This is a genomic window from Anaerosphaera multitolerans (genome assembly GCF_004006535.1).
GTDB lineage: Bacteria > Bacillota > Clostridia > Tissierellales > Peptoniphilaceae > Anaerosphaera > Anaerosphaera multitolerans.
Genome location: NZ_RLIH01000007.1, coordinates 1 through 99,927, shown reverse-complemented (window position 1 = coordinate 99,927; position 99,927 = coordinate 1). Strand labels below are relative to the sequence as shown.

Annotated in this window: 101 protein-coding genes, 1 tRNA gene, 1 riboswitch and 1 other annotated feature; of the genes, 21 read left to right on the top strand and 81 right to left on the bottom strand. The window is 32.7% G+C overall.

Annotated elements, in window-relative coordinates:
* Positions 1–81: 81 nt before the first annotated feature.
* The 5 genes from EF514_RS06375 to EF514_RS06355 form a co-directional block, all read right to left on the bottom strand.
* Positions 82–1,020, bottom strand: a complete 939-nt coding sequence (locus EF514_RS06375; RefSeq protein WP_127724600.1) for a DUF4367 domain-containing protein — start codon at positions 1,018–1,020, stop codon at positions 82–84.
* Positions 1,013–1,600 carry an RNA polymerase sigma factor gene (locus EF514_RS06370; RefSeq protein WP_127724599.1) on the bottom strand — a complete coding sequence of 196 codons (588 nt, stop codon included), beginning with the start codon at positions 1,598–1,600 and terminating at the stop codon, positions 1,013–1,015. The genes EF514_RS06375 and EF514_RS06370 overlap by 8 nt, the downstream gene beginning before the upstream one ends.
* A gap of 234 nt (positions 1,601–1,834) precedes the next feature.
* A complete protein-coding gene (locus tag EF514_RS06365; RefSeq protein WP_127724598.1) occupies positions 1,835–2,707 on the bottom strand; it encodes a YitT family protein in 873 nt (290 codons plus the stop codon).
* A gap of 146 nt (positions 2,708–2,853) precedes the next feature.
* Positions 2,854–4,392 (bottom strand): histidine ammonia-lyase, encoded by a 1,539-nt coding sequence (gene hutH / locus EF514_RS06360; RefSeq protein ID WP_127724597.1) that lies wholly within the window; start codon positions 4,390–4,392, stop codon positions 2,854–2,856.
* Between the two features lie 73 nt (positions 4,393–4,465).
* Entirely contained in the window at positions 4,466–5,791 is a 1,326-nt protein-coding gene (locus tag EF514_RS06355; RefSeq protein ID WP_127724596.1) for a Na+/H+ antiporter family protein, read from the bottom strand.
* A 479-nt stretch (positions 5,792–6,270) separates the two neighbouring features.
* Between EF514_RS06355 and EF514_RS06350 the strand changes: the two genes are divergently transcribed.
* The 3 genes from EF514_RS06350 to EF514_RS06340 all read left to right on the top strand — a co-directional run bounded on the left by EF514_RS06350 (position 6,271) and on the right by EF514_RS06340 (position 10,598).
* Positions 6,271–9,321, top strand: coding sequence for an ATP-binding protein (locus tag EF514_RS06350; RefSeq protein ID WP_127724595.1), 3,051 nt, complete (start codon positions 6,271–6,273; stop codon positions 9,319–9,321).
* A riboswitch (TPP riboswitch) is annotated at positions 9,320–9,406 on the top strand. It overlaps the preceding gene by 2 nt.
* Before the next feature lie 21 nt (positions 9,407–9,427).
* Complete coding sequence (gene thiT, locus EF514_RS06345) at positions 9,428–9,949, top strand: energy-coupled thiamine transporter ThiT (RefSeq protein WP_127724594.1); 522 nt, start codon at positions 9,428–9,430, stop codon at positions 9,947–9,949.
* An 88-nt stretch (positions 9,950–10,037) separates the two neighbouring features.
* Positions 10,038–10,598: a membrane lipoprotein lipid attachment site-containing protein gene (locus tag EF514_RS06340; RefSeq protein WP_127724593.1), complete on the top strand. Its 561-nt coding sequence runs from the start codon at positions 10,038–10,040 to the stop codon at positions 10,596–10,598.
* Positions 10,599–10,697: 99 nt separating this feature from the next.
* On the opposite strand, the gene murA is transcribed toward EF514_RS06340, so the two are convergent.
* The 4 genes from murA to EF514_RS06320 form a co-directional block, all read right to left on the bottom strand.
* On the bottom strand, positions 10,698–11,954 hold the full coding sequence (gene murA, locus EF514_RS06335) for a UDP-N-acetylglucosamine 1-carboxyvinyltransferase (protein ID WP_127724592.1): 1,257 nt from the start codon (positions 11,952–11,954) through the stop codon (positions 10,698–10,700).
* Between the two features lie 203 nt (positions 11,955–12,157).
* Complete coding sequence (locus tag EF514_RS06330; RefSeq protein WP_127724591.1) at positions 12,158–16,195, bottom strand: FtsX-like permease family protein; 4,038 nt, start codon at positions 16,193–16,195, stop codon at positions 12,158–12,160.
* 9 nt (positions 16,196–16,204) lie between these two features.
* The gene (locus EF514_RS06325) at positions 16,205–16,906 is read right to left on the bottom strand and encodes an ABC transporter ATP-binding protein (protein ID WP_127724590.1); all 702 of its coding nucleotides are present in this window, start codon (positions 16,904–16,906) and stop codon (positions 16,205–16,207) included.
* 12 nt (positions 16,907–16,918) lie between these two features.
* The gene (locus EF514_RS06320) at positions 16,919–17,530 is read right to left on the bottom strand and encodes a TetR/AcrR family transcriptional regulator (protein ID WP_240649021.1); all 612 of its coding nucleotides are present in this window, start codon (positions 17,528–17,530) and stop codon (positions 16,919–16,921) included.
* Between the two features lie 204 nt (positions 17,531–17,734).
* Between EF514_RS06320 and hisC the strand changes: the two genes are divergently transcribed.
* Entirely contained in the window at positions 17,735–18,823 is a 1,089-nt protein-coding gene (hisC, locus tag EF514_RS06315) for a histidinol-phosphate transaminase (protein WP_127724588.1), read from the top strand.
* Between the two features lie 132 nt (positions 18,824–18,955).
* Here hisC and EF514_RS06310 read toward each other — a convergent pair whose 3' ends face one another.
* The 7 genes from EF514_RS06310 to EF514_RS06280 form a co-directional block, all read right to left on the bottom strand.
* Positions 18,956–19,627, bottom strand: a complete 672-nt coding sequence (locus EF514_RS06310; RefSeq protein WP_127724587.1) for a GntR family transcriptional regulator — start codon at positions 19,625–19,627, stop codon at positions 18,956–18,958.
* Positions 19,628–19,790: 163 nt separating this feature from the next.
* Positions 19,791–20,762 (bottom strand): C-terminal binding protein, encoded by a 972-nt coding sequence (locus EF514_RS06305; protein ID WP_127724586.1) that lies wholly within the window; start codon positions 20,760–20,762, stop codon positions 19,791–19,793.
* A gap of 15 nt (positions 20,763–20,777) precedes the next feature.
* Complete coding sequence (locus EF514_RS06300) at positions 20,778–22,046, bottom strand: TRAP transporter large permease (RefSeq protein ID WP_127724585.1); 1,269 nt, start codon at positions 22,044–22,046, stop codon at positions 20,778–20,780.
* 1 nt (position 22,047) lies between these two features.
* Positions 22,048–22,563: a TRAP transporter small permease gene (locus tag EF514_RS06295; RefSeq protein ID WP_127724584.1), complete on the bottom strand. Its 516-nt coding sequence runs from the start codon at positions 22,561–22,563 to the stop codon at positions 22,048–22,050.
* A 51-nt stretch (positions 22,564–22,614) separates the two neighbouring features.
* Positions 22,615–23,664, bottom strand: coding sequence for a TRAP transporter substrate-binding protein (locus EF514_RS06290; RefSeq protein ID WP_127724583.1), 1,050 nt, complete (start codon positions 23,662–23,664; stop codon positions 22,615–22,617).
* Between the two features lie 67 nt (positions 23,665–23,731).
* The gene (locus EF514_RS06285) at positions 23,732–24,139 is read right to left on the bottom strand and encodes an aconitase X swivel domain-containing protein (protein ID WP_127724582.1); all 408 of its coding nucleotides are present in this window, start codon (positions 24,137–24,139) and stop codon (positions 23,732–23,734) included.
* Positions 24,139–25,344 carry an aconitase X catalytic domain-containing protein gene (locus EF514_RS06280; protein ID WP_127724581.1) on the bottom strand — a complete coding sequence of 402 codons (1,206 nt, stop codon included), beginning with the start codon at positions 25,342–25,344 and terminating at the stop codon, positions 24,139–24,141. Before EF514_RS06280 ends, EF514_RS06285 begins: the two co-directional genes overlap by 1 nt.
* Positions 25,345–26,350: 1,006 nt before the next feature.
* Between EF514_RS06280 and EF514_RS06270 the strand changes: the two genes are divergently transcribed.
* Positions 26,351–26,557 carry a heavy-metal-associated domain-containing protein gene (locus EF514_RS06270; protein ID WP_127724579.1) on the top strand — a complete coding sequence of 69 codons (207 nt, stop codon included), beginning with the start codon at positions 26,351–26,353 and terminating at the stop codon, positions 26,555–26,557.
* A 72-nt stretch (positions 26,558–26,629) separates the two neighbouring features.
* Here EF514_RS06270 and EF514_RS06265 read toward each other — a convergent pair whose 3' ends face one another.
* From EF514_RS06265 to EF514_RS06250, 4 genes are read right to left on the bottom strand one after another with little or no spacing between them, the layout of a single operon-like run.
* Complete coding sequence (locus EF514_RS06265) at positions 26,630–28,123, bottom strand: tripartite tricarboxylate transporter permease (protein WP_127724578.1); 1,494 nt, start codon at positions 28,121–28,123, stop codon at positions 26,630–26,632.
* Between the two features lie 12 nt (positions 28,124–28,135).
* Positions 28,136–28,627, bottom strand: a complete 492-nt coding sequence (locus EF514_RS06260; protein WP_164845559.1) for a tripartite tricarboxylate transporter TctB family protein — start codon at positions 28,625–28,627, stop codon at positions 28,136–28,138.
* Between the two features lie 34 nt (positions 28,628–28,661).
* Positions 28,662–29,678 carry a tripartite tricarboxylate transporter substrate binding protein gene (locus EF514_RS06255; protein ID WP_127724576.1) on the bottom strand — a complete coding sequence of 339 codons (1,017 nt, stop codon included), beginning with the start codon at positions 29,676–29,678 and terminating at the stop codon, positions 28,662–28,664.
* 20 nt (positions 29,679–29,698) lie between these two features.
* Entirely contained in the window at positions 29,699–31,942 is a 2,244-nt protein-coding gene (locus EF514_RS06250; RefSeq protein ID WP_127724575.1) for a hydratase, read from the bottom strand.
* Between the two features lie 357 nt (positions 31,943–32,299).
* Between EF514_RS06250 and EF514_RS06245 the strand changes: the two genes are divergently transcribed.
* The 4 genes from EF514_RS06245 to EF514_RS06230 are packed head-to-tail and all read left to right on the top strand — an operon-like array spanning position 32,300 to position 35,693.
* Positions 32,300–33,496 carry an ABC transporter ATP-binding protein gene (locus tag EF514_RS06245; RefSeq protein WP_127724574.1) on the top strand — a complete coding sequence of 399 codons (1,197 nt, stop codon included), beginning with the start codon at positions 32,300–32,302 and terminating at the stop codon, positions 33,494–33,496.
* Positions 33,489–34,133 carry an ABC transporter permease gene (locus EF514_RS06240; RefSeq protein WP_127724573.1) on the top strand — a complete coding sequence of 215 codons (645 nt, stop codon included), beginning with the start codon at positions 33,489–33,491 and terminating at the stop codon, positions 34,131–34,133. The genes EF514_RS06245 and EF514_RS06240 overlap by 8 nt, the downstream gene beginning before the upstream one ends.
* Entirely contained in the window at positions 34,123–35,043 is a 921-nt protein-coding gene (locus EF514_RS06235) for an osmoprotectant ABC transporter substrate-binding protein (RefSeq protein ID WP_127724572.1), read from the top strand. Before EF514_RS06240 ends, EF514_RS06235 begins: the two co-directional genes overlap by 11 nt.
* Positions 35,040–35,693 carry an ABC transporter permease gene (locus tag EF514_RS06230; RefSeq protein WP_127724571.1) on the top strand — a complete coding sequence of 218 codons (654 nt, stop codon included), beginning with the start codon at positions 35,040–35,042 and terminating at the stop codon, positions 35,691–35,693. The genes EF514_RS06235 and EF514_RS06230 overlap by 4 nt, the downstream gene beginning before the upstream one ends.
* A 47-nt stretch (positions 35,694–35,740) precedes the next feature.
* Here the strand turns inward: EF514_RS06230 and EF514_RS06225 are convergent, their stop codons facing one another.
* The 7 genes from EF514_RS06225 to EF514_RS06195 form a co-directional block, all read right to left on the bottom strand.
* The gene (locus EF514_RS06225) at positions 35,741–36,463 is read right to left on the bottom strand and encodes an amino acid ABC transporter ATP-binding protein (RefSeq protein WP_127724570.1); all 723 of its coding nucleotides are present in this window, start codon (positions 36,461–36,463) and stop codon (positions 35,741–35,743) included.
* Positions 36,456–37,133: an amino acid ABC transporter permease gene (locus EF514_RS06220; protein ID WP_127724569.1), complete on the bottom strand. Its 678-nt coding sequence runs from the start codon at positions 37,131–37,133 to the stop codon at positions 36,456–36,458. The genes EF514_RS06225 and EF514_RS06220 overlap by 8 nt, the downstream gene beginning before the upstream one ends.
* 42 nt (positions 37,134–37,175) lie before the next feature.
* Positions 37,176–38,081: a transporter substrate-binding domain-containing protein gene (locus EF514_RS06215; protein WP_127724568.1), complete on the bottom strand. Its 906-nt coding sequence runs from the start codon at positions 38,079–38,081 to the stop codon at positions 37,176–37,178.
* Positions 38,082–38,371: 290 nt separating this feature from the next.
* Positions 38,372–39,103: an amino acid ABC transporter ATP-binding protein gene (locus EF514_RS06210; RefSeq protein ID WP_127724567.1), complete on the bottom strand. Its 732-nt coding sequence runs from the start codon at positions 39,101–39,103 to the stop codon at positions 38,372–38,374.
* Positions 39,104–39,111: 8 nt separating this feature from the next.
* On the bottom strand, positions 39,112–39,834 hold the full coding sequence (locus EF514_RS06205) for an amino acid ABC transporter permease (RefSeq protein WP_127724566.1): 723 nt from the start codon (positions 39,832–39,834) through the stop codon (positions 39,112–39,114).
* Between the two features lie 10 nt (positions 39,835–39,844).
* The gene (locus EF514_RS06200) at positions 39,845–40,708 is read right to left on the bottom strand and encodes a transporter substrate-binding domain-containing protein (protein ID WP_127724565.1); all 864 of its coding nucleotides are present in this window, start codon (positions 40,706–40,708) and stop codon (positions 39,845–39,847) included.
* A gap of 53 nt (positions 40,709–40,761) precedes the next feature.
* Positions 40,762–41,000, bottom strand: a binding site (T-box leader).
* 48 nt (positions 41,001–41,048) lie between these two features.
* Positions 41,049–41,651 (bottom strand): nitroreductase family protein, encoded by a 603-nt coding sequence (locus tag EF514_RS06195; protein ID WP_127724564.1) that lies wholly within the window; start codon positions 41,649–41,651, stop codon positions 41,049–41,051.
* 129 nt (positions 41,652–41,780) lie between these two features.
* Here EF514_RS06195 and ymfI point away from each other — a divergent pair, with 129 nt between their 5' ends.
* Positions 41,781–42,512 carry an elongation factor P 5-aminopentanone reductase gene (ymfI, locus tag EF514_RS06190; protein ID WP_127724563.1) on the top strand — a complete coding sequence of 244 codons (732 nt, stop codon included), beginning with the start codon at positions 41,781–41,783 and terminating at the stop codon, positions 42,510–42,512.
* A 110-nt stretch (positions 42,513–42,622) separates the two neighbouring features.
* On the opposite strand, the gene EF514_RS06185 is transcribed toward ymfI, so the two are convergent.
* A complete protein-coding gene (locus tag EF514_RS06185) occupies positions 42,623–43,912 on the bottom strand; it encodes a M18 family aminopeptidase (protein ID WP_127724562.1) in 1,290 nt (429 codons plus the stop codon).
* A 1-nt stretch (position 43,913) separates the two neighbouring features.
* Positions 43,914–44,459, bottom strand: coding sequence for a DUF3783 domain-containing protein (locus EF514_RS06180; protein WP_127724561.1), 546 nt, complete (start codon positions 44,457–44,459; stop codon positions 43,914–43,916).
* A 97-nt stretch (positions 44,460–44,556) separates the two neighbouring features.
* On the opposite strand from EF514_RS06180, the gene EF514_RS06175 reads away from it, so the two are divergent.
* A complete protein-coding gene (locus EF514_RS06175) occupies positions 44,557–45,450 on the top strand; it encodes a DMT family transporter (protein WP_164845558.1) in 894 nt (297 codons plus the stop codon).
* A gap of 16 nt (positions 45,451–45,466) precedes the next feature.
* Here the strand turns inward: EF514_RS06175 and EF514_RS06170 are convergent, their stop codons facing one another.
* From EF514_RS06170 to EF514_RS06160, 3 genes are read right to left on the bottom strand one after another with little or no spacing between them, the layout of a single operon-like run.
* Entirely contained in the window at positions 45,467–46,723 is a 1,257-nt protein-coding gene (locus EF514_RS06170; protein WP_127724559.1) for an L-cysteine desulfidase family protein, read from the bottom strand.
* Positions 46,724–46,745: 22 nt separating this feature from the next.
* A complete protein-coding gene (locus EF514_RS06165; protein ID WP_127724558.1) occupies positions 46,746–47,912 on the bottom strand; it encodes a M20 metallopeptidase family protein in 1,167 nt (388 codons plus the stop codon).
* A 12-nt stretch (positions 47,913–47,924) separates the two neighbouring features.
* A complete protein-coding gene (locus tag EF514_RS06160; RefSeq protein WP_127724557.1) occupies positions 47,925–49,340 on the bottom strand; it encodes a YfcC family protein in 1,416 nt (471 codons plus the stop codon).
* Positions 49,341–49,654: 314 nt separating this feature from the next.
* On the opposite strand from EF514_RS06160, the gene EF514_RS06155 reads away from it, so the two are divergent.
* Positions 49,655–51,457 carry a sigma-54 interaction domain-containing protein gene (locus EF514_RS06155; protein ID WP_127724556.1) on the top strand — a complete coding sequence of 601 codons (1,803 nt, stop codon included), beginning with the start codon at positions 49,655–49,657 and terminating at the stop codon, positions 51,455–51,457.
* 96 nt (positions 51,458–51,553) lie between these two features.
* On the opposite strand, the gene EF514_RS06150 is transcribed toward EF514_RS06155, so the two are convergent.
* From EF514_RS06150 to EF514_RS06110, 9 genes are all read right to left on the bottom strand, one after another.
* Positions 51,554–53,161 (bottom strand): amidohydrolase, encoded by a 1,608-nt coding sequence (locus EF514_RS06150; protein WP_127724555.1) that lies wholly within the window; start codon positions 53,159–53,161, stop codon positions 51,554–51,556.
* Between the two features lies 1 nt (position 53,162).
* On the bottom strand, positions 53,163–54,548 hold the full coding sequence (locus EF514_RS06145) for an APC family permease (RefSeq protein ID WP_127724554.1): 1,386 nt from the start codon (positions 54,546–54,548) through the stop codon (positions 53,163–53,165).
* Between the two features lie 123 nt (positions 54,549–54,671).
* A complete protein-coding gene (locus EF514_RS06140) occupies positions 54,672–55,508 on the bottom strand; it encodes a 3-hydroxybutyryl-CoA dehydrogenase (RefSeq protein ID WP_127724553.1) in 837 nt (278 codons plus the stop codon).
* Between the two features lie 26 nt (positions 55,509–55,534).
* Positions 55,535–56,314 (bottom strand): enoyl-CoA hydratase-related protein, encoded by a 780-nt coding sequence (locus EF514_RS06135; protein ID WP_127724552.1) that lies wholly within the window; start codon positions 56,312–56,314, stop codon positions 55,535–55,537.
* A gap of 23 nt (positions 56,315–56,337) precedes the next feature.
* On the bottom strand, positions 56,338–57,519 hold the full coding sequence (locus EF514_RS06130; RefSeq protein ID WP_127724551.1) for an acetyl-CoA C-acetyltransferase: 1,182 nt from the start codon (positions 57,517–57,519) through the stop codon (positions 56,338–56,340).
* 389 nt (positions 57,520–57,908) lie between these two features.
* Positions 57,909–59,018, bottom strand: a complete 1,110-nt coding sequence (gene wecB / locus EF514_RS06125) for a non-hydrolyzing UDP-N-acetylglucosamine 2-epimerase (RefSeq protein WP_127724550.1) — start codon at positions 59,016–59,018, stop codon at positions 57,909–57,911.
* Position 59,019: 1 nt separating this feature from the next.
* Entirely contained in the window at positions 59,020–60,048 is a 1,029-nt protein-coding gene (locus EF514_RS06120) for a glycosyltransferase family 4 protein (RefSeq protein WP_127724549.1), read from the bottom strand.
* 14 nt (positions 60,049–60,062) lie between these two features.
* A complete protein-coding gene (gene upp / locus EF514_RS06115) occupies positions 60,063–60,692 on the bottom strand; it encodes a uracil phosphoribosyltransferase (RefSeq protein WP_127724548.1) in 630 nt (209 codons plus the stop codon).
* A 10-nt stretch (positions 60,693–60,702) separates the two neighbouring features.
* Positions 60,703–61,752 (bottom strand): L-threonylcarbamoyladenylate synthase, encoded by a 1,050-nt coding sequence (locus EF514_RS06110; RefSeq protein WP_127724547.1) that lies wholly within the window; start codon positions 61,750–61,752, stop codon positions 60,703–60,705.
* Positions 61,753–62,143: 391 nt separating this feature from the next.
* Here EF514_RS06110 and EF514_RS06105 point away from each other — a divergent pair, with 391 nt between their 5' ends.
* Positions 62,144–62,737 carry a leucine-rich repeat domain-containing protein gene (locus EF514_RS06105; protein WP_127724546.1) on the top strand — a complete coding sequence of 198 codons (594 nt, stop codon included), beginning with the start codon at positions 62,144–62,146 and terminating at the stop codon, positions 62,735–62,737.
* Between the two features lie 52 nt (positions 62,738–62,789).
* Here the strand turns inward: EF514_RS06105 and EF514_RS06100 are convergent, their stop codons facing one another.
* From EF514_RS06100 to EF514_RS06060, 9 genes are all read right to left on the bottom strand, one after another.
* Entirely contained in the window at positions 62,790–63,938 is a 1,149-nt protein-coding gene (locus EF514_RS06100; protein ID WP_127724545.1) for a 2-hydroxyacyl-CoA dehydratase subunit D, read from the bottom strand.
* An 18-nt stretch (positions 63,939–63,956) separates the two neighbouring features.
* Entirely contained in the window at positions 63,957–65,282 is a 1,326-nt protein-coding gene (locus tag EF514_RS06095; RefSeq protein WP_127724544.1) for a 2-hydroxyacyl-CoA dehydratase subunit D, read from the bottom strand.
* A 19-nt stretch (positions 65,283–65,301) separates the two neighbouring features.
* Positions 65,302–66,096 (bottom strand): acyl-CoA dehydratase activase, encoded by a 795-nt coding sequence (locus EF514_RS06090; RefSeq protein WP_164845560.1) that lies wholly within the window; start codon positions 66,094–66,096, stop codon positions 65,302–65,304.
* 359 nt (positions 66,097–66,455) lie between these two features.
* Positions 66,456–68,216, bottom strand: a complete 1,761-nt coding sequence (locus tag EF514_RS06085) for an acyl-CoA carboxylase subunit beta (protein WP_127724542.1) — start codon at positions 68,214–68,216, stop codon at positions 66,456–66,458.
* Between the two features lie 14 nt (positions 68,217–68,230).
* Positions 68,231–69,025 carry a glutaconate CoA-transferase subunit B gene (gene gctB, locus EF514_RS06080; protein ID WP_127724541.1) on the bottom strand — a complete coding sequence of 265 codons (795 nt, stop codon included), beginning with the start codon at positions 69,023–69,025 and terminating at the stop codon, positions 68,231–68,233.
* Positions 69,025–69,987 (bottom strand): glutaconate CoA-transferase subunit A, encoded by a 963-nt coding sequence (gene gctA / locus EF514_RS06075; protein ID WP_127724540.1) that lies wholly within the window; start codon positions 69,985–69,987, stop codon positions 69,025–69,027. The genes gctB and gctA overlap by 1 nt, the downstream gene beginning before the upstream one ends.
* 91 nt (positions 69,988–70,078) lie before the next feature.
* Positions 70,079–71,218, bottom strand: a complete 1,140-nt coding sequence (locus EF514_RS06070; RefSeq protein WP_127724539.1) for a sodium ion-translocating decarboxylase subunit beta — start codon at positions 71,216–71,218, stop codon at positions 70,079–70,081.
* Between the two features lie 17 nt (positions 71,219–71,235).
* Positions 71,236–71,646, bottom strand: a complete 411-nt coding sequence (locus tag EF514_RS06065) for a biotin/lipoyl-containing protein (RefSeq protein ID WP_127724538.1) — start codon at positions 71,644–71,646, stop codon at positions 71,236–71,238.
* A gap of 33 nt (positions 71,647–71,679) precedes the next feature.
* Complete coding sequence (locus EF514_RS06060; RefSeq protein ID WP_240649020.1) at positions 71,680–72,060, bottom strand: OadG family protein; 381 nt, start codon at positions 72,058–72,060, stop codon at positions 71,680–71,682.
* Between the two features lie 319 nt (positions 72,061–72,379).
* On the opposite strand from EF514_RS06060, the gene EF514_RS06055 reads away from it, so the two are divergent.
* Both EF514_RS06055 and EF514_RS06050 read left to right on the top strand, forming a co-directional pair.
* Complete coding sequence (locus EF514_RS06055; RefSeq protein WP_127724537.1) at positions 72,380–73,297, top strand: stalk domain-containing protein; 918 nt, start codon at positions 72,380–72,382, stop codon at positions 73,295–73,297.
* Positions 73,298–73,329: 32 nt separating this feature from the next.
* Complete coding sequence (locus EF514_RS06050; RefSeq protein WP_127724536.1) at positions 73,330–73,527, top strand: DUF1858 domain-containing protein; 198 nt, start codon at positions 73,330–73,332, stop codon at positions 73,525–73,527.
* Between the two features lie 110 nt (positions 73,528–73,637).
* On the opposite strand, the gene EF514_RS06045 is transcribed toward EF514_RS06050, so the two are convergent.
* Together EF514_RS06045 and EF514_RS06040 are read right to left on the bottom strand one after the other, a co-directional pair.
* Complete coding sequence (locus EF514_RS06045; protein ID WP_127724535.1) at positions 73,638–74,021, bottom strand: DUF6608 family protein; 384 nt, start codon at positions 74,019–74,021, stop codon at positions 73,638–73,640.
* A gap of 28 nt (positions 74,022–74,049) precedes the next feature.
* The gene (locus EF514_RS06040; protein WP_127724534.1) at positions 74,050–75,147 is read right to left on the bottom strand and encodes a Glu/Leu/Phe/Val family dehydrogenase; all 1,098 of its coding nucleotides are present in this window, start codon (positions 75,145–75,147) and stop codon (positions 74,050–74,052) included.
* Positions 75,148–75,549: 402 nt separating this feature from the next.
* On the opposite strand from EF514_RS06040, the gene EF514_RS06035 reads away from it, so the two are divergent.
* Positions 75,550–75,825, top strand: a complete 276-nt coding sequence (locus EF514_RS06035; protein ID WP_127724533.1) for a hypothetical protein — start codon at positions 75,550–75,552, stop codon at positions 75,823–75,825.
* 327 nt (positions 75,826–76,152) lie between these two features.
* Here the strand turns inward: EF514_RS06035 and ttdB are convergent, their stop codons facing one another.
* The 21 genes from ttdB to EF514_RS05945 all read right to left on the bottom strand — a co-directional run bounded on the left by ttdB (position 76,153) and on the right by EF514_RS05945 (position 89,129).
* Complete coding sequence (gene ttdB / locus EF514_RS06030; RefSeq protein WP_127724532.1) at positions 76,153–76,767, bottom strand: L(+)-tartrate dehydratase subunit beta; 615 nt, start codon at positions 76,765–76,767, stop codon at positions 76,153–76,155.
* Positions 76,764–77,663: a L(+)-tartrate dehydratase subunit alpha gene (gene ttdA / locus EF514_RS06025; RefSeq protein WP_127724531.1), complete on the bottom strand. Its 900-nt coding sequence runs from the start codon at positions 77,661–77,663 to the stop codon at positions 76,764–76,766. The genes ttdB and ttdA overlap by 4 nt, the downstream gene beginning before the upstream one ends.
* A 110-nt stretch (positions 77,664–77,773) precedes the next feature.
* The gene (locus EF514_RS06020; RefSeq protein WP_127724530.1) at positions 77,774–79,039 is read right to left on the bottom strand and encodes an SLC13 family permease; all 1,266 of its coding nucleotides are present in this window, start codon (positions 79,037–79,039) and stop codon (positions 77,774–77,776) included.
* A gap of 289 nt (positions 79,040–79,328) precedes the next feature.
* Entirely contained in the window at positions 79,329–79,973 is a 645-nt protein-coding gene (locus EF514_RS06015; protein ID WP_127724529.1) for a GntR family transcriptional regulator, read from the bottom strand.
* Positions 79,966–80,580, bottom strand: a complete 615-nt coding sequence (locus EF514_RS06010; protein WP_127724528.1) for a GntR family transcriptional regulator — start codon at positions 80,578–80,580, stop codon at positions 79,966–79,968. The genes EF514_RS06015 and EF514_RS06010 overlap by 8 nt, the downstream gene beginning before the upstream one ends.
* Positions 80,567–81,205, bottom strand: a complete 639-nt coding sequence (locus EF514_RS06005) for a DUF1847 domain-containing protein (protein ID WP_205666381.1) — start codon at positions 81,203–81,205, stop codon at positions 80,567–80,569. The genes EF514_RS06010 and EF514_RS06005 overlap by 14 nt, the downstream gene beginning before the upstream one ends.
* 217 nt (positions 81,206–81,422) lie before the next feature.
* Positions 81,423–81,596, bottom strand: coding sequence for a hypothetical protein (locus EF514_RS10820; protein WP_164845557.1), 174 nt, complete (start codon positions 81,594–81,596; stop codon positions 81,423–81,425).
* 219 nt (positions 81,597–81,815) lie between these two features.
* Positions 81,816–82,142 carry a stalk domain-containing protein gene (locus EF514_RS06000; protein WP_127724527.1) on the bottom strand — a complete coding sequence of 109 codons (327 nt, stop codon included), beginning with the start codon at positions 82,140–82,142 and terminating at the stop codon, positions 81,816–81,818.
* Positions 82,143–82,500: 358 nt separating this feature from the next.
* Entirely contained in the window at positions 82,501–83,178 is a 678-nt protein-coding gene (locus EF514_RS05995) for a hypothetical protein (protein WP_127724526.1), read from the bottom strand.
* A gap of 183 nt (positions 83,179–83,361) precedes the next feature.
* Positions 83,362–83,973: a sigma-70 family RNA polymerase sigma factor gene (locus EF514_RS05990; protein WP_127724525.1), complete on the bottom strand. Its 612-nt coding sequence runs from the start codon at positions 83,971–83,973 to the stop codon at positions 83,362–83,364.
* A gap of 214 nt (positions 83,974–84,187) precedes the next feature.
* Positions 84,188–84,460 carry an RNA polymerase sigma factor sigma-70 region 4 domain-containing protein gene (locus tag EF514_RS05985; protein WP_127724524.1) on the bottom strand — a complete coding sequence of 91 codons (273 nt, stop codon included), beginning with the start codon at positions 84,458–84,460 and terminating at the stop codon, positions 84,188–84,190.
* Between the two features lie 165 nt (positions 84,461–84,625).
* Complete coding sequence (locus EF514_RS05980; protein WP_205666380.1) at positions 84,626–85,393, bottom strand: hypothetical protein; 768 nt, start codon at positions 85,391–85,393, stop codon at positions 84,626–84,628.
* 89 nt (positions 85,394–85,482) lie between these two features.
* Positions 85,483–85,614, bottom strand: a complete 132-nt coding sequence (locus EF514_RS10985; protein WP_276317176.1) for a hypothetical protein — start codon at positions 85,612–85,614, stop codon at positions 85,483–85,485.
* A gap of 481 nt (positions 85,615–86,095) precedes the next feature.
* Positions 86,096–86,302 carry a hypothetical protein gene (locus EF514_RS05975; RefSeq protein ID WP_127724523.1) on the bottom strand — a complete coding sequence of 69 codons (207 nt, stop codon included), beginning with the start codon at positions 86,300–86,302 and terminating at the stop codon, positions 86,096–86,098.
* Positions 86,303–86,305: 3 nt separating this feature from the next.
* Positions 86,306–86,509, bottom strand: a complete 204-nt coding sequence (locus tag EF514_RS05970) for a hypothetical protein (RefSeq protein ID WP_127724522.1) — start codon at positions 86,507–86,509, stop codon at positions 86,306–86,308.
* Between the two features lie 10 nt (positions 86,510–86,519).
* Entirely contained in the window at positions 86,520–87,338 is an 819-nt protein-coding gene (locus EF514_RS05965; protein WP_420836572.1) for a phage replisome organizer N-terminal domain-containing protein, read from the bottom strand.
* 1 nt (position 87,339) lies between these two features.
* Positions 87,340–87,618 (bottom strand): hypothetical protein, encoded by a 279-nt coding sequence (locus EF514_RS05960; RefSeq protein ID WP_127724520.1) that lies wholly within the window; start codon positions 87,616–87,618, stop codon positions 87,340–87,342.
* Positions 87,618–88,358 (bottom strand): phage antirepressor KilAC domain-containing protein, encoded by a 741-nt coding sequence (locus tag EF514_RS05955; RefSeq protein WP_127724519.1) that lies wholly within the window; start codon positions 88,356–88,358, stop codon positions 87,618–87,620. The genes EF514_RS05960 and EF514_RS05955 overlap by 1 nt, the downstream gene beginning before the upstream one ends.
* 143 nt (positions 88,359–88,501) lie before the next feature.
* Complete coding sequence (locus tag EF514_RS05950) at positions 88,502–88,699, bottom strand: transcriptional regulator (RefSeq protein ID WP_127724518.1); 198 nt, start codon at positions 88,697–88,699, stop codon at positions 88,502–88,504.
* Positions 88,692–88,856, bottom strand: a complete 165-nt coding sequence (locus EF514_RS10815) for a hypothetical protein (protein WP_164845556.1) — start codon at positions 88,854–88,856, stop codon at positions 88,692–88,694. Before EF514_RS10815 ends, EF514_RS05950 begins: the two co-directional genes overlap by 8 nt.
* 63 nt (positions 88,857–88,919) lie before the next feature.
* A complete protein-coding gene (locus EF514_RS05945; RefSeq protein WP_127724517.1) occupies positions 88,920–89,129 on the bottom strand; it encodes a helix-turn-helix transcriptional regulator in 210 nt (69 codons plus the stop codon).
* A 196-nt stretch (positions 89,130–89,325) separates the two neighbouring features.
* Between EF514_RS05945 and EF514_RS05940 the strand changes: the two genes are divergently transcribed.
* The 3 genes from EF514_RS05940 to EF514_RS05930 all read left to right on the top strand — a co-directional run bounded on the left by EF514_RS05940 (position 89,326) and on the right by EF514_RS05930 (position 92,133).
* Entirely contained in the window at positions 89,326–90,048 is a 723-nt protein-coding gene (locus EF514_RS05940) for a helix-turn-helix domain-containing protein (RefSeq protein WP_127724516.1), read from the top strand.
* 352 nt (positions 90,049–90,400) lie between these two features.
* Entirely contained in the window at positions 90,401–91,381 is a 981-nt protein-coding gene (locus tag EF514_RS05935) for a tyrosine-type recombinase/integrase (protein WP_127724515.1), read from the top strand.
* Positions 91,378–92,133: a hypothetical protein gene (locus EF514_RS05930; protein ID WP_127724514.1), complete on the top strand. Its 756-nt coding sequence runs from the start codon at positions 91,378–91,380 to the stop codon at positions 92,131–92,133. Before EF514_RS05935 ends, EF514_RS05930 begins: the two co-directional genes overlap by 4 nt.
* Positions 92,134–92,197: 64 nt before the next feature.
* Here the strand turns inward: EF514_RS05930 and EF514_RS05925 are convergent.
* Both EF514_RS05925 and EF514_RS05920 read right to left on the bottom strand, forming a co-directional pair.
* Positions 92,198–92,273, bottom strand: a tRNA-Thr gene (locus EF514_RS05925).
* Between the two features lie 397 nt (positions 92,274–92,670).
* Entirely contained in the window at positions 92,671–94,011 is a 1,341-nt protein-coding gene (locus tag EF514_RS05920) for a hemolysin family protein (RefSeq protein ID WP_127724513.1), read from the bottom strand.
* Positions 94,012–94,104: 93 nt separating this feature from the next.
* Between EF514_RS05920 and EF514_RS05915 the strand changes: the two genes are divergently transcribed.
* A complete protein-coding gene (locus tag EF514_RS05915; protein WP_127724512.1) occupies positions 94,105–94,476 on the top strand; it encodes a zinc ribbon domain-containing protein in 372 nt (123 codons plus the stop codon).
* 8 nt (positions 94,477–94,484) lie between these two features.
* Here EF514_RS05915 and EF514_RS05910 read toward each other — a convergent pair whose 3' ends face one another.
* The 6 genes from EF514_RS05910 to EF514_RS05885 all read right to left on the bottom strand — a co-directional run bounded on the left by EF514_RS05910 (position 94,485) and on the right by EF514_RS05885 (position 99,572).
* Positions 94,485–94,682: a hypothetical protein gene (locus EF514_RS05910; protein ID WP_127724511.1), complete on the bottom strand. Its 198-nt coding sequence runs from the start codon at positions 94,680–94,682 to the stop codon at positions 94,485–94,487.
* Positions 94,679–95,143 carry a YbaK/EbsC family protein gene (locus tag EF514_RS05905; RefSeq protein WP_127724510.1) on the bottom strand — a complete coding sequence of 155 codons (465 nt, stop codon included), beginning with the start codon at positions 95,141–95,143 and terminating at the stop codon, positions 94,679–94,681. Before EF514_RS05905 ends, EF514_RS05910 begins: the two co-directional genes overlap by 4 nt.
* Positions 95,143–95,724, bottom strand: coding sequence for a M48 family metallopeptidase (locus tag EF514_RS05900; RefSeq protein ID WP_240649019.1), 582 nt, complete (start codon positions 95,722–95,724; stop codon positions 95,143–95,145). Before EF514_RS05900 ends, EF514_RS05905 begins: the two co-directional genes overlap by 1 nt.
* Complete coding sequence (cls, locus tag EF514_RS05895) at positions 95,724–97,199, bottom strand: cardiolipin synthase (protein WP_240649018.1); 1,476 nt, start codon at positions 97,197–97,199, stop codon at positions 95,724–95,726. Before cls ends, EF514_RS05900 begins: the two co-directional genes overlap by 1 nt.
* 37 nt (positions 97,200–97,236) lie before the next feature.
* On the bottom strand, positions 97,237–99,063 hold the full coding sequence (typA, locus tag EF514_RS05890; protein WP_127724508.1) for a translational GTPase TypA: 1,827 nt from the start codon (positions 99,061–99,063) through the stop codon (positions 97,237–97,239).
* A gap of 116 nt (positions 99,064–99,179) precedes the next feature.
* Positions 99,180–99,572: an ATP-binding protein gene (locus EF514_RS05885; RefSeq protein WP_127724507.1), complete on the bottom strand. Its 393-nt coding sequence runs from the start codon at positions 99,570–99,572 to the stop codon at positions 99,180–99,182.
* 167 nt (positions 99,573–99,739) lie between these two features.
* Between EF514_RS05885 and rd the strand changes: the two genes are divergently transcribed.
* Positions 99,740–99,904 (top strand): rubredoxin, encoded by a 165-nt coding sequence (gene rd / locus EF514_RS05880; RefSeq protein WP_127724506.1) that lies wholly within the window; start codon positions 99,740–99,742, stop codon positions 99,902–99,904.
* The last annotated feature ends 23 nt before the right edge of the window (positions 99,905–99,927 follow it).

Here is a 99,927-nt window from a genome sequence, read left to right as displayed (position 1 = left end):
TTGACATTTCATTGTCAACAGCCTGAGATTGAGACCAATATCTCAATCTTTTTACAAATTTATTTAATTAAGGTTAAGGTTTTATTTAGCCAATTCAAGGTCCTTATAGATTTCCACAAGCTCATCATAGGTAACACCTTTACACTGTAGTCCCACTAATAAGCCGTCTCTTTCAAAGTCAAGGCTATCATTACCGTAGTAAATTGCAGGTACTCCGTCTAATGTAACCTCTTGTACATTTTCTCCCCCTGTTGCATATCCTGCTTCCTCGCTGGAAACTCTTTCAAATAATATGATTTCCTTGCCGTCTTTTTCATAATAGAAGTGTCCATAGTCTGATTTTTTATCCTCTGTAAAAGTCATAACGTACTTATATTCATACTTGCTATCCTTTAGGACAAGAGGGTTAAAGGTAAGTCTCTCTTCAACTACCTTATCAACTGAATCATAAATTCTATATTTTTCATCTTCAGCTTCTCTTTCCGCTTTAGTCATAGCTTTCCATTCCTCATGCTCTACTCCATTTTCATCTATCCAAGTTCCACCTGAAATCATAACTTCTTCTCCGTCTTTATTGTAAGGAATGGTATCTTCTTTCATAACTGTAAGCTCATTACCATCTTTGTCAAAAAGCTGTCCCTTTAACTGCTCAGGTACGGGAACTTCTATTGGTGCATCTGAAACTCTCTCTTCTTCAATTATCTGTATTCTTCCCGAAGGTAGCACTGCCTCTTTAATAGTCCTATAAAGCTCCTGACCCATTGAGGTCATTGGAAGTAGAAGTACTACTGCAGCTGCAGTTGCTGTTATAGCCTTAAATTTATTACTCTTTCTCTTTTTATTATCTTTCATTTTATTAAACACCTCTTCTTTTACTTTCTCATCGGAAGCGTAGAGATTTGATAGTTTTTTCGCAAACTCCAAGTCTTTAATGTAATCTAAATCTTTTTCCATAGTTTCAAAATTTTCAATTTTCAACATTTCATCTATATCTTTAGAAAATTTTTCTTCCCTATTCATAGTAAGCCTCCATTCTTTCTCTTAACTTTTGAATACTTCTGTGTAATATCACTGCTACATTTGAACTGGATAGTCCTGTTAATTCGGCAATGTCAGTATTGGAAAGTTCAGCTCCAAATTTGTAACTAAGTACCAATTGCTCCTTGGAATTTAGTTTTTTGATTTCCCCTCTTAAATAATCATATTCTTCAGCCTTTTCCAAATTATCTTCCACATAATTTTCTGACGCAAAGAAATCTTTAAACTTATCCATTGATATTATCTTATGTTTACTGTTTCTTCTGTAATAATCTACAATAGTATTTCTGGCAATGGCAAATATCCAAACTTCAAGCTTAGACTTATTAGGGTCAAATCCATTTAAAGATCTATAGATTTTTTGAAAGATTTCAGAGGTAATGTCCTTTGAATCTTCATTATTTGAAACTCTATAGCTTACAAATTTAAATACTCTGTTAAAAAATTTATCATAGATAAATTCAAAGTCTTTTTGAGTTACGTAGGATTTACTTAAATTTAAACTTTCACTTATTTCTTCTATCAAATCGTCACCTCTTCCTGTAAGCTCATTAACCTTCACTAGTTAATACGTAGGTAAATTTGAAATATTACATTTAATTTTTTTGTTTTATCTCTTGAAAATTAATGAGCTTGGTCCTTCAATAGTTAGTAGGTTAGTATTCTTAAAATATTACATTTAAAAATATTTTAAAAACACATAAAACCAAATGAATTTTGACCTTCAATAGTTAATACGTAAAAGAAAGTGTTATATTACAAAATTTTCTAAAAAAATAACACTGGGCGTCCAGTGTTATATCTCAATCTTTTTAAAACCCTTGCCCTGTATTTCCACAGTATCACTTACTGCTAAAAAGGCATTGGGGTCTATTTCCCTAACTAAGTTCTTCACAGCTACAATTTCCCTTGAAGAGCATATTAGATAAATTATTTTTACTTCATTATTCTTATAGGAACCTTCCCCATTAATATAGGTAATTCCCCTACCTACTTCTTCATGTATTTTCTCTGTAATTATTTCATATTCAGGACTTATAATAAATACCTGCTTTTGTTTTCCCACACCAAGTTGAATCATATCTATTACTTGGTAGGTTATAAATAAAGCCACTAAAGTAAAAAGAGCTTTATCAACTGAATATATAAAGGAACTCATTCCTATTATAAAACAATTTAAAAATAAAAGTACATTTCCTATTTGAATATTAAATTTTTTCTTTATAATTGCAGCCGGTATATCAAAACCTCCTGCCGAGGCTCCATACTTAAACAAAGTTCCTCCACCGACACCGTTTATAACACCGCCAAATATACAGGCTAAAATAATTTCATGGGTTATTGCATAACCTAAAGGTTTTAAAGTTTCAAAAAAACTAATCCAAAGGGACAAAACCACTATGGATATTCCCGAAAAAAACATAAAGTCAAAATCTAAAAAAAACAACCCCAAAATAAATAGCGGTATGTTTAAAATAAATACTAACAATCCCAAGGGAAGTCCTGTCAGACTTTCAATTAAAACTGAAAGCCCACTTACACCGCCTGATATCATTTCATTTGGTTTTAATATGTAGACCAAAGCAAAAGCGGAAAGCATATCTCCCAAAAGTACACCAAACAGCGTTTTAAAAGCTTTTTTCTTATCAATCTTCAACTTAAATTTCATAGTACACCTCTCATAGCACCTCTATATAATAATACTATGAACCTAGTCTTTTTTATATAGCTTTCACCTATTTTTTAAATAACTTTCAACTGTTACACTTAAAAAAAAGTAGCATTGCCAAGCAACACTACTTTTTAATATTACAATTATTGAATTTCTATTTCAACTTTTTCTTCTACTGCATTAAGGATGCTTCCGTCTAATAATAATGCTGTAACTTTTTCAAGTTCATCATATAATTCAACGTCTTTATCATTTTCAAGGAATGATATAGCTTTTCTTACAACATCATATGCCGCTTGAGTTCCTGCTCCAAGTTTTCTTCCTTCTTCTTTTCTAAAGTCGATTCCTTGACAAGCTGCCATAATTTCAGTAGCAACTATTCTTCTTGAGTTGAAAACTATTTCTCTAGCTTTTCTAGCTGCTGTAGTAGCCATTGAAACAAAGTCTTCTTGGTTTTCTGAAGAAGGTATTGAGTCAACACTTGCCGGATGAGCTAAAATTTTGTTTTCAGATGCAAGAGATGCTGCTGCATATTGTGTAATCATAAATCCGGAGTTTACACCCGGATGCTTTACAAGGAAAGCCGGGAAGTCTGAAAGTTGACTGTTAACTAATCTTTCAACACGTCTTTCAGATACGTTTCCGATTTCTGCAGCTCCTATTCCAAGTAGGTCAAATGGTTGTGCCATTGGTTCTCCGTGGAAGTTACCGCCTGAAATAACGTCTCCGTCCGGTGTGATAATTGGGTTATCAGTACCTGAGTTAATTTCTATTTCAACTTTTTCCTTTACGTAAGCAATTGAATCTTTGTTTGCTCCGTGAATTTGTGGCATACAACGTAGTGAATAAGGGTCTTGTACTCTTAATTGCGCTGTATGAGTAATATAAGTTGAACCTTCTACTAATTCTCTAATGTTCTTAGCTGTTGCAAGACATCCCTTATGAGGACGAATTATATGAAGTTTTTCATAGAAAGCATCTATAATTCCTCTATGAGCTTCCATTGAAAGTGCTCCTGCAATGTCAGCAAGTTTTAATAAGTCAATTGCATCATGGGTAGCAAGCGCTCCAATAGCTGTTAGTACAGATGTACCATTAATTAATGCAAGTCCTTCTTTAGCTACAAGAGTAACTATTTCAAGACCGGCTTTTTCCATAGCTTCCTTACCCGGTAGTAATTCACCGTCATAGTACGCACGTCCAAGACCTAGCATTGGAAGTACCATATGAGCAAGTGGCGCTAAGTCTCCTGATGCTCCTAATGAACCTTTCTCAGGAATAAAAGGAATAACATTTTTGTTTAGCATTGCCAATAAAGTATTTACAACACTTAATCTAATTCCTGAATACCCTTTTACAAGTGAGTTAATTCTAATAAGAATTGTAGCTCTTACTTCATCTTCAGGAAGCGGATTACCGTATCCCACAGCGTGAGTACGAATTAAGTTTTCTTGTAATTGTGAACTTTCGTCATTTGAGATGCTTACTTCACATAGTGAACCAAAACCTGTAGTTACTCCGTAAACCACTCTTTCCTGTTCTACTATTTCATCTACAATTCTTCTGGATTCTTCAATAGCTGCAATAGCACTTTCAGCTATTTCAACTTCAACGTGGTCTCTTGCTACTGCTACTAATTCTTCAAGAGTCAAATCACTACCGTTTAAAATTACTTTATTCATAATTTTTCCCCCTTTTATTGTAGGTTCCCCTACTATCCTCGTTTATGTGTTATCCACTAATACTACTTTCCTACTAACCTAGCATTAACGCTCCGATTACTCCACCTATCATAAGCGGTATATCAAAAGCTATAAATGTAGGCACACAGGTGTCCCAAATGTGATCGTGTTGTCCGTCCGCGTTAAGACCTGATGTTGGTCCTAAAGTTGAGTCAGATGCCGGTGAACCTGCATCTCCAAGTGCTGCTGCAACACCGATTAACAATATTGTAGCACCTGTTCCAAAGCCAATCTCTTGACATAATGGTACATAAATTGCCGCAATTATAGGAATTGTACCAAAAGATGTACCAATACCCATAGTTATTAATAATCCTACTAATAACATTAACGTTGCTGCTATCATTTTAGAGCCGTGCATGTATTGAGCTACAGTAGTAACTAATTCTTCTACTCCACCGCTTTCTCTTAGAACAGTACCATAACCAGCCGCCACTAACATAACGAAAGCTATAAAGCCCATCATGTCAATTCCGCCTTCCATTACTTCATCTATTTCACTCCACTTAATACATCCTGTTATAACCATAGTAAATATACCGGCTATTGCTGCATATGGAAGTGACGTAGTAAGTATCGAAACTACTGCTGTAACTATACAACCTGCTAGTGCTCCCCAAGCTTCTTTTGTCATATGAACTTCATCTTCCAAGCTTGCTGATCCTTCAATTACCACGTCAGCATATTCTCTATCTCTACTGTAAAGTAGAAATACCACTAATACCAAACCTATAAACATTGAAAGGGCTCCAATCCACATTACCGAAACTACATCTGCATTAGTAATAGGAAGACCAAACTGGCTGATATTGTCTACTAAAATACCATGGAACAATAAACCGAATCCCATCGGTACAGCTAAATAAGGTGCCTTAAGTCCAAATGTAAGGGCACAAGCCACTGCTCTTCTGTCCACTTTAAGTTTATTCATTACCGGTAATAATGGCGGTATTAATATTGGTACAAATGCAATGTGAACAGGAACAAGGTTCTGTGAAAAACAAGCAATAAATGCAATCATAAAAATCATTAAAAATTTCTTTCCCGCTACAATCTTAGATACTTTCTTAGCTAAAATCGTACCAAGACCTGATTTAGCAAGTCCTACAGCAAAAGCTCCCAACAATATGTAACTAAGTGCTGTTGCTGAGTTTCCACCCATACCACTAATAAGTACGTCTATTATGTTATTGTCTGCTCCAGACACATAAATAGGCATACCTGCTGCCAATCCACCAACGATAGCCGCTACTAAAATTGAAAGCATTACGTTAAACTTAATTAAACACAACGCAACCATTACTATAACGGATATAACTACTGGGTTTAATAATAACATTTTCCTACCTCCTCGTTAATTCATCTAATAAGTGCTTACTACCTACTATAAAATATTATAACACATAAACTTATAATGAATGGCTATATTGTAACTGTCCTTCATCAAATATAGGTCTAAATAAATATAGCTTTTAAAAACAATATATACTTTCCTATGATAACGTGATAACAGCAAGGTTCCTATGTTTTTCGCCGCAAAAAATCAAAATGTCAAATTTACGACTATTTACGTCTAACTTTCGTCAAATGACACCTAACTATTCTAATTTATATGTACCCTCTTTAATAGATTCCCATCTAAAAATATTTTAAACTCTTTAAGCAAAGGTTTTACTTTTCTCTTTATCCTATTAACAAATTAAATCAGTTTATCGATTTTACTCAATTGACACCAGATTACAACTGAATTATACTGATACTATATGAATTGAAAATTATAATTATTTTTTATTATACATTTATTAGACGGGGTGCTTTATGAGTAAAATTTATTGCAAATTATTTGGAATTCCTCAAATTTTAAAAGATGGAGAAAAGGTGTTTTTCCCCTATGCCAAGATTAATGCCTTAATTTATTATATTATTATAAATACAGTTGTTTCCAGAGATGAGATAGCAGGTTTATTATGGCCTGATGAAAATGAAAAGACGGCAAAGAAGAATTTACGAAATGCCCTATATCAGGCTAAAAAACACTTGGATTCAGATTTTATAATTTCACCAAAAAAATCTATTTTAGTTTTAAATGAAGATATTGATATAGAATGTGATGTAAATCTATTTACAGAAGATCCTGAAAAAAATTTGGACTTATATGAAGGAGATTTCTTACAGGGTTTCTTTTTAAAGGATTCTGATGAATATGAACATTGGATTACAAAAACCAGAAATTTTTACCAGGATAAGTTTACAAATGTTTTATATCAGAAAATTGAAAAAGATATTGAAAATGGCATTTACAACAATATTGAAAAAAACATTAACAAATTAATCCAAATAGATGAATTTGACGAAAGAAATTTCAGACTTTTAATGAGATACTTTCAAAAGACAGGCAGGGCGGGAAAAGTTATTGAAACTTACCAAGACCTTTCCAAACTCCTTTTAAATGAACTTGGAGTGGAACCTGACGAAAAGACGAAAGCCATCTATGAAGATTCAATTAAGTTAATTAATTTAAAAAATGCTACTTCTAGATCAAAAAACGAATATTTCTATGGTCGATATAATGAAATTGCATTAATTGAACAGACTATTGACAATTTTTCCAAGGATATAGAAACAAAGTCCATATTCTTAACGGGAGAAGCAGGTATCGGCAAGAGCTTTTTAAAAAAGAAAGTCTTAGAGCACAAAGAACAGGACTTCTTTATTTTAGAATCATTTTCTTACCAGGCTGAAGAAAATCATGTCTTAAGACCTTTTGGGATTATTATTAATAAACTAAGTAAAATTTTAAAAGATGAAAAAATTGAATTTCCAACTTTTTGGAATGCAACTATTTCAAAATTATTTCCCAATTTTGATGATTTTTCCACAGATGCCACTCTGCTGGAGACTAAAGATTCGCCTGATGCACTTAATCTTAACTTAGTTACTCAAATTATTGTAGAGTCAATTAAAAAAGTTTCGGAAGTGAAAAAATTAATTATAATCTTTGAAGATATACAGTGGATGGACGAGTCTTCAATTAAACTTTTAACCTCTGTAATGCTCCATATAAAGTCTGAGGCTATGTTTATATTGACATCAAGAAATCAATACAATAAGGCTGTAGACGATTTAATAGTTGCTCTTGACAGATACCATAAGGTTGAAAAAATTCAGCTTTCCAGATTTAGTTTTGAAGAATCCAAGGAATTTATTAAAAAATCTCTGCCGGAAATGGAATTCGATGAAGAAACTTTTGAAAAAATCTATTCGGAAACAGAAGGAAATAGTTTTTTCCTAAATGAATATGTACACTTAATTAAATCTAAAAAAGATACTAATATTATGACTTCTAAGATGATAGATACTATAAAATCCAGATTTTTATATCTTTCTGAAAATGAAAAAAAACTTCTGGACATTGTCAGTTTCTTCTATGATAGAGCTCCTTTAAGTGTGGTTAGCGAAATAATGGGAAAAAATGAAATAGATTTACTTCCCTCCATTGAGGAGCTTTGTAAAAGAAATATTATAAGTGAAGTTGAAAATAATAATAGTATATATCTTACTTACACTCATATTAAGCTGAGAGAGTATGTGTATATGACACAGTCCAGTGCAAAAAAACGAATTACTCATAAACAAATCGGAGATCTTATGGAGGCAAAACTTGACAAGCGCAAGAACGACCCATACCTTTTATCTAAATTGGTATACCATTACAACAACGCAGGTGAAGAGCTTAAGTCCTTGAAGTATAGAATTGAAACTTTAAATTATTATTTAAACTTTTCTCATGAGCTGTTTCCAATACTAAATCTTGCGGAAACTCCAAGTAATAACATTGTCTATATTTCAAGAGATAAAATTCAAAATTCCCTTGATGAACTTGAAGATATTTTTGAAAAGCTTAAAAAAGACAATCAATCTGATGAGTTAAAACTTTTGGAAATTGAATTCTTCTATATGAAGGGACGTTATTTAATCCGAGACGGCGATTATAAAGAAGGCGTTGACGATATGAAGAGCGTTATTCAAAAGGCCATTGAACTTGATGAAAAAGATTTTGTCCTAGACGGATATAAACAGATGATATTCTATAATATCCAAACTAACAATGCCAATGATATGATTGAGTATATTGAGCTTGCTTTGGATTTGGCTGTAAAGTGTAACTACCATAAGGAAATCGGAATCTTACTTAGACTTAAAGGTCTATACAATATGATGACGGGAAATTACTTTACTGCTGAAAAACTCCTTACGGAGTCCATTAATACTTTTAATGTAACAGAGGACGTTGCCAACAGGTATGCCATTAACATTGCAGCTGCTTATAATTATATTGGCGAGCTTAGGTTCGCCTTGGGAGAATATGAAGATTCTATTACAAACTTTAAAAAGGCCATTGAACTTACTATTAACAAAAATGCACTTTCAAGTTTGTCAGTCTTCTATATAAATTTAGGAAAATCCTATTTTGCAATGGAAGATATTGATGAAGCGCTTAATTATTTCAATTTAGCCTATGAGTTATACGGTCAGTTTGACTCTTTCTGGAAGAGACCTGTTCTTGAATCCTATATGGCATTAATTGAAGTTAAAAAAGGCAACTACAAAGATTCCTATGAACATATTTCCAGTGCTATGAAATTTTCGGAAAAAATGGAAGACCCTAGAGCTTTCGGTTCGGTTTACTTTGCTCTATATCAAATTTCCATCTTTGGTGAATCCAATAAAGAACTACAGGATATTTATAAAGACATATTAGTTGAGGACAGTAAGACTTATAAGGAAAAAGCCCTAAGTTCACTGGATATGTATAGGGATTTATATGAGATAAATATAGTTAATGAAAATAAAATAATATTAAATTAAACAGGAATAGGGGAGCTTTTGCTGAGAACATACCCTTAAAGCTGATCCAGATAATGCTGGCGTAGTGAATTCCACTATAGTTGGCACCTGTTAGAAAGGTGAGACTATGAAAAATAATACAAAAATGATTACAGAAGCAGGGGCTATGATTGCTCTTGCTCAAGTTTTGAGTTATATTAAACTCTTTCAACTTCCACAAGGCGGTTCTATAACCTTTGGAAGTATGGTTCCCATAATTTTATTCGCCTCTTATTGGGGAGGAAAATACGGATTAATTGCAGCTTTTACCTATGGATTTATGCAATTTATATTTGGAGGTTTTGTATTAAATCCAATGTCCATATTACTTGATTATATTCTTGCTTTTGGAATATTGGGCATCGTTGGATTTTTTCCAAAAACTCTAAAGGGAGTATTAACCGGTTCAACTATTGCCATAATATTTAGATTTTTATGTCACTTTTTATCGGGTTGGCTGATTTTTTGGTTCTATGCTCCGGACAATATTGCACCATGGCTTTATTCTCTGCAATATAATTCCTTCGTATTAGTGGAATTAATAATTACATTGGTTATTATTACCACAATATACAAACCCTATATGAATTTTAAGAACACATCAAAATAAAAGATGTGTTTTTCTTTTCCCTCTTATTCTATAAAAATTTTAACTCCCTGCCATAATTGTGGTATATTATAAATATAGGAGGTGTTTTATGAAAAAAATTATAATTTTATTTTCTCTAGTTTTTCTACTTGTGGGATGTGGAACTAAGAATGAAAATAAAAATACTAACACTAATAACAACGGTGTTGAAGTTAGTGAGGAAGAACAAGCAAATGAAATTCTTCTACATTATGAGGGAAGAACTAATGATTATAGCGCAGAAGTTACAATTTCTCAATTCACTGATGATGATGCAGAACTTATTAAGTCAGAGTTCGGAGAAGATTCTGATGAATATATAATGCTACAGGACAACAGACCTACATACAAAGTAGAAAGTTTTATACTGTATGACGGAGAAGGAAATGTAGATTTAAAAGAAGTGACTGAATTAAAAATCTCAATATCTCCAATGGATATTAACTCCATATATTTCACAGAACAGGATATTGTAAAAGTACTTCAAGGAAAGGATAACATTTCTCACAATTACTTTATCTATGAAGATTTAAGAAATGAGTTACCCACTGAAGATACTGTAATTGAAATGATAGGTACCTTTGACGGAAATTCTCAATTAGATTTTACTGTTGAATTAAACTCCATTTAGTAATGTAAGGAGTATTTATGAAAAAAATCCTAATTTGAATTTTGAAATTGAATTAAACTCCGTTAAGTAACGTAAAAAAGACTCACATTAGTGGGTCTTTTAATTATCTACTCTTTCAATTTTAGCACCTAGGGTTCTGAATTTTTCCTCTATGTTTTCATAACCTCTGTCTATATGGTAAATTTCAGAAATTTCAGTTTCTCCTTCCGCCACAATTCCCGCAAGAATTAAAGCAGCTCCCGCTCTTAAATCAGTAGCCTTAACTTTTTCTCCCTTTAATTTTTTTCCGCCTGTAACTACGGCTTCCCTATCATTTACTGAAATATCCGCTCCCATTTTTACAAGCTCATCAACGTGCATAAATCTGTTTTCAAAAACAGTTTCTTTTGCAATACTAGTTCCCTTTAACTGTGTCATTAAAGCTAAAAATTGCGCCTGCATATCTGTAGGAAAACCGGGGTATGGAAGTGTCTTTATATTTATAGGTTTTAATTTTGAATTACCTATAACTCGAATTTTATCATCATTTTCAATTACTTCCGCTCCACATTCTTCAAGTTTTGCTACTATCGGTTTCATATGAGAACTTATTACATTTTCAACGGTAATATCACCTTGGCAAATAGCTGCCGCTACCATAAAAGTTCCGGCTTCAATCCTATCAGGTATTACTTGGTGAGAGCATCCTTTCAATTCTTCAACACCCTTAATCCTAATAGTTGAGGTGCCGGCTCCGGAAACCTTGGCCCCCATTTTTCTTAAAAAGTTTGCAAGATCAACTATTTCAGGCTCCATTGCAGCATTTTCAATTACAGTTTCCCCTTCTGCCAATACAGCTGCCATAATTATATTTTCAGTGGCACCTACTGACGGAAAGTCTAAATAAATCCTGCTGCCTACTAATTTATCACTGTAGGCTGTAATATCTCCTACATTGTTTTCAATAGTAGCACCTAGCGCTTCAAATCCCTTAAGATGTAAGTCTATAGGTCTGGAACCTATGTTACAACCTCCCGGTAGGGAATTTACCGTTTTTCCCATTCTCGCAAGCAAAGGACCCATAACCAAGAAAGAAGCTCTCATCTTATTCATTAACTCGTACTTAGTCTCATAAGAATTTAAGTTTTTTGAATTTATTATAAATTTATTTTTCCCTACTTTATCGACTTTACAACCTAAAGACTCTAACACCTCAACCATAATTTCCACGTCTTTAAGTTCAGGAACGTCTTCTAAAAAAATGTCCTCCGTTCCTAATATAGAAGCAGCAAGTATTGGAAGTGCAGCGTTTTTTGCTCCGCTTATCCTAACTGAACCGTGAAGGTTTAAACTCTTTTTAACAATAATTTTTTCCAATCAAATTCCCCCACATATTTTTTTCAAAAACATTATACCACATAATATTTATTCCACCAATTAAGATATTTAGAGCAACGCCCCTTAAAACACTTTATATCTATAGCTTTTTCATTGTTAAGGTTTATTGTTTGCAATATTATAAATCAATAAAACAAAGCGGCTTAACCGCCTTATTTCACAATATCTATTAAATTAACATCCTATTCATTTGATTTTAAAGATTCCACCATATCTATCTTTTTAAGTTTATTGTGGAATATGAACATTATTACCAAACTTACTAACACAGTAATTGAAGCAGCTATTACATAACTTGTCCAATTTAATTTGGGATCCATCATGGACTCATAGGGAACTACCATTTGCAATACGCTATAATGGAGTAATTTCCCTACAAAAATTCCTAGGAGAATTCCAATTATTGTCAATATCCACGTTTCACGGTATATATACTCTGTCGTCTCCTTTGAATAAAAACCTAAAACTTTAATTGTAGATATTTCTCTCTTTCGCTCCTCAATATTTATATTGGTTAAATTATATAACACTACCATTGCCAATAAACTTGAAGCCACTGTAATTATTAACTCTACTTTTGAAATGGAGTTCATCAACTTATTTACCAATACTCTAATACTAGCTATATCTACAACAGAGACTACGGCTTTATGAGATATAAAACCTGAACTTAAATTATCTATTTCCTCCGAAGAATAATCTTCCAACTTTAATAAATCGGTATTGATTTCATACTTTCTTCCAAATACTTTTTCATAATATTCCTTATCCATATACATATAGTGTCCAATGTACATTTCACTTATTCCCCTTACCTCTACTTCATGCTCTTTATCTTCACTGTCTTTAAATTTAAAGGTATCTCCTGTTTTCAATTTCTTTAACTTAGAAAACTTTTCACTTATTATAACCCCACTATTAGGAAGCTCTATTTTTTCCTTGGTTTTTCGATTTCTTACAGTTACATAATCATATAAATCTTTATTTTCATTGGGAACTATAAGCATAATATTTTGATTTAAGTCCTTATTTTCCACCTCAAAGGATTCCTCATAGACGGATATATAATTTAAATCTTTGGACTTTAAGTAGTCTCTATACTCCATATAGGAGTCTTCATCTATTTCTCTATCATAGGTTACGGAAATATTATATTTTAAAATCTCTCCGAACTGTATTTCTTCAATCCCGCTTATTGAAGATCTTAACCCGAAACCTAAAACCAATAATGCCATACATCCCATTACTCCTATTATGGTCATTATCATTCGATTTTTATACCTAAACAAATTTCGTGCAGTTACTTTAAAGAAAAAATTCATTCTACTCCAAAGGGGAGTAATTCTCTCCAAAAATATTCTATTACCGCTTTTAGGAGGCTTCACTCTTAAAAGATTGGCCGCATTTTCTTTTAAGGATACTCTTACTGCCATCTTCGCAGCCAAAGCTGTAAAAATATACCCTATACATATTGATAACAGAATTTTAAAAGGATAGTACTCATAGGCCAAGTTCCCCTCAAATATAGTCCCCGTTGAATAGGCAGTCCCAATTATATCCGGGAGATAGTAACTGCCCAAAAGAGCTCCTATTACTCCTCCAATTATAGAAGCTGATGCTCCGTAGAAGGAAAACTTTTTTGAAATGTCGGAATTACTATATCCCAAAGCTTTATAGGTACCTATTACCGTCCTTTGTTCTTCCACCATGCGTGTCATTGTTGTAAAACTCACTAAAAGTGCAATCATAAAGAAAAATACGGGGAATATTAAAGACAATAAGTCCATACTTCTAGCATCGTTTAAATAGGAGTTTAAATCAGCATTATTGTACCTTGGAGTTATTACATAGCGTGGTCTTTTTAGAATATTTAAAATTCGTCTTGCCTCAGAGATTTTTTCCTCCCCATCAGCTATTTTTTCATCAGCCTTTATTTTCTCCTTATTAAACTCTCTTTCTCCCTTGACTAAGTCATTTTCTCCCTTATAGAGTTTATCTCTGGCATCCTTTAATTTTTCCTCTCCTTTTTTTACTTCCTCTTCATATTGCTCCAGCCCTTCATTATAGGATTTTCTACCTTCTGTAAATGCCATTTTCCCCGCATCTAATTCAGCTCTTCCCTCAAGAAATTCTTCATAACCTTCTATATAGGATTTTTCTCCATCTTCATATTCACGTTGTCCATCAAGTAATTTGCTTTTACTGTCGGCTAATTCCCTGCTGCCATCTTCAAGTTCTCTCTTGCCTTCCTCATATTCCCTTTTACCTGATTCCAGCTTTTCTTTACTTTCAGAGTACTCCTTTTCTCCATCTTCCGCTTCCTCTATTCCCTCTTGAAGTTGCTTTTCTCCTTCAGCTAATTGTTCTTCTGCCAGTTCCAGCTTTAATTTACCTTCTTCAAGCTCTTTTTGTTTGGATTTTATTTCATCAATGCCCTCCTTGGCACTTTGTAGCTGTCCCATTATTAAATCATAATCCTTTGAAATATCAACATCGGGAGGAAGTAGGGAATTTATTTCATTTAAACTGCTCTCTATTAATTCCTTTTTAGATTTTAAAGCAATTAAAGTTTCTCTTCCCTGTCTTATTCCTTCTTCAACTTGTCCCAACATAACTTCCAATTGCAATATTTGTTCCAGTATTTGATCCTTCTCTTCTTGGGAAAGCCCCGGCATATTTAATGCCAGTTCCAATTCATTAATTTGGTCTTCTATAGTAGCTTTTTTGGATTCTAAATCTCTTAAAGTCTCCTCTGCCAAATTTATTCCCGCTAAAATTTCTCCATGACCATCAATTAAAGGTTTGGCACTTGACAGAGAATTGACCATTGAGTTTACAGCACTTGATACCTCATCAATATTTGAAGTACTAAGTCCTAAAGCAGAACCTATTTCAGAAACCGCTTCATTAATCTGTTTTTCTCCATCTTCTAAAATTTTTTTATTCTCTTCAATTTCTTTTTTGCCGGAATTTAATTGTTCAGTGGACTCCTTAATCTTATCCCAACCCTCATCAAGTTTCTTTCTTCCATCTGAAAGTTGTTTCTCCGCCTCTTCAATTTGCGTTTTACTTGATTCCAACATTGAAAGTCCGCTTTCATATTCCATTTTACCTTGAGTATAGGCAATTTTTCCCGTTGAAAGTTCACTTTTTGCATCGTCAAGTTTTTTTCTTCCATCTTTTAAATCTTCATATCCCTCATCAAGTTCTTTCTGACCTTTATCAATATCTTTCTCCGACTTATATAATTTTTCCTTAGCTTCATCTAACTTAGACTTTGCATCCTTTGTTTGAGTGTCAAATTCATCTTGACCCTCTCTATATTCCCTTTGACCTTCTCCTAACTCTTGTCTTGCATCTGAAAGTTCTTTTTCTGCATCAGAAAGCTTTGTTTTTGCATCAGTTATTTTATCCTCACCCTCTTTTATTTCATCTCCAATATCATCCTTTAAAGTTATAAATCTATTATCAGGACGATATTTAAAATCCAAATCCAGAGATCTTCTATAGCCTTCCAGTTTTTCTCTATATTTCTTTGATGTAGTCTTTAAATCAAAAGTATCTTTATATATTAAACGAGCATATGTAGGTTCACTTTTAAACTCAAAAGGACTTACAAAACCAAAACCCTTTATTTCGCCTAGACCCCTTTCAGAATAGCCTCTGCCCTCATCGGAAATATAATTTAAACTGCTGCAAAATCCAACGATTTTATAAGTGTAATCTTCTAAAACATCTTCACTTTCGTCATCTTCTAAAGCAAATTTATCTACTTCTTTTTTAAAAACAATTGTATCACCTAAATTATATTCCCTTTCTTTTAAACTTATATCCAGCATTATTTCACCTAGATTTTCAGGAGCCCTACCCTCTTTAATTATGGGCATATTTATTTTATAAGGCATATTCATAACTTTAATTAATAAGGTTGTATCCTCAATTCCAAGGTCAATATCATAGCCGTATTCAAGTTCATATAAGTTTTTCTGAGACTCGACAATCTCAAAATCTTCAGCTTCAAAACCCATGGGAATACTGACTAAAATATCTTCAAAATTATATTTCTGTACATGGGTGTTAGCAGTGTTTCTCATAATAGGCCCACTTGAAATTAAACCTATAAAAACAAATACTCCCAGTCCAACTATAAGTAAAATGGAAATATATTTTGAAAAGGTTTTTTTAATTTCTCTAAGAGTATCTTTTCTAATAAGGTTCACTCTTTTCACCTACCATTCAATACTGTCTATAGTTTCAGGATTTTTATTTACAGTTACCTTTCTAATTTTGGCATCTGCAATTTCTATAACTCTATCAGCTGCGGGGGCAATTGCTTTATTATGAGTAATTACAATTACAGTAGTACCGGTAGTTCTGCTTAAATCTTTTAATAAACTTAGAACTTGTTTTCCTGTCTTGTAATCTAAGGCTCCCGTCGGCTCATCGCACATTAAAAGTTTTGGATTTTTTGCCACAGCTCTTGCTATTGAAACTCTTTGTTGCTCTCCTCCGGAAAGTTGAGAAGGAAAACTGTTCATCCTATCTTCAAGTCCTACATCTCTTAAAACTTCTTTTGGATTTTTTGCATTTTTAACAATTTGTGTTGCCAGTTCCACATTTTCTAAAGCAGTTAAATTGGGCATTAAATTATAAAATTGAAATACAAATCCCATATCATACCTTCTATAGCTAGTAAGTTCCCTTTCATTTAATTTGGTAATATCTTTACCGTCTATTAGGATACTCCCATCTGATGCCCTGTCCATTCCGCCCAAAATATTTAAAAAAGTTGATTTCCCCGCACCCGAAGGTCCGATTATAAGAGCAAATTCACCTTTTTCTATTTCAAAATTTAAATTATTATTGGCAATTATTATATTTTCACCCATTGTATATCTTTTAGATAAATTTCTAACTTCTATAAAAGCCATATGCCCTCCAAACTATATCTTTTGCTTTAAGTTCTCTATATTTATTTTTAAAAAATTACATATGAAAGGTTCAAAATACTTAACATTATCAGCTGAACCGGAATCATTATTTACATGAACTAAACCGTAGCAACCATGGATTAAAAACAATGCCATTGGATAAGCTGTATCTTCATTTAATCCCGATTCCTCAGGTATTAGTCCCTCATTTTTAGCATCCAGTAAGAATTTAGATACAGGCTCTGCAAAGGCGGTTAAAAAACATAATAACACCGTGGTTTCATAGGAGATATTCTCAGGGTTATTAAAAGCTATGTAGTAACTCCTTATTCCATCTTCAATGGATTTAAGCAAACCTTCATACTTATTTATAATTGATTTACTCTCATCTTGTAATATTATCTTTCTCTTATCCACTTCGCTTTTAATCATCTGTTTCATTGCTTCATTATAAATTTCCTGTTTAGATTCAAAATAATAATAAAACATTCCCGGATGTCCATTTACTTTCTTTAAAATATCTCGAACAGATACATTTTCATAGCCCCTTTCTTTAAATAAGTCCAGAGCTATACCTATCAATTCTTGTTTTCTAACTTCCGGTGCTTTAGATACTCTACTCAACAGAAGCCCCCCTAACTATACTTTCATTACTAGATTCTTTTTGAAAGAACATCGTTCAAATAAATAGTATCAAAGGCTTTATCCCTTGTCAATTTAATATTTTCTAAATACATTTGACTTTCAATTTGAAAGTGTATATAATGTATTTTAGATGTATACTTCTTTGACGTTATAACTTTTATAATTTGAAAGAGGTGTAAAAAAATGATTAAACCTAGACCAGAAATTGTTGATATTTTACCATATGTACCTGGAAAACCTATTGAAGATGTACAGAGAGAATATGGATTAGAGCATGTTATAAAACTTGCTTCAAATGAAAATCCTTTAGGTACTAGTGGGAAGGTAAAAGAGGCATTAATTGATTATATTAAAGGTGGCTTAAATTTATATCCTGATGGAAATTCAACTAACTTAAAAGAAAAGTTAGCACAAAAATATAATTTAAACACGGATAATTTTCTACCTACTAATGGTGGTGATGAAGCTTTAAGTTTAATTGTACAAGCATATGTTAATCCAACGGATGAAGTAATCTTAAGTGAGTTAACTTTTCCAAGGTATACACATACATCAACAATCATGGGAGCTAAACTTACCTATATCCCAATGAAAGATTTAAAATATGATTTAGACGGAATATATAATGCCATAAATGAAAACACTAAATTAATTTGGCTATGTAACCCTAATAATCCAACCGGCACTATGTTATCGGAAAAAGAAATATTGGATTTTCTAAATAAAGTTCCAGAAGATATACTAGTTGTATATGATGAAGCTTATATTGAATTTGTAGACTCTCCAAATGCAGTTAAAAATGCTTACTTATTATTTAAAGAATATCCTAATGTAATAACATTAAAAACTTTCTCCAAGATACATGGATTAGCAGGTCTTAGGATAGGATATTTAGTAGGAGAACCCGAAATATTAAATAATATGAATAAGATTCGAGACCCTTTTAATTGTAATACCCTAGCTCAAATAGCAGCTATACATGCGTTAGATGACGATGAGTTTATTAAAAAAGTATATGACAACAATATTAAGGGTAAAGAATATCTTTACAAAAATTTAAATGAATTAAATATTCCATACACTGACAGTCAAACAAATCACATTTTTATTGAAACACCTACTATAGATTCTAAAACTTTATTTGAGGAAATGCAAAAAAAAGGTGTTATTGTGAGACCTTTCGGAGAAAATTATACCAGAGTCTCAATAGGAACAGAAGCAGAAAATATAAAATTTATAGAAGCTTTAAAAGAAATACTAAATAACATATAATTTAATTTTTACATTTTTCTACTTTATCATAAATGTTCACACTACCTTAATTTAAAAACTCCACCAAGGATTTGGTGGAGTTTTTAAATTAATATGATCTATTTATGACCATTTCAAATATTCCAATTTTAATTAACCTATTTCCAAACTAGACATTGCATTACTTATTGTTCTAAATGACCAATTGATATGATTCACTAATTTTTCTTTAGCAACTTCATAATCTTGTTTTTCAATACTTTCAAGAATTTCAATATGCTGCATAGTTGTTTCTTGACCTGTATCAGTCAATATATAAGCTTGATCCTGATATCTCTCAATTTGATTTTGTATCGTACCCATTACAATTTTCACATAATTATTCTGAGAATTGTCTATTATAATATTGTGAAATCTTAAATCAAGATCTATTAACTTAGACACATCCACTTTTTCTCCCTTTTCATATAATTCTAAAACTGATAATAGTTCTTGTCTTAAATTTTCAATTTTAGTTTTGCTAATTCTTCTTATTGAGCTTTTTAATGCCAGCGCTTCAATATTTTCTCTTACTTCATAAATATCGGCTAGATCTCTTGTTGATAAACCTATTACAATGCTTCCAACACCATCTATGCACTTTACATAATTCTCAGTTTCTAATTTAGTTAATGCCTTTCTTACAGGTGTCCTACTCATATTCAATAGTTCTCCAATCCTATTCTCAGTAATTAAATCGCCATCTTTTATATCTCCAGAAATAATTTTTTCTTTTAAAAAGTCATATGCTTTACTAGATAAGGTACTTCTTTTCCTTTCAATCATCTTTACACAATCCCACCTTATTAACAAAATTTTAAAAAATTATAATATTCGTTTAATAATTAAATAAACATAAATTTCTTTAATATATTATACCCATAAAAAGAGTTGTAGTAAAATTAACAATTAATTTTACTACAACTCTTTTCCTATAAATAAAAACTGTTTAATATACAGGGTAAAGAGCTTTCTCTCCTTTTACCATATTTACCAAATTCGTTATTGCAATTTCTTTTAACTGCCCCATTGACTCTATTGATATATATGAAATATGTGGTGTAATAATAATATTTCTCTCTTTTAACATTGGATCATCCAACTTAGGTGGTTCATTTTTCAATACATCTAAAAACGCCCCTGCAATTATTTTTTCATTAACTGCTTTTATTAAGTCCTCTTCCTTTATAATTTTACCTCTTGAAGTATTAATTATATATGCTGAGTTTTTCATTAATTCAAATTCATTCATGCCTATCTTATTAGCATTGGAGTCATCACCTCTTAAATTTATACTTACATAATCCGCTCTTTTAAATCCTTCTTCCCAATCTACTTTCTCTACTCCATATTTTTCAATATCCTCTTTTGAGAAATATTCGTCATAAGCTATTACTTCTATTCCTAAACTTTTTGCCCTCTCTCCTATTACCTTTCCTATTGTGCCGAAACCTACAATCAATAGAGTTTGATTACTTAATCTATGTCTTTCTTCACCCGCTGCTGTTGCTCCCCATCTACCATCTTCTAAATCTTTATTTAGATTATTTGAATATTGAGCTATTCTCTTATTTGCATAAAACATAGATGCTAAAACATAATCAGCCAGATCCTCTGCACAATATCCTTGAACATTTGCAACCATAATTTCTTTTTCTTTGGCAGCTTCTATATCTATCCTGTCAAATCCTCCACCATAAGTTGCTATACCCTTACAATTTTCAAGCTTCTCTATTGTACTTCGTGGTATATCAACATAAACTTGTGCTAAAATACCATCTGCCTTATAACCAAACTCTTCTAAATCTTTAGCATAATCATTGCCTGAATATTTTATCTCCACTCCTGGTAATAATTTTGGCAACATTTCTTTTTCTAAGTTGTAATCTTCCCACTCTTCATCAATTATCCAAATTAACATTTCTTCCTCCTAATATTATAAAAACATCATTGTCAATGGTCTTACAAAAGTAACGCACATCAATACTACAATCAACGCCAATATAAAATACATGATTTGTTTACTAATTTCACCAATAGAAATTTTTGAAATTGATGCTGCAACAAATAAATCAATTCCATAAGGCGGAGTACAAAATCCTATAGCTAAATTCATAGTTAACATTATACCAAACGTTACAGGACTCATTCCAAAGCTCATAACGATAGGAAGTAGTATTGGTGTTAATATTATAGTTGCTGGTATGTTATCAATAAACATTCCTATTATCACTAGTAAAATATTTATAAGAAGTAATACTACTATTCCATTATCACTTAGGCTTGTAATAAACATAGCTATCTTCATTGGTATTTGTTGCATCGTTAAAAATGCTGCAAAAGCTGTTGATAACCCAACCATAAAAGTTGTTGCTCCATTTACTACTATCGCATCTCTCACTGCGTTATAAGCGCCTTTTAAATCCAGTTCTTTATATACAAAGATTCCTACAATAAATGAATATACAACTGATACTACTGCTGCTTCTGTTGGAGTAAATATTCCCGAATATATCCCACCTAGTATTATTACAGGTGAAAGGATTGCCCAAATAGCATCTTTAAAAGCTACTAAAATATCTTTAGCACTGCTTCTTTTATCACTACCCCTATATCCTCTTTTTTTAGATATTATGTAGCATACTATCATAAGTGCAACACCCATTAATATTCCCGGCAAGAAACCAGCAGTAAACATATCTGTTATTGATGTTCCTGATACAACACCATATATTACAAATGGAACACTTGGAGGTATTATTACTCCTATAGTTCCAGCTGCAGCCGTTAATGCCGCTGAAAAAGCCTTGTCATATCCTCTATCAACCATTTGCGGTATCATAAATGCTCCTACTGCTGAAACTGTTGCTACTGCTGAACCTGAAATAGCTGCAAAAAACATACATACAACTACTGTAACCATTCCTAATCCACCAGTTATATGACCAATAAAACTTTCAAAAAAATTAACTAACCGTTTTGCAATTCCGCCACTGCTCATTATATTTCCTGCTAACATAAAGAAGGGTATTGCTAGTAATGGAAACGAATCTACACCTGCTACTGCATTTTGAGCTATCATTAATGTAGGCATATCAGTAAATGTAACCATCGCTATCAAGCTAGAAATTCCTATTGCATAGCCTATTGGAACACTTAAAAATAGAAGTACAAAAAACACTCCAAATAATAATATTGCATCCATGTTATACCTCCTTGCCTTCTTCTAATTCATTATCTTCTACTACTTCAGTATTCTTAAATCCATTAAAAATATCAAATACTATTCTAATAGATACTATTAGAAAACTTATAGGAACTGAGGCATATACATATATTAGAGGTATTCTCATACCTGAAGATAAAGCATTTCTTGCATTCATTGATCCTAATAATTTAAATCCTTGATATACCATAAAAAGACTAAAGATCAGCCAAATAATATCTACCAACGTATCTATTATTTTCTTTGCTGTTTCTCCTTTAAATATTGCAAATATTAAATCTACTTTTATATGTTCATCTTTACTATATGCAATACTGGTTCCTAACCAAATTTGCCATATGAAAATATATCTAGATAATTCTTCAGACCAAGTAAGAGAAGTATTAAAGAAAGATCTCATTATTATTTGGATGAAAACGATTATTACATTTAATACTAAACTACCTACTAACAGTTTTTCTTCAAAGGAATTATATTTTTCAATGAATTTATTCATCCCTAACCTCCCTTTTTCAAATAGGTGGTTATATTCCCACCTATTATCACATTATTTATTATATTTTTCACACATTTCAAACAATTCTGCTCCAAATTGTTCTCTATATTTATCATACATTGGTTTAAGGGCCTCTTTAAATTCATTTTTTTGTTCTTCTGAAAGCCTATTAACCACTAATCCTCCTTCAGTCTCCAATTTCTCAATTGCTACTTCATTATCTTCTAATTCCATTTTTCTTTGGCTTTCAACACATTTTTTACCCTCTGCAGTTATTATCTCCTGCTGTTCAGGTGTTAAACTCTCAAATTTTGCTTTATTCATTACAAAGGCTAAAAAGTTATGAACGTGTTCATCCACACTTAAATATTCTTGAACTTCAAAGAATTTATTGGCAAATATTAAGGAAGGCGGATTTTCCTGAGCATCTACTGTTCCTTGTTGTAAACCTGTATATAACTCATTAAAACTCATTGGAGTTGGATTTGCTCCTAACGTTTTATAATAGTCTATAAAAATTGGACTCTCCATTACTCTAACTTTTACACCTTTAAGATCTTCCGGCTTTTCTATTGGTTTGTTATTTGTAGTTGTACTTCTAGGACCATTGTATGTATATCCTAAATTATGCATTCCTTGATCAGCCAATTTTTCATCAAAATATTTTCCAACATCACCATCTAGAGCGTTAAAAGCTGACTCAGAATTTTTAAATAGATAGGGCATATCTAATATTCCAAAGTCTTCTGCATATGTGGTCAATACAGATGATGAAGGCAAAGCTACATCAAGTGTACCCATTGCCACTGACTCAGTTAATTGCACGTCTCCTCCTAAAGAAGCATTAGGATAAATTTCCACAATAATATCTCCATTGGTTTGTTCTTCAACATTCTTTTTAAAGTCCAATAATGTTTTGTGAGTTGATCTATCTTCAGGCTCAACGTGACCAATTTTTATTGTAACAGCTCCTGTATTAGTTTTTGTTGTATCTGACGCTTCGTTTTGATTATTAGTTGATTTATTTCCCCCACCACAGCCAACCAAGAGTAAGCTTAACAATACTAAACTTGTTATCAAAAGGTACATTTTCTTTTTCATAGTTCTATTTCCTTTCATTGATTTTAATATTAAACAACCACATTGATTTTTTCTTCATATCGATTAATTAATCTAAAATAGTAATTTCCTCATTTGTAGCATCTAATCTTATATGGTCTCCTTCTTTTACTACCTCATAAAACTCTTTATCTACTTTATCAACAAGAGGTATTTCAAAAATTATAGCACTAGATACAAGTACCGTTTCCGGTCTTTCAACTATCATGCCTACAGGCTGTGTATTTGTCTGCATAAGTTGAAATAATCCATCTGCTTGCACAACCGAACTTCCTTTACCGCTTGGAAACATTAAAATCTTATTTGCCATACTTCTACCAGTAAAATCATGAGCTTTTTCAATCATTACTCCTGTTTCCGGCTCAATTAAATAAAACATAATATCATCTTTAGAAATAGTAACTTGCGCTTCTACACAACCTTCTGAAATCATATGGCATTTAAACACTTTGCTCATTATTTTACCTCCCCTGTAATAGCTGCGTTAACACATGTATCCAAATCTCTAATGACAAAATTTATTCCTCTTCTTTGAGGATAATATGCACATTTAGGTGACTCTGTAAGTCCTATTTTCCCCTCTAAGAACTTCCAACAATCCTGATCAGGACATGAATCCTGTACTATATGTGCTCCAGCCTCTTCTAAAACATCATTTAAACCCATTCTAATGGCCATTCTTTTAACATGTGATGATGCTAGTATATAAATTTCTTTTTTTAGTTTCTTATCTCTTACCATATTTGCTATGTGTATTATTTCTTTTAAAGTAAAATGCGGACATCCAAACATAACAAAGTCAATTTCTCTATTTCCTTCCAAAGAAATATCCTCCAATATTTCTTCAAAATCATCATCTGTTATAGTAACTTTTCTCTTAGGTTCTTTTCCTCCGAAAGCTGCCTCTAATGTAGGTGCTTCTGGCGTAAACCCGACTATATGATACATATCATAGGAGCCTGAAGTATTTAATTGAGCTCCAAGGTTTCTTAAACCTTCGGGTCCTATATGTTCAGGTAAACCAACAAATACCGGAATTCCATGACCTATTTTTTTACCACACATCCCCAACATATGATACTTGTAATCGTTATCCATAGTAGCCTTTACTTCTACAAGTATATCCCCATATCTATTTTCATCAAATAAAAGACCATATTCCGGAACATACCCTGTAATTGCAGCTAATAAAGCTGAATTTGCCCCTTCTCTATTTGACCTTGCCCCCCAAACTGCATTAGCATATGGCGTAGCACTTGACTCTGAATAAGCAATTACCTCTCCAAAATTAGGAACATTTGTATCTATATAAGGAGTACAATTATAACTCAACACTGCACCTAATGCTTTGTAAGCATCATTAGTTCTCTGCATTTTTTCATAATCTTCTGAAGAAACACGATTATCTCCTTTAAAATAACATAAGCTAAAACCCGGATTCACTGTCGCTGGAACTCTAAATTTAGCTCCCATCCCTGCCATTTTTTCTGCAAACCATCTATCAGCATCTTGATTGCATAAAGCAATGTGAGCTCTGGTTATAGGCACCATTCTTTTTGCATTAAATGATTCTCCAATAGCTACCTGAACTTTCATTGCCAGTTGGGGACCTTCCCCATATTTCCCATCTAACATATCTTGTTGATGTTTGTTTAATTCCATTAAAAAACCTCCTTATAAATATATTTTAGATGTATACTTCTTGTATACTAAATAATATCTCACTATCATATTAAAGTCAAGAAGAATATAAATAAAAATTACAAATCCTTTACGTCAAACATTTATTACATTTATAATTGGAATGATATAGATTGAAAATAAATAAATATATATTCGTATTCATATTTTATTTACATATTTAAGTAATTTTTTTTATATTTTAGAAATTATTATCACATTTGTAACAGGCATTACTGGTGATACTCCTGTATTTAATATCATGTCTATATTTTATCTAGTATAGGAAGTAACATGGAAATAGCTTTTCATATATTTTATTAAGTTCTAGAGAAGTTCAAAAAAGGTAATAGTCATTCTTATTGATATAGGTATGATTGCTGATTTATTAATAGGCATTTTTATTTTTTATAATAAATCTAGAAAATATGAAAATATAGAACATAGATATAAAACAATTGAAGGTCCTAATAAACTAGGAAAACCTCAAATCAGCACTTTGCTTGGTACTACAAATTCTATGATTATCCAACTAATTTTTAATTTTTTAACCTAAGAAGCATTGTAGGATCATTAATTATGTCACTTTTTGATTCTAAGATTATTAAATCTACTGTAATGATTTTAATAAAGTATGGGAATCGGTACAACACTTGGAATCTCCCTAATATTAGAGTACTTTGTGTTCCACTCCGCATAAGTTTGAGTTATTCTATCCCTACAACTGCTTGTGTTATCTGTGTAGCAACGATATAGTCATGTAAGTTATCCTACTTCTGACAATACACTTCTAGAAAGTTCCAGACTAAATGCTAACGATCAACATAATAATATTAGAGATTATTCTGTTCCTACTTTAATAGCATATTACATACCTATTTTTTAGGTGTTATTACATCAAGAATAATTCTATAAATTTCTTAAAAAATATGGTATTATATACTAAATGAATGTTGTTATCATTATAAAATATATTTGGAGGTATATTATGGAAAAGACTTTAAAAATAGATGGTATGACTTGTGAACATTGCTCAGCTAGAGTAAAGGATGCTCTTGAAGCTTTAGATAATGTTGAATCTGTAAAAGTTTCACTTTTTAAAAATAAGGCTGTTGTTCAGGGCGAAAATTTAGATGAGTCCACACTTAAATCAGCAGTTGAAAATAGCGGATATAAAGTTACTTCTATAGATTAAATTTATATTTAAACAAAAAATCTTGTTCAGAAAAACTACTGAACAAGATTTTTAATTTTTTGAAATTATTTATTATTTTTCACTATAGCGTAAACTTAATAGTGATTTAATAATTGGAATAACCAGTAATAGGAAACATACGGTTAATAAAACTATTGAAATAGGAGAACCAAACATTTGTACAACATTTCCGTTTGCTATTACAGCAGCCTTTCTCAAGGCAGATTCACACATAGTTCCCAATACCAATCCCAATATTAAAGCTGAAGCCGAGAATTTCAAATATGAAAATACAAATCCGATAACTCCTGCTATTACCATTAGTTTAACGTCGCCAGTTCCATTCTTTACAGCATAAGAACCAATTGTTGCTAACATTATTATTACAGGTCCTAAAATTGAATATGGAATGGATAAAATTTTAGCAAATATTTTAGCTACAAAAATTGATATTAAAACCATTAAAATATTTGTAACTATCATTGAAGCAAATACGCTTGAAAGATATTCAGGTTGATTTTTCAAAAGTAATGGCCCTAATTGAACACCTTTCATTACAAGCGCAGACATCATTATAGCCGCCGCATTTCCCCCAGGAATTCCCAATGATAATAGCGGTACCATTGAGCCTCCTGTTGCAGCGTTATTAGCAGTTTCCGAAGCTGCCACTCCATCAATTATACCGGTACCAAATTTTTCAGGATGTTTTGATAATTTAGTTTCTGTAGTATAGGATAGAAATGATGCAATCGTCGCTCCTGCTCCGGGCAATATTCCAACAATAGTTCCTAGTATAGAACTTCTAAGCATTACCCACTTAATTGATAAAAATTCTTTTATTGACGGAAATACAGTCTTAGTACTTGCCTTATTTAAATCTTCGTCTTTTTTTTCTTTAATAACTGTATTTTTTAAAACTTCAGTTATTGCAAACATACCTATCATTACAGGTATCATTTCAACTCCTGAAACTAAAGTTTCAGTTCCAAAGGTAAACCTCGGCACTCCCAACATTGGATCCAATCCAATAGTCGAAAGCCACAGTCCTGTTAATCCCGCAATAACAGTCTTAATTATATTCCCTGAATCCAAAGCCGTTAAAACCGATAGACCTAAAAATGAAACTGCAAATATTTCACCAGGTCCAAATTTCAAAGCCATTGCCGATAATTGAGGCGATACTAAAGCCATAGCAAAAGCTGCAACTAATCCTCCAAATGCCGAACAAACCAATGAAACTCCTAAGGCCTTGCCCGCTTCACCTCTAGCTGCCATAGGATATCCATCAAAAGTCGTAGGGGCATTTGACGGTGTACCAGGTATTTTAAACAGTATGGCAGTAATTCCGCCGCCTGTTATTGATGCACAATAAACTGCCACTAAAAACGCTATTGCTACAACGCCGTTTAATGAGTAGGCAAAAGGCAAAGCCAATGCCACTGCCATTGAAGCACTTACTCCAGGCATTGCACCAAAAATTACTCCCAGAACAGTACCCGCAAATATTAATAGAAATGTACTTGGAGCGAATACTATCTGAAATCCTTGAATTAAAAGTGAAAACATTTATACCCCTCCTTAAATCATTTCTAATAAAATAGCAAATTCTCTAAACGGTCCTATTCCCCTAGGTAAAATAATGGAAAGTCCTTTTGAAAATATGAAAAACAGTAAAAATGTTGCTATTAAAGAAATTACAAATAATTTCAAATATTTCTTCTCGCCTAATAGTACTCCATAGGAGAACAGAAGTAGTAAAGTAGTAGGAACAAATCCTAGGAAGTCTAATAGTACAGACATTACTGCTATAATAATAATTCCTATAAAAATTCTACTTTTAAAGAAAGAAGTTACCATAGACATTTCAAAATTTAAGTAAACACCATGTTCTTTTTTATTTTTCTTTGCTACATTAATCATGTTTACGGCTAATGAAAATAGTAAGAGTACTAATATGATTTGAGGCCATAGGGCGGCCCCAATCACATCTGAACCCGGTAGATTATCTAATCTACCAACGTCAATTAAACAGTAACCGAAAAACAGAAATAATATAATGTTAAAAATCATTTCCATAAGTATTAATTCACTCCTTTTTAAGAGACTATGAACCTAAAGCCTCTTTAAGTCCTTCATACTCTTCTGCCCACCAAGTTTTATAATCTTCGTGGTTTAAATATCCAGGTCTTTGATCCAATCCCTGTGAAGCAGCCCATGATTTAAACTCTTCAGTAGCAACTGCTTTTTTAGCTGCAGCATCGAAGGCATCTATAACTTCTTGTGGTGTTCCTTCCACTGCAAAAATTCCTCTTGCCGGGCCATAGAAGGCATCAATACCCAATTCTCCCGTACATTGAACATCTTTTAACTCTTCAGTTGTAAGTCTTTCTTCAGCACATACTGCCAATACCTTAATATCTTCCGATTGAATCAATCCCATAACTTCCGCAGGTCCTACTACAGCTATTGGAAGGTGACCACCCATTACGTCAGCGTTCATTTGTGCTCCTTCTGAATATGCAACAGGTTCTACCTTATCTCCAAATACAAGTTTTACTATAGCTCCATCAAGACCGGTAATTGACATACATCCGGCTTTAATAGCTCCAGGATTTTCCTCAACATATGCTAAAAGTTCTTCTAAGTTTTGATAAGGTGAATTTTTTCCTGCAATAATTATATTAACATCGTGAACTAAACGTGATACAGGAATGGTCTTTTCATATACAGGTACATCAGTAACTCCTGTTATCTCCGCCAACATTGGAGATTGTGTGCTTAGTAACCAGGTATATCCGTCTGCAGGCTGTTTAATAGCAAAATCCACACCCGTAACTCCTCCTGCACCTTCCTTATTGTTAATAACTACAGGTACATTTAATTCCTTCTCTAATTCAGAAGCAAATGTTCTTAATGTAGTATCAGCTCCTCCTCCAGCGCCCCACGGACAAATTATTTCAATTCTTCTTTCAAATTCCCACGCACCAGTATCTGCATCAGCCGTATTTGTAGCGGCATTATTACCCTTATTTCCACCTGAATTTCCACATCCTACTAACAACGCACCAACTAACACTAATGTACTGATTAAACTAATTCTTTTCTTCATTTTCTTTTTCATGTTTACTCCTCCTCATTTTGTTAATTATCATTATAATAATTTATTAATGAACCCTTTTTTAAAATTTCCTTTTCAACCTCTGTTAAATTTCCAACTCCCAAAATAATTCTTTTTACTTTATTGGAAATAATATAGGCTTCTATGGATTTCTTGTTGTTCTTTATAGCTTTTAAAATGTCAGGCACATATACATAATCACCTATATTCATTTCTGGTATCTCCTTTACTATAAAAGGAATAATTCCCCAATTAATTAAATTAGAACGATACCTTTTAGTTGCATAATCTAACGCAAAGTTAGCAACACCCCCCAATACTCTTTGACTACTAGCTGCCTGTTCTCTAGCTGAACCATCCCCCGGTCTATTGGCATAAATTCCACTTCCATAAGTTAGGCTTTTAAAATCAATATCATATTTTATACTTACATTTTTTTCAAAAAAGTCTAATTTTTCTAATAATTCTATAAAATCCTGACTTTCTTTATTATTTAATGTTTCAGCTATTTTTTTTGCCCTTTCAACATAACCGGGATCTTTTCTTGATAATGTAAATTCTGCTAATTTAAAAGGATTAGATCTATATGAAGATGTTTCTCCCGATGGAATTAATTCATCGGTGGTCGTAACATCATCGGTAATAAAAGAAGCTATTTTTACCAACAGATCTCTTTTAAGCGGCTGAAATTCAGGCCAATCTTTAATATTTGGACCTAAGATTAGTTCACTACTAGGGTCCTCTTTTCCAAATCCGTTGAAAACTCTTGCTTTATAGGAAGAATTATCATAAATATGCTCCCTTTCCTCAAAAGAGAAGTCCAGAGATTCCGCTGAAGATAGAACACCTTCATTTACAACTGTTGCTGCAATACTTTTTGAATCCATTAAGGCAACGTAGGATAATTGCCCTTCTGAAGGTTTGGAACCTTCTCTGTTAGGAAAATTCCTAGTCGTATGTCTTATGGAAAAACCTCCATTTTGAGGAACGTCTCCTGCACCGAAACACGGTCCGCAAAAGGCGCTTCTCATAGTTACTCCTGATTTCATTAAATCAGAAACTATTCCCTTATTTACAAGGTCTAAATAAATAGGCTGACTTGCAGGATAAACACTCATCGTCAATCCTTTTGAACCTACAAACTTTCCATTTAAAATATCTCTTACTGCAGCAATGTTTTCAAAACTTCCACCTGCACATCCTGCAACTACAGCCTGATCCACTTCAAGCTGCCCTCTTTCATTTATAGATTTTTTTAAATTTATTTCAAGATTTGAAGAGGAATAAATTTCTTTTGCATTTTTTTCAATAAGTTGAATTATGTCTTCAGTATTTTCTTTAAATTCTTCAATGGAATATACGTTACTTGGATGAAAAGGAACAGCAATCATAGGTTTAATTTCATCTAAGTTTATTTCCAAAGCTCTATCATAATAGGCTTTTTCTTCCGGTTCCATATAGAGGTAATCATCTTTTCTTCCGTGGTCTTCCAAATATTTTTTAACTTTATCGTCTGTTTGCCAAATCGTACTTAAACATGTAGTTTCAGTGGACATAACGTCTATGCCATTACGAAACTCCACAGATAAATTATCTATTCCATCTCCTATAAACTCCATTATGGAATTTTTAACAAATTTATTTTCAAATACCTCTTTGATAATAGTTAGAGCAACATCCATCGGTCCAACAAAATCCTTTGGTTTTCCTCTTAAAACAACGGCTACAACCTCAGGATAATCTATGTCATAGGTATAACCTAAAAGCTGTTTTACTAATTCTCCTCCACCTTCACCAATAGCCATAGTCCCCAAAGCCCCATATCTTGTGTGGCTATCAGAACCTAAAATCATTTTTCCACCGCCGGCCATTTCCTCTCTCATATACTGGTGAATAACAGCTTGGTGAGCCGGAACACAAATTCCTCCGTATTTTTTTGCTGCTGAAAGAGCAAATACGTGATCATCTTCATTTATCGTCCCTCCTGTAGCATTTAAACTGTTATGACAATTAGTCAATACATAGGGAATTGAAAATCTTTTTAAACCACTTGCTCGAGCAGTCTGTATAATATTTACATATGTAATGTCATGGGAAGTTAAATAATCAAATTTAAGTTTTAAATGAGTTTCATCTTTAGATTTATTGTGATTATTTAAAATTTTGTAGGACATCGTTTTCTTCCGGCCAGATTTTATTGTGTCAGTATCTGAAGTTTTTTTGAGGTCTCCATTCTCCCAACAAACTCCATGGTCAAAAACTTTCATACTTACCTCCTATTATTAAATTTTAATAGCTTAAATCTTTAGAAATTTCTACAATAATTCGCAGTGTTAATTGAATTGATTAAAAAGTATAGTTGAAAAAGTTAAAATTCATTTTACATATCGTTTACAATAATTTACATATAATTTACTTTCTATTATTAATATACCTCATTTTTGAGAACTGAAGTGTTTTTTTGATGTGTTCCAATGTTTTTCCTCTGTCTTTCCCAAGCTACTATGTTAAATCAGGACTTTAAACTTAGTCTTTTTGAAATGGTTCCTATTTTTTGGTATACTTAAACGTGTATATTTAACACTTAAAGTTATTGCACTTGAATTTTAAGAAAGGAAATAACTATGATTGAATTTAAAAATGTTTCAAAGGTCTATCCCGGAAACCAAATTGCCTGTGAAGATGTGAGTATTAAAATTGAAAAGGGTGAATTTGTTTGTTTCATAGGTACCTCCGGTTCGGGAAAGACCACATGTATGAGAATGATTAACAGAATGAATGAGCCCACAAGTGGCGAATTAATTATTGATGGAAATAATATTATGTCATTAAATCCGGTGGACTTAAGAAGGAAAATAGGCTATGTAATCCAGCAAATCGGACTTATGCCTCATATGACCATTTACGACAATATTGTAATGGTTCCCAGACTTTTAAAATGGGATGAAGAAAAACTAAGACCTTTAGCTGAAGGCCTTATAGAGAAAGTGGATTTACCCGTGGATTATTTGGAAAAATATCCTTCAGAACTATCGGGTGGACAACAGCAGAGAATCGGAGTGCTAAGAGCTCTTGCGGCAGATCAGGACATTATTTTAATGGACGAGCCCTTTGGAGCGCTGGACCCAATAACTAGAGACTCACTGCAAAAGCTGGTAAAAAAACTTCAATATGAGTTGGGAAAGACTATAGTCTTTGTAACTCATGATATTAACGAAGCACTTACTCTAGGAGATAAAATTGTAATAATGGACAAAGGTCATGTAATCCAATATGATACTCCTGAAAATATTTTAAAGTATCCGGCAAATGATTATGTGAAGAACTTACTGGGAGAAGAAAAATTAAATGAAGCTAAAACTTCCTATAATACCGTTGAAACCATAATGATTAAAAATCCTGTCTCTATTGAAGAGGATAAGACTGCCTATGAGGCAATTAATCTTATGAGAGAAAAGCGTGTAGATACTCTTTTTATAACTGACAAGGACAGCTATTTAAAAGGAGTTGTAGGTATATTTGACCTTGGAAAAGTCGGAAGAAGAAATCCGCAAATGAGAGATATTATGACAGAAGCAGTATCAATTCCAAATGATACTAAAATCATTGAGGCCATTCATCAGTTTTATGTTTTAAAAGTTAAAAACTTGCCTGTGGTTAATGATGAAAATAAATTAGTTGGAATTGTAACAAGAGCTTCTATTGTAGACATTATATATACTAATATCTGGAGTGAAGATGATGATTCAGAAGATATTCACGATGATTTTTCCGATGTAGTGGAATTGTTAAATGAGGCAGAAGGTGATTCTAATGCTTAATTTCTTATTGGAAAACTATATGAAAATAATAAGCAAATCAGGCGAACACCTTTTTATTGCAGCTATAGCTTTAGTTTTAGGCGTAGTAGTTGCCGTCCCTATTGGAATTGCAATTTCTAAATCTAAAATTGCTTCAAAGGTAGTAATGACTATAGCTTCCGTACTGCAAACAATCCCCTCCTTTGCACTTTTGTCAATTATGACCATTATTGGAGTTGGAAAACTGCCTGCTGTAATTGCATTGTTTATTTACTCCCTGCTTCCAATTTTAAGGAATACCTATCTTGGAATTGTTGGAGTAGATGCAAATACTGTTGATGCTGCTAAGGGAATGGGTATGACTGAAAGACAGGTACTGTTTGAGGTGAAAATTCCAATGGCCATGCCTGTTATTATGAGTGGGATTAGACTGTCTGCAGTCTATGTAATAGCTTGGACTACTTTAGCTTCTTATATTGGAGCAGGCGGATTGGGAGATTTTATATTTACAGGTCTGCAAAACTATATACCTCCAATGATTATTTGGGGTACTATACCTGTAACTTTAATGGCGCTTCTCTGCGACTTTTTCCTTGGAAAATTAGAAGCCCGAATGTCTCCTTATAAAAAGTCAGGAGGCGATGTAGTTGAAGCTTAAAAAAGCGATTTTAATTATACTTTGTGCAGTATTACTTACAAGTTGTACTTTCCCCGGACTTGGCGGAGATGTCAAGAAAGATGTGGTAATCGCATCAGGGAATACTACTGAAAGACAAGTACTTGCTGAAATTTTAAAGCAGATGACAGAACATCATACTGATTTAAATGTCAGTTTAATAAACAATTTAGGTTCCACAACTCTTATTCATACTGCAATGTTAAAAAACGAAGTCAATGTAAGTAGCGGTATGTATACGGGAACTTCCCTTACGGGTGAACTTGCCTTGGAGCCTGTAAAGGATCCTAAAGAGGCCCTTGAAATCTGTAAGGAAGAATATTTAAGCAGATATAATAGAATATGGTACGATTCCTATGGTTTTGAAAATACCTACGCCTTTATGGTTTCCAGAAAGTTTGCAGAGGAAAATAACATTAAAACTGTTTCCGATCTTGAAGCTTTAAAGGACTCTATTAAAGTTGGAGTCGATATTTCCTGGATGGATAGAAAGGGAGATGGATATGAAGATTTTAAAAAAATTTATAACTTTTCCTTTAATAAAATCTATCCTATGGAAATAGGCCTTGTATACTCTGCCATTAACAATGGAGAGATGGATGTAGTTTTAGGATACTCCACTGACGGCAGAATTAATTCTTACGATTTGGTTCTGTTGGAAGATGATAAAATGCTTTTTCCTGCATACGACTGCTCTCCCGTTGCATCAAAGACATTAATAGAAAATCATCCTGAGTTAGATAAGATATTTAAAGTGCTATCTAATAAGATTTCTTCAGAAGATATGCAAAAAATGAACAGGGAAGGCGATGAAGATTTAGTTGAGCCTAAAATAATCGCCAAGGAGTTCCTAGAGGAAAAGAATTATTTTGAAAATGAGGTGAATTTATGATTAAGGATATGATCACCTATTATTCCATAAACAGTTCCTATGTTATGGAGCAGTTTGTAAGACATTTTTTAATATCCATTTATGGAGTTTTAATTGCAGCTATTGTAGGAATACCCCTCGGGTTTTTTATATCTAAAAGGTACAAGCTTTCCAATACTATAATAGGATTTGCCAATGTACTTCAGACTATTCCTTCCCTTGCACTGCTGGCAATATTAATGCTTGCCATGGGTATAGGCTCAAATACCGTAATTATGGCTGTGTTTTTATATAGCTTGCTACCGATTTTAAAAAACACTACTACAGGTATAAATTCCATAAGCCCCGACATTATTGATGCAGCTCAAGGAATGGGAATGACTAGGATGCAAAGCATTGTTAAAGTTGAACTTCCTCTATGTCTTTCAGTAATTATGGGAGGAATTAGAAATGCACTGGTAGTTGCCATAGGAGTTACTGCAATAGGTACTTTTATTGGAGCAGGAGGTCTTGGAGATATTATTTCAAGAGGCGTAAACGTAGCTCACGGATATGCCATAATATTGGCAGGAGCTTTACCAACGGCACTAATGGCAATAATGTCAGATCTTCTACTTGGATATTTAGAAAAGAAATTAATGCCTAATACAGGTTATAAAATTAAAGAATAAAAATAGCCCCCAACTGTAAAGAAGGGGGTTTTATTTATCTTATAAAATTATAATATCTTACTTAAAAAGTTCTTTGTCCTATCTTCCTGAGGATTGTTAAACAATTCCAAAGGAGTGTTTTCTTCAACTATTAGTCCATCATCCATAAATATAACTCTGTCCGCCACTTCCTTGGCAAAACCCATTTCATGAGTTACTATTACCATTGTCATACCATCTTTTGCCAAAGACTTTATTACATCTAAAACCTCTCCCACCATTTCAGGGTCAAGGGCAGATGTAGGTTCATCAAATAGCATTACTTTAGGCTCCATTGCAAGAGCTCTAACTATGGCAATTCTCTGCTGCTGGCCACCTGATAATTTTTTGGGGTAAGTATCTCTCTTCTCTTCAAGGCCTACTCTTTTTAAAAGCTCCATAGCTTTTTCTTCAGCCTCTTCCTTACTAAGTCCCCTTACCATCATTGGAGCTAAGGTTATATTTTCTATAATACTCTTATGGGGAAAAAGATTAAATGACTGAAATACCATGCCCATTTTTTCTCTGATTTTATCTATATTAGTATTTTTATCGGTAATGTCAATTCCGTCAAAGTAAATATTTCCTCCCGTAGGAACTTCAAGTAAATTCAAACATCTTAAAAATGTAGATTTCCCGGAACCGCTGGGACCTATAACAACTAGAACCTCTCCGTCATCTATCTCCTGATTAATCCCCTTAAGAACCTTTAAATCTCCAAAACTCTTTTCCAAATTTGTAACTTTAATCATTTGCAAGTCTCCTTTCAAATTTATTCATTAATTTTGAAAGGCTGAAAGTCATTATAAAGTAAAGGATGGCAGCGTACATTAAGGGTCTAAATACCTCAAAGGTAGTTCCTTTAATTACATTTCCCATATAGGTTAAATCCGCCACTCCCACATTTAAAACTATTGCCGTTTCCTTTATAAGTGCTATAAATTCATTGCCCAATGACGGAAGTATATTTTTAAGGGCCTGTGGAAATATTATTGCCTTCATAGTTTGTTTTTCACTAAGTCCTAGACATCTTCCAGCTTCAAACTGACCTTTGTCCACAGATTCTATACCGCCTCTAATTAACTCTGCAATATAAGCTGCAGCATTTATACAAATTGCAACGGAACAAAGTAGGATTTGATTCTTTAACAATTCCAAACTTGGCGGAATTTTACTTCTAAGTCCGAAGTAAATCAATAATAGTTGAACCATCATTGGTGTACCTCTAATAATTTCTACATAGGCCGAACCGAAAAAAGAAAAAACTTTATTCTTACTCATTCTCATTAGACAAATAATTATTCCAAGTAAAAATCCAAATACAACGCCTATTAAGGACAACATCAGAGTTGTTCTCACACCTAGTAGATATGCAATTCCATATTGTTTTATAAAAGCTATCTGGCTTTCAATAAATCCCATGTAATACCTCCTACAAAAAATTCCCTGAATCAGGGAACTTTTTTACTCTGTTTCTTCAGATAACTTCATAAACGTATCAAACCAACTTTCAATGGCATTTGCAGCTTTAATTTCCTCCACTGCTTCATTCATAACTGCCAGTAAATCGGAATTTCCTTTTTTAACTGCAATTCCTGAACCGTCTTCATTAGGAATATCAAAGTCAACTACCATTAAATCTTCAGGACTTCTACTTCTAAATTGCTCTGCAGGGTAATTAGTCATAAAAACAGCATCTAGGGAACCATTTTTAAGTTCCATAATCATATTGTTGTTATTTGGAATAGCCACAATCTCAGCGTCAAAGTTAGCTTCCGCATATTCCTGTTGAGTAGTTCCCAATTGAACTCCAATTTTCTTTCCGGCTAAGTCATCAATAGTCTTAAACTTATCCTCATCTACCTTTTTAATAACTATGTCCTGACCTTGTTCAAAGTAAGGTTCTGAAAAATCAGCCGCCTGTTTTCTAGTTTCGGTAATAACCATACCCGCTATAACAAAGTCAATATCTCCTGTCTGAAGCGCCGCAAGCAGTCCGTCAAATTGCATATCGCTTACTTTTAATTCCACACCTAGTTTTTCAGCTACTACCTTAGCTATTTCAAGGTCCACACCCACGATTTCATCTTCCGCACCATCTATTATATGCCACTCATAAGGTGGATATTCAGCTGATGTACCAAGTACAATTTCTCCCTTTTCCTTAATTCTATCTATGTTTTCACCTGTAAGTTCTGTAGGAGTTACTTCCACCTTTTGAACATCAAAAGTCTGTTTAGCTTCTTTGGCTTCATTACCACTATTGTTACCACTTGCATTATTATTGCCGCTTCCCTTATTACTTCCGCATGCTGTTAATATTCCAATTACTAATAAAATACTTGCTAATAAATATAATTTCTTTTTCATTTTTATCCTCCTAATTATTTTTTATAGTCCCTTATAAAAAATAACCTCTCATGGGTTTGGAAGACAGATATTTATAATTACTAAGCTTCCAAAAGCTCTTGACCATACCATTTACAATATTCAAGATTAAGGCCTCCTTTTTTATGTAATTTTTCTTATTATACTGGATTTTACAATTTTTTTCAACGTATTTTTCCAATTTATACTTTGATTTAAGACTTTTAAAATAATATCTCTAAATATTATCTTTAATAAAAATAGACTTACGCCTACTTTTATTAAAGATTTAATTAATATATTTTTCTTAAAAATTCTCTAGTTCTATCTTCTTTAGGATTTTCAAATATTTCCTTAGGTGTACCTTCTTCTGCAATAAGCCCCTTATCAACAAAAATAACCTTTGAAGAAACATCTTTTGCAAATTGCATCTCATGAGTTACTACTACCATTGTATATCCTGACTTAGCCAGTCCAATAATAGTATTTAAAACCTCCTCCACCATTTCCGGATCAAGGGCTGAAGTAGGCTCATCAAAAAGCATCAATGTAGGCTCCATGCAAAGTGCCCTTGCAATTGCCACTCTTTGTTTTTGTCCACCTGAAAGCTGGGAGGGTTTTGCATTTACATACTCCGCCATTCCTACCTTAGTAAGATTTTCAACTGCTTTCTTCTCAGCTTCTTTTCTATCCACTCCAAGAACCTTTATAGGACCTATGGTACAATTTTTAAGGACATTTAAATTACTATAGAGATTAAAGGATTGAAAAACCATTGCCATTTTAGCTCTGGCCTTTCTAATGTCCGAATTATCGTCCATCAGGTTCTTATCTTCAAAGTAAATAGAACCTGAGCTAGGCTCTTCCAGTTGATTAATACACCTTAATAGTGTACTCTTACCTGAACCCGAAGATCCTATTATAGATACGACATCTCCCTTATTTACAGTGAAGTTAATTCCCTTTAGCACTTCATTATTTCCAAAGTTCTTTTTTAAATTTTCAACTTTTAAAATTTCTCTCATACTCTACCTCATATCTGCATCTGATTGCCCATTTGAAGTTCGTAACTTTCAGGTCCTTCAAATTTCTTTTCTATAAACCGTAAAATATAGGTTATTACAGTTGTTAAAAATAAATATATTATAGCCACAACTGTAAAAGTTCCAAACATATCGAAATTTTGACCCGCTATGGTTTTCGCTGCAAAGAACAACTCGGAAACTGAAATTACATTTAAAACAGAAGTGTCCTTTATATTAATTACAAATTCATTACCCGTAGCAGGAAGTATATTTCTCATAGTTTGAGGAGCTATAACGTAAAGCATAGTTTGGACGTGGCTCATACCACTGGCATAAGCTGCCTCAAACTGCCCCTTGTCTATGGCAATAATACCGCCTCTTACCACTTCAGACATATAGGCTCCCGTATTTATTGACACTATTATATAAGCCGCTAGTAGTCTATCTATTTGAATACCGTAAAATTTAGCTATACCATAGTAAAATAACATAGCTTGAACTATCATTGGAGTTCCTCTAAATACCAATATATATATATTCATTAATAAATTAACAAGTTTTTGAATAATCCCCTTAAATCCCTTTTGTTTGGGAATGGTCTTTATTCCGCCAACTACTAAACCTATTAATAACCCTACTAGAGTACCAAGTATGGAAATTTTTAAAGTAACTATAGTGCCATTTATAAACATTTGAGAATATTGTTGAAATATTTGAATAATCGCTTCCATAATACTCCTCTTAATTAGCTGCTGGTTGGTTCTTTACGGCCTCTTCCATTATAGCTTGTCTATCTTCTTCAGTAAGTTTATTTAAAACTTCATCTATTTGCTCTTTTAAATCGGAGCCCTTTTTAAGTCCTGCAGCTATTGTATTTTCATTGTCCTTAACTTCAAAACCCTTACCTTCTTCAAAATAAACCGCTGTCAATTCAGGCATTGCCATTGCAATAGACATAGCCTCAGGCATTTCAGCAATATAGCCGTCAATTACTCCACTTTGAAGCGCCACTCTCATTTGAGGAAAATCTTCCATTGCCTCTTGTTTATCCACGCCTTTAATTTGATCCAGGATATCATAGTGTACTGTACTTAATTGACCTGTAATTTTAGCTCCTGCAAAATCTTCTAGGGAAGTTGCATTTTCATATTCTGAACCCTTTTGAACTATCATTACATAATCACTTACCCAGTAGGGAGCAGTAAAATCAATTTGCTCCGCTCTATCAGCTGTCGGACTCATTCCCGCCATAATTACGTCAATCTTATCAGATTGAACAGCTGGTGGAAGTCCATCCCATTGTGTCTTTACAATAACCAATTCTCTTCCAAGACCATCAGCAACTTTTTTCGCTATTTCCACATCATATCCACCGGCATACTCATTTGAGCCTTCTATCTTTACAGCACCGTTAGAATCATCTTGTTGAGTCCAGTTATAAGGAGCATATCCACACTCCATTCCAACTTTAAGTACTTGAGCAGAACCTGTACCTGAATCAGATTCTTCGACAGTATTTGCCTTGTTGGAACTTGAACATGCAACTAATGATAATGACATTGAAATTGCCAGCAATAACATTCCCGCTTTCTTAAACCTTCTCATTTTCTTCCTCCTTGATTTAATAAAATAAAAAAACTTCCGCACCAAAGAACTAGCTTTGGGACGAAAGTTATATCCGTGTTACCACCCACATTTATACGCATCTCACAACGCATACCTCATAAAGTACTACCATACTTCTGCCCTGTAACGTAGGTCACTCACGCCTTAAAATCAAAACCATCCTCTAAGGTGCTCCAAGTCTTTCTTCAGTTTAAAGTAATTTATGCCCTTCCACCAACAGCACTCTCTATTAAATTCTTTTTAAACCTACTCATCTCTTCACTGCTTCTGTTAATTATATCTATTATTACAGTGTTTTTCAAGTGTTTTTTATATAGCTCTACTTAAATACTACTCTACTGTTAATGTCTATCTTAGATTTTTCTTCAGGGTGCTCTAAAATATTACCAAAGACCATCTGAGACTTTAATATCCAATTTTTCGGAATGTCCCACTTATCTTTTACTTCCTCATCTATAATTGGATTGTAGTGTTGTAAATTTGCTCCCAGCCCAAGTTCTCTAAGCCCAATCCAAAGGCCTATTGTAACTATTCCGTTAGCATGTTCAGACCATGTATCTAAATTTGGAGCATAACTGCCCAACCCTTTCTTCGCCTCTTCTAAAATATCCTTGTCTTCAAAGATTAAAATAGTTCCATAACCATTTTTAAAACCATTAATTTTAGCCTCTGTCTCTTTAAATTTTTCTTCGCCACCTACTATTTTTCTAAGAGTTTCCATAACAATAGTTCCCCAAAGATAGTCATGATCTTCTCCAAATAAAACCACTACTTTTTCCGACTGAACGTTAAAAGGACTTGGAGAATACTTTACAATTTCTCTTATAGCCTCTTTTATTTCCTCTTCACTTACTTTTATATTTTTATCTAATACATAAAAACTTCTTCTGTTTTTTAATAATTCTACTGTCTTAAGTTCCATATTTTTTCCTCCATTTTTAAGTGATGTATCTGTTCTTAGTTTTACCCTATTGATTTCTATTATTAACATTCAATTTCAATTTCACTTTCTTTTAATTTTTAATTAATATATAATATCTTCGGTGATAATATGAAAACAGTACTAATTACAGGGGCCTCCCGAGGAATAGGAAGGGCCATTGCCAAAAAATTAGCAGAACTTAATTATAGAATAATAATAAATTACAATAATAGCGAAGAGGAAGCCTTAGCATTACAAAATGAGATTAGAAAATTAAACGTTGACGCCCTTGCCGTTAAAGCAGACATATCCAAGTTGGAAGAAGTGAAAAAATTGTTTAAAACAGTTGAAGAGAAGTTTAATGGAGTGGATATTTTAATTAACAATGCAGGTATTTCCAAAATATCTCTTTTCCAAGATCTTCCTCCCTCTGAATTTCAGGAAATATTTAATATAAATGTCTTTGGTATCTACAATACCATCCACTGTGCCCTCCCCTATATGTTAAAAAAACATGACGGAGTAATACTAAATATCTCCTCTATTTGGGGCTCTAACGGAGCATCTTGCGAAGTGGCTTACTCCGCCACCAAAGGCGCCGTAGATTCTCTTACAAAGTCTTTGGCAGTGGAACTTGCACCTTCAAATATAAGGGTCAATGCCATAGCCCCCGGAGTAGTAAATACAGATATGATGAGGTGCTATTCCAATGAAGACCTGCAACTTATATGTAATGAGATTCCCATGTTACGTCTAGCTGATCCAAGAGAAATTGCAGAACTGGCAGCCTATATAATCTCGGAGAAAAACTCCTATATGACAGGTCAGATAATAGGTCTTACAGGCGGGATGTGTGTTTAAATTTTTTAAAATCCATATGTAATTAAATATAATTTAATAATAAAAACAACATAACTATGTAAAGGAGGCAACTGATATTCCAGTTACCTCCTTTTTAATGTTTAAACTTTTTATTTATACAGCTCTTCAAATACTTTGTATAGATATAAATTGTCATCAACTGAAGCCAATTCCCTTACCGAGTGCATTGAAAGCATTGGATTTCCTATATCCACCGACCTTATATTCAGCTGACTTGCAGTAATAGGCCCAATTGTGGAACCTCCTGCCTTATCAGATCTGTTAAAGAAAGTTTGGTAAGGAACTTTTGCACTTTTACAAAGCTGTTTAAATATAGCTCCTGAAATTGCATCTGATGTATAGGCCTTATTGGCTGCATACTTAATAACAGGACCCTTGCCCATTTTAGGTTTATTTGTAGGGTCAGCCATATCTTCAAAATTAGGATGTACAGCATGAGCCATATCTGCTGAAACTATATAACTGTTTTCAATTGCCCGTAAAAATTCCTCTCTGTTTTTATTTAAGCCTATGGCAATTCTTTCAAGAGTATTGGACATCATCGGACTGTCGGCTCCCTGTCTTGACCTGCTTCCAACTTCTTCATTATCTGTACATACCAAAACATTTACACCCTTTGAGGGTTTTGTTGAAGTTAAAGCAACCATACTTCCATAAGCCATTGCCAAATTATCCAATCTTCCCACAGATATAAATTCATTTTCAAGACCTATTATCTTACCCTTTTGTCTGTCATATAGGTACATATCATAATCTAAAATATCTTCTTGCTTCACTCCCGCTTCCTCAGCCAAAACTCCTAAAAAGAAATCTTCACTTAACTTTTCTTCACTTAAAGTTAAAAGAGGCAGGGTATGCTTTTGAGGATTAAACTCAAAACCCTTATTAACGTCACGATTCATATGAATTGCCAGACTTGGAATTATCATTATATCCCTATCTATGTTTAACAGTTTAACTTTAGGATTTAATATATCATCTGACTTTATTACTATTCTTCCCGCAACGGAAAGAGGTCTGTCAAACCACGTAGAAAGTATTACTCCACCGTATACTTCAGTATTTAAAGTTACATTGTTAAGTTTTTTTATTTCCGGATTGCTCTTAATTCTAAATCCCGGCGAATCACTGTGAGATCCAATGATTTTAAAACCTTCACTTTCCAAATCTTCGCTTCCAATAGTAAAGGCAATTAAGGCACTTCCATTGTTTAAAATAAAATAGGATTCGCCTTTTTTTAAATTCCAAGTATCACTGACTTTTAATTCTTTAAAACCTTTTTCCAATAAAAAAGTTCTCATATTGTCCACTGCATAGTAGGAACAGGGACTTTCGTCTATGAATTCTATTAGATTTTCTGCCAATGTAATCTTATCCATTTTACTCCTCCCCTAAAGCTTTCACTAACTTTAAATAACGTTCTTCTATAATTTCTATATCTATATCATTAAATTTATTAATGGTCATAGCAAAATCTATGGCACTTTGAATTTCCTCATCCGGTTTTTCTTTTAACATCTCTTGTGCTCTTTTTACAAGTTTACCAAGTTCAGTATACCTGTTCATTATCAAGTGTTCTTCTTTAATGTGGTCTAATAGATAATTAAAGGGCCAATCTTTAGTAGTTTCAGTTATAACGGACTTATAAGGAACTGACAGTCCCCTAAGTTTTAAATCTTTTAAATAATCCATTAAAACTTCTCTTTCAAAGTCTGAAAATAAAATAAATTCCATATCAGGAGTCTCATCTACCTTAGCTACTTCTCTTTTATAGTTTGGAAGTTCCATTAATGTTCCAACTTTTTGACCAATGTCTTCTACTTCAACATCAACGCTTTCTATATTGTAGGTCTTTGCAATTTCTTTTAATAACTTATATTTCTCACCATCTTTTTCAAAGCCGTATATTAATAATTTTTTCTCCAAAATATCATCTCCCTAAATTATATACCCAATCCCTTTTCCTTTACCTTTGTAATTATAATAGATATAATGAATATAATAAATGACTTGGGGGGATTTTATGCACAAACAGGAAAGTAAAATGATTAAGGGATTTATCTATGCAATGCTAGGCGCTATTTCTTGGGGATTTTCAGGAACCTGCGGTCAATACCTGTTAGATAGCAAAGGGCTTGATCCTCAGTACATAGTAAACGTTAGGATTGTATTTTCCGGAATTATTTTATTTATTACATCTCTCTTTCAATATAGAGAAAAAACCTTTGACATATTTAAAAACAAATCAGATGTCTATAGGTTAATTCTCTTTGGAATATTCGGAATTTTATGTTGTCAGTATGCCTATCTTCAAGCAATTGGTCGAACTAATGCTCCCACTGCAACAGTACTTCAATTTTTAAGCACTGTTTTTATTATGATTGGAGTATGTGCCAAGGAAAGAAGATTTCCAAGACCAATTGAACTAATATCCGTCTTCTTTGCTGTTTTAGGAACTGTAATACTGGCAACTCATTTAAAATTAAATACCCTCGTAATAAGTCCTGACGGTTTGTTTTGGGGATTACTTGCAGCCTTTGGAGTTGTTATGTACACACTTACCCCCATTGAACTGCTTAAAAAGTATCCCACCTCTGTAGTTACAGGATTGGCAATGATAATAGGAGGAGTAATAATAACCTTTATAAACAAGCCTTGGAATCAAAATGTAGTTTTTGACTTTATGACAGTCCTTGCCTTAGCCGGAATGGTTCTCTTTGGTACAGTTCTTTCTTTCTCCTTATTTTTAACCGGAGTAAGCATTATAGGTCCTGTTAAAGGCTCATTAATTACCGGTGTTGAGGCAATATCAGCCTTGATTTTTTCCATAATATTACTTGGTTCTCACTTTGCATTTATGGACATACTTGGTATGGCCTCAATCCTCTTTGCGGTTTCAATTTTAAGTTTTAAATAAAAGAGACTTCCCTTAGTTAAGAAGTCTCTCTTTTATTGCCCTCAATTATTTCATTTAAAATCACTATATCCGTTTCCCTCATACCAAATTTGGCAATATTACCCACAGTTTTTATAGTCTCATCTACAGTGGATTTTACTATTCCATCTCCGGATTTAAAGCTATTTCCGCTTAAAGCCTGCTCATAAGCCAAAAAAGCGTTTCGAAGACTTGAGGCTATTTTCATAGCACAAGACGGTTTGGCTCCATCACAAAGCAAACCGGAATTTACTACTAGAGCATTTGACAATGTTTCTTCAAGTACATTAACAGGTCTGTCTTCCATAAAACCTATTCCTATAACTGAAGCTGCCGCCGCTGATACTACACCACAATAAGCGGATAGTTTTCCAATGTTTTGCTTTAAATATAAGCTTATTAAATTGGAAAACATCAAAGCCCTATAAAACTTATCTTTTTCAACCTTGTACTCTTTAGCATAGAAAATTATAGGAACTGAAACAGTAATCCCTTGATTTCCACTTCCAGAGTTTATAACTACAGGTTTCTCACATCCGTCCATTCTTGCGTCTGAGCCCGCTGCTGCATAAGCAACTAACTTTTCATTGAAACTTGTAGCATCTGAGTATATTAAAGATCCGATATTAGAACCCCAGTTTTCCTCCAATCCTTTTTCTGCAATGCTTTGATTATATTCTATCTCCATATCTAAAATAGGTGTTATTTCATCATAATTACAACTTTTAGCAAAATCGTATATCTTCTTAAATGAAAAATCAACTTTAGATTGAACTTGATTTTCAGAGTCTTTCTTAAAAACCACTTCATTATTTTTTTCAATAAGGATAATGTTAGTATGATCTTTCTCTACTATAACTTTTGAATTCTCCTCCTCACTATACAACTCAATTTCAATATAAAGATTTTCCACGCCAGGTATAAGTTCAATATCAACAATACCAGCTTCAATTAATCTATCAATATCATTTAATTTGCTCTTATCAATATTTGAAAGTACTTCTAATTCTTTTGAAGCATCTCCCAAAAAAGCACCTGTCACTATTGATATTTCTAAACCTCTTCTGCCATCTGTCCCAGGAACAACTACACTGTTAGCGTTTTTTATAATATTGCCTGAAACCTTTGCAACTATTTTATCAGGCATTTTTCCCATAACCTCCCTAGCCTTTGCTGCAACGTAAGCTAAGGCAATAGGCTCTGTACAACCAAAGGCAGGTATAAGTTCCTGCTTCATATATTCAATATAATTCATAACCTTCCCCTTTAATAACCGACTAAACTTCTGTTCCATATTCCATAACATACTGTACAAAATATTCCACTCCTAAACCCAGAGCAGTTTCATCAATGTCAAAATAAGGATTATGTTGTGGAAATCGCTTATCTATTTTCTTAAAACCACCGCCTAAAAATAATAAGCACTTAGGATTTTTATATTTTGCAAAATCTTCTCCACCCATCTGCTTTTCATATTCAATAAGTTTGTCTTTTCCAAAAACTTTTTCAGCTGCTTTTAAACCTGTTTCTACACAATCTTCATCATTAATTAAAGCAGGAGTTCCCAGATGGTACTCTAATTTCATTTCCGTTCTAGTAGCATCCCCTACACCTTCTATAACTCTTTCTAATATCTTAGGATAATCGTCCCTTAGTTGATTATTAAAAGTTCTTGTTGTACCCATTAAATGAGCAGAATCAGGTATAACATTTGAAGTTGTTCCTGAATGAAAAGATGTAACGCTAATAACAGATGTGTCTTGAGGATTAACTTCCCTGCTAACTATCCTCTGTATAGAAGACAAAAGTTCTGAGCCTGCAATAATTGGATCAATTGCCTGATGCGGTAAAGCACCATGTCCACCTTTCCCATTAATAAAAATATCAAAAGTATCAGCAGCAGCCATAATAGGTCCTTTTCTTAATGAAGCATACCCTATTTCCATTTGGCTCCAAATATGCAAAGCAATTATTCTATCACACTCTAAAACTAGTTTCTCATCTTTCATATAAGCAGCGCCACTATCCTCAATAAACTCTTCTGCAGGTTGGAAAATCAATCTTACATTTACTTCCAATTCATTTTTAATTCTTGATAATACTTTAGCTACTCCTAATAAAATCGTTATATGTGCATCATGCCCACATGCATGCATAACTCCTTCATTTTTTGACCTATAAGTACAACTACTAAGTTCAGTCATCGGCAAAGCATCAATGTCAGCTCGTATTCCAATTACTTTATCACTTTCTTTCGCTGATTTTATTGTAGCTATTACCCCTGTCTTTGTTGATTTTATATATGGAATACCAAGATTATCTAAATATCCCATTATTACTTTTTGAGTATTAAATTCTTCCCACGATTTTTCTGGATTTTCATGAAAATATCTTCTCAAGTCTATTAATTCATTTTCTATATCTTTTACTAATTCTTTAATCAACTTTTTCTCCTCCTAAAACGGACCGTAATTAATTCTAGTTGCTACAATTAAAGCTATAATACTAACCAATGTCAGAATTAAAATTAGCGGCGTAACAAACTTCCACCATTTCTTCAGCGGTATTTTTGCAATAGTCAAAAATATCAGTAAAGTTCCACTTGTAAACCACAATGAGTTTGTTATTCCATCTCCAAATTGAAACGCTAAAATCATAGTTTGTCTTGTCATACCGATTAAGTCTGCTAATGGTATAAGTATTGGCATTAAAGCCATTGCCTTCGCCGAACCAGAAGTAATTAGACCATTAAATAATGCTATAACAAACATTACTGCAATAGCTGTAATAGAACCCGGTAAATTCATTAAAGGTTGAGAAATCGCATTAATTATCGGATCTATTATTCCCGATTCAGTTAATATCCACTGAATACCTCTTGCAAGACCAATAACAAGGGCTGGTCTTAACCCATCTTTAGCACCATCTACTATACAGTCCACTATTTCATTTGCATCTAGATTATTAATAATACCAGCTACAACTCCCGTAAATAGAAAACATGCCGATAAATTATTCATTGACCAACCAAATCTAGAAACTCCTATTATTGCAGCTATAAAAGTAATCAGAAAGACAAAAAGAGATAATCCCTGTCTTCTTGAAAGAGGATCGGACATTATTTCATCATAGTCCACTATAAATTCTGAAGCATCTATATCTTTAGTAATAGATAATGTATTGTCTTTTTTTACTTTTCTAGCATACCTTAAAACATACCAAATAATTATAATATCAAAAATAACCAAGACTATAAATCTAAATAGAAAACCCGAGAACATGGGTAGCTCTGCTATTTCATGAGAAATACCTACCGTGTAGACACTTGTAGGAGATATGGAAAAACTTAACATATCAATCATTGCTGAGCAAGCAACTCCCGTCATTAAATCATATCCTAAAGCAATACACAAAGATATTATTATTGGTATAAATGGTACGATTTGTTCATTCCATCCTAAAAAACCACCAAAACATGCAAATATTATCATTATAATAACTAAGATTTTTTCTGAACCTATCTTCTCTGCTTTTGATAAAATTTTAGCTACTCCCTTATCTAATGTCTTTGTTCTTTTATAAACCTCAATACACCCTGCGACGAGCATCACTAAAAACATCATTCCTGCTGAAGATTCAAGGCCATTTGGTATAGCTTGAAATATTGCTTGTGGTCCCAAGTATACTTTTTCAGTTTTATGAAAAGAATTAGGTATAACTACTGTTCTGTCATTAATTATTTCCCTTTCAAAAGAGCCAGGGCTTACAAAAAGCGATAATATGTAACAAGCAACAATAACTCCAAAAACTATTACAAACGCATTAATAGTTGTATTTTTTTTCTTACTGTTATCTTTCTTTTGACCTAACATTTTGACCTCCTCATTTTTAAATTCCATAAAGTTTAAATGCTAATTCAATGTTTTACTTCATCAATAAAATAAAATAAAATAAACTAACATAAAATGAAATAAAAATATAAACTTCTAATTTAAATCTTTAATATAGTATTATTCGGCATACTCACCTCCTACAAATTTTCAATTATATTAAATGCAAAAATTGTACCAATAAAATTTAACGCAGATACACACTATCTTTAAAACAGAGTTCTCAATTTTGCAAATTTAAGAACTATATTTTGCATAATTGCTAAAAATACTATATTATAACTACAGGTGATATTATGTATAATTTAAAAAATATTCAAAGTTCTACACAAGAAGTAGCAGAAGCTATAAAAGCTATCTTATCTACCGATGTAACTATAATTAACCAAGATTTAATCCGAATCGCAGCAACAGGAAGATACAAATCTTTTATAGGAGAACAACTTTCAGAAGGTTGCTCATATGAATTTATATTAAAAAGTAAGAAACCAGAACGTATAGTCCAAAAAGAAATAAGTAGTAGGTGTAAAAATTGTAGTTCTCTAAATTCTTGTGAAGAAATAGCAACTATAGGATATCCAATAATTGATTTTAACGATGAACCTATAGGCGTTATTGGCCTTATAGCCTTTACACAAGAACAACACGACTATATTTTCAACAATTTACACTCAATTAATACTTTCTTAGGAAAGTTATCATTTTTACTTGCCGGTAATTTACAATATGAAGAAATGATAGAAGATTTACTACTTAAAAACAAGGAAATTAACAACCTAATTAATTCACTTGAATCCGGAATAATAATAACAGATGATAAAAATAATATAAAAAACTACAATAAAAAAGCCTTACAGTTGCTTAATTGTAAAGATTCAGAGTTAAATAATATAAATATTACAAAAGTATTTAGTAATATAAATCTGGAAAAACTATATTCTCAACAAGTTGCTCGAATAGATAATACTTTTAATAAGTCTTATGACGAATTCATTATAAAAGCAGTTGAAAATCAAATTAACAATAATACAAAAAGCTATCTTTTTGAAATTTCCAAATATTCAAATGCAATCATAGATGCCTATAATATTTTAGAAAGTAAAAATAATATTGATTTCAACCATATATTAGGGCAAAGTACTGCAATGAAAAACACTATTACTCTTGCAAAACAAGTAGCAAAAAGTGACTCTTCCATTATGATTAGAGGAGAAAGCGGTACAGGTAAAGAATTATTTGCTAGAGCTATACATAATAATTCTTTAAGAAAAAACAATCCTTTTGTTGCTATTAATTGCTCTTCTATTCCCGACAGTTTATTAGAAAGTGAACTATTCGGATATGAAAAAGGAGCTTTTAGCGGAGCAAGCAATACTGGAAAAATAGGCAGATTTGAACTTGCCAACAAAGGAACTCTTTTCCTAGATGAAATTGGCGATTTACCTATTCATTTACAACCCAAGCTTCTTAGAGTATTACAGGACGGTTCATTTACTCGACTTGGCGGAAACAAAACTATTAAAGTCAATTTCAGACTTATCACAGCTACTAATAGGAACTTAGAAAATATGATAGAAAACAACGAATTTAGAGATGATTTGTACTATCGATTAAATGTCATCCCGATTAATGTACCATCTTTAAGAGATCGAAAAGATGATATTCCAATAATTGCTAATTACAAACTTCGTGAATATTGCGAAAGATTAAATAAAAATGAAAAGACTTTTTCAGATAAAATAATTGAAATTTTTAAAAAATTTTACTGGAAAGGAAATGTTCGCGAATTAGAAAATATAGTTGAGTATCTAGTAAATATTTCAAACGAAGATGAAATAACCGACAATTTACTACCCTATCATTTTCATTCCAATAGTTTAATTGAAACTACAGAACGAAACTCAAAGGAAAATTTCATGAGTTTTTTAGACGACAATACTTCATTAAAAAAATGTATCGAAAACTTTGAAAAACAACTATTAGAAAAATACATTAATAGATTTGGCAATTCAACAAAGAATAAACAAAAAATAGCAGATATTTTAGAGATAAATCTCTCTACACTATACCGAAAACTTTATAAATATGACATCTTTTAATTCAAATATAAGAAGCACCACGAGTTGATTTAATAATAAATTCCAACAAAATAGTGCTTCTTATATCTCTAAATTACATTTTACAACAACTTTTATTTATTTTTCATACACTATTTTTCCGCCGATTATAGTCATAGAAGCTTTAATGTCCTTTATCTTTATAGGATCAATTTCAAATATATCCTCATCTATAACTGTAAAATCCGCTAAATATCCCTTCTTAATCCTACCTTTAACATCTTCCTCAAATTCTAAATAACTTGAACCGATAGTATAGGCATCAATGGCAGTGTAGATATCAACCTTTTCTTCAGGGAAAAATCCGCCCTCCGGAAATCCGTTTTTATCACATCTGGTTACTGCTGCATAGATGTTCGGAAAAGGATTTAAGTCTTCAACAGGAGCATCTGTCCCATATCCAATATGAGCTCCCAGTTTATCAAGTGTATTAAAAGCATAAGATGTGCTTGAAAGCTCTCTTCCCACTCTATCTTCAACTACATGCATATCATAGTCTAAAAATATTGGTTGATAAAGAACTCCCACATCTAACTTTGCTATTCTCTCCAAAAGGGGCATATCAGTTATCTGACAGTGTACTAAAGAGTGTCTTAATTTATTTTCGCCATCTTCAAAACTTTTCTCATAGGCATCTATAGTCTCTTCAATGGCACCGTCTCCTATTACGTGAGTTACAACTTGAAACCCTCTTTTGCTGGCCTCAGCTACAAGCTCTTCCTGAAGATCGTATTCCAATGCCGATACTCCATGATTATTTCTGTCATTGACATATCCGTCTCTCATCATTGCAGTACTGGCACCGAGACTTCCATCTTTAAACATTTTTATAGGTCCGAATTTCAGTTTGGTCCCCTTGTATATGTCTTTTTTCATCTCTCCATTTAAAATATAATCCATTTCTTCTCCGGAATAAGCACAAAATTGATGTCTATATCTAATATCTACAAGATTGTCCTCATAGATACTTCTAATGGATTCAAAATCTCCATAGGTATTGGGAGCTGACACATCATTTGATTGAACGCTGGTAAGTCCTACACTTTGTGCATATTTTAAAGCTTTTACCATAAAGTCTATTTTTTCATCTTTAGTATATTCAGGAATTACTTGTTCAATCCATTGAACTGCATTTTCAGTAAACACTCCTGTAGGTTCATTATTCTCATCAAATTCAATAGTACCACCTCTAGGTACTTCCGTATAAATGGTGATATTTTTCATTTCCAAAACCTTTGAATTTACAGCACAAATATGGCCGCATACTCTTTCAAGAACGATTGGAATTTCTGTGGAGATTCTATCCACATCTTTTTTATTTAAAATTCTTTTTTCCCCGCTTGTAAATAAATCCTGATTCCAACCCATAGTTCTTATACCTTTTTCCACAAGCTTTGGATTTTCTCTAATAAATTTCTTAGTAACTTCCACTATTTCATCTATTGAAGTACAAGAAGAAAGGTCAACTTGCACATAAGCAGCTCCAACACAGGAAATGTGACAGTGAGAATCGTTTAAACCCGGAAGTATGGTTTTACCGGTTAAGTCAATTTTTTCATCAAAATCCAATTTTTCTAAATCTTTATAGCTTCCAACTTCTATAATCTTATCTTCTTCAACTAGTACTGCATCTGCAAATTTTTCTCTTTCCAAGTAAAATTTGCCGCCATAAAATAACTTTTTCATGCTACACCTTCTCTTCTTTAAGCTTCTTATCAAAGTACATATATACTATAACTCCCAGAACCTGTACTATAAGACCAAGAAATGCATTTACCGGATCTTCAAATAATGTATTTAATACTAGACCTGAGAATAAAATAATAGTTAAAATAACACTGTATGGATATAAAAACATTTTATAAGGTCTTTCTATTTCAGGATATTTTTTCCTCATAACAATAACTGCCACTATTGTAAGTAAATTATATAACATTGCCGTAAATACTACTAGTGAAGTAAGTTGGTCTAAATTTCTAGTAAATACCAAAATTATTGATAATATCATTTGAGCTATTAATGCAGCAGTCGGAACTCTATATTTTGGATGAAGCTCCGCAAAAGATTTAAAGAAGTGTCCCTCTACTGCCATGGCATAGTACATTCTAGGCTGAGCTATTATTAAACCGTTAAGTCCACCAAACATTGCAAGGACCATACCAACTGAAACTATTATTCCACCTGTATTCCCCAAAACTCTAATAGCCGCCTCTGTACCCAAATATAAATTTCCCGCCTCAATATTTGAAACTATTTCATTGTAAGGCAATACTCTATATATGGCATAGTTAAAAAGAGTATACAATACAGTAATGCCACCTATTCCAATAAATAAAGCTCTAGGTAAGTTTTTCTTAGGATCCTTCATCTCTTCTGTCATTGAATTTAAGTTTGTCCAACCTTCATAGGCCCATAAACTTGCCACCGTTGCAAAGGCAATCATCTTTACAATTTGAAATATACTTGCATCTCCACCTACCATAGGTTTTAATGTCAACTGGGGACTTTCTTTTCCCATAAATAAAGCTGCAAAAAGAATAATTAATATCGGTACCAACTTAGCTACCATTGAAATATTTTGTAGAAAAGCTCCTTGTTTAATACCAAATAGATTATAAACCGTCAATAATATAATAAGTACTGTGGCAATCAGTTTAATTTGCATATCTGAAATTTCAAAAAAAGATCTCATTGCCGATGGAAGTGCAATTGCCATTGCAGCTACTGAACCGGGCCCACCAATAATCCAATCTGTAAATCCTCTTAAAAAACCCACCATAGGGTGAAAGGCTTCTGTAAGGTACACTGTAGAGCCTCCCGCTCTAGGTATACTTACTCCTAATTCCGCATAACAAAGACCTGCAAGAAGAGTTACCAAACCTCCAACTAACCAGGCAAGCAAAGATAATCCCAAACTCATTCCGGTTCTCTCTAAAACGTAAGAACCAAGATAAAAAATTCCGGAGCCAATCATAATTCCACCAATAATGCTGACCCCTCCAAAAACTCCTATTTCTCGATTAAATTCCGTCTCCATAGAAGTAACCTGTTCTATGTGTTTTTTTCTGTCCATATTTTCCCTCCTTATAATTAATTATTTTTATAGTACCATATTTTAAGTTGTGAAATTCAATTTTTAAAAATTTTATATAAAAAAGAGCTAACTTTTAAAAGTCAGCTCTTAATTTCTAAATTATTAATAGTTATAGAATCCCTTTCCAGTTTTTCTACCTAGCTGTCCAGCTCTTACCATCTTTCTCAACAATACATGTGGTCTATACTTAGTATCACCAAATTCATTGTAAAGTACTTCCATTATTGCAAGAACTACATCAAGTCCTATTAAATCTCCCAGAGCTAAAGGTCCCATTGGATGATTTGCACCCAGTTTCATTGCATTGTCAATATCTTCAACACTTGCAATTCCATCTGCATAAATTCCAATAGCCTCATTGATCATTGGAACTAAAATTCTATTTACTACAAATCCCGGTGCCTCAGCAACTTCCACAGGAGTTTTCCCAATATCTTGAGATAATTCAATAATTGTCTTTTGCACACCATCGTCAGTAAGTTGTCCTGATATTACCTCCACTAATTTCATTGCAGGTACAGGATTGAAAAAGTGCATTCCTATTACTTTTTCAGGCCTATTTGTTGCAGAGCCTATATCAGTTATTGAAAGTGAAGATGTATTTGATGCAAGTATTGTAGATTCTTTACATACTTCATCCAACTCTTTAAATATTGCTTTTTTAACTTGTGGATTTTCAGTTGCAGCTTCAATTACTAAGTCCACATCAGCTATATCATTAATATCATGTGAAGTTGAAATATTTTTAAGAGCTGTCTCCATCTCTTCCTTGGTCATTCTCTCCTTAGACACATTTTTTTCATAGCCTTTTTTAATTCTCTCTTCTGCCGCTTTTAAAGCTTCAGGAGCTATATCTCTTATTATAACTTCATGTTTTGGAGCTATAACTTGGGCTATACCTGACCCCATTGTTCCTGAGCCGATTACTGCTACTTTCATTCTCAAAACCTCCAAATTTTTTAAACTTACTTTCCGTTAAATTGAGCGCTTCTCTTTTCTAAAAATGCTTTCATTCCCTCTTTTTGGTCTTCTGTTGCAAAGCATAATCCGAAATTCGCCCTTTCAATGTCCATTCCACTATTTAAATCAGTTTGCATTCCTGTATCAATTGCTTGTTTTGCATATCTAACTGCTATTTTTGAATTTTTTGCAATTTTATTTGCAAGTTCCAATGCTTTATCCAACAATTCTTCAGGTTCTACAACTTCTGAAACTAAACCTATTCTATAGGCTTCATCTGCAGAAACGTGTTCACCTGTAAATATCATTCTCTTAGCATCTGACGTTCCTATTGCTCTTGGCAATCTTTGAGTTCCACCAAATCCGGGTGTAATACCAAGACCTACTTCCGGCTGACCTATTTTCGCTTTTTTAGATGCAATTCTAATATCACAGGATAGTGCAAGTTCACAGCCGCCTCCTAAAGCAAATCCGTTTATTGCCGCTATTACAGGCTTATTAAGTCTTTCTATTTTAAAGAAAGCTTCCATTCCTTTATTTGCAAACTTATATCCTTCCTCTGCACTTAGTTCAGACATTTCCTTAATATCCGCCCCTGCTACGAATGCTTTTCCTGCACCAGTTAGAATTACAACTTTTACGTCTTCTCTGTCAGCAAGTTCTGTAAAATAATCGTTAAGTTCTTCTAAAAGCTCTGAATTTAAAGCATTTAAACTTTCTTCCTTTGAAATAGTAACAATAAGAATATTATCCTTAAATTCTTCCTTTAAATATTTATACATAATATACCTTCTTTTTCTAAAATAGATTAATCTCTTTCAACTATTAGAGCTGTTCCTTGACCTCCACCTATACATAAAGTGGCTAGTCCCTTTTTAGCATCTCTTCTACCCATTTCATACAAAAGTGTTGTTAGTATTCTAGCTCCACTTGCACCTATTGGGTGACCTATTGCTATAGCTCCTCCATTTACATTAACTTTATCCATATCTAAATTAAGTTCTTTTGCCACAGCTGCCGCTTGTGCCGCAAAAGCTTCATTTGCTTCAATTAAATCTAAATCAGAAATTTTAAGCCCTGCCTTTTCCAATGCTTTGTTTGAAGATGGAATTGGACCTGTTCCCATTATAGTCGGATCCACACCTGCAGAGGCATATGAAACTATAGTTGCAAGTGGCTCTACTCCCAATTCCTTAGCTTTTTTCTCAGTCATAACTACAACCATAGCAGCTCCGTCATTAATTCCCGATGCATTACCTGCAGTAACAGTACCGTCTTTTTTAAATGCCGGTCTTAACTTTCCTAAAGCTTCTTCTGTTACACCATCTCTAATAAATTCATCAGTATCTACTACAGTTACATTACCTTTTCTATCTTTTATCTCAACAGGTACTATTTCCTCTTTAAAAACTCCTTCAGCTCTTGCTTTAGAAGCTCTGTTTTGAGAAACTGTTGCAAGGTGATCTTGAGCTTCTCTTGTAATGTCAAATTGTTCACTTACATTTTCAGCAGTTATTCCCATGTGATAATTATGGAAGGCATCTACCAATCCATCCTTAAGCATTTCATCCACTAAAGTAGTGTCTCCCATTTTAGCTCCCCATCTTTCCTTTGTCGCAAGAAATGGAGCTTGAGACATTGATTCTGTTCCACCGCAAAGTACCACTTCAGCATCTCCAGCTTTAATAATTTGAGCAGCCAAAGATACAGATCTAAGTCCTGAACCACAAACCTTGTTAATGGTCATAGCCGGAACTTCAACTGGCAATCCCGCATGAATTGCAACTTGTCTTGCCACGTTTTGTCCAAGACCAGCTTGTAGCACATTACCTAAAATAACTTCATCTACAGCCTCCGGAGCTACCTTAGCTCTCTTTAAAGCTTCCTTTGCCGCTACTACCCCAAGTTCAACTGCAGAAACATTTTTAAATACACCCCCAAATGATCCCACAGGTGTTCTAACCGCACTTGCAATTACAATTTTTTCCATTTTATCCTCCTTAAGCATTGTATAAGATTACAATTTTAACGCAATAATTTAAGCATAATCCCATTTATAACAAAACCAATTATATGATTATTCTTAATTGAAGTAAATATTGTCAATTATTTATCATATATCGGATTATGTTCCACATACAGATATATTATACTTTCATACCCTATTTTTTTCAAGTATATCATACTGTAAAAGGCTATGAAACCTCTCATATAAAATATATGAACAATTATATAATAGTAAACAGGATTATAGTGTGTAATAAGACTATACCCAATTTTCTTTCAAAACTCAATTTTTAACTCTACTTATTTTATACACTTTTGAAAAATTATAGTCAAGTTAACTTTAAAAAAATAATCATATGATTTCTCATATGATTATTTTTTAAACTCTTCTTCCAATATATCTATAATTTTTTTAGCCGCTCTGCCATCTCCATATGGATTTACAGCCTGAGCCATTTTATTATATTCTTCTTCATTGTGTAAAAGCTCTTTCAAGTTGTCATAGATAACCTTGTAATCAGTGCCCAATAATTTTGCTGTGTTGGCTTCAACACCTTCCATTCTCTCCGTTTCTTCTCTTAAGACAAGTACCGGCTTACCAAGGGAGGGCGCTTCCTCCTGAACTCCTCCTGAGTCAGTCATTACTAAGTAAACCTTGTTCATTAAATTTGAAAAGGGAAGGTAATCCAAAGGTTCTATTAAATGAACTTTTTCTTCTCCCTTAAAGTATTTGTAAGCTATTTCTCTAACTTTTGGATTTAGATGAATTGGAAATATAACTTCCACATCTTCTTCCCTTACTACGTCTAAAACAGCCTTAAATATATTTTCCATAGGCTGCCCTATATTTTCTCTTCTATGAGAAGTTAAAAGAATTATTTTTTTATTTTCAAAATCTATTTTATTTAAAAGTTCATCTTCAAATACATAATTGTCATCTATGGCATATTTAAGAGCATCTATTACCGTATTGCCAGTAATATAAATGTTTTCTTCATTGTAACCTTCTTTTAAAAGATTTTCCCTATTATTTTTAGTCGGAGCAAAATGGTAGTTAGTTAAAACACTTGTCAACTTCCTATTAGCCTCTTCAGGATAGGGGGAATAAATATTTCCAGATCTTAAACCCGCCTCCACATGACCTATTTTTATTTTTTTATAAAATGCCGCAAGCCCCGCAGAAAATACAGTTGTTGTATCTCCTTGTATAAGTAATACATCGGGTTTTACTTCATCAAATATTTTTTCAAGCCCTAACATTGAATTTGTTGTAATCTCTGTAAGTGTTTGCCCTGATTTAAAAATATTTATATCATAATCGGGTACTATATCAAAAATCTTCAAAACCTGATCTAACATCTCTCTATGTTGTCCCGTAACGGCCACTACCGATTTAATATTTTCTCTTTTTTCAAGCTCTTTTACAATCGGAGCCATTTTTATAGCTTCAGGTCTGGTTCCAAAAACTGTAAGTACTTTCATTCTATTCCTCCTTTGACCTAAACATACCTGTCATTACTCCTATTAGCAATATTGCCGCAACAATTAAAATTGAAATGACAAGCCCTACTTTAGAATTAAAATCCGAAACTAAATTAGCTAGGATTCCAAATATTATAGAAATTATATAGAGGACCAGTACTGTCTGTCTTTGACTAAGACCTAAATCTAAAAGTCTATGGTGTAAATGTCCCTTATCTGCCTGCACCATACTCTTCCCGCTTAATTTTCTACGAACCATTGCAAATGCCGTATCAAATACCGGCACTCCCAAAATTAAAACAGGTACAAATATAGTAAGAGCCGCTGCCGATTTCATTACTCCCTCTACCGATATGTAGGAAAGTACAAAACCTAAAAATAAAGCTCCCGTATCTCCCATAAAAATCTTAGCCGGATTAAAATTAAAAGGTAAAAATCCAAAACAAGCTCCGGCTAAAATTGCCGCAATTACAGCAATGTCACCATATCCAAATTTATAGGCTATGGTCATTAGTGATATTGCACATATCATAGAAACTCCGGCAGCAAGACCATCTAATCCATCTATTAAATTAACTGTATTTGTAATTCCGACTATCCAAAACAAAGTCACAGGAATTGACAGAAAGGCTAAGTAAATTATAGTATTTCCAAAGGAAAAAGGATTTGTAAAGAAGCTGATCCTCACACCACCGGCTATTAAAGATATTCCGGCCAAAAGTTGAAAAACTATTTTCATCTTTGGACTCAACCCTTTTCTGTCATCAATTAATCCCGAAATTACAATTATAGTAGCCCCCAATAATAAGCCTACAATTTTTCTGTCTACTTCTAAAAAATATAAAATACTAATTATTGTAGCTAAGTACATGGCAACACCGCCGGCTAAAGGCATGGCCTTTTTATGGACCCTTCTCTTATCTTTAGGAATATCCATAAAGCCAAGTTTAGGAGCTAACTTAATAGCTATAGGTGTTAAGACCAAAGAAATAATAAAAGCTACTACAAAAGGTGCTATTAAACTTTTCATATAATCTCCATTCTCTACTTAGTTCCGAACAATCTGTCCCCGGCATCTCCAAGTCCTGGAATTATATAGCCATGTTCATCTAAATAATCATCAACTGATCCTACATAAATATCAACGTCAGGGTGACTTTTTTGAACAACTTCTATTCCCTCAGGCGCTGCCAATATATTTAAAGATCTAATATCTTTTGCACCAAGTTTTTTTAACTCATCTATTGCCGCAACTAAAGACCCTCCCGTTGCCAACATCGGATCTAAAAGGATAATAGTTCTTTCACTTATATCCTTAGGTAATTTGCAATAGTAGGTCACAGGGTTTAAAGTATCGGGATCTCTGAACATTCCAATATGACCTATTCTCGCACCAGGAACTACGGATAAAACTCCATCTACCATTCCCAGACCTGCCCTTAAAATAGGGACTACTGCTACTTTTTTGCCGCTTATTTTCTTACCGACAGTCTTGGTTAAAGGCGTTTCAATTTCCACTTCTTCAGTCTCAAGGTCTCTAGTTACTTCATAGCCCATAAGAGCAGACATCTCTCTTACGATTTCCCTAAAGTCCTTTGAACCGGTTTCCTTCTTTCTAAGAATTGTCAATTTATGTTGAATTAACGGATGATTCATTACTATTAATTCTCCCATTGTTATCCTCCTAAAGTCCAAAAATTATTTTACCGCCACAAGCCTTAACAATTCTATTCATAACACTTGCGCCAATTCCTCTAACTTCAAAGCCTTCAATATATATTAAATCTACCTTTTCATCATCACAACGTCTGAGCATTTCAAATAAATTTCCGGCTATTTCTTCCATGTTTTCTCTGCTTCCAAGATTTAAAAGTAAATCCACATTCTTATAATCATTAACAGTCTCCTCTGTTGCAAGCACCGCAATCTTTAAATGTGAATTTTCTTCAGCTCTTTTATTTATCTCCTTTACAACTTTATCCAAATCACCTACAAAACACTGCGCTTCCGCTCTGGGAGCATAGTGTCTATACTTTTGTCCAGGCGACTTAGGAATTACCTCGCTACTTGAATCAATAATTCCGGGGTCTACTTCAATACCGGGTATTAATACCTCAATATCTTCTTTAGTAACTTTTCCCGGTCTTAAAATCATTGGCGGATTTACAGTTAAGTCCACTACTGTAGATTCAATTCCCACATCGGACCTGCCACCATCAACTACAATATCCACTTTTGAACCTAAGTCTTCAAGAACTCTATTAAAAGAAGTAGTTGAAGGTTTACCGGAAATATTTGCAGAAGGTGCAGCAATTGGAAGCATACAATCCTTAAGAATTGCTCTTGCAACTTTATGTGAGGGCATTCTTATTGCAACTGTATCAAGCCCAGCCGTCACTACCTCTGATACCTTTTCAGATTTCTTCAATATCAAAGTTAGAGGTCCCGGCCAGAACATTTCCATTAAATCTTTTGCACTGTCAGGTATTTCGCTTACTAATTCCTCCACCTGAGCTATTTCAGCAATATGAAGTATTAGCGGATTATCCTGTGGTCTGCCCTTAGCCTTAAAAATTGACTTACAAGCTTCCTTATCATATCCGTTTGCACCCAGCCCATAGACAGTCTCTGTTGGAAACACTACCAGCTTTCCCTCTTTAAAAGCCTTACTTATCCTCTTTATTTTATCATCTTCAATATTATCTACATCAATTTTTATTATTTCAGTATTCATCTATATAATCAGACCTTTCATACAAATATTATTATATCAATGTTTACATACTCACACAAGAAAATAAGAGCCCTTATAATAATTTAATAATATCTTAGATTTTAAGGTTTAATATTAAAAATTATATATACTTATAAGAAAATATTATAACATATTTTGCATAATTTACTCTTTTAAAAACTCTATAATAATACTGCTAAAATTTCCATTACCTTATTATTTAGAAAATATTTTTAAATTTATTATCTTCACATTTTTCATAATTGATTATTTAAAAAACTATGAAACCTTTACAATAACTACATTTATATCATAATATCATTTATAAATATGTCAATTTATGCTATACTATTTATGACGAAGTTTTAATATTAATATTAGGAGGAGTAATATGAACAATCCGTGGGAATATGATGATTTTATTTTTAATGGCGATGAACTTAAAGGAATGACTAGAAAGGGTAAAGACAGAGTTAAAAACGAAGGACTTACCGATATGATAATACCCGAAACCACACCTGATGGCCTGCCAGTAAAGAGAATAGGCGAAAATGCTTTTTATAGAAGAAAATTGACCTCTGTAGTAATACCTAAAACTGTGGAATCTATAGGCTATGATGCCTTTGGCGTTTGTAGTTTAGTTGAAGTTGAAATTCCTGAATCAGTAACAGAAATAGATGCTTTTGCATTTTATAGAAATAAACTTAAAAAAGTAAAAATGAGTCCAAATGTTAAAAGTATTGGAATTAATGCTTTTTCATTAAATGAATTAGAAGAATTTGAACTTCCAGAGGTTTTAGAAACAATAGGTTCTTCAGCCTTTTATAAGAATTTACTTACTGAAATTAAGATTCCTAAATCAATTAAAAGTATTGATATGTATGCATTTAATAAGAACAGCATTTTAAACGTTGAGATACCTAGCACCATTGAATTTTTACACGATAGAGCTTTTGATCCTAATACAAATGTAGATATGATTTAATTGAAATTAAAAATCAGCTGCCTTGACAGCTGATTTTTTTATTTAAGCTTAATTAAAATCTATTTAATTGAACCATTTCACTAAATGTTTCAAGTTGAGTTTTAACTTGACCAAAGTCTTCCATTTGTTGGTCATAACCCATCTTTATTAGAGGTATTCCCTCTGCTTCATAGGCTTGTTTCAATGAAGGATATTCCATTTCCTCAGTATCGTTAAAGTTCATCATAAACAGTAGACATCCATCTGCGTCATTATCTATAGCCAAGTCCACTACATACTTAGGTCTCTTCCAAATATCCGGGTCGTAAAGTATTGGATCTTCATCCATACGTGCAAATTGATCTGCAAGTGCCATCATTGGATCTTCAATGGACATATCAATATCCACCTTTAGTCCTCTTGACTCATGAGCCACATCATCTGCAACTATACAAATTTTATAATCATCTAAAACTTGTAATAGACCAGGATTATCAGCTATAATTCCGCTGGTAACCACTCTACTTCCATCCCAATCTTCCTCAGGCATAGATTTCAACTCTTCATTTAACTTCTTTAAAAGTTCATTGTGTTCATCTTTTAGCATAAAGTATGAACTCTTTAATACATAACATCTGTCGGAAGCTTTAATAGTTTGCGGATGAGAAGCCGCAAGTTTTATAAACTCTCTTTTTAAAGCTCTGTTTTCATTATAAACTTCAAAAGCTTTTTTTAAGTTTTCATCTGTAATTTCCACATCACAGATTTTTTCCAATTCCTCTTTAGCCTTATTGAAAATTGTCGCATTATAAACTTTTCCAAATTCTTCTTTTCTGTGTTGTCCATGGTTTAAAAATACCATTGGTATTTCTCTTCCCGCACTTACTTTATAGTTTTGAGACAGTGGTCTTAAAGTATCGTCTAAAGTTGTAAGTATTGAAGCTGATAGTCCATCAAGTGTACCATCTAATGCCATTTCTAAACATCTTAGCGCTAAAGAATAATAAAATGTCGGGAAGTATTCCTTAGCTTTTTCAATAGGGCCTACTCCGCCCCAAACTCCCATAGGAACCATTCCACCAGCATATACTATCTCTTCAGGAGCATAGTATGGGAATATCCCCACTGCTTTTTTACCTTCAGCAAGGTATTTATCTAGTTGCTTCCTTGGATTTTTTGCAATATATTCAAATTGTTCTAACAAATTTTTAACTTCACTCATAGCTACTACCCCTCATTATTAAATAGTTGGTTTTGACCAATCAGTTTCTTTCGTATTTTCAAAGTTTGTATAAACATCTTCGCCCTTTGCTTCTCTTTCAGCTTTTCTTTCATCCATAATTTCCACAAGACCTTGAACTCTTGTATTGTATTGCTCTGTAGAGAAGTTTCTCTCATCTGCTTGGTCACCGTCAAAGTGTACTACTGGAATATCCAAGTCTTCCTTCCATCTTCTTTCAATTTCAGGCATAGCACCACTCCATGGTTTACAACTACGGTTGTAGTTAACTAAAGCACCGCTGATTCCGTTTTCTTTAGCCATAGTTTCACGCCATTCAACACCGGTTTCAATACATACTGAACATGGAGCCTTACTATATGCAGCAGCCATCTCCCTTACTCCGTCATATCTAAATCCAAATGCAGGAGCATATACTACAGCTGTTACGTTTACTCCGCTATTTTTCAACGGTTCAAATAAAGGTCTAAGAGCCGGCCAACAAGGTATACCTTCAAAAAGAATTCTGTGCTCCTCAGGATATTCCCAAGTTGAAGTTCCCTCTCTAACTGACTGTTCAAATTCTTGAGCCAGTATTTCAAAACCAAGTGCAGCATCTTCATCACATCTTGCAGCTACAATGTCAGCCATGTGGTTAAATAAGTCAAAACCGCTTAATGGAGATGGTTTATATTGCATATAGGAACAAGCTTTTAACCAAGCTGCAGCTGTTCTATTAGCCACGTCACAAGCATCCTTAAATTTCTTTTCATCAAATTTCTTACCAGTTAACTCTTCAAGTTGTTTAATAGCGTATTCAAATTGAGCAACCATATAATCAACTTTTTCTTCCGGTACTTCAACAGTATTTGAAAAAGGTACGTCAACCATAATTAGTGGTATATTGTGCATTCTTGCAAGGTTCTCATACCATTTAGTCATCATATTACAAATATTATTACAGCATAGTACAAAATCCGGTTGAGGCATCTTTCTAGAGTCTGTCGGCTCACCGGCAGCATATGCCAAGTTAATTCTGGCATATCCGCAGATATCATTGTCATAACCCATATCTTCAGCAGCCTGACAAAGTCTTAAACCATCTTTTTTAGCTGCAGTAGTAGCAGCATGATTTTCAGGATATACTACGTGCAAATCAAAAGCCTTTGCTAATTCAATAGGAAATTTAGATGAACTCCATCCTACCAGTTCTCCTCTTTCCTTAGCAGCCCAAGCTTCACCATAAACCTTATCTACTACGTCTCTAAGCATAGCAGCTGCAGGTTTATAACCCTCCACCGGTCTTGGCTTTATACCAGGTATCTTTTCTAACACTTTCTTTTCCATATTTTCCTCCTATATATGACTAAACTAACTTTTTACTCTTTCTCTCAAGATTTCTTTGCTTTTGATAAGCAAATAAGGCAGCTCCCAAGGCGCCATTTAATTGACACATAGGACTTGTGTGAATTTTATATCCTGTATTTTGCTCAAGAGCTCTTACCATTCCTTTATTTAAAGCCACTCCTCCGGTAAATACCACGTCGTCTTTTAAGCCTATTCTCTTAGCCAAGCTACCTACCCTACTTGCTATAGAGTAGTGGATTCCCTTTACTATATCTTCTATTTTAGTTCCCTTTGCAAGCTGAGATATAACCTCAGATTCAGCAAATACAGTACAAGTTGAGCTAATAGTTACATCCTTTGTAGCCTTTGCGTCAAGATCCTGCAAGTCACTTACATCTACTTCCAATACTCTTGCAATTACGTCTAAAAATCTACCTGTTCCTGCAGCACACTTGTCATTCATTACAAAGTTTTCCAAATGACCGCCATCGCCAATTTTAAGAGCCTTCGCATCCTGTCCGCCTATATCTATAATTGTGTGTACATTTGGAAATAGAAAATGCGCACCCTTAGCGTGACAGGAAAGCTCAGACATTTGCATATCCGCTTCCTCCAAAGCATTTCTACCGTAACCTGTTGCCATAGTGAAACTGATGTCATCCATAGTTAAATTAGCCTTTTCCAACACTTCACTCATTACTCTTGAAGGTCCGGAAGTTCCCGCTCCTACATCAACTACTGCAGTTGCAACTATTTTCTTTCCATTTTCCAATATTACACTTTTTGAAGCTGTTGAACCAATATCCACTCCCATAGTATAAATAGTATTCAATTATTTATCCCCTCTTATATATCATTTATTTCTATATATATTATATCATTTTATTAGCTAAAACTTAACCTCATAGCCTTTTTTATTGTACTATTTATTAATATCTTTGTCAAATGCAACGTTTGCAGCCTTTGGCTATGACTTATAACTGAATATTATCTTTGTGCTAAATTTGATAGCCTTCAACTTAGTAAATTACCTTTAGGATTATTATTTGAGATATTTTAATACTTAAGCTTAAAATAAAGTAACGCTTTCATCTTCATTTTTATCATAATAATAGACCTTAGCGAAATTTCTAAGGTCTATTATTGAAAGTCTCATTTAATCAATTTCAACTTTTATTTCTTATAAATATTGTCAAAGTCCCTTATTATTCTTGGAAGTAACATTTGATGTACCGGACAGATCTTTTCAGGATTTTGATATACACTTTCTGTAAATGCAAGGATGTAGTTTCTCAATAAATTCATATTTACAACTTCATCTACAAGTCCAGCTTGTGCACAATAAAGCGGTCTGGATTTTTCAACATAAGCTTCAATTAATTTATTCATTTTATCAATTGTAGGTTGTAAATCCTTTCCGGCTTTTTTATCCTTCGCAAGTCTTCTTGAGTACATTGCCACTGAAGCAGTTTCACCGTTCATTACGTTAATTTCAGTAGCTGCTGTTCCCAAACTGAAAGCATTTGTATCATTACCTTGAGGTCCGCCTAAAACGTAGTGTGCCGCTGCAGTACCCTTTCTCAATGTTATTTCCAGTTGAGGAAGGTCTGATTGCTGAATTGAATAGATAAGTGATTGACCAAGTCCTAGTAACTCAGCTCTCTCTGCATCATCGCCAACGTCAATTCCGGAAGTATCTTGAATCCAGATTATAGGTAATTTATCTCTTGCACAAAGAGTTACAAATTCATTCATTTTTATTAGACCTTGTCTATAAAGCTTTCCGCCAATACCTATTCCCTTTTCAATATATTCAGGATAGTTCATTAGGAAGCCTTGAACGTTTGCTACAACTCCCACTAAAAGTCCGTTTACCTTAGCAAGACCTGTTACCATTTCCGGACCATATCCGTTCTTATATTCCATAAATTCTGAACCGTCAAATAATCTTGCCATAACTTCATAGATATTGTAAGTTCTCTTAGGGTTCATTGGAACTAATGAATATAAATCATTAGGGTCATATGCAGGGTACTTTGGATCATCTACTCTAAAGAAATCTAAGTCATAAGCAGGAAGCATATCTATATATTTTTTAATACCCTCAATCATTCCGTCTTCTTCTACGTAAACCTCTCTAAAGAAACCTGTTTCAGCAAAGTGAACACTTACTGATCCCGGAGGAGTTGTCTTTTTAGCATTCATAGTAGCATCTGCTATTTGATTTGCTCCCTCTTCATCAATATATCCCTTAGGATTCATACCACCAAGAATTCCCGCTCCACCAACTGCCATATTAGCATCTTTGTGAGCTACTAGAATTGTAGGTGAAATTGAGTGGTATCCACCACCTGCCGGGTTAGTTCCATAAATTCCAACGATTACAGGTACTCCCAATTGGTTGAGTTCAGCATTTCTAAAGAAAGGAGTTCCTCCACCACGTCTGTTTGGATAAACTTTTTCCTGTACGTCAAATTTAACACCTGAACAGTTTAGTACATATACTAGAGGTATTCTTAAACGTTTAGCAGTATCACTTGCTCTAATTAGGTTTTCAGCTTGTCCTGGAACCCAAGCTCCTGCAAGTTTCTTATTGTCAGAAGCCACAACTACTGCCCATTTTCCGTTAATTCTTCCAAGTCCTTTAACGATTCCCGTTGAGCCGTTATCATTTTCCTCAGGATTAAATAATGAATTTAACGGACACCAAGTTCCCTCATCTACTAATTCCGCTATACGTTGTAATGCTGTCCACTGTCCTGATTCATTAAGAGATTCATCAGATCTACCAGCACTTTGAGCTGCAACTATATGCTCATAAATTTCCTGTTCTACCTGTCTAACTAATTCTGTGTTCTCAGCATCAGCAGCCTTAAGAGGTCCACCGATAGTTCCCATATTTTTAAAATACGAGTTCATTGAATATTGTCCCATTAATATCCTCCTTATTATTCCTTAGGAACTTGAATGAAAGCTTGTCCTGGATCTATTTCTTCTCTAATTAACTTAATTACACTTTCCTCAGGTTCATCTAATAGAACAGCCTTTGAAACATCAATATCAAAACCAGTGTTTTCTATTATTTCTTCAGGACTTGAAGTTGGATAGTATCCAGCAAGGTACATTTTCTTAGTTTCTTCATCGAACTTCATAATACCTCTATCAGTTACTACCATTTGAGGACCAACATTTCCTGGAAGTCCAGCTCTTTCACGTCCCCCAGGGCCGTCCATCCAGCCTGGAGAAGTAATATAGTCAATTTTTTCCATAAATCTTCTTTTTTCGTGTTGCATCATAATAATTGTGTTAGTGTATGTTGCAATTCCATTTGCTCCACCTGAACCGGTAAATCTGGTTTTAGGGTTGTTATAATCTCCTATTACTGTTGAGTTTACGTTTCCGTAAGGGTCAATTTGAGCTCCGCCTATGAAAGCAACCATTCTTTTTTTATCATGTTGCCACTCACAAGCTTCAAAGCCTATAAATCTAATATTAGGCCATTGAACAGCACAGTGTGCCATAAGTCTGTTATCTCCAACAGATCTTGGAACCTCAATTGGTGCACAGTCCATTAAACCACTTTCCACTATAAGTGTACAATCCGGTGCATATACTCTCTTAGCTAGTGAAGCACCGATTAGTGGAAGGCCTGTACCAACTATTACAATTTGACCGTCCTTTATCTGTCTACCTATAGTAACAGCTTGCATTTCTTTATTTGTATAATTATCGTATCTTGCCATTATTTTTCCTCCTTTAGAACATTAGTAGCATATCCAAAGCCCGGAACAACATGTAAATTAATAAGTCTAGTAGCTCCTAATTTAGTTAAATATTGGTCGTGATCTTCAATATCATAAACCCATTCTTTCATATAATCAGCGAAATCTTCATCAGTCTTACTTACTACGTTGTACATTTTGAAAAAGTCTGCATCATAGTCGTAGTAATCATAACATTGAGAAGGATGTGCTCCGTAAGGCACATGAACTACTGCATCTACACAGAATCCTGGTATTGAATTCAAAGTAGGCTCTCTTCTTATTTCTTCATTACTTACTAATTCTTCACAAGTTACGATAGTTTTTCTTGCTGCTACTGCAATATCTACATCATGGAATTCATCTCCGATTATTCTACAAGTTCCATCCGGAGAAGCCATCTGTACGTGAATAATAGCTGTATCAATTTTTGGAACCGGTACTGCTATTACCTTATCTCCTTCTTTAAAAGGATTGTCTAAGTAAAAGAATTTATCATTTGGAAGTTTATCGATTTTTTCTCTTTCTTCTCTTGAAATTCCCCATTTTTCAGCAACATCTGTACCCATCATAAGCTTAACTGCTAAGTACGGTAATCCTAAAGAAGCTGCATGAAGTCTTAACATCTCTACGTCTTGAGAGTAGTCTTCCATTAAAAGCTCGCCCTTTTCAACAGCTGCTCTAAATCTTCTGGAAACGTTAGTATAGCCTGAGTTCGCAGTGTAGCAATTTATATATGCCTTAACTCTGCCTTCTCCAATTAGCATATCCCAATCTCCACCTGCAGGTCCTGCTTCACCTATAAAATCCTTTTGTCCTTGTCTAAGAATTTCATATACAGCTGCATAGGGTTTTCTGTTTGTTGTAAATCCGCCAAAAGACATTACATCTCCATCTTCTACGAATTTACTTATAGCATCCTTTAAACTATAAACTTTACTCAAAGTAATACCTCCTTATATTTTTACACTAACATACTTATTATATTTAAACATAAACAATTGAGAACCCTAGGATTCTCAACTGTAAGTTTTATTAACCAAAAATTATTAGGAACACCCCTGCCGCTACAGCAGATCCTATTACTCCAGCAACGTTTGGTCCCATTGCGTGCATCAGTAAGAAGTTTGTCGGATTGTACTTTCTTCCTTCAACTTGCGATACTCTCGCTGCCATAGGTACTGCAGAAACTCCTGCTGAACCTATTAGAGGATTTATCTTACCTCCAGTTGCATAGTAAAGTACTTTTCCGAATAAGACTCCTCCTGCAGTTGAAAATGCAAAGGCAAAAAGTCCAAGTCCAATAATTGCCAAAGTTTTAACACTAAGGAAAATCTCCCCATTTGCAGTTGCCCCAACAGTTAAGCCTAACATTATAGTAACTATATTCATTAAAGCATTTTGAGCTGTATCAGACAATCTATCAACTACTCCGGATTCTTTAAATAGGTTACCCAACATCAACAATCCAAGTAGCGGTGCAACTGATGGTAACAATAGTGCTGTAAATAACACTACTACTACCGGAAATACAATTTTCTCAGTTTTAGAAATTTTTCTTAATTCAACCATTTTTGTTTCACGTTCTTTTTGAGTGGTAAGAAGTTTCATAATAGGCGGTTGAATTAAAGGTATTAGTGCCATGTATGAATAGGCTGCCACTGCAATTGGCGCAAGTAAGTGTGGTGCCAATGCATTTGTTGTATAAATTGCTGTAGGTCCGTCAGCTCCACCTATAATTGCTATTGAAGCTGCTTCCTCCATAGTAAACAGTCCTGTTGCTACTGCCAATGTAAAAGCTGTGTAGATACCAAACTGTGCTGCTGAACCCAATAACAGTGATATTGGATTTGAAATTAAAGGACCAAAATCCGTCATAGCCCCTACACCCATAAATATTAAACAAGGGAATAGGTTGGATTTTACCCCGCTGTAAATAATTCTTAAAACACCTTGATCATACCAAGGTTCAGTCTCAAGCATTAGATTTGCTTCAGGTAAATTCGCAAGTAGCATACCGAAAGCTATCGGAAGAAGTAGTAACGGCTCAAAGCCCTTTCTAATAGCTAAGTAAATAAGAATAAAAGCTATTAAAAACATTACCATATTTCTCCACTCAAGATGTGCAAATCCTGACTGAGACAAGATTTCTGATAATATACTAAAAAAACTCATCGTTAACTCCCTTTATCTTATTTAACTTCAGCTAGAAGTTGATCTGTATCTACATTGTCTCCTTGGTTTACTTTAATTGAAACTGTACCTGATACCGGTGCTACGATTTCGTTTTCCATCTTCATAGCTTCTAATATAAGTACTACATCTCCAGCTTCTACTTGAGAACCTTCTGCTGCTACAATTTTCCAAATATTTCCTGGCATTGGTGATAAAATTTGTTCTCCACCTGTTGACGCTGCGCTAGCCTTTGGCGCTTCTGGAGCTGGTGCCGGTGCTGCCTTTGGTGCTGGAGCTGGTTGTGCCGGTTGTGGTGCAGCTTGTGCTGGTGCTCCAAAATCAGCCATTGTTAAAGACTTAGCTCCACCTGATACTTTTTCTACTTCTACTTCAAAAACTTTTCCATCTACTTTTACTTGATATTTCATGCTTCTACTCCTTTATTAATATTATTTTTGTTGTTAATTAGATAAATCTGCTTCTGCACTTACTGCTCCCACTATTGCTGCCACAAGAGCATCATCACTTTTACGCTCTTCAATTGAAGTTATAGTAAACTTGTCTACAGATAGTTTTGTTTCTTCACTTACAGCTCCTATTATAGCCGCTAATAAAGCTGTATCTACCTTGTCCTCTACTACCGGTTTTGCAGTTGGCTTTGCGGGTTGTTTTGGACCTGCATCTCCCTTGGGAGTATTCTTTTCAATTGCACCTACAATTTTAGAAACAATTGTAATAAAAACTCCTAGACAAACTAAAGCTAAAAATACTAACGCAAAACCTGTTGCTGATATTTTTAATGCATCACCTACTGTCCCCATTGTCATAATAACACCACTCAAAATCTACACCTCCTAATATGTAATTCCATATAGTAAAATTAATTTCAACTTTAAACTCATTATAGCAAAATGGGATTATAATATCAACCAAACTTTGTCAAAAAAACAACGTAAATGTAAATTACTTTTTACGCATTCCTTTACTATAATAAAGCATTATAAGTAAAAAAGAATACCTTTATTTATCTGTCTAGATCAGACTAAGCGAAATCACCACAAAATTTATTTTTATGTAAATTTAAAATTAATTTCACAATTAACTTTAGTAATAGCTCCACTTATGTTATAAAATATATATAACATATATGGAGGTATTTAAATGAAAAAAACTTTAGTTTTGTCATTGTTCTTCGTAATGCTACTTGGTACTACTGCCAGCGCAAAAGTAGTTCCCACAGAACAAGACGTTACTTTAGACGGACAAAAGATTGAAATTGAAGGCTATAGTATTGAAGGAAACAACTACTTTAAACTTAGAGATATAGCTGCAATTTTAAACGGGACAGAGGCGCAGTTTAACGTAGAATACAACAGTTCCAAAAATATAATTGAAATAAGCAGAAATAAAAATTATGCCAAGCTTCCCACTGATCTTGCAGTTTCAACTTCTAAAGATACAGAATCAAAGAAGTCATCTCAAAAGGTCTATATAGATGGGGAAATAGTTAATTACACCGCTTACTATATAAACGGTAACAACTACTTTAAACTTAGAGACCTGGGCAAGACTATAGGATTTTATGTGGACTATGATGAAAGTTCAAGAACCATCCTAATTAAATCCGAAAAGGTGGAACCTACAGATTTAATTGAGCGAGAAGAAGTTACTTTTAAAAGTTTTGCCGTAGATACTTTAAGTAACAAACAGGAATTTAAAATAGGAGAAAAGAAAGACATAACCATGGACGACTTTATCTCCAATATAGAATCTGCAGTTTTGCTTTCCACAGACGAAAGACAATTCTCTGCAAAAGTAGAGTATGACGATGGAAAAAATACAGTAAAAATAGCTCCTCTGCTTTTTAAAATTAAGGGCTCCTTAAATTTCACTCCAATTTTTAAAGTTGAACAGGGAGAAGAAACTTACTTTGAAAATGCAAGTGGAAATATAAATTTAAAATCGCTTACTTCAAAGATAAACGACTCTAAGGACTTTAGAATTGTTTTGGGCTACTATGTTGGAGAAGCAAGCCCACAAAATTTCAGAAGCTTTTCAATATTGGAATTTAAAAACTGAAAATAGTGGTATAATATAATAGGAGGGATATTATGAAAGTAAATAAAGATACTGTTATAGGAGAAATCCTTACAAATAAACCGGAAGCTATTGGAACTCTTATGAGTTTTGGTATGGGATGTGTAATGTGTCCTGCAAGCCAACTTGAAACTTTAGAAGAAGCTTCAATGGTTCATGGTTTAGATGTTAACTTACTTGTAGATGCTCTTAACAAAACTGAAGAAGCTTAAGGCAAAAATTAAAAAGCACCCTGTCAAAAATTGACATCGGTGCTTTTATTTTATAGATTTTTATATTGAATTAAAATCTAATTACCTTTTTAAGAACCTGATTTTTCATTTCATTTCCTTTTAAAATTAAATTCTTTAATCAAGGTTAAAACAATAAAGAAAGGAGTGAAGTTTAAAATTATATCTCTATATGCATTTGGATGTAGTTCTTCAAAAAATCCGCTGATAAATACGAAAATTAATACGATAGCCATAACTACAACATAATTTACTAACACTTCAACTATTTTATTTCCACTCTTTAACTTTACTTCAATTTTATAAGATAAAGTTCCAATTAATACCACTACTGCCCTAAAAAGTATATGTGAATTTGTGTCCTCTAACCTATCCATTATACTTAGCTGAACAATACTGCTAAGTATAGTAGCAAATGTAAATATTACACTGTAAATCGTGATAAAATCAACCAGCTTTTCCTTTTTTAAGTTCAATTTTCCCTCCAAGCTATGTGTTTTATTTTCATTGTAGCCCTTTTAATATATTGTTCTTATGGGGAACAAATATCTTTTTCGTATTTCTTACTGCTTTTATTCTCTCTTCAGCCAGTATATTTGCAGCCAAGGCTGTAGATATATTGTCTCGTTTAGCTATTGCAAATACTTTCTCCACTTGATAGTAAATATTTTCAACCTTTCTCATAGCTCTTTCTAAGTCATAGCCGCCATGCATTTCGTCAACTACATTTATAACTCCACCTGCATTTATAATAAAATCCGGAGCATAGACTATTCCTCTTTCCATTAAAACATCTCCGTGTTTTATATCTGCAAGCTGATTATTAGCTGAGCCTGCTATTACCCTTGCTTTTATTTTAGTTGTCGTTTCATCATTTATAACGGCACCTAGAGCACAAGGGGCATAAATATCTACATCCATGGTATATACTTCATCAATTCCCACTTCAACTGCTCCCATTTCCACAGCTTTTCCAACAGACTCTTCATTTAAATCTGCCACATATACTTTAGCTCCCTCAGATATAAGTTTTTCAACTAGGAGAAGTCCCACATTTCCAGTGCCCTGAACCACTACACTTCTCCCGCTGAGATTATCTGAACCGAAAGCTTCCTTTACTGCTGCTTTTAGTCCGAAGAATATTCCGTGAGCCGTTACCGGTGAAGGATTACCTGATGTTCCGGGCTTTGTGGAAGTACCTACAACGTAGTCAGTTTCCGTATAAATCCAATCCATATCCTGCTCAGTAGTACCTACATCCTCTGCCGTTATGTACCTGCCGTTTAGTCCTTCAACAAATTTCCCAAAAGCTCTTATTTGCCCCTCACTTTTAGGCCTTTTGGGATCCTTCAGTAATACTGCCTTAGCTCCTCCAACATCAACGCCTGCAGCAGCGTTTTTATAAGTCATTCCCCTTGCTAAACGAAAGGCATCTGTTATAGCATCTTTTTCATTTTTATATTCCCAGTACCTTAAACCTCCAAGGGCTGGTCCTAAAGTAGTATCATGAATACATATAATTGCCTTTAAACCGCTTTCTCTATCTTGACAAAATACAATTTCCTCATAATCATAACTTTCCAAAGTCTTAAATATTTCCATAATAATCTCCTTCCAAATACAGTGCATTAAATTTTTTCTACCTCATATTCTAAACCAGCAAAATATTATATATTCACCTGTTTAAAATTTTCCATAACACACTATTTATCAAACATAAATGATTTTCTATATTTTACACTTTTACCCAGGAATTTAAAATAGATTTTCAAAACTCTTTATAAAAATCTGTATTAACACTGCATTTATTTAGAATATTCGAAAACCCAAGTACTCTCATATAAAATATGATAAAATTATATGTAAACACCTTATATCTTACCAATGTTACATACATTTATTGAAGTCTACAATATAACTTTCATCTATATTTAAAATCACATTTAGATTCCAAGATTATAGCCCTTTAAAAACAGATACTTATTAAGTCTTTAAGGAGAAAATATGAAAAGCGAAAATATGTTAAATAAAAAAGAAAACTTTATATTAACGATATTCAGCCTAATAGCATTAATAATTATACTATGTGGTATCATCCCTCTAACTAAGCTTTTAAATTCAAAAACCTTTATTATGTTGGGAATTACAACTTTTGCATTGGGAAATATAATAGCCTATAGTCTTGCATACTTACGGACTAAAAAACACCTTTTCACCTTAATATCTTGGTCAATAATACTACTAGTCCAAGTGTTTTTAATATTTACAAACTTAATTTAAAATAATTTTTTTATATTGTCTATTCAGTTAATTTAACCTTAATATTTTGACATTAAAAAAAACCAAATCCTTGTCCTGATTTAGGGATTCAATTTATAAATGCCTCTTTTTATAATACACAACATCACCATATATTTTTATAAATCATGTTACAAAAAGCTAGGTTTAATCTAAAAAGAATACTTTCACTTCTTCAGCAGAATGTTTTTATTTTGAAATATTAACTCTTTAATAATTATAACTTTTTAAAAATTTACTAAGATTTTAAAAAATAATATTTAAAAATCCGGCAAGTAATTTATCACCTGCCGGTCTCTAACTTGTTTATTATTTTATAAATTTTACATTTTCACTAATTTCTTTAATAGCCTTATCCTTTCGCTTGTTAAATATCACTTTATTCTTTTCAAATAAATTGTTTCCTTGCGTGTCAATAGATACAATTAAAGGTCCAAATTCTTTAACACGACAAACCCAAAGAGTTTCGGGCATTCCTAAATCTTCCCATTTATAATCCTCTATTTCCTCCACCTCTGTAGCCGCTACAACTGCACATCCCGCTGGGAAAACCACATGAATTGCTTTTTCTTCACGGCATGCTATTTCCGTGTCTCTACCCATTCCACCTTTACCTATAATTAGTTTAACCCCTGTACGTTCAATAAATTTTTTTTCAAATTTTTCCATTCTCATACTAGTTGTCGGTCCTATAGAAACCATCTCATACTTATTATTTTCTAGCGGACGAACTATAGGACCAGCATGAAAAATAGCCCCACCTTGTAAGTCAACCGGAAGTTCGATGTTCCTTTCTATTAATCTACGATGTGCAACATCTCTACAGGTTACAAAATGTCCCGTAAGGTAAATTATATCTCCTACTTCTATTCCTTCCAAATCTTCAGAGCTTATTGGAGTAGTAAGTATTTTTTTCTTTTTCATATTACCGCCTCCTTATGAGAAACAATATTATAATTTAAATCTCTATCAAAAATTATATGTCCTCTCCTATGTGACCAACATCCTACATTTACTGCTACACCTATAGTCGAAGGATGTCTAGCAGTATTTTCAATATTAACTCCCATAACAGAATAATTTCCACCCATTCCCTGTGGTCCCAGCCCAATAGAGTTAATTCCGTCCTCTAAAAGTTTCTCCATCTTTGCTGCTCTTTCATTCTCATTCTTACTTCCAACACTGCGCATTAAAGCTTTTTTTGAAAGTAGGGCTGCAGTTTCTACAGACGTAGCTACTCCAACACCTACTAACAAAGGTGGACATGCATTTAATCCGTAACTGGTCATTACATCCAATACAAATTCAGTAATTCCCTCATAGCCTGCCCCCGGCATTAAAACCATTGCCTTACCCGGTAGAGAACATCCTCCACCTGCCATATAGGTGTATATCTCCGCCTGATCACTGTCAGGTATAATTTCCCAAAATACTGTAGGCGTACCCTTTCCCACATTTTTCTTCGTATTATATTCATCAAATGTTTCAACACTATTGTGACGCAAAGGAGCTTTAATAGTTGCATCAATTACCGCTTCCTTAAGTATCCCTTCAAGTTCTCCTATTAAGGGAAAATTCGAGCCACATTTTACCCAGTACTGTATTACGCCTGTATCTTGACAACAAGGTCGATTTAAATCCATAGCTAACTGTTGATTTGTCTCCATAGTTTCATAGATTATCTTAGCAAGAGAATTAGTTTCTTTTTCTTTTAAACTTGCTAGTTTTTCCTCTACATCATCAGGTAGTTTCTTGCCAACAAAAGCCGTAAATCGACTCATTATATTAGTCATTTCTTGAATCTGATGTTCTTTGTTCATATATATTCCCTCCAAACTACTGAAGTTAAAATTAATTTTACTCACAGATAAATTTATAATTGATTTCCCAAATAAAAAACTTACTACTACAACCCTTTTCTCATCTCCAATTACGGATAGAAAGGAAAGAAAATAGGTAACAAGACAAGACTAACTATAGATGCTAAAATAATCAATGGAAGTCCAGCCTTTATGTAATCTCTAAATTTGTATCCACCTGCCGAAAGCACCATTGTATTTGCCGGCATACCTATTGGTGTTGCATAAGCTAAAGAACCGCCTATTACAGTTGCCATTAAAACAGCCCTTGGATCTGCTCCCATCTCCATAGCTATGGAAAGGCTTATGGGAACCATTAAAGCAGTTGTTGCAGTGTTTGACATAAAATTTGTTAAAATTACACATATAACAAAGACTGCCACTAATAGGGCAAAGGGTGAAGGATTATCTCCCATCAATCCCACAACTTTATTCGCAATTAATTGTCCTGCACCAGTTTCCTCCAATGCTGCGGCTAAAGCTAAGGTTCCGCCAAAAAGAAAAATTGTCTGCATGTCTATAGATTTATATGCCTGTTCCTCGCTAATTACCCCACTAAGAACTAATACAATAGCCCCTACGCAACCTGTAACATATAGAGGTATGCCTATTTGTTTTTCAAAAATCATTCCAATTACAGTTAAGATTAAAACTATAAGCGATGTGTATTGTTTCCACTTAGGAACATTACTATAATCAACTGTATCTCCATATGCTTGAGAATCACTCTCTTTTACTTCTGGTAAAAGCTTATATCCAAAAAAAGCAAAGAATAAAATACCAACTATAAGTATGGGACCACCAACTAAGGCATATTCAAAAAAACCAAATTCCATATTTATTTCTTGAAGAGCTGACTGTGCTATCATATTTCCAGGCGCTCCTATAAGAGATAAATTTCCTCCCATAGCTGCTGCAAATACTAGCGGCATTAATAATCTAGAACGTGCAAATCCTGATTTTGAAGAAATACCAATAACTACTGGTATCAATACAGCAGCTGTACCTGTATTACTTAAAAATCCAGACATAATACCTGTAATAACCATAATTGCAACAATAAGCTGTCTTTCTGTTTTCGCAAATTTTGTAACAATAGAACCTATTTTATTAGCCATGCCAGTATCAAAAAGTGCGCCCCCCACAACAAACATTGCAACAAATAAAATTACGTTTGTATCTACGAAACCCTTAAATGCAGCTTTAGGATCAAGAACTCCTGTTAAGATTAAACCCACACATACAATCATAGATGTAAGTGCTAACGGAATTTTTTCCCAAACAAACATAATAATAGCGAACAACAAAAAAAGTAAAGTTATTGAAGCTGTACTCATTTTAAAACCTCCCCTTCACAAACAATCTTATTAATATATTTTATATTGGATCCATTATTAAATATATTAATAAGATTATACTAACTTCCTTTTTCATTGTCAATATAAACGCCCAACTAAATTTTTAGTATTTAATCTCTGCCAAACTTTATTTTTAAAATATCAAAAAATAGCTATTATGAAAGAAACAATAATTTCTATAATAGCTATTTTTATTTTTGAATAAGATTTTTATAATTGCAATTGCATACAAACTTTAATTTTAAAAAAATTATATTAATTAGTTAAGTTATTTAAAATGTGTAAGTATATTCTCCATACTTCGGAATATGTGGTTACTCATTAATGTTCTAGCAAGTTCTCTATCCCTATTTTCAAGAGCATTTAAAATATCTTTATGCTCTGAAATTGAAGTTTTGGCATATTCTTCCTTTGTCACATTATCACCCATAGAAAGTCCGTTCCACATAGAAGAAAGTAGTGATTCCATTCTTTCGTTGCCGGATGCTTTCCAAATCGCAACATGAAATGCTTGATTATAAGCACCATAATCCTTTGCTTTATTATTTTTTATAACTTCTACTCCACCATTATACGCAGCTACAACATCACTTAAATCCGCCTTGTTTTCACAAACCATAACTGCAGCTTCTCTTTCTAATATGGCTCTTATTTCATAATGATCTCTTATAGTCTTAGGAGTTACTCCCATTACTAAAGCTTCTTTATTCGGCCTTAACTTCACAAGTCCATTTGAATCTAAAATATATAGAGCTTCTCTAACAGGCGTTACAGAAACTCCCAGTTTCTTAGCTGTAGCTTCTAAAGAGATAGTTTCACCCTCTTTAATATTGCGTGAAAGAATTTGTTTTCTTAAAACTGATGCTATCTGCTCTCTAGCAGGCAATAATTTTATAGGTTTTAAATTAGTCATACTCTCCCACCTCAATCATATCCTCTGACAGTGATTTAAAATAATCATTCAATGCACTTAAAATACTTTCTTTTTCCCCATAAAAAGACTTTTTGATTTCAATTATTTGTTCTTTTATACTATCAACACCTCTTTCTCTATTATTTACCGCATAGTTAAAATATCCCGATAAAAGTTGATTATGGATATTACAAATAGGATACACACCTAAAATCTCTGAAATATATCTATGAATTTCCACTTCCTTTCTCCTTGAAGGAGACTTAATATATTCCGCCATTATTTTTTCCAAATCGGACAACTTATTTTCTTCTATAATTTGTATAATTATACTGTATTCAATAAATGCCAACGTTCTAAAAGTAGACTTTATGTTTTTTTTTGTTGGCGCCACGGCTACTACGCGACGATTAGGAAGTTTTTTAGCAAAGCCTGTCCATTCAAGAATCTGAAGACTTTCTCTAACAGGCATTCTTGATAAGCCTACCACCCTTGCTATATCTTCTTGGACCAATTCATCTCCATCTTCTATATTGCCTAAAATTATTTCTTCAATAATATTTTCTGTTATATAATCTTTAGGCTGTTTTATATTAATCTTCTCCATCTACATTCTCCGATAAAAGTTTATTTTTAAAATATTTATCTGCACCATATACAGCGCCTACAGGATTATGTGCTAGTACTCTATCCTTTGCAATAAGAGTAGTAACCAATGCATTTGAATGCTTATAAAAAAGTGAATCATGGCCCACACAAAGTCCTACTACAATATTAAATTCAGTTCCCATTTTATTTAAATATTCTGCTTGTCCAATAGGATTACACATTGCTTCAAATTCCTCTGGATTGAGTTTTTTATTTTCTGAAATACCAACTTCCGATTTATCTATTCCTCCTACTTTACAAATTACAGAAATAACTTCTAATTGAAAATTGTTTTTTAAGATGCTATGTATTATAGCAGCTTCTTTTTGTAAGCCTTTACAAAAAGCTATCCCTACTTTTTTGTAACTCATTCTAATACACAATTCGCCTATTTCTTTAAGCCTTACCCAATTTCCATATCCATCAGCTTCAATCTCAGAACTTTTAATATAAAAGTCTTCATATTCTTTATATATCTTAAATGAGTTTGATTTTATATTTTGTTTCTCAGTAGGACAATTCTTAGGTAAGTTTAAATCATCTCCTTTAGCACAAGCTAAAACTTTACACATAGCACAATTCAATTTAATTCCTCCTTAAACTTTATACAATATATTGTATCCTTTTTATCTTATTTATGTCAATCCTACTCATTAGCACCGATATAAATCAAGATAGCATTCTAGATAGAAGTCTTATTAAAGCATAATTTCTTCTAAAAGAACTCTTAAAATATTTAATAACTTGTATTTATATATTTTTTTCACTTTCTAATTTATATAGCTCCTATAATTTAATAACTTATCCTTTTTTATTAAAGGTCAATGCCACTACATAAAGGGCTGCTATAATAAAAAGTTTCTTTGCAATATAGTTGGGAATTACGCTTCCTGTATAATTTTGTAATAAAGACCATACTGCCCCCACTATAAAGATTATAATAAAATACAAAATTATAAATTTCTTATTGTCCATACTTACCTCTTAGAACTTATTTTTCTTCTCTTTGTCTCTTAAAATATCCTAACCTATTTTATAACAAATTAACCACAGTTCAATATATTATACTGCAAGAAATCAGAAAATTATAAAATTATTAAATTAAAAAATATGAGAAACCACTACTGTCTCTGGAGTTTCACATATTTGTATTCACAAAAATTTATAAATCCATAATACGAATCTATTACTCTATCACTTATTTTTTCCACCGGTATGTTTCCGCTGGACAATTTCAAACAGTTTAAGATTGGTGTTTGATTTTAAAATAATATCTCCCTTTATAATAAATATGATTATTAGTCTTACATTAAAGTTTTTATCTTCAAATATTACTTCTTCTCCAATAGATCTCACCGATACCACAACTCTGCCTTTTTGCATAAAAGGTGCTACATCTAATTTAATTTCACTCCCATTTACTTTTATTGTAATATCTTCCTTAACCAATGCTGAATTAATAGGGACTAAATCAAATATCATTGTAAAAACAAAGGATACATATCTTAAAATTTTTTTCATCTCTTGCTCCTTAAAATAGTTAGTTTTTTCTATACAATTCTCAATAGTATGTCTGACTAATTAAAGCCTTTATACCATCCTCATTTAAATACATTATATTCGCATCAATCATATGTTTACTAGAAGCTTCACATACAGAATATAAAATACTAATTTTAGTTATTTAATTCATAATTTCCATTTCTAAAAATTGTAGTACTTAAATTTGCATAAAAATAGAGGGTGACTAAACCCTCTAAGTGTGGAGCTAACGGCGGGAATCGAACCCGCGACCTCTACATTACCAATTCATTTTTTAATATTCTTTAATTCTAAATGGCTATTTTAAGCCTTTTCATTTCTCCATATTTCTATAAAACTACTCTTTTTTATCTTCTGCATGATTTTTTAGTACGATTTTAGTACGGTTATTTTTTATGTATATTAAATCACCTACAATCCTACTTGTTAATTTTCTTTCATTTTCATACGTATCATTCATAAATAATATCAAAGGTATTATTAGTAATATAATTAAACCAACAACATTTGTTATATTGGTGAAATTTACATTTGTCGTTTTTAATACAGAGTTAAGTATAGCTACAGCTCCTGACCCTAATAAAACCCCTATTACTCTTAGAATATCTATTTTAGGTATATTACATTCTTTATCTTTTAAATACTCTATAAATGAAACTAATTGAGTATCCATTTTCTGTTTAGAAAAATATAATTCTAAAGCTACTTTAATTTCTTTCAACTTTTTTTCAGAAAAATCATATTTACTAAAAATCTCACTTCTTTTATCTCCTTCTTTTATAGATATGTACCAAATTATTAATATAATGCAAATTATTGGTAATAATAACGCTTCTAATCTAGCTTTTTTAAATAAAAAGAATCCAAATAATACATAAAATATTAGTATTAATGCAAAAGCCATTTTATGCTCTTTGGCTTTTAACTTAACTACGTCTTTTATATTTTCTCCAATATAAATACTCCCTTCTTGCAAATATAACAGCTTTAACTGTGCATAAATATAATCGTACATATAGCATACCTCCTTTTTTATATATACCCAAATCTTAACCATTAATAATAGCACCCTTAAAAGCTCTTTCCTCCATTCTTTCTTTTTTGATTAAGTAATTCTCAACTGGCCTATTTACTAAATTAGTTTTTGAGTAACGCTCTCCATAATAAATAGGTTTAAAATATGATGGCTCTATTCCCTTTATAGCTTCTTTAAAAAATCTTGTTTTTTTAGCTTTCCCTCAGCTCTTCTCTTTATTCTTCTTAGTTCATTAATTGATAAGTCGTAATGTTTTGCTATGTCTTTAACGTCTTTTCTCCCCATTTCTATGCCATAGTAGGCTTTTATTATCCTTAATTCTTCAACCTCTAAATTCAAAGATAATGCTTTTCTTATTTCCATACTAAACTGCCTATCTATGCTATCAGTTTCAATATTTACCGTTTCATCTTCAATAGTATCTTCCATTGTTAAACTTTCATCTTCAAACCCCTTTACAGGAGTATCCAAGGAAACATCTTTATTATAGTCTTGCCTATTCCTTGTTACTGATTTTAGATAAGATACCGCATAAGATGAAAAAGTAAATCCCTTTTCAACATCAAACTTTTCTACCGCCTCAATAAGCTTTAAATACCCCTCTTGAAGTAATTCATCATAATCATGATATTCTAATTTAAAAGAACCATTAAGCTTTATAGCATAAGGTACTAACTTTAAGTTATTTAATACTATTTCATTTCTTAGTTCTATATTGGATTTATCTTTAGCATATAGCTTAAATAAGCGATTATTATCTTTACTATCAATCATTAAGTTAGTTCCTTTTTATACTGTCATGGAGTTGTTTCGTTTTATTAATCTTTGGGATATTATTAATTCATCATGGGGTTTGTTTCGTTTAACCTTCACAAACTTTTTTCTTTGCATGGGGTTTGTTTCGTTTTATATTCCAACAATTTCCAACATTTCTATGTTTTTATGTTAATTTTAATATGTTTCTGTGCTTATGCTATTGATGAGTTCATTATTCTGACAAGTTTTTCAATGCTTTTTTCTTAATATTTTTACATTGCCTCTCACTATATCCAACAAAACTTGTTACTTGTTTCCATGTCAAATTATTAAGACATCTCTTTTCTATTACCTTTATTTCTATTTCTGACAAGCAATTAATTGCATTTTCAAGCATATTTAATTTCAAAGCAACAGTATTATACTTTTCTTTAATTTCATTTGATTTTATACTATTTTGTGCGTTTTCAATTAAAAGAAATCTATTTGAATTCACAGCTTTCAATTCTAAATAATTTCTCAACAAAAATTCTACTGTTTCATTATTAAAATGCAATATAATTTACCTCTCTTTATTTTTCTACTTATGTACTTAAAAAAGAGATTGAAGCTTTAAGCCCCAACCTCTTGATAGTAAATAGCCATTTTCTTTTTATCCAATACAAAGGAATCATATACCAATCGACCCTCTACTTATTCCTGGTGGGTCTTGATGAATTTTAAACTCTTCAAGCTTTTTAGGTGCTACTGTAGCTACTTTATGACAAAGTAAGAAACCAAAATTTTTGGGTACTCTATTTGATGGTATTTTAATAACATTAATTCCATCTATTTCCGCGACTACACCTTTTATTTTTATTTCTTGTGCTATGTTTGTAGCCATTAAGAAATCTTGATTTTTCTTGATAAGTGTATATATTTTAGGTGTAACCAATAAATAGCGGTCATATTCAGGCACCATGGCCTCATCTAATACCTCATTAGCTTTTAATACCTCACCATAAATATTCTTATCTGTTAAATCCATAGCTGCTGCCTTTGTACCCGCTCCATCAATAATTTTATTAATAACATAGGTGTCTATTTCAGGTATTACTACCTCTCTGTTTTGTCTTGCAAGTGATGAAGCTCCCGCCAATGTATTTAAGGTTTCATCTCTATCCATCTTATCTATTGAATAAGTAAAGGATCTATCTTTAGTTATAGTAAATTCCTCTGTACTATTTCCTAAGTTTGATACATCACCATATCTTGTCATAGGTTTTACTGTACCACTTCTGTCATAATCGTTCATTGGACTTGTATTTACTTTAAATACCTTTACTGTCTTTGCTCCTGTCCAATCAAAATCTTGATTAGTTATAAGCGATAATTTGCTTTCAGCTGTAAATTGTTCATCTACATAAGGCAAATATTTTGTTGCTAAATTTACTGCCATTAATTAAACACTCCTTTTTTATAGGTTTGGGTGTCTAAAAGCATTACTTATTGAAATATCTTCTCCATGGTATGGATTTCCTCCGCCTGTTATAGCTGTTCCTGTATCTTTTTTTCTGCGTTAGCCATTTCATATGTTTTCTTTACTAATTCTAAGCTCTTATCAAAATTATCTTTATTTGAATAATCTAACAACTCAAGTACATCTTTAGGAAGTCCCATTTCATCAATAGACTCATAAGCTTCTACTTTTAGCTCCCTACTGATTAGATTTTTTTCTCTTTCCTCTATTTCATCATTAGGATTTTTCCCTTTTTCTCTGGCCAGTCTCTCCTGTACAATCTTATTAACCTCTTCCTATGTAAAGGTCTTTACTTGATTGTTATTGTCCTCTGTTTGAGTTTCTACGTTCTCAATTTGAGTGCTTTTGTTCCCCTCATCAACATGAGTATTTTTTAAATCTTCCATTTCCTATCTCCTTAAAAAGTATTTCCATAATTTCATATGTATGTTACAATCATACTATATATAGCGTGTATTGACAACATTGTAATAATTGGCACTATATATAGTATTGTTCCTTTTAAATAATTATTAGTCCTTAGTTATAATAAACCCCATATAAAACTAAACTATACTAATAATTATCTCCTTTCTAACTTTAAAAAAAGAACAGTTTTTTTATATTCCCTGTTCTTTTTATTTATATATATTTTTCTGCTATTAATTTATCTGCATATTCTTCATCTTTTAATAATATCCATAAACTCAATAAGTATATTTCTACTTTTGTAAACAATACCTTTTTCCCTTTAATTATATTAACAACATCATCACAACTTGCAATTTTTAAATTTATCCCCTTTATATTTAGCCTTTCCAAATCATTTACTAAGGATACATTTTCCATAGCTTACTCCTCATTAATCAATCTTTCATATTCTTTTTTTACACTTTTTAATATTTCGTTATTAGGTTCATTTAAAAGAACTGCATCTATAAGCTTAACCATTTGATTTACTTTTTTACTTACCTCTTCAAGTGAATTACACTTAATAGAATTACCATATTCACCTACAATTTTATAAATGTTACCTGCCTTTTCTATCTTGACCATAACATACTCCCTATAAATTAATTCTTAAATATATCTCGTAAAAGTTCTCTATAAACCATATAAAACTAATTTTAAATGTATTACCATTTCTGTTAGGTTCTTTCCCCATATAATAATCTATACTTGATACTTTTTTAATGGCCTCTTCTATAACATGCAATGTATACTTTTCTACAAGCTTAATAATTTTGTTTTTATCATCCTTATTGAGGTATGATGCTCCCTTAAAGATAAAAGGTATATATTCATTCCAAACATTAGTTAAATGATTAATAGTTTCTTCTTCGTATTCTTTATAACTACTATCAGAGTAAACAGGAGTAAATAAATTTTCTTTTTCCTTTAACTCTATTACTCTGTTATTTATATCTTTATTTAACTCTATATTTAACTCTGACTCTTTACTCTTACTCTGTGTTACATCATTGTTACAATGTAACTCATCACTGTTACATTGTAACGCTTGTTGTTTCTCCCTGTGACGTCTTACACGTTCTGCCGACTCACTTTCTGATCCTATCATTGTAGGTATTTCATTTAAATAATACTCATCATCTTCAACTATAGACATAAGATTTTTTTGAAGTAAATAATTAACCGTTACTTGTATATCATCTTCTTTTTCGTCAAGTTCCAATGCTAACTCATCTATAAAGCTATCTCCTACACAATCAAAGTATATTTTCCCCTCATCTTTTAAACTCAATAATAAAAGTTTAAGGTATACTATAGTATAAGTATCACCACCTGCTATTTTCCTAAGCCTTTTAATTTCATTTTGTTTGAAAAAGTCCTCTTTAAGCTTTAGCCAATAATACCTTTTAGCCACCTTAACCTCCATTAACTTGTAGATATCTTTCTTTTCTCTTTATTAAGTTATCTATCTCTTTTTTCCCTTCTTCATATTTCCTCTTGTTACACTCTATCCAAATATTTTCTAACTCCTTATCATCTTTAACTTTAAATACTACAAAATAGACAAATTCCTCTTCCAATGTTCTTGTTAGTCCTGGACCTTTTATATCAACTTTTATTACCTGCTCTTCTTCAAGGAGACTAAGAAATATATTTAATGTTCTTGTTTTATAAAAACCCTCTACCTTAATCATTATGCTACCCTCTCTATTAATGGATATATGCCATTATTCTTTAATAACTCATATAGAAACAATCTGCCTTTTTGTGTCCAATAGGTGTGTAATCTTGTATCTAATCTTCCATCTGACCTTTCAATCTCCACTGTTCTACTGTTCGTATAGCCTAAACCTGAATACTTTTGATATAAGAGCCATGTTCCACTCTGTTTATACTGTATACCTAACTCATGTAACTTTTTATTTAAAGCTTTACCACTCATACCATAATCTTTAGCTATTTGTGTAATACTTATTAGGCTTGGACTGTTTAATATCTCATCATAGTAAGTAGCCTTAGGCTCTAATTCCTTTATTCTCTGTTTGTTAACGGTATTACTTAATGTTAAATTATTAATAGTGTTATTAGCTATCTGTAAAGCTCTGGCCATAATTTTATCAGGTGAGTTAAACTCCTTTTCCACCTCAATAAAGTACTGTCTTGCTTGCTTTCCCTTTTCTGTTCTTTGTATCATAGATAACTCTTTGGCCATATCCAATTTAATTATATGATCTATTGATGGTCTGCCTCCTTGAGGTTTATCACTTTTTTGTGAAAAACTCATAAAATCAACCTTTTCAATAAAACCGTAATCAATCATTCTTTCAAACCATTGTGTATATGGTGTTTCAACTTCTAAAAACTGATGTAATAACCTACCGCTAATACAAGGCTCTTGATTTTCATTTAATTCTATTTTTAATAATTCGTTCATATTTAGCTCCTTTCACATATCCCCATTTTTTGGTATAATGAAAGTAGCGTATTTTGCAATACGTTTCTTTCCACAGAAGTAAGGTCGGGTTGGGGAACTCGTTTAAGGCCTTACCTCTGTGCTTTTTTATACCATTATTCAATCTAATCATTTTTACTTACAACCTCTTCATCTAATAAATTATATCTTTTTCGGATATACTCTTCAGGCACTCTTCCTCTTATTGTCATAAAACCCTTTTGTTTCAATTCTCTATTAACTTCTGCCATAACCTTATAACTCATAGATAAACTGATATTTAAAATTTCAGCTACATCTTCAACTTTTATTAGCTTAGCCATTCTTTACTTCTCCTTTCTCTTCATAGCCTAACCTATAACGATATAACGGACACTTTTTTATTGGACATTCTTTAACTTCTTTAAAACTTTGTCCCGAACAATCTAAACATTTTTTTCTAATTGCTTGTTGTCTTGTTAATCTTTTACTATCCATCATAAAATCAATTCTATGTCAATAACTCCATAGCATACTACCCACCTTTCTACTTTAAATTACTTCTTAATACATTTGCATATCTGATGAAAATAAATCATCTAAGCTACAGTTATAATAACTCGCTAATTTTCTCATAATATTTAGTGATGGATTCTTAGCTTGTCCATTTTCCAATTGACGTAAATACATTTCACTAATATCTAAATCTTTGGCCACTTCCCTTTGTTTTTTATTAGCTTTTACTCTTGCTATTTTCAAATTAATATTTCTCACACAATCACCTCTATTCGTAAACGTATTTACGATTTACTCGTTTGTAAATTCGTTATTATCATAATACAATATCTATATATTTATTGTCAATACCTTTTGTAAATATTGTTGTAAATATTTCGTAAGTATATTTGTTACTCTATATTGCTATTTTTTTTTATGTAATATATAATTTCATTAGATGCGGAGGTAAATTATGAATTTTGGAGAGATATTAAAAAAATTAAGGTCTGAAAAAAGAATTACGCAAAAAGAATTAGGAGAAATCATAGGGAAAAGTAACAGAGTCATCAGTTACTACGAAAATGAAATAGGCAAAGATAACTATCCTGACAAAGAAACATTAGAAAAAATAGCAAAATATTTCAATGTGTCGATAAGTTATCTTATGGGATTAGACACCGATAAAATGAGTCCAGAAATGGTACTATTAGATAAATTAATTGATAAAACTTCTGCCGGACTTATATCGTGGGCTGAAATAAATAACTCTTACGAATTTGATTTAGTTTACGATTTATCCAATACATCATTTCCTTTTGAATCAACTTCTAATGGTCCTTATGGTACAAATTATTCTATCGAGTCTTTCGATACCAAGGTATTTGACCTTTATATCGCCAATATCGGTGGCAATGAATATTTACTAATTAATTATAGTGACCATCCTAATAATAGTATTAATTTATATATTATTACAGGCGAATCTGAGGAAGATATAATACATATCGATGAGAGCACAGCTGGATATTTATTAAAAGACTTGCTGGAAATTGTGAAAGGCGAAACTGATTATAACCCAACAAAAAAAATAAAGAATTTAATTGACGATTTAGACAATTTAAATAATCAATCTAATCAAACCCAAGATACTAAAAATAATTCTTTTGAAGCTGATGATTATGAAATGCCTTTTTAATTCATAAATAACCATAGTTTATACAGCAGAAACCCCAGTTAATTCTACATTAACCTGAATTATGGAAACATTAACCAAGTTTATGTATGCAATAACATAATAAATGTATACATTAATAGCATGGCTATAGCTTAGCCATAACTTAGCTATAAAAAATAATGGCAATGTCATAGCATACCTATAGTAAAACCCCACCACTATAAGTTTGTTTATAATTAAATATTGGAGAAAGGAACGAAAAATATGCCATCAAAGAGAATGAAGAGCAATCCTAAAAAGTGGTATTGTTCTTTTTATTATACCGATTTACCAGGGCAATAGAAAAAAGAAGAAAAAAGAGGGCTTTAACTCAATGAGGGGGGCTGACGATTGGGAAAGAGATTTTCTAAACAATATTAGTCTAAATCCTGAAATGAGTTTCAAGGCTCTAAGTGAGAAATACCTAAACGACCTTGACGAAAGAATAAAACTAAACACTTATAAAACTAAAGAAACTTACCTATCTGCTCATTTATTACCTTATTTTGGTGATATGACTATAGGTAATATAACCCCTCTTGTAATAAGAGAGTGGCAAAATCAAATATTAAAGGCTAAAAGTCCACGAACTAAGAAAGAGTATAGTCAAACCTATTTAAAGTCTTTAAATACTCTATTATCAGCTATATTTAATTATGCTGTAAGGTTTCATGGCCTGAAAGAAAATCCATGTTTAAAAGCTGGTTCCATAGGAAAAACCACATCAGATAATGAGATACAAATATGGACTTTGGAAGAGTTTAATAAGTTTATTGATACAGTAGATAGACCCGATTTGCATTTAGGCTTTAATATGCTTTATTGGTCGGGTATGCGTATAGGTGAGTTATTAGCCTTAAATTGGAATGATATAAACTATTCAACTAATACCATTAAAGTAACTAAATCATATCAAAGAATAGAGCAGGAAGACGTCATAACAGAGCCTAAGACTACCAAAAGTAAAAGGGATATTATTATGATTAAATCTGTTATTGATAAGATAAAGGATTTTAAAAAACAAGTCTATAAACCCGAGGGCAAAGACAGGATATTCCCATATCAAAGGCGGGTATTTGAGAAAGCCATAAAACGATACTCTGCCACTGCGGAACTTAACGAAATAAGAATACATGACCTTAGGCACTCCCATGCTTCACTATTAATAAACAATGGTATAAATGTTGTGGCCATATCTAATAGGCTTGGCCATGAAAAAGTAGATACAACTTTAAATATATATTCTCACCTGTTCCCTAATTCAGACAATACATTAATCAATAAATTAGAAAATTTAGAAAGGAATTTAAAATGAATGAAACAGCTACATCTACAACATTATGGCATTATATAATAACAATATTATCATCTGCAGTAATAGCATCTATAATTACAGGCAGTATAAATATTTATTTAAGCAAAAAAGAACATAAGAAAAATATGCAACTATCCGAAAAAAATAATTTCAGTAACGTTATTACCTCTGAAAGAAAATTATGGGTAAATAATATCAGAAATATCCTATCTGAATTTATGGCAGAAGCTGAAAGTTATCCAGAAACAAATTTAAAGAAACTATATCTTCTGAGAAATAAACTGTTCTTATTTTTATTTCCAAAAGAAAATAGCCATAAAAAAATTATGAAAATGGTTGACTATATAACAGTATCTATCCATTTAGCTTTTGATTCTGAAATAGAAGAGGAAAAAGAAACTCATTCCAATAGAGCTGATATTTTAAGAAAAGAACTTTTAAAATATTCACAAATTTTATTAAAAACTGAATGGGACATAATAAAAAAAGAAATAGAAAACGACAGTTTGACCAATGAAGAAAAAGAATTCCAATATAATGAAAATGAAAATATTTTGATTAACCATTATAGTGAAAGTAACATAACTATACCAGATGTTAATCTCAATGATTCAGAAGTAGCACAGATAAATAACAAGTATTGTGATATGATTGATAAGTTTATTGATGATGAAATATATAATAGATATTCTAAATCTGATTTTGAAAGCGATATATCTGATTTAATTGATTCATTTGAAAAAGAGCCTTAAAACAGGCTCTTAATTTATTAGTACGATTTTAGTACGATTAACTTTTTATAAATCGCTGTATGTATGGAGCTAACGGCGGGAATTGAACCCGCGACCTCTACATTACCAATGTAGTGCTCTACCTACTGAGCTACGATAGCATAATATTATATTTAAATCATTAAAAATTTAAGGTTGGTTAAGTATTCCCTCTTTGACTATTTTCTATATTTTAACCCAAAAATCAACGAAAACCTGATACGGCTGATGACAAATCACTTTCAACAAACAACTAACAAATATCACTAACAATATTAGAACCTATCAAAAGTTTTTAACAACATTTTAATCTTTATCATACTTTTAAAGATTACCATTACTGTCAAACTTTGTCAATATTCTTTAATAATTCTGTTATTGTCTTTCTATTTTGGGGAAGTTTAAAAGTTTCTATTATATTTTAAAACATTTATATCTGTTCTTAAAATCCTAACTTTTAAAATATAGTCCCCTATTTTTAGCATTATATAAATATAAAAAAGTGCAGCTAACTGCACTTTAATCTTCATCTTCTTCCTCTGATTCCTCTTCTAAAATCTTTAGCTCTATTTTTTCTATTCTGTTATCTTTAACAGACAACACTTTTAATAAAGCTATATTCTCAAAGTTTACCACTGCTCCTACTTGATCTGGACTTGGGATATAACCTAACAATTCCACCGCTAAACCTGAAATAGTCTCGTGATTATCAGAGTGTAATTCTATATTTAATTCTTCATTTACATCGTCTATGTCCATAAAACCATCAACTAGGTAGAGATCTTCACCGATTTTTTCCATTCTAGGATTTATTTTATCATACTCATCTTCTATTTCTCCAACTATCTCTTCCACTATGTCTTCGACGGTTACTATTCCAGAGAATCCTCCATATTCATCTATTAACACAGCTACGTAATTTTTAGTGTTTTGTAATTCCTTTAAAAGAGAATCAATTTTTTTTGTTTCCGGAATGAAGTAAGGCTCCTTTAAAACTTTATCTATATCAATGCTCTTATAGTCATTTTTAGAATACTCCACAAAGAGATCTTTTAAATAGATAATTCCTACAATATTGTCGGCCTTTTCTTTAAATACCGGAACTCTTGAAAAACCGCTGTCCAAAATTTCATTTATTTTATTATTGTCAAACTCATCATAGTCAATCATATATATTGACGTTCTTGGAGTCATTATCTCATGGGCCATTTTATCATCAAAGTCCATGATTTTAACTATCATTTCCTCACCGGATAAATTTATTACACCCTGTTCCTGAGACACTCTAATATAGGATTTTAACTCTTCTTCAGATATCCTTTCCTCAACGTCTTCAGAATATTGTCCAAGTGCTTTTAATACAAAGGTAGTTGAAAAAGACAGAAATTTAACAAAAGGATAGGTGACTTTAGATATAAAATCAATTATCCTCACCGAAGCCAATCCAACCTTTTCCGCATTTTGAAGCGCTATACGCTTTGGTACAAGCTCTCCAAATATTATAGTTATAAAAGACAACAAAATAGTTATTAACGCTAAGGAAATAGTTGATGCATAAGGTATTCCCATATCTACTAACACCATAGCCAAATAAGGTGAAAGTGAAGTTGCTGCCGAAGCTGATGAAAACAAGTTAGCCAAAGTAATACCTACTTGAATAGTTGATAGAAATCTCGTTTGGTCACTTGTAACTCTTAAAAGAGCTTTTGCCTTTTTATTTCCCTCGTCCGCTAAAGTTTGAATTTTATTCTTATTACTTGATACCATTGCCATCTCTGCCGATGCAAAAAAAGCATTTAAAGCTGTTAAAAATACTATTATTAAAATTTTAGGCAAGAGACTGGGCCCGCCACTGTCCATTTACATTCCTCCAAAATAATTTTATAATAATTATATCAATAATATATTATAATTACCATACTATGTATAAATATATTATTTTTCGGAGGAAATATGTTTTTTATATTTGGAATTAATGAAAATAAAAAAAATATTGAACATAATTTTGATTTAACTATTCACAATTGTGGCAAGTATGCCAGAATTGAAGCTTATGTAACTTATTATGTTTTCTCTTTATTTTTTATTCCCATTATTAAATGGAATAAGAAATATTATTTAAAATACAATTGCTGTAATAAAATTTATGAATTGGATAAAAATCTGGGAATGAGATTGGAAAAAGGAGAAAACATCCAAATTAGAGATGAAGATTTAACTAATGTAGGGTATGATTACGGTCTTATAAGGTGTCCAAATTGCGGAGAACTTTGCAATCCAAATTACGATTTTTGTCCACGTTGTGGCAATCCTTTAAAAAATTAAAAGGAGAGTTATTCCTCTCCTTCTAATAAGTTCTTTACTTTATCCTCTACGGTCTTTAAAGAACTTTTATTTTTATAATTTACTTCTTCAAGTTTTTCAGTACCATCTTTTTTATCATATACTACAAAATCTCTTAAATCTATAAAGCCAATAATACTTACAGCTAGTATTAAAAGTACACCTACTTTAAAAACAAATCTTTTCATTGAGTTACATTTACCCATCTTTCAAAGTCACTTGCCTTTTCCAGATCCTCAATAGTTAATTTAACAGCTGAGTTTGCCGAGCCTGCTGCCGGATAAATTATTTCTTCTGCCTTTAAAGACTCATCTAAATAAACTCTACAACCGTCTTTTATTGCAAAGGGACATACTCCTCCCACTGCATGACCGACTAAGTTCACAACTTCCTCAGCGCTTAGCATTTTAGCCTTGTATGCAAACTCATCCTTAAATTTTCTGTTGTTGATTTTTGCATCTCCCGACACGACAATTAAAAAAGGGTTGCCTTCCCTATCTTTAAAGCTTAGCGTCTTAGCTATTTGGTTAGACCTACACCCCACTGCCTCAGCTGCTAAACTTACCGTTGCCGACGATACGTCAAACTCACTTATTCTATCTTCCAGTCCTTTTTCCCTTAGGTGTTCCACCACTTTTTCAAAAGACATTATTCTTTAAGCCTCCTTTGAACTTCCTTATAATTTCCCATATACCTACCCAGTTCACTGTAAAAGTCCTTTGAGTGATTAGGGTGTTTAAGGTGAATTAATTCATGTAGCACCACTAATTTGATTTCATCTATGGGCCGTTTAGCCAAGTTTAAATTTAAGTTTATCAAACCTCTTTCAGGATAACAAGTTCCCCATCTACTTTTCATTTTTCTAACAGTGTAACTTTTCTCTTTAAGTCCAGTAATTTCTCTTAATTCCTCAAATATATTCTCTAGAACTTTTTTTAATTCTTCTCTATAAAAATTTTCAACTTTTAGTTCATCTGTTAGATAATTTAAAGTATCTCCCTTTAAAAGTTCCCCGAAAAGATAAATTTCACCTTTTTCTATATTATTTATATATTTTTTACTTCTGGCTCTTTCAACTAATTTTAAAAGTTCTTCTTCATTTTCCTCAACTACCTTCATTATAGCTTTTTTACTCATATACTTGGGAGCCGATACCAAAAGAGCTTCAGTAGAAGCTGAAACCCTTATATTTTTTATATTCTTTTTAGTAATTTTAATTTCAATATCCATTATAGCAACGGAGACAACAGTCTACTTACTCCCTCTCTTACTTTATTTATAATAGGCCTTTTCTCATAACTCTCCAAAGTCAGTTCCGTCGACAACTTTACGTCATTTTCAAAATCCTTAATTAAAGTTGCCGTCACTTCCTCGTCAAATATAAAGGCATTTGCTTCAAAGTTCAATTCAAAGGACCTAATATCAAAATTTGCCGTACCAATACTGGAAAGGTAATCATCACAGCAAATTACCTTGGAATGTAGAAAGCCTCCTTCATAAAAGTATGCCCTACAACCCCATTCCAAAAGTTCTCCTATAAAAGAAGTACTTGCCCAATGAACAAAGGGATGGTCCCGTGTTCTTGGAATCATAATATTAACTTCACAGCCTGAAAGAGCTGCCACCTTTAAAGAATTAAATAATCCGTCATCAGGTACAAAATAAGGTGTCTGTATATAAATATGCTTCCTTGCCCGTGAAATTATTTTATCAAATCCGTTCCTTATGGAATCCGCTTTTGTATCCGGTCCGCTGGTAACTATACATATGTCCTTATTTCCATATCTCTTTTCATTAGTTATGGGGGTTATAAAAGCTCCATCTTTTTCACTGGCGGCAAATCTGTAATCCAAGAAAAATCTAAACTGCAGTCCCATCACTGCAGGCCCCATAATTCTAATATGCTCATCTCTCCAAAAACCGAATTTTTCATTTTTGGAAATATATTCATCGCCTACATTAAGACCTCCAACATATCCTATTTCATGGTCTATTACTATAATTTTTCTATGGTTTCTATAGTTCATATGGGTATTGAATTTTCCAAATAGTCCCGGGAAAAATATAGCAAGCTTAACTCCGTTTCTTACTAAGTCCTTCCTATCTCTAGACGTCAGTTTTCTTGCACCCATACCATCTACAAGTAATAAAACCTCTACTCCCTCTTTAACTTTTCTTTTAAAGAGTTCCATTATTTCAGTTCCCAGACCGTCGGATTTAAAAATATAGGATTCAAAGTAAATTGAAGTCTTTGCCTTTTCCATATCGTCTAAAAGTCTTTTAAACATATCTCTTCCATCATTGAACATTTCAATATCGTTCCCTTGATAGAAAATTTCATCTTCAGAGACGTTAAACATCTCTATCATTTCAACGTAATCCTTAGTCCTTTCATTTTCAAAGACATACTTGCCACTTCTTATATCATTTAATTGTTCCTGTGCATTTTTTTGCATTTTTACTTTTATTATATCTTTTTTATCAAACATCTTCTTTTTTGAAAGGTCCTGTCCTATAAATAAATATAAAATAAATCCAAAGATAGGCAAAAAGTTAATAGCCATAACCCAAAGTAAAGTTGAAGTGGGTTTTTTCCTCTCCAAAAATATTATAACTCCGGTAAAGAACAGATTTATTAAAAATAAAATACTGTAAGATCGCACAAAGGATACAAATATATTTCCGTAGGCATTAAAAAAATCCAAAAGGAAATAATATATTTCTAAAAGCATAGCATCACCACTATTTTAAATTTTTCTTAGATTTATACCTTGCTTGTGAATTTAAAATACTCTTTCTAATCCTAAATGTACTTGGAGTTATTTCAATTAATTCATCATCTTCAATAAATTCCAAAGCTTCTTCCAAGCTCATATCCTTAATTGGAGATAATCTTAAAGCCTCGTCAGACCCTGATGCTCTTACGTTAGATTGCTTTTTAGTCTTTGTAACTGAAACTTCCAACTCCACACCTTTAGGAGATTGACCCACTATTTGTCCTTCATATACATCGCTGCCCGGTTCAATAAAGAGTACTCCTCTTTCCTGGGCATTATGAAGTCCATAGGCGGAAGCCACTCCTGTATCAAAGGAAACTATAGAAGCATCTACTCTCTTTGGAATTTCTCCCTTATAGGAAGCGTAGGAGTCAAATACTGAATTTAAGATTCCATTTCCCTTAGTATCGGATAAAAACTCATTTCTATAGCCTATAAGACCTCTTGCCGGTATTTTAAATTCAAGTCTTGCATAACCGCCTGTAGGTTCCTGCATAACCTCCAACTCGCCTTTTCTCATTCCCAGTTTTTCTATTACAGTTCCTACAAATTCATTGGATACATCTACTGTAACTTTTTCCATAGGCTCATATTTTTTCCCATCAATAGTTTTAAATAAAACCTGCGGCTTGGATACTTGAAATTCATAACCTTCTCTTCTCATGTTTTCAATTAAAACACTTAGGTGTAATTCTCCTCTACCGGAAACTTTAAAAGAATCTGTAGAATCTGTCTCCTCAACTCTTAAGCTTACATCTGTCTGTAATTCTCTAAATAATCGGTTTTTAATCTGTCTTGAAGTTAAAAACTTACCCTCTCTTCCTGCAAAGGGAGAGTCATTTACTGAAAAGTTCATGGAAATTGTCGGCTCTGAAATCTTTACAAATTCCAAAGGAGTAGGATCATCCTCACTACAAATAGTATCTCCAATATTTATATTTTCTATTCCTGTAATAGCTACAATAGAACCCGCTTTGGCTACTTTTACAGGAACCCTCTCAAGTCCTTCAAATTCATAAACCTGTGCTATTTTAACTTTTTTAACATCTTGAGGATTTAAATAATTTACTATTACCACTTGGTCGCCCTCGTGAAAAACTCCTCTTTCAACTTTCCCTATTCCAATTCTGCCAATATACTCATTATAGTCAATTGTGGAAATAAGCACTTGAAAAGGTGATTCCACATCACACTTAGGACCGGGTACATATTCAATTATGGTATCAAAAAGAGGATCCATATTAGTTCCCTCTTCCTTTAAATCCAAAGTTGAAATTCCCTGTTTTGCCGAAGTATATACGAAAGGACACTCTAAAATTTCTTCACTTGCACCTAAATCTATAAATAAGTCCAATACCTCATCCATTACTTCCTCAGGTCTTGCCTCAGGCCTGTCAATTTTATTTATACATACTATTACAGGCAAGTTCAGCTCAAAGGATTTCTTTAATACAAACTTAGTCTGCGGCATTGGTCCCTCAAAGGCATCTACTAAAAGTACAACGCCATTTACCATCTTTAAAACTCTTTCCACTTCTCCGCCAAAATCAGCGTGCCCCGGCGTATCAATAATATTTATTTTAACATCTTTGTGTTTTACTGAAGTGTTTTTGGAAAGAATTGTAATTCCTCTTTCTCTTTCAATATCGTTAGAATCCATTACCCTGTCTTCCACCACTTGATTTTCTCTGAATATACCTGATTGTTTTAAAAGTGCATCTACAAGCGTGGTCTTTCCATGGTCTACATGGGCGATTATCGCTATATTTCTAACGTCGTCTCTATAATTCATAGTTTCACATCCCATCTATTAAAGATAAATTATAACACAATTTCACACATACTGTAAAAAAACAAAAAAATATATCTAGCAGCTCAGATAAGCTTAGATATATTTTTTAATAAGTACTAATAATTTTTTACCACTATAATTTCATTTTTGTTAAGTACCAGACTGTCCGTTAAAGCCTTTACCAAAAGCAAGCCTCTTCCACAACATTTAAGGTCTCTAAAATCATAGGAATTAAAGTCATATTTTATTCCACAGCCTTCATCTTTTACTTTAATTATAATTGCGTTGTTTTCAATAGTTACGTTTAAAGAAACACATTTTTCTTCATTTTCTTGATTTCCATGAATTACTCCATTTATAACCAATTCATCTAATATCAACCTCAAGTCAAACATCAATTCCTCGTCCGGAATATGGTCCCTTAAACCGACTAAAACATTTTTTAAAAAAGGTCTTACTTCACTTAAATCACTGGTCACAGTCCCTTTAAAACTAAATATGTTCTCCATTGCTCTCACTCCATTGCATTTAACATTTACCCTGAAAATTCGCATTTAAACTCTTTTCCCAAATTAATCAATTGTTATAAAATATACTACAATTTTTCCACTTTTTAGATTATAATAAGAGAATATGGATATAAAATATTATGTAATATATTTGAAAGGAGAAAGACATGCAAAAATACGAATGTGTACTATGTGGATATATATATGATCCAGCTGTAGGCGATGAAGACGGAGGAATAGAACCGGGCGTTGCTTTTGAAAATCTACCTGAGGATTGGGTATGTCCTCTATGTGGTGCTGGAAAAGAAGATTTTGAACCATATGAAGATTAAAAAACAGGAACTCCAAGGAGTTC

Coding starts and splice junctions, on each gene's coding strand:
- EF514_RS10820 (WP_164845557.1), bottom strand. CDS start 81,596: ATGGACAATAAGAAATTTATAATTTTGTATTTTATTATAATCTTTATA.
- EF514_RS06300 (WP_127724585.1), bottom strand. CDS start 22,046: ATGGATGCAATATTATTATTTGGAGTGTTTTTTGTACTTCTATTTTTA.
- EF514_RS06375 (WP_127724600.1), bottom strand. CDS start 1,020: ATGAATAGGGAAGAAAAATTTTCTAAAGATATAGATGAAATGTTGAAA.
- hisC (WP_127724588.1), top strand. CDS start 17,735: ATGATTAAACCTAGACCAGAAATTGTTGATATTTTACCATATGTACCT.
- EF514_RS06160 (WP_127724557.1), bottom strand. CDS start 49,340: ATGTTAGGTCAAAAGAAAGATAACAGTAAGAAAAAAAATACAACTATT.
- EF514_RS06215 (WP_127724568.1), bottom strand. CDS start 38,081: ATGAAAAAGAAATTATATTTATTAGCAAGTATTTTATTAGTAATTGGA.
- EF514_RS06200 (WP_127724565.1), bottom strand. CDS start 40,708: ATGAGAAGGTTTAAGAAAGCGGGAATGTTATTGCTGGCAATTTCAATG.
- EF514_RS06270 (WP_127724579.1), top strand. CDS start 26,351: ATGGAAAAGACTTTAAAAATAGATGGTATGACTTGTGAACATTGCTCA.
- thiT (WP_127724594.1), top strand. CDS start 9,428: ATGAAAAATAATACAAAAATGATTACAGAAGCAGGGGCTATGATTGCT.
- EF514_RS06150 (WP_127724555.1), bottom strand. CDS start 53,161: ATGAAAAAGTTATTTTATGGCGGCAAATTTTACTTGGAAAGAGAAAAA.
- EF514_RS05950 (WP_127724518.1), bottom strand. CDS start 88,699: ATGGCTAAGCTAATAAAAGTTGAAGATGTAGCTGAAATTTTAAATATC.
- EF514_RS10815 (WP_164845556.1), bottom strand. CDS start 88,856: ATGATGGATAGTAAAAGATTAACAAGACAACAAGCAATTAGAAAAAAA.
- EF514_RS06350 (WP_127724595.1), top strand. CDS start 6,271: ATGAGTAAAATTTATTGCAAATTATTTGGAATTCCTCAAATTTTAAAA.
- EF514_RS06035 (WP_127724533.1), top strand. CDS start 75,550: ATGAAAAGCGAAAATATGTTAAATAAAAAAGAAAACTTTATATTAACG.
- hutH (WP_127724597.1), bottom strand. CDS start 4,392: ATGAATAAAGTAATTTTAAACGGTAGTGATTTGACTCTTGAAGAATTA.
- EF514_RS05990 (WP_127724525.1), bottom strand. CDS start 83,973: ATGATTGATAGTAAAGATAATAATCGCTTATTTAAGCTATATGCTAAA.
- EF514_RS06225 (WP_127724570.1), bottom strand. CDS start 36,463: ATGATTAAAGTTACAAATTTGGAAAAGAGTTTTGGAGATTTAAAGGTT.
- ttdB (WP_127724532.1), bottom strand. CDS start 76,767: ATGAAAAAGAAAAAAATACTTACTACTCCAATAAGCTCTGAAGATTTG.
- EF514_RS06110 (WP_127724547.1), bottom strand. CDS start 61,752: ATGAATACTGAAATAATAAAAATTGATGTAGATAATATTGAAGATGAT.
- EF514_RS06085 (WP_127724542.1), bottom strand. CDS start 68,216: ATGGGACAATATTCAATGAACTCGTATTTTAAAAATATGGGAACTATC.
- EF514_RS06220 (WP_127724569.1), bottom strand. CDS start 37,133: ATGGGATTTATTGAAAGCCAGATAGCTTTTATAAAACAATATGGAATT.
- EF514_RS06020 (WP_127724530.1), bottom strand. CDS start 79,039: ATGAGTACAGCTTCAATAACTTTACTTTTTTTGTTGTTCGCTATTATT.
- EF514_RS06245 (WP_127724574.1), top strand. CDS start 32,300: ATGATTGAATTTAAAAATGTTTCAAAGGTCTATCCCGGAAACCAAATT.
- EF514_RS05960 (WP_127724520.1), bottom strand. CDS start 87,618: ATGATTAAGGTAGAGGGTTTTTATAAAACAAGAACATTAAATATATTT.
- EF514_RS06250 (WP_127724575.1), bottom strand. CDS start 31,942: ATGAAAGTTTTTGACCATGGAGTTTGTTGGGAGAATGGAGACCTCAAA.
- rd (WP_127724506.1), top strand. CDS start 99,740: ATGCAAAAATACGAATGTGTACTATGTGGATATATATATGATCCAGCT.
- EF514_RS06130 (WP_127724551.1), bottom strand. CDS start 57,519: ATGGAAAAAATTGTAATTGCAAGTGCGGTTAGAACACCTGTGGGATCA.
- EF514_RS06090 (WP_164845560.1), bottom strand. CDS start 66,096: ATGGGAGTGGATATTGGTTCAACAGCTTCAAAAAGTGTAATATTGGAA.
- EF514_RS06055 (WP_127724537.1), top strand. CDS start 72,380: ATGAAAAAAACTTTAGTTTTGTCATTGTTCTTCGTAATGCTACTTGGT.
- EF514_RS05975 (WP_127724523.1), bottom strand. CDS start 86,302: ATGGAAAATGTATCCTTAGTAAATGATTTGGAAAGGCTAAATATAAAG.
- upp (WP_127724548.1), bottom strand. CDS start 60,692: ATGGGAGAATTAATAGTAATGAATCATCCGTTAATTCAACATAAATTG.
- EF514_RS05995 (WP_127724526.1), bottom strand. CDS start 83,178: ATGTACGATTATATTTATGCACAGTTAAAGCTGTTATATTTGCAAGAA.
- EF514_RS06095 (WP_127724544.1), bottom strand. CDS start 65,282: ATGGAAAAGAAAGTGTTAGAAAAGATACCTGGTATAAAGCCAAGACCG.
- EF514_RS06230 (WP_127724571.1), top strand. CDS start 35,040: ATGATTAAGGATATGATCACCTATTATTCCATAAACAGTTCCTATGTT.
- EF514_RS05910 (WP_127724511.1), bottom strand. CDS start 94,682: ATGAAAAGATTTGTTTTTAAAGTAGGTGTACTTTTAATACTAGCTGTA.
- EF514_RS06265 (WP_127724578.1), bottom strand. CDS start 28,123: ATGTTTTCACTTTTAATTCAAGGATTTCAGATAGTATTCGCTCCAAGT.
- EF514_RS06295 (WP_127724584.1), bottom strand. CDS start 22,563: ATGAATAAATTCATTGAAAAATATAATTCCTTTGAAGAAAAACTGTTA.
- EF514_RS06310 (WP_127724587.1), bottom strand. CDS start 19,627: ATGATTGAAAGGAAAAGAAGTACCTTATCTAGTAAAGCATATGACTTT.
- EF514_RS05935 (WP_127724515.1), top strand. CDS start 90,401: ATGAGGGGGGCTGACGATTGGGAAAGAGATTTTCTAAACAATATTAGT.
- EF514_RS06290 (WP_127724583.1), bottom strand. CDS start 23,664: ATGAAAAAGAAAATGTACCTTTTGATAACAAGTTTAGTATTGTTAAGC.
- EF514_RS05900 (WP_240649019.1), bottom strand. CDS start 95,724: ATGGATATTGAAATTAAAATTACTAAAAAGAATATAAAAAATATAAGG.
- EF514_RS05940 (WP_127724516.1), top strand. CDS start 89,326: ATGAATTTTGGAGAGATATTAAAAAAATTAAGGTCTGAAAAAAGAATT.
- EF514_RS06010 (WP_127724528.1), bottom strand. CDS start 80,580: ATGGAGAAGATTAATATAAAACAGCCTAAAGATTATATAACAGAAAAT.
- EF514_RS06175 (WP_164845558.1), top strand. CDS start 44,557: ATGCACAAACAGGAAAGTAAAATGATTAAGGGATTTATCTATGCAATG.
- EF514_RS06365 (WP_127724598.1), bottom strand. CDS start 2,707: ATGAAATTTAAGTTGAAGATTGATAAGAAAAAAGCTTTTAAAACGCTG.
- EF514_RS06205 (WP_127724566.1), bottom strand. CDS start 39,834: ATGGAAGCGATTATTCAAATATTTCAACAATATTCTCAAATGTTTATA.
- EF514_RS06120 (WP_127724549.1), bottom strand. CDS start 60,048: ATGAAAAGTTTAATAGCACCTTTTGTAGTAGCTTTTATTATTTCTTTG.
- EF514_RS05980 (WP_205666380.1), bottom strand. CDS start 85,393: ATGGCAGTAAATTTAGCAACAAAATATTTGCCTTATGTAGATGAACAA.
- EF514_RS05955 (WP_127724519.1), bottom strand. CDS start 88,358: ATGAACGAATTATTAAAAATAGAATTAAATGAAAATCAAGAGCCTTGT.
- EF514_RS06050 (WP_127724536.1), top strand. CDS start 73,330: ATGAAAGTAAATAAAGATACTGTTATAGGAGAAATCCTTACAAATAAA.
- EF514_RS06140 (WP_127724553.1), bottom strand. CDS start 55,508: ATGAAAGTAGCAGTAATCGGCTCAGGAACAATGGGGTCAGGTATAGCC.
- EF514_RS06195 (WP_127724564.1), bottom strand. CDS start 41,651: ATGGAACTTAAGACAGTAGAATTATTAAAAAACAGAAGAAGTTTTTAT.
- EF514_RS06260 (WP_164845559.1), bottom strand. CDS start 28,627: ATGATTTTTAACATTATATTATTTCTGTTTTTCGGTTACTGTTTAATT.
- EF514_RS06210 (WP_127724567.1), bottom strand. CDS start 39,103: ATGAGAGAAATTTTAAAAGTTGAAAATTTAAAAAAGAACTTTGGAAAT.
- EF514_RS10985 (WP_276317176.1), bottom strand. CDS start 85,614: ATGGGACTTCCTAAAGATGTACTTGAGTTGTTAGATTATTCAAATAAA.
- EF514_RS06145 (WP_127724554.1), bottom strand. CDS start 54,548: ATGGACAGAAAAAAACACATAGAACAGGTTACTTCTATGGAGACGGAA.
- EF514_RS05885 (WP_127724507.1), bottom strand. CDS start 99,572: ATGGAGAACATATTTAGTTTTAAAGGGACTGTGACCAGTGATTTAAGT.
- EF514_RS05905 (WP_127724510.1), bottom strand. CDS start 95,143: ATGTCTTTTGAAAAAGTGGTGGAACACCTAAGGGAAAAAGGACTGGAA.
- EF514_RS06065 (WP_127724538.1), bottom strand. CDS start 71,646: ATGAAATATCAAGTAAAAGTAGATGGAAAAGTTTTTGAAGTAGAAGTA.
- ymfI (WP_127724563.1), top strand. CDS start 41,781: ATGAAAACAGTACTAATTACAGGGGCCTCCCGAGGAATAGGAAGGGCC.
- EF514_RS06340 (WP_127724593.1), top strand. CDS start 10,038: ATGAAAAAAATTATAATTTTATTTTCTCTAGTTTTTCTACTTGTGGGA.
- EF514_RS06100 (WP_127724545.1), bottom strand. CDS start 63,938: ATGAGTGAAGTTAAAAATTTGTTAGAACAATTTGAATATATTGCAAAA.
- EF514_RS06240 (WP_127724573.1), top strand. CDS start 33,489: ATGCTTAATTTCTTATTGGAAAACTATATGAAAATAATAAGCAAATCA.
- EF514_RS06000 (WP_127724527.1), bottom strand. CDS start 82,142: ATGAAAAAAATTTTAAGATATGTATCCTTTGTTTTTACAATGATATTT.
- EF514_RS06015 (WP_127724529.1), bottom strand. CDS start 79,973: ATGACTAATTTAAAACCTATAAAATTATTGCCTGCTAGAGAGCAGATA.
- typA (WP_127724508.1), bottom strand. CDS start 99,063: ATGAATTATAGAGACGACGTTAGAAATATAGCGATAATCGCCCATGTA.
- EF514_RS06325 (WP_127724590.1), bottom strand. CDS start 16,906: ATGGCTTTTATAGAAGTTAGAAATTTATCTAAAAGATATACAATGGGT.
- EF514_RS06280 (WP_127724581.1), bottom strand. CDS start 25,344: ATGGAATTAAACAAACATCAACAAGATATGTTAGATGGGAAATATGGG.
- wecB (WP_127724550.1), bottom strand. CDS start 59,018: ATGAAAGTACTTACAGTTTTTGGAACCAGACCTGAAGCTATAAAAATG.
- gctB (WP_127724541.1), bottom strand. CDS start 69,025: ATGGCAAGATACGATAATTATACAAATAAAGAAATGCAAGCTGTTACT.
- EF514_RS06170 (WP_127724559.1), bottom strand. CDS start 46,723: ATGAATTATATTGAATATATGAAGCAGGAACTTATACCTGCCTTTGGT.
- EF514_RS06305 (WP_127724586.1), bottom strand. CDS start 20,762: ATGTTAATTTGGATAATTGATGAAGAGTGGGAAGATTACAACTTAGAA.
- EF514_RS05915 (WP_127724512.1), top strand. CDS start 94,105: ATGTTTTTTATATTTGGAATTAATGAAAATAAAAAAAATATTGAACAT.
- EF514_RS06185 (WP_127724562.1), bottom strand. CDS start 43,912: ATGGATAAGATTACATTGGCAGAAAATCTAATAGAATTCATAGACGAA.
- EF514_RS05920 (WP_127724513.1), bottom strand. CDS start 94,011: ATGGACAGTGGCGGGCCCAGTCTCTTGCCTAAAATTTTAATAATAGTA.
- EF514_RS06040 (WP_127724534.1), bottom strand. CDS start 75,147: ATGGAAATATTTAAGACTTTGGAAAGTTATGATTATGAGGAAATTGTA.
- EF514_RS06105 (WP_127724546.1), top strand. CDS start 62,144: ATGAACAATCCGTGGGAATATGATGATTTTATTTTTAATGGCGATGAA.
- EF514_RS06285 (WP_127724582.1), bottom strand. CDS start 24,139: ATGAGCAAAGTGTTTAAATGCCATATGATTTCAGAAGGTTGTGTAGAA.
- EF514_RS06355 (WP_127724596.1), bottom strand. CDS start 5,791: ATGTTATTATTAAACCCAGTAGTTATATCCGTTATAGTAATGGTTGCG.
- EF514_RS06155 (WP_127724556.1), top strand. CDS start 49,655: ATGTATAATTTAAAAAATATTCAAAGTTCTACACAAGAAGTAGCAGAA.
- EF514_RS05970 (WP_127724522.1), bottom strand. CDS start 86,509: ATGGTCAAGATAGAAAAGGCAGGTAACATTTATAAAATTGTAGGTGAA.
- ttdA (WP_127724531.1), bottom strand. CDS start 77,663: ATGAACAAAGAACATCAGATTCAAGAAATGACTAATATAATGAGTCGA.
- EF514_RS06255 (WP_127724576.1), bottom strand. CDS start 29,678: ATGAAAAAGAAAATGAAGAAAAGAATTAGTTTAATCAGTACATTAGTG.
- EF514_RS06070 (WP_127724539.1), bottom strand. CDS start 71,218: ATGAGTTTTTTTAGTATATTATCAGAAATCTTGTCTCAGTCAGGATTT.
- EF514_RS05930 (WP_127724514.1), top strand. CDS start 91,378: ATGAATGAAACAGCTACATCTACAACATTATGGCATTATATAATAACA.